Origin of the sequence: Burkholderia sp. Bp9016 (assembly GCF_003857765.1) — a bacterium.
GTDB lineage: Bacteria > Pseudomonadota > Gammaproteobacteria > Burkholderiales > Burkholderiaceae > Burkholderia.
This window is the reverse complement of the sequence record NZ_QTPY01000011.1, coordinates 56,254-165,644: the sequence shown is the minus strand read 5'-3', so window position 1 is coordinate 165,644 and position 109,391 is coordinate 56,254. Positions and strand designations below refer to the sequence as shown.

The 109,391-nt window shown below is 64.5% G+C and carries 113 protein-coding genes and 6 tRNA genes (1 of these 119 running past the window's edge); 46 read left to right on the top strand and 73 right to left on the bottom strand.

Features of this window, described 5'->3' with window-relative positions:
* Positions 1-24: 24 nt before the first annotated feature.
* The 10 genes from DIE13_RS15805 to hemN form a co-directional block, all read right to left on the bottom strand.
* Complete coding sequence (locus DIE13_RS15805) at positions 25-900, bottom strand: urease accessory protein UreD (protein WP_124828049.1); 876 nt, start codon at positions 898-900, stop codon at positions 25-27.
* 198 nt (positions 901-1,098) lie between these two features.
* Complete coding sequence (gene urtE / locus DIE13_RS15800) at positions 1,099-1,791, bottom strand: urea ABC transporter ATP-binding subunit UrtE (RefSeq protein ID WP_124828048.1); 693 nt, start codon at positions 1,789-1,791, stop codon at positions 1,099-1,101.
* Positions 1,792-1,795: 4 nt separating this feature from the next.
* On the bottom strand, positions 1,796-2,653 hold the full coding sequence (urtD, locus tag DIE13_RS15795) for an urea ABC transporter ATP-binding protein UrtD (RefSeq protein ID WP_124828047.1): 858 nt from the start codon (positions 2,651-2,653) through the stop codon (positions 1,796-1,798).
* A complete protein-coding gene (urtC, locus tag DIE13_RS15790; RefSeq protein WP_124828046.1) occupies positions 2,650-3,846 on the bottom strand; it encodes an urea ABC transporter permease subunit UrtC in 1,197 nt (398 codons plus the stop codon). Before urtC ends, urtD begins: the two co-directional genes overlap by 4 nt.
* A 1-nt stretch (position 3,847) precedes the next feature.
* A complete protein-coding gene (gene urtB / locus DIE13_RS15785) occupies positions 3,848-5,467 on the bottom strand; it encodes an urea ABC transporter permease subunit UrtB (RefSeq protein ID WP_124828045.1) in 1,620 nt (539 codons plus the stop codon).
* A gap of 144 nt (positions 5,468-5,611) precedes the next feature.
* On the bottom strand, positions 5,612-6,919 hold the full coding sequence (urtA, locus tag DIE13_RS15780) for an urea ABC transporter substrate-binding protein (protein ID WP_124828044.1): 1,308 nt from the start codon (positions 6,917-6,919) through the stop codon (positions 5,612-5,614).
* Between the two features lie 438 nt (positions 6,920-7,357).
* On the bottom strand, positions 7,358-7,681 hold the full coding sequence (locus DIE13_RS15775) for a rhodanese-like domain-containing protein (RefSeq protein WP_096503479.1): 324 nt from the start codon (positions 7,679-7,681) through the stop codon (positions 7,358-7,360).
* 11 nt (positions 7,682-7,692) lie between these two features.
* A complete protein-coding gene (locus tag DIE13_RS15770) occupies positions 7,693-8,349 on the bottom strand; it encodes a protein-L-isoaspartate O-methyltransferase (protein WP_124828043.1) in 657 nt (218 codons plus the stop codon).
* A gap of 104 nt (positions 8,350-8,453) precedes the next feature.
* Positions 8,454-8,711, bottom strand: coding sequence for a hypothetical protein (locus DIE13_RS15765; protein WP_124828042.1), 258 nt, complete (start codon positions 8,709-8,711; stop codon positions 8,454-8,456).
* Positions 8,712-8,783: 72 nt separating this feature from the next.
* Positions 8,784-10,175 carry an oxygen-independent coproporphyrinogen III oxidase gene (hemN, locus tag DIE13_RS15760; protein ID WP_124828041.1) on the bottom strand — a complete coding sequence of 464 codons (1,392 nt, stop codon included), beginning with the start codon at positions 10,173-10,175 and terminating at the stop codon, positions 8,784-8,786.
* 172 nt (positions 10,176-10,347) lie between these two features.
* Between hemN and DIE13_RS15755 the strand changes: the two genes are divergently transcribed.
* The 3 genes from DIE13_RS15755 (at position 10,348) to DIE13_RS15745 (ending at position 12,315) form a co-directional block, all read left to right on the top strand.
* Entirely contained in the window at positions 10,348-10,665 is a 318-nt protein-coding gene (locus tag DIE13_RS15755) for a YkgJ family cysteine cluster protein (protein WP_124828088.1), read from the top strand.
* Between the two features lie 159 nt (positions 10,666-10,824).
* Positions 10,825-11,406 (top strand): DUF1439 domain-containing protein, encoded by a 582-nt coding sequence (locus DIE13_RS15750; protein WP_124828040.1) that lies wholly within the window; start codon positions 10,825-10,827, stop codon positions 11,404-11,406.
* 78 nt (positions 11,407-11,484) lie between these two features.
* Entirely contained in the window at positions 11,485-12,315 is an 831-nt protein-coding gene (locus DIE13_RS15745) for an undecaprenyl-diphosphate phosphatase (RefSeq protein ID WP_124828039.1), read from the top strand.
* Between the two features lie 112 nt (positions 12,316-12,427).
* Here the strand turns inward: DIE13_RS15745 and trmB are convergent, their stop codons facing one another.
* On the bottom strand, positions 12,428-13,195 hold the full coding sequence (gene trmB / locus DIE13_RS15740) for a tRNA (guanosine(46)-N7)-methyltransferase TrmB (protein WP_124828038.1): 768 nt from the start codon (positions 13,193-13,195) through the stop codon (positions 12,428-12,430).
* A gap of 380 nt (positions 13,196-13,575) precedes the next feature.
* Here trmB and DIE13_RS32920 point away from each other — a divergent pair, with 380 nt between their 5' ends.
* Complete coding sequence (locus DIE13_RS32920; protein WP_185731204.1) at positions 13,576-14,439, top strand: hypothetical protein; 864 nt, start codon at positions 13,576-13,578, stop codon at positions 14,437-14,439.
* Between the two features lie 2 nt (positions 14,440-14,441).
* Entirely contained in the window at positions 14,442-15,188 is a 747-nt protein-coding gene (locus DIE13_RS15735) for a caspase family protein (protein WP_185731203.1), read from the top strand.
* Here the strand turns inward: DIE13_RS15735 and DIE13_RS15730 are convergent.
* Both DIE13_RS15730 and DIE13_RS15725 read right to left on the bottom strand, forming a co-directional pair.
* Entirely contained in the window at positions 15,178-16,587 is a 1,410-nt protein-coding gene (locus DIE13_RS15730; protein WP_124828036.1) for a relaxase/mobilization nuclease domain-containing protein, read from the bottom strand. The two genes, DIE13_RS15735 and DIE13_RS15730, sit on opposite strands and share 11 nt — an antisense overlap.
* Entirely contained in the window at positions 16,584-16,922 is a 339-nt protein-coding gene (locus DIE13_RS15725) for a plasmid mobilization protein (protein WP_124828035.1), read from the bottom strand. Before DIE13_RS15725 ends, DIE13_RS15730 begins: the two co-directional genes overlap by 4 nt.
* A gap of 389 nt (positions 16,923-17,311) precedes the next feature.
* Between DIE13_RS15725 and DIE13_RS15720 the strand changes: the two genes are divergently transcribed.
* A complete protein-coding gene (locus tag DIE13_RS15720; RefSeq protein WP_124828034.1) occupies positions 17,312-17,602 on the top strand; it encodes a hypothetical protein in 291 nt (96 codons plus the stop codon).
* A 327-nt stretch (positions 17,603-17,929) separates the two neighbouring features.
* Positions 17,930-18,427 (top strand): hypothetical protein, encoded by a 498-nt coding sequence (locus tag DIE13_RS15715; RefSeq protein ID WP_124828033.1) that lies wholly within the window; start codon positions 17,930-17,932, stop codon positions 18,425-18,427.
* Here DIE13_RS15715 and DIE13_RS15710 read toward each other — a convergent pair.
* The 5 genes from DIE13_RS15710 to DIE13_RS15690 form a co-directional block, all read right to left on the bottom strand.
* Positions 18,417-18,806, bottom strand: a complete 390-nt coding sequence (locus DIE13_RS15710) for a hypothetical protein (protein WP_124828032.1) — start codon at positions 18,804-18,806, stop codon at positions 18,417-18,419. The genes DIE13_RS15715 and DIE13_RS15710 overlap by 11 nt on opposite strands.
* A 118-nt stretch (positions 18,807-18,924) precedes the next feature.
* Complete coding sequence (locus DIE13_RS15705; RefSeq protein ID WP_124828031.1) at positions 18,925-19,212, bottom strand: hypothetical protein; 288 nt, start codon at positions 19,210-19,212, stop codon at positions 18,925-18,927.
* Between the two features lie 864 nt (positions 19,213-20,076).
* Positions 20,077-20,355, bottom strand: a complete 279-nt coding sequence (locus DIE13_RS15700; RefSeq protein WP_124828030.1) for a hypothetical protein — start codon at positions 20,353-20,355, stop codon at positions 20,077-20,079.
* A gap of 29 nt (positions 20,356-20,384) precedes the next feature.
* Positions 20,385-21,233 carry a hypothetical protein gene (locus DIE13_RS15695; RefSeq protein WP_124828029.1) on the bottom strand — a complete coding sequence of 283 codons (849 nt, stop codon included), beginning with the start codon at positions 21,231-21,233 and terminating at the stop codon, positions 20,385-20,387.
* Between the two features lie 43 nt (positions 21,234-21,276).
* Positions 21,277-21,747, bottom strand: coding sequence for a hypothetical protein (locus DIE13_RS15690; RefSeq protein ID WP_124828028.1), 471 nt, complete (start codon positions 21,745-21,747; stop codon positions 21,277-21,279).
* 163 nt (positions 21,748-21,910) lie between these two features.
* Here DIE13_RS15690 and DIE13_RS15685 point away from each other — a divergent pair, with 163 nt between their 5' ends.
* Positions 21,911-22,261: a helix-turn-helix domain-containing protein gene (locus DIE13_RS15685; RefSeq protein ID WP_124828027.1), complete on the top strand. Its 351-nt coding sequence runs from the start codon at positions 21,911-21,913 to the stop codon at positions 22,259-22,261.
* A gap of 8 nt (positions 22,262-22,269) precedes the next feature.
* Here the strand turns inward: DIE13_RS15685 and DIE13_RS15680 are convergent, their stop codons facing one another.
* The 3 genes from DIE13_RS15680 to DIE13_RS15670 form a co-directional block, all read right to left on the bottom strand.
* Positions 22,270-22,773: a hypothetical protein gene (locus DIE13_RS15680; RefSeq protein WP_124828026.1), complete on the bottom strand. Its 504-nt coding sequence runs from the start codon at positions 22,771-22,773 to the stop codon at positions 22,270-22,272.
* Positions 22,774-22,962: 189 nt separating this feature from the next.
* Entirely contained in the window at positions 22,963-24,402 is a 1,440-nt protein-coding gene (locus tag DIE13_RS15675) for a site-specific integrase (RefSeq protein WP_124828025.1), read from the bottom strand.
* A gap of 123 nt (positions 24,403-24,525) precedes the next feature.
* Positions 24,526-24,600: transfer RNA gene (locus tag DIE13_RS15670), tRNA-Gly, on the bottom strand.
* A 331-nt stretch (positions 24,601-24,931) separates the two neighbouring features.
* Here DIE13_RS15670 and DIE13_RS15665 point away from each other — a divergent pair.
* Entirely contained in the window at positions 24,932-25,276 is a 345-nt protein-coding gene (locus tag DIE13_RS15665) for a cupin domain-containing protein (protein ID WP_006752094.1), read from the top strand.
* A gap of 196 nt (positions 25,277-25,472) precedes the next feature.
* Here the strand turns inward: DIE13_RS15665 and DIE13_RS15660 are convergent, their stop codons facing one another.
* From DIE13_RS15660 to DIE13_RS15655, 3 genes are all read right to left on the bottom strand, one after another.
* Complete coding sequence (locus tag DIE13_RS15660) at positions 25,473-26,570, bottom strand: GlxA family transcriptional regulator (RefSeq protein ID WP_124828024.1); 1,098 nt, start codon at positions 26,568-26,570, stop codon at positions 25,473-25,475.
* 270 nt (positions 26,571-26,840) lie between these two features.
* Positions 26,841-26,978 carry a hypothetical protein gene (locus DIE13_RS32915; protein WP_175752281.1) on the bottom strand — a complete coding sequence of 46 codons (138 nt, stop codon included), beginning with the start codon at positions 26,976-26,978 and terminating at the stop codon, positions 26,841-26,843.
* Positions 26,979-27,584: 606 nt separating this feature from the next.
* Positions 27,585-27,869 (bottom strand): hypothetical protein, encoded by a 285-nt coding sequence (locus DIE13_RS15655; RefSeq protein WP_124828023.1) that lies wholly within the window; start codon positions 27,867-27,869, stop codon positions 27,585-27,587.
* A gap of 494 nt (positions 27,870-28,363) precedes the next feature.
* Here DIE13_RS15655 and DIE13_RS15650 point away from each other — a divergent pair, with 494 nt between their 5' ends.
* Positions 28,364-29,524, top strand: coding sequence for an enolase C-terminal domain-like protein (locus tag DIE13_RS15650; protein WP_124828022.1), 1,161 nt, complete (start codon positions 28,364-28,366; stop codon positions 29,522-29,524).
* A gap of 108 nt (positions 29,525-29,632) precedes the next feature.
* Here the strand turns inward: DIE13_RS15650 and DIE13_RS15645 are convergent, their stop codons facing one another.
* The 3 genes from DIE13_RS15645 to DIE13_RS15635 form a co-directional block, all read right to left on the bottom strand.
* Positions 29,633-29,866, bottom strand: coding sequence for a hypothetical protein (locus DIE13_RS15645; protein WP_233409952.1), 234 nt, complete (start codon positions 29,864-29,866; stop codon positions 29,633-29,635).
* Between the two features lie 162 nt (positions 29,867-30,028).
* Positions 30,029-30,370, bottom strand: coding sequence for a multidrug efflux SMR transporter (locus tag DIE13_RS15640; protein ID WP_124828021.1), 342 nt, complete (start codon positions 30,368-30,370; stop codon positions 30,029-30,031).
* 137 nt (positions 30,371-30,507) lie between these two features.
* Positions 30,508-31,437 (bottom strand): LysR substrate-binding domain-containing protein, encoded by a 930-nt coding sequence (locus DIE13_RS15635; RefSeq protein WP_124828020.1) that lies wholly within the window; start codon positions 31,435-31,437, stop codon positions 30,508-30,510.
* A gap of 170 nt (positions 31,438-31,607) precedes the next feature.
* Here DIE13_RS15635 and DIE13_RS15630 point away from each other — a divergent pair, with 170 nt between their 5' ends.
* The 3 genes from DIE13_RS15630 to scpB all read left to right on the top strand — a co-directional run bounded on the left by DIE13_RS15630 (position 31,608) and on the right by scpB (position 35,021).
* Positions 31,608-32,930, top strand: coding sequence for an MFS transporter (locus DIE13_RS15630; RefSeq protein WP_124828019.1), 1,323 nt, complete (start codon positions 31,608-31,610; stop codon positions 32,928-32,930).
* 61 nt (positions 32,931-32,991) lie between these two features.
* Positions 32,992-34,215, top strand: coding sequence for a CaiB/BaiF CoA-transferase family protein (locus tag DIE13_RS15625; protein ID WP_124828018.1), 1,224 nt, complete (start codon positions 32,992-32,994; stop codon positions 34,213-34,215).
* Complete coding sequence (gene scpB / locus DIE13_RS15620) at positions 34,212-35,021, top strand: methylmalonyl-CoA decarboxylase (RefSeq protein ID WP_124828017.1); 810 nt, start codon at positions 34,212-34,214, stop codon at positions 35,019-35,021. The genes DIE13_RS15625 and scpB overlap by 4 nt, the downstream gene beginning before the upstream one ends.
* Positions 35,022-35,082: 61 nt before the next feature.
* Here scpB and DIE13_RS15615 read toward each other — a convergent pair whose 3' ends face one another.
* The 3 genes from DIE13_RS15615 to DIE13_RS15605 all read right to left on the bottom strand — a co-directional run bounded on the left by DIE13_RS15615 (position 35,083) and on the right by DIE13_RS15605 (position 37,150).
* Positions 35,083-35,619 carry a chromate transporter gene (locus DIE13_RS15615; RefSeq protein WP_124828016.1) on the bottom strand — a complete coding sequence of 179 codons (537 nt, stop codon included), beginning with the start codon at positions 35,617-35,619 and terminating at the stop codon, positions 35,083-35,085.
* Complete coding sequence (locus DIE13_RS15610) at positions 35,616-36,227, bottom strand: chromate transporter (protein WP_124828015.1); 612 nt, start codon at positions 36,225-36,227, stop codon at positions 35,616-35,618. The genes DIE13_RS15615 and DIE13_RS15610 overlap by 4 nt, the downstream gene beginning before the upstream one ends.
* 167 nt (positions 36,228-36,394) lie before the next feature.
* On the bottom strand, positions 36,395-37,150 hold the full coding sequence (locus DIE13_RS15605) for a DeoR/GlpR family DNA-binding transcription regulator (protein WP_124828014.1): 756 nt from the start codon (positions 37,148-37,150) through the stop codon (positions 36,395-36,397).
* An 81-nt stretch (positions 37,151-37,231) separates the two neighbouring features.
* On the opposite strand from DIE13_RS15605, the gene DIE13_RS15600 reads away from it, so the two are divergent.
* The 4 genes from DIE13_RS15600 to DIE13_RS15585 all read left to right on the top strand — a co-directional run bounded on the left by DIE13_RS15600 (position 37,232) and on the right by DIE13_RS15585 (position 39,747).
* Positions 37,232-37,837, top strand: coding sequence for an NUDIX domain-containing protein (locus DIE13_RS15600; protein ID WP_124828013.1), 606 nt, complete (start codon positions 37,232-37,234; stop codon positions 37,835-37,837).
* An 83-nt stretch (positions 37,838-37,920) separates the two neighbouring features.
* Positions 37,921-38,802, top strand: coding sequence for a Sir2 family NAD-dependent protein deacetylase (locus DIE13_RS15595; RefSeq protein ID WP_124828012.1), 882 nt, complete (start codon positions 37,921-37,923; stop codon positions 38,800-38,802).
* 184 nt (positions 38,803-38,986) lie between these two features.
* The gene (gene crcB / locus DIE13_RS15590) at positions 38,987-39,373 is read left to right on the top strand and encodes a fluoride efflux transporter CrcB (protein ID WP_096503549.1); all 387 of its coding nucleotides are present in this window, start codon (positions 38,987-38,989) and stop codon (positions 39,371-39,373) included.
* Between the two features lie 23 nt (positions 39,374-39,396).
* The gene (locus DIE13_RS15585; protein WP_124828011.1) at positions 39,397-39,747 is read left to right on the top strand and encodes a DUF190 domain-containing protein; all 351 of its coding nucleotides are present in this window, start codon (positions 39,397-39,399) and stop codon (positions 39,745-39,747) included.
* A gap of 6 nt (positions 39,748-39,753) precedes the next feature.
* On the opposite strand, the gene DIE13_RS15580 is transcribed toward DIE13_RS15585, so the two are convergent.
* Both DIE13_RS15580 and DIE13_RS15575 read right to left on the bottom strand, forming a co-directional pair.
* Positions 39,754-40,317 (bottom strand): YggT family protein, encoded by a 564-nt coding sequence (locus DIE13_RS15580; protein WP_124828010.1) that lies wholly within the window; start codon positions 40,315-40,317, stop codon positions 39,754-39,756.
* Positions 40,318-40,393: 76 nt separating this feature from the next.
* Positions 40,394-41,323, bottom strand: coding sequence for a Rossmann-like and DUF2520 domain-containing protein (locus tag DIE13_RS15575; protein WP_124828009.1), 930 nt, complete (start codon positions 41,321-41,323; stop codon positions 40,394-40,396).
* A 516-nt stretch (positions 41,324-41,839) separates the two neighbouring features.
* Here DIE13_RS15575 and DIE13_RS15570 point away from each other — a divergent pair.
* A complete protein-coding gene (locus DIE13_RS15570) occupies positions 41,840-42,124 on the top strand; it encodes a hypothetical protein (protein WP_124828008.1) in 285 nt (94 codons plus the stop codon).
* A 119-nt stretch (positions 42,125-42,243) separates the two neighbouring features.
* Here DIE13_RS15570 and DIE13_RS15565 read toward each other — a convergent pair whose 3' ends face one another.
* Positions 42,244-42,915 carry a LysE family translocator gene (locus DIE13_RS15565; RefSeq protein ID WP_124828007.1) on the bottom strand — a complete coding sequence of 224 codons (672 nt, stop codon included), beginning with the start codon at positions 42,913-42,915 and terminating at the stop codon, positions 42,244-42,246.
* Between the two features lie 55 nt (positions 42,916-42,970).
* Positions 42,971-44,527, bottom strand: coding sequence for a UbiD family decarboxylase (locus tag DIE13_RS15560; protein ID WP_098549496.1), 1,557 nt, complete (start codon positions 44,525-44,527; stop codon positions 42,971-42,973).
* 596 nt (positions 44,528-45,123) lie between these two features.
* Here DIE13_RS15560 and DIE13_RS15555 point away from each other — a divergent pair.
* Positions 45,124-46,251, top strand: coding sequence for a lytic transglycosylase domain-containing protein (locus tag DIE13_RS15555; protein ID WP_124828006.1), 1,128 nt, complete (start codon positions 45,124-45,126; stop codon positions 46,249-46,251).
* Positions 46,252-46,370: 119 nt separating this feature from the next.
* On the opposite strand, the gene DIE13_RS15550 is transcribed toward DIE13_RS15555, so the two are convergent.
* The 9 genes from DIE13_RS15550 to DIE13_RS15510 all read right to left on the bottom strand — a co-directional run bounded on the left by DIE13_RS15550 (position 46,371) and on the right by DIE13_RS15510 (position 54,507).
* Positions 46,371-47,567 carry a pyridoxal phosphate-dependent aminotransferase gene (locus DIE13_RS15550; RefSeq protein WP_124828005.1) on the bottom strand — a complete coding sequence of 399 codons (1,197 nt, stop codon included), beginning with the start codon at positions 47,565-47,567 and terminating at the stop codon, positions 46,371-46,373.
* A gap of 69 nt (positions 47,568-47,636) precedes the next feature.
* The gene (nusB, locus tag DIE13_RS15545) at positions 47,637-48,074 is read right to left on the bottom strand and encodes a transcription antitermination factor NusB (RefSeq protein ID WP_014897817.1); all 438 of its coding nucleotides are present in this window, start codon (positions 48,072-48,074) and stop codon (positions 47,637-47,639) included.
* Positions 48,071-48,586, bottom strand: coding sequence for a 6,7-dimethyl-8-ribityllumazine synthase (gene ribH / locus DIE13_RS15540; RefSeq protein WP_040143614.1), 516 nt, complete (start codon positions 48,584-48,586; stop codon positions 48,071-48,073). The genes nusB and ribH overlap by 4 nt, the downstream gene beginning before the upstream one ends.
* Positions 48,587-48,639: 53 nt before the next feature.
* Entirely contained in the window at positions 48,640-49,782 is a 1,143-nt protein-coding gene (ribBA, locus tag DIE13_RS15535; RefSeq protein WP_014897815.1) for a bifunctional 3,4-dihydroxy-2-butanone-4-phosphate synthase/GTP cyclohydrolase II, read from the bottom strand.
* Between the two features lie 184 nt (positions 49,783-49,966).
* On the bottom strand, positions 49,967-50,485 hold the full coding sequence (locus DIE13_RS15530) for a DUF1993 family protein (protein ID WP_124828004.1): 519 nt from the start codon (positions 50,483-50,485) through the stop codon (positions 49,967-49,969).
* A gap of 341 nt (positions 50,486-50,826) precedes the next feature.
* Positions 50,827-51,456 (bottom strand): riboflavin synthase, encoded by a 630-nt coding sequence (locus DIE13_RS15525; protein ID WP_124828003.1) that lies wholly within the window; start codon positions 51,454-51,456, stop codon positions 50,827-50,829.
* Between the two features lie 14 nt (positions 51,457-51,470).
* Positions 51,471-52,592 (bottom strand): bifunctional diaminohydroxyphosphoribosylaminopyrimidine deaminase/5-amino-6-(5-phosphoribosylamino)uracil reductase RibD, encoded by a 1,122-nt coding sequence (ribD, locus tag DIE13_RS15520; RefSeq protein ID WP_124828002.1) that lies wholly within the window; start codon positions 52,590-52,592, stop codon positions 51,471-51,473.
* 15 nt (positions 52,593-52,607) lie between these two features.
* Positions 52,608-53,891 (bottom strand): glutamate-1-semialdehyde 2,1-aminomutase, encoded by a 1,284-nt coding sequence (gene hemL / locus DIE13_RS15515; RefSeq protein WP_124828001.1) that lies wholly within the window; start codon positions 53,889-53,891, stop codon positions 52,608-52,610.
* Positions 53,892-54,054: 163 nt separating this feature from the next.
* On the bottom strand, positions 54,055-54,507 hold the full coding sequence (locus DIE13_RS15510; RefSeq protein ID WP_124828000.1) for a hypothetical protein: 453 nt from the start codon (positions 54,505-54,507) through the stop codon (positions 54,055-54,057).
* Positions 54,508-54,754: 247 nt separating this feature from the next.
* Between DIE13_RS15510 and DIE13_RS15500 the strand changes: the two genes are divergently transcribed.
* Positions 54,755-55,972, top strand: coding sequence for a Bcr/CflA family multidrug efflux MFS transporter (locus DIE13_RS15500; RefSeq protein WP_124827999.1), 1,218 nt, complete (start codon positions 54,755-54,757; stop codon positions 55,970-55,972).
* 296 nt (positions 55,973-56,268) lie between these two features.
* Here DIE13_RS15500 and DIE13_RS15495 read toward each other — a convergent pair whose 3' ends face one another.
* The 3 genes from DIE13_RS15495 to zwf form a co-directional block, all read right to left on the bottom strand.
* Positions 56,269-58,197, bottom strand: coding sequence for a bifunctional transcriptional regulator/glucokinase (locus tag DIE13_RS15495; RefSeq protein WP_124827998.1), 1,929 nt, complete (start codon positions 58,195-58,197; stop codon positions 56,269-56,271).
* Positions 58,175-58,855 carry a 6-phosphogluconolactonase gene (gene pgl / locus DIE13_RS15490; protein WP_124827997.1) on the bottom strand — a complete coding sequence of 227 codons (681 nt, stop codon included), beginning with the start codon at positions 58,853-58,855 and terminating at the stop codon, positions 58,175-58,177. Before pgl ends, DIE13_RS15495 begins: the two co-directional genes overlap by 23 nt.
* A gap of 88 nt (positions 58,856-58,943) precedes the next feature.
* A complete protein-coding gene (zwf, locus tag DIE13_RS15485) occupies positions 58,944-60,413 on the bottom strand; it encodes a glucose-6-phosphate dehydrogenase (protein WP_124827996.1) in 1,470 nt (489 codons plus the stop codon).
* Between the two features lie 430 nt (positions 60,414-60,843).
* Between zwf and DIE13_RS15480 the strand changes: the two genes are divergently transcribed.
* From DIE13_RS15480 to DIE13_RS15465, 4 genes are all read left to right on the top strand, one after another.
* Positions 60,844-62,091: an ABC transporter substrate-binding protein gene (locus tag DIE13_RS15480; protein WP_124827995.1), complete on the top strand. Its 1,248-nt coding sequence runs from the start codon at positions 60,844-60,846 to the stop codon at positions 62,089-62,091.
* Between the two features lie 136 nt (positions 62,092-62,227).
* Positions 62,228-63,166, top strand: a complete 939-nt coding sequence (locus DIE13_RS15475) for a carbohydrate ABC transporter permease (RefSeq protein WP_124827994.1) — start codon at positions 62,228-62,230, stop codon at positions 63,164-63,166.
* Complete coding sequence (locus DIE13_RS15470) at positions 63,156-64,013, top strand: carbohydrate ABC transporter permease (RefSeq protein ID WP_096503601.1); 858 nt, start codon at positions 63,156-63,158, stop codon at positions 64,011-64,013. The genes DIE13_RS15475 and DIE13_RS15470 overlap by 11 nt, the downstream gene beginning before the upstream one ends.
* Before the next feature lie 112 nt (positions 64,014-64,125).
* The gene (locus DIE13_RS15465) at positions 64,126-65,244 is read left to right on the top strand and encodes an ABC transporter ATP-binding protein (protein WP_124827993.1); all 1,119 of its coding nucleotides are present in this window, start codon (positions 64,126-64,128) and stop codon (positions 65,242-65,244) included.
* A gap of 414 nt (positions 65,245-65,658) precedes the next feature.
* On the opposite strand, the gene DIE13_RS15455 is transcribed toward DIE13_RS15465, so the two are convergent.
* The 4 genes from DIE13_RS15455 to trxB form a co-directional block, all read right to left on the bottom strand.
* On the bottom strand, positions 65,659-66,255 hold the full coding sequence (locus DIE13_RS15455; RefSeq protein ID WP_124827991.1) for a hypothetical protein: 597 nt from the start codon (positions 66,253-66,255) through the stop codon (positions 65,659-65,661).
* A gap of 526 nt (positions 66,256-66,781) precedes the next feature.
* On the bottom strand, positions 66,782-67,405 hold the full coding sequence (locus DIE13_RS15450; RefSeq protein WP_124827990.1) for a trimeric intracellular cation channel family protein: 624 nt from the start codon (positions 67,403-67,405) through the stop codon (positions 66,782-66,784).
* The gene (locus DIE13_RS15445) at positions 67,392-68,171 is read right to left on the bottom strand and encodes a Smr/MutS family protein (protein WP_124827989.1); all 780 of its coding nucleotides are present in this window, start codon (positions 68,169-68,171) and stop codon (positions 67,392-67,394) included. Before DIE13_RS15445 ends, DIE13_RS15450 begins: the two co-directional genes overlap by 14 nt.
* A gap of 136 nt (positions 68,172-68,307) precedes the next feature.
* Complete coding sequence (gene trxB / locus DIE13_RS15440) at positions 68,308-69,270, bottom strand: thioredoxin-disulfide reductase (RefSeq protein WP_096503613.1); 963 nt, start codon at positions 69,268-69,270, stop codon at positions 68,308-68,310.
* Positions 69,271-69,615: 345 nt separating this feature from the next.
* Here trxB and DIE13_RS15435 point away from each other — a divergent pair, with 345 nt between their 5' ends.
* The 3 genes from DIE13_RS15435 to DIE13_RS15425 all read left to right on the top strand — a co-directional run bounded on the left by DIE13_RS15435 (position 69,616) and on the right by DIE13_RS15425 (position 74,129).
* Positions 69,616-71,925, top strand: coding sequence for a DNA translocase FtsK (locus tag DIE13_RS15435; RefSeq protein ID WP_124827988.1), 2,310 nt, complete (start codon positions 69,616-69,618; stop codon positions 71,923-71,925).
* Between the two features lie 46 nt (positions 71,926-71,971).
* Complete coding sequence (gene lolA / locus DIE13_RS15430; RefSeq protein ID WP_124827987.1) at positions 71,972-72,670, top strand: outer membrane lipoprotein chaperone LolA; 699 nt, start codon at positions 71,972-71,974, stop codon at positions 72,668-72,670.
* 148 nt (positions 72,671-72,818) lie between these two features.
* The gene (locus DIE13_RS15425) at positions 72,819-74,129 is read left to right on the top strand and encodes a replication-associated recombination protein A (RefSeq protein ID WP_124827986.1); all 1,311 of its coding nucleotides are present in this window, start codon (positions 72,819-72,821) and stop codon (positions 74,127-74,129) included.
* Between the two features lie 41 nt (positions 74,130-74,170).
* On the opposite strand, the gene DIE13_RS15420 is transcribed toward DIE13_RS15425, so the two are convergent.
* A complete protein-coding gene (locus tag DIE13_RS15420; RefSeq protein ID WP_124827985.1) occupies positions 74,171-74,437 on the bottom strand; it encodes a DUF2164 domain-containing protein in 267 nt (88 codons plus the stop codon).
* 250 nt (positions 74,438-74,687) lie between these two features.
* On the opposite strand from DIE13_RS15420, the gene serS reads away from it, so the two are divergent.
* Positions 74,688-75,989 carry a serine--tRNA ligase gene (serS, locus tag DIE13_RS15415; protein WP_124827984.1) on the top strand — a complete coding sequence of 434 codons (1,302 nt, stop codon included), beginning with the start codon at positions 74,688-74,690 and terminating at the stop codon, positions 75,987-75,989.
* A 131-nt stretch (positions 75,990-76,120) separates the two neighbouring features.
* Positions 76,121-76,211 (top strand) — tRNA-Ser (locus DIE13_RS15410).
* A gap of 84 nt (positions 76,212-76,295) precedes the next feature.
* Here the strand turns inward: DIE13_RS15410 and DIE13_RS15405 are convergent.
* Entirely contained in the window at positions 76,296-77,456 is a 1,161-nt protein-coding gene (locus DIE13_RS15405) for an alkane 1-monooxygenase (RefSeq protein WP_124827983.1), read from the bottom strand.
* A 527-nt stretch (positions 77,457-77,983) separates the two neighbouring features.
* On the opposite strand from DIE13_RS15405, the gene DIE13_RS15400 reads away from it, so the two are divergent.
* The 5 genes from DIE13_RS15400 to DIE13_RS15380 all read left to right on the top strand — a co-directional run bounded on the left by DIE13_RS15400 (position 77,984) and on the right by DIE13_RS15380 (position 81,275).
* Complete coding sequence (locus tag DIE13_RS15400; protein WP_390678992.1) at positions 77,984-78,646, top strand: GNAT family N-acetyltransferase; 663 nt, start codon at positions 77,984-77,986, stop codon at positions 78,644-78,646.
* A 152-nt stretch (positions 78,647-78,798) separates the two neighbouring features.
* Positions 78,799-79,569, top strand: coding sequence for a septum site-determining protein MinC (minC, locus tag DIE13_RS15395; RefSeq protein WP_124827982.1), 771 nt, complete (start codon positions 78,799-78,801; stop codon positions 79,567-79,569).
* A 59-nt stretch (positions 79,570-79,628) separates the two neighbouring features.
* Positions 79,629-80,444 carry a septum site-determining protein MinD gene (gene minD, locus DIE13_RS15390; RefSeq protein WP_124827981.1) on the top strand — a complete coding sequence of 272 codons (816 nt, stop codon included), beginning with the start codon at positions 79,629-79,631 and terminating at the stop codon, positions 80,442-80,444.
* A 12-nt stretch (positions 80,445-80,456) separates the two neighbouring features.
* Entirely contained in the window at positions 80,457-80,711 is a 255-nt protein-coding gene (minE, locus tag DIE13_RS15385; protein WP_006486661.1) for a cell division topological specificity factor MinE, read from the top strand.
* A gap of 162 nt (positions 80,712-80,873) precedes the next feature.
* Positions 80,874-81,275, top strand: a complete 402-nt coding sequence (locus DIE13_RS15380) for a YXWGXW repeat-containing protein (RefSeq protein ID WP_124827980.1) — start codon at positions 80,874-80,876, stop codon at positions 81,273-81,275.
* Positions 81,276-81,391: 116 nt separating this feature from the next.
* Here DIE13_RS15380 and DIE13_RS15375 read toward each other — a convergent pair whose 3' ends face one another.
* Complete coding sequence (locus DIE13_RS15375) at positions 81,392-82,873, bottom strand: chloride channel protein (RefSeq protein ID WP_124827979.1); 1,482 nt, start codon at positions 82,871-82,873, stop codon at positions 81,392-81,394.
* Positions 82,874-83,047: 174 nt separating this feature from the next.
* Between DIE13_RS15375 and waaC the strand changes: the two genes are divergently transcribed.
* Positions 83,048-84,046 (top strand): lipopolysaccharide heptosyltransferase I, encoded by a 999-nt coding sequence (gene waaC, locus DIE13_RS15370; RefSeq protein ID WP_124827978.1) that lies wholly within the window; start codon positions 83,048-83,050, stop codon positions 84,044-84,046.
* An 18-nt stretch (positions 84,047-84,064) separates the two neighbouring features.
* On the opposite strand, the gene DIE13_RS15365 is transcribed toward waaC, so the two are convergent.
* The 9 genes from DIE13_RS15365 to rph all read right to left on the bottom strand — a co-directional run bounded on the left by DIE13_RS15365 (position 84,065) and on the right by rph (position 90,383).
* Complete coding sequence (locus DIE13_RS15365) at positions 84,065-84,244, bottom strand: hypothetical protein (protein WP_098549462.1); 180 nt, start codon at positions 84,242-84,244, stop codon at positions 84,065-84,067.
* A gap of 104 nt (positions 84,245-84,348) precedes the next feature.
* The gene (locus DIE13_RS15360) at positions 84,349-85,659 is read right to left on the bottom strand and encodes an MFS transporter (RefSeq protein ID WP_124827977.1); all 1,311 of its coding nucleotides are present in this window, start codon (positions 85,657-85,659) and stop codon (positions 84,349-84,351) included.
* 290 nt (positions 85,660-85,949) lie between these two features.
* Entirely contained in the window at positions 85,950-86,438 is a 489-nt protein-coding gene (locus DIE13_RS15350; protein WP_124827976.1) for an energy transducer TonB, read from the bottom strand.
* A 207-nt stretch (positions 86,439-86,645) separates the two neighbouring features.
* The gene (locus tag DIE13_RS15345; RefSeq protein ID WP_124827975.1) at positions 86,646-86,939 is read right to left on the bottom strand and encodes a hypothetical protein; all 294 of its coding nucleotides are present in this window, start codon (positions 86,937-86,939) and stop codon (positions 86,646-86,648) included.
* A 158-nt stretch (positions 86,940-87,097) separates the two neighbouring features.
* The gene (locus tag DIE13_RS15340) at positions 87,098-87,499 is read right to left on the bottom strand and encodes a hypothetical protein (protein WP_124827974.1); all 402 of its coding nucleotides are present in this window, start codon (positions 87,497-87,499) and stop codon (positions 87,098-87,100) included.
* A 141-nt stretch (positions 87,500-87,640) separates the two neighbouring features.
* Positions 87,641-87,728: transfer RNA gene (locus DIE13_RS15335), tRNA-Ser, on the bottom strand.
* Between the two features lie 43 nt (positions 87,729-87,771).
* Entirely contained in the window at positions 87,772-88,986 is a 1,215-nt protein-coding gene (gene hemW, locus DIE13_RS15330; RefSeq protein WP_124827973.1) for a radical SAM family heme chaperone HemW, read from the bottom strand.
* 34 nt (positions 88,987-89,020) lie between these two features.
* Positions 89,021-89,650 carry an RdgB/HAM1 family non-canonical purine NTP pyrophosphatase gene (gene rdgB / locus DIE13_RS15325; protein ID WP_124827972.1) on the bottom strand — a complete coding sequence of 210 codons (630 nt, stop codon included), beginning with the start codon at positions 89,648-89,650 and terminating at the stop codon, positions 89,021-89,023.
* Positions 89,643-90,383, bottom strand: a complete 741-nt coding sequence (gene rph, locus DIE13_RS15320) for a ribonuclease PH (RefSeq protein WP_124827971.1) — start codon at positions 90,381-90,383, stop codon at positions 89,643-89,645. Before rph ends, rdgB begins: the two co-directional genes overlap by 8 nt.
* A gap of 173 nt (positions 90,384-90,556) precedes the next feature.
* Here rph and DIE13_RS15315 point away from each other — a divergent pair, with 173 nt between their 5' ends.
* From DIE13_RS15315 to DIE13_RS15300, 4 genes are all read left to right on the top strand, one after another.
* A complete protein-coding gene (locus DIE13_RS15315; RefSeq protein WP_096503655.1) occupies positions 90,557-91,480 on the top strand; it encodes a YicC/YloC family endoribonuclease in 924 nt (307 codons plus the stop codon).
* 88 nt (positions 91,481-91,568) lie between these two features.
* The gene (gene gmk, locus DIE13_RS15310; protein ID WP_124827970.1) at positions 91,569-92,252 is read left to right on the top strand and encodes a guanylate kinase; all 684 of its coding nucleotides are present in this window, start codon (positions 91,569-91,571) and stop codon (positions 92,250-92,252) included.
* A 58-nt stretch (positions 92,253-92,310) separates the two neighbouring features.
* Positions 92,311-92,514 (top strand): DNA-directed RNA polymerase subunit omega, encoded by a 204-nt coding sequence (rpoZ, locus tag DIE13_RS15305; RefSeq protein ID WP_044848533.1) that lies wholly within the window; start codon positions 92,311-92,313, stop codon positions 92,512-92,514.
* Between the two features lie 63 nt (positions 92,515-92,577).
* Entirely contained in the window at positions 92,578-94,944 is a 2,367-nt protein-coding gene (locus tag DIE13_RS15300) for a bifunctional (p)ppGpp synthetase/guanosine-3',5'-bis(diphosphate) 3'-pyrophosphohydrolase (protein WP_124827969.1), read from the top strand.
* Positions 94,945-95,129: 185 nt separating this feature from the next.
* Here DIE13_RS15300 and DIE13_RS15295 read toward each other — a convergent pair.
* The 3 genes from DIE13_RS15295 to DIE13_RS15285 form a co-directional block, all read right to left on the bottom strand.
* Positions 95,130-95,206, bottom strand: a tRNA-Arg gene (locus DIE13_RS15295).
* A gap of 68 nt (positions 95,207-95,274) precedes the next feature.
* Positions 95,275-95,351, bottom strand: a tRNA-Arg gene (locus DIE13_RS15290).
* A 68-nt stretch (positions 95,352-95,419) separates the two neighbouring features.
* Positions 95,420-95,496, bottom strand: a tRNA-Arg gene (locus DIE13_RS15285).
* Positions 95,497-95,626: 130 nt separating this feature from the next.
* Here DIE13_RS15285 and greB point away from each other — a divergent pair.
* A complete protein-coding gene (greB, locus tag DIE13_RS15280) occupies positions 95,627-96,190 on the top strand; it encodes a transcription elongation factor GreB (RefSeq protein WP_124827968.1) in 564 nt (187 codons plus the stop codon).
* 110 nt (positions 96,191-96,300) lie between these two features.
* Here greB and DIE13_RS15275 read toward each other — a convergent pair whose 3' ends face one another.
* Both DIE13_RS15275 and DIE13_RS15270 read right to left on the bottom strand, forming a co-directional pair.
* Positions 96,301-97,443 carry a porin gene (locus tag DIE13_RS15275; RefSeq protein ID WP_124827967.1) on the bottom strand — a complete coding sequence of 381 codons (1,143 nt, stop codon included), beginning with the start codon at positions 97,441-97,443 and terminating at the stop codon, positions 96,301-96,303.
* A 501-nt stretch (positions 97,444-97,944) separates the two neighbouring features.
* On the bottom strand, positions 97,945-98,211 hold the full coding sequence (locus tag DIE13_RS15270; RefSeq protein ID WP_124827966.1) for a hypothetical protein: 267 nt from the start codon (positions 98,209-98,211) through the stop codon (positions 97,945-97,947).
* 394 nt (positions 98,212-98,605) lie between these two features.
* Between DIE13_RS15270 and DIE13_RS15265 the strand changes: the two genes are divergently transcribed.
* On the top strand, positions 98,606-98,809 hold the full coding sequence (locus DIE13_RS15265; protein ID WP_059499959.1) for a cold-shock protein: 204 nt from the start codon (positions 98,606-98,608) through the stop codon (positions 98,807-98,809).
* Between the two features lie 160 nt (positions 98,810-98,969).
* Entirely contained in the window at positions 98,970-100,097 is a 1,128-nt protein-coding gene (locus tag DIE13_RS15260) for an exonuclease domain-containing protein (RefSeq protein WP_124827965.1), read from the top strand.
* Positions 100,098-100,131: 34 nt separating this feature from the next.
* Here the strand turns inward: DIE13_RS15260 and DIE13_RS15255 are convergent, their stop codons facing one another.
* On the bottom strand, positions 100,132-100,725 hold the full coding sequence (locus DIE13_RS15255) for a chorismate mutase (protein ID WP_124827964.1): 594 nt from the start codon (positions 100,723-100,725) through the stop codon (positions 100,132-100,134).
* Positions 100,726-100,945: 220 nt separating this feature from the next.
* Positions 100,946-101,092: a hypothetical protein gene (locus DIE13_RS32910; protein ID WP_009690993.1), complete on the bottom strand. Its 147-nt coding sequence runs from the start codon at positions 101,090-101,092 to the stop codon at positions 100,946-100,948.
* 198 nt (positions 101,093-101,290) lie between these two features.
* Between DIE13_RS32910 and DIE13_RS15250 the strand changes: the two genes are divergently transcribed.
* The 4 genes from DIE13_RS15250 to DIE13_RS15235 all read left to right on the top strand — a co-directional run bounded on the left by DIE13_RS15250 (position 101,291) and on the right by DIE13_RS15235 (position 105,888).
* Positions 101,291-101,680, top strand: a complete 390-nt coding sequence (locus tag DIE13_RS15250; RefSeq protein WP_124827963.1) for a DUF2946 domain-containing protein — start codon at positions 101,291-101,293, stop codon at positions 101,678-101,680.
* Positions 101,681-101,807: 127 nt separating this feature from the next.
* Positions 101,808-104,162: a TonB-dependent receptor gene (locus DIE13_RS15245; protein ID WP_124827962.1), complete on the top strand. Its 2,355-nt coding sequence runs from the start codon at positions 101,808-101,810 to the stop codon at positions 104,160-104,162.
* Positions 104,150-105,409 carry a sialidase family protein gene (locus DIE13_RS15240; RefSeq protein WP_124827961.1) on the top strand — a complete coding sequence of 420 codons (1,260 nt, stop codon included), beginning with the start codon at positions 104,150-104,152 and terminating at the stop codon, positions 105,407-105,409. Before DIE13_RS15245 ends, DIE13_RS15240 begins: the two co-directional genes overlap by 13 nt.
* Positions 105,406-105,888 carry a TlpA family protein disulfide reductase gene (locus tag DIE13_RS15235; RefSeq protein ID WP_124827960.1) on the top strand — a complete coding sequence of 161 codons (483 nt, stop codon included), beginning with the start codon at positions 105,406-105,408 and terminating at the stop codon, positions 105,886-105,888. Before DIE13_RS15240 ends, DIE13_RS15235 begins: the two co-directional genes overlap by 4 nt.
* A gap of 76 nt (positions 105,889-105,964) precedes the next feature.
* Here the strand turns inward: DIE13_RS15235 and DIE13_RS15230 are convergent, their stop codons facing one another.
* The 4 genes from DIE13_RS15230 to DIE13_RS15215 all read right to left on the bottom strand — a co-directional run.
* On the bottom strand, positions 105,965-106,219 hold the full coding sequence (locus tag DIE13_RS15230; RefSeq protein ID WP_069256054.1) for a GlsB/YeaQ/YmgE family stress response membrane protein: 255 nt from the start codon (positions 106,217-106,219) through the stop codon (positions 105,965-105,967).
* Positions 106,220-106,481: 262 nt separating this feature from the next.
* Positions 106,482-106,694 carry a hypothetical protein gene (locus DIE13_RS15225; protein ID WP_124827959.1) on the bottom strand — a complete coding sequence of 71 codons (213 nt, stop codon included), beginning with the start codon at positions 106,692-106,694 and terminating at the stop codon, positions 106,482-106,484.
* Complete coding sequence (locus DIE13_RS15220; RefSeq protein WP_124827958.1) at positions 106,691-108,424, bottom strand: FAD-dependent oxidoreductase; 1,734 nt, start codon at positions 108,422-108,424, stop codon at positions 106,691-106,693. Before DIE13_RS15220 ends, DIE13_RS15225 begins: the two co-directional genes overlap by 4 nt.
* Positions 108,425-108,598: 174 nt before the next feature.
* Positions 108,599-109,391 carry the 3' portion of a helix-turn-helix transcriptional regulator gene (locus DIE13_RS15215; protein WP_124827957.1) on the bottom strand. It continues 17 nt past the right edge of the window, so 793 of the gene's 810 nt are visible here — the last part of the coding sequence; the start codon falls outside the window, past its right edge; it ends in the stop codon at positions 108,599-108,601.

The following is a 109,391-nucleotide window of genomic DNA, read 5'->3' as shown; positions in this document are numbered from 1 at the left end:
CGGTGCATGGCGGGTCCGGCGCGCTCAGGTTTGCCAGATTCGCAGCGGCCGTGCGTCGACGCCGTGCACGATCGGCCGCAGGTGCAGCCAGCAGTCGGTGAAGAGGCGCTGCAGCGCTTCCATCGATGTCGACAGCGCGCGCACCAGCACGACGCCGGGCGTCACGCAGGTCGCGCCTGCGCGCAGTGTGTCGTCGAACGGCATCCGCGCGGCGAGTGCTTCGGCAAGCGCGGCGTCGCACGCGGCGCCGGCCGCCCACAGCGTGCCGTAGGCGGGGAAGCCGGCGAGACCCTGCAGCGCGCCGCGCAGCGGATCGCGCGCGTCGAGCAGCGCGCGCTCGGTCCACAACGGCTGGCCGTCTGCGTCGACGAGTGCCGACGTGGACGCGATGCGGCCCGCCGACCACGTTTCGCCGGCCGCCTGCCGGCCGAGTTGCGTCGCGTCCCAGCCGATCGCGCTCGCGCCCGCGCCGAGGGTGACCGTGAAGTCGAGTGAGGCATGCGCCGCGTCGAAGAACAGGTTGTTCTGCGGCAGCCAGTCGAGCTGTGCGTGCGCGCCCAACGTGATGCCGATGCGCTGGGTCGCGTCGAGGCCGTTCGACTTGTACCACTTGGTCGCGCCGGGCGTCGTCAGCACCGCATGCGTGCCGTCGCCGAGCGCGATGTCGATGTCGAGCCGGTCGCCGCCCGCGACGCCGCCCGGCGGATGGACGATCACCGCGTGGCAGATCGCATCGCCTTCCGGATACAGCGGCCGCTGCACGCGCAGCGGGCCGTCGTGCAGCCGATGCACGAGCGTCGTGCGCGCGCCGTGCCGTTCGAAACCGAGTTCGAGGCGGCCGCGCCACGATTTGGCGACGGCGGGACGGGACAGCGAAGCGTGGGAGTCGAGGGCGGACATCGATGGAAAGCAGGGGCGGGCGCGGTGAACGATGATGCTACCGCAACAATATACGCTGCGGCGCGCGCGTAGCGGCATGACCCAACGCCGCTCGCGGGCCGTATCGTTTCGCCGGCGTGCGCCCGACATGTGTGGTGCGGCGATGTCCCGGCGCGATACCCGGAAGCGACACGGCCCACGCGCCGTCTTCTACACCGTCTACACCGCGATCAACTCGCGCACGCCGTTCGTCTCCATGTCCCGCGCATCGCCGCCCGCGACGATCTCGCCGCGGCTCATCACCCAGTAGCGATCCGCGATCGAGCGCGCGAAGTCGTAATACTGCTCGACGAGCAGCACGGTCATCTTCGATTCGTCGACGAGCTGGCGCAGCGTGCGGCCGATGTCCTGGATGATCGACGGCTGGATGCCTTCGGTCGGCTCGTCGAGGATCAGCAGTTGCGGCTCGCTCATCAGCGCGCGGCCGATCGCGAGCTGCTGCTGCTGGCCGCCCGACAAGTCGCCACCGCGCCGTGCGCGCATGTCCTTCAGCACCGGGAACAGGTCGTAGATGCGGTCGGGCACCTTCGACGGCGCGCGGCGGCTTGCCGCGCCGACGAGCAGGTTCTCCTCGACGGTGAGCCGCGGAAAGATGTCGCGGCCCTGCGGCACGTATGCGAGCCCGGCCGCGACGCGCGCATACGGCGGCAGCGTGCCGAGCGCCGTGCCGCGCCACGTCACGCTGCCGCTTTTCGCGGCGACGACGCCCATCAGGCAGCGCAGCAGCGTGCTCTTGCCGACGCCGTTGCGGCCGAGCAGCACGGTGAGCTTGCCGTCGTCGGCGCCCAGCGTCACGTTGCGCAGGATATGGCTGCCGCCGTAGTACTGGTTCAGTGCATCGATTTTCAGCATCGCATCATCGTCCGAGATAAGACTCGATCACCGCGTCGTCGCGCTTGACCTGGTCGAGCGTGCCTTGCGCGAGCACCGCGCCTTCGGCCATCACTGTCACGTGGCCCGTGTCGCCCGCGAGCGCCGCGACGAAGTCCATGTCGTGCTCGACGACCATCATCGAGCAGGTGCCGCGCAGCCTGTTGAGCAGCGCGGCGAGTTCCATCGTCTCGTGATCGGTCATCCCGGCCGCCGGTTCGTCGAGCAGCAGGAGAGCCGGGCGCTGCATCAGCAGCATGCCGATCTCGAGCCGCTGCTTCTGTCCGTGCGACAGCTCGCCGGCCGCACGATACGCGTCGCTTTCGAGGCCGATCAGCGCGAGCGTCTCCTCGATCTTCGCTTGCGCATCGCGGTCGAGCCGCGCGCGCAGCGACGCGAGCCAGCCCTTGTCGGTCTGCATCGCCAGCTCGAGGTTTTCCCACACCGGATGCTGTTCGAACACGGTCGGCTTCTGGAACTTGCGGCCGATCCCCGCACGCGCGATTTCCGGCTCGTTCATCCGCGCGAGGTCGATGGTCTGGCCGAGAAACACCTTGCCCGCGTCGGGACGCGTCTTGCCGGTGATCACGTCCATCATCGTCGTCTTGCCCGCGCCGTTCGGGCCGATCACGCAGCGCAGCTCGCCCGCGTCGATCTCGAGCGACAGCTTGTTCAGCGCGCGAAAGCCGTCGAAGCTCACTTCGATGTCCTCGAGGTAGAGGATCGTGCCGTGCGACGTGTCGATGCCGGGCGGCACCACGCGGCCCATCGATGCGGTGCCGCTGACGGCCAGCAACTCGTCCTCGGGCGGTGGCGTGAACTGGTAGAGCGCCGTGCCGTTCATCCGCGTTTCCCCTTTGCGAGCAGCGTGTCGACGAGGCCCATGATGCCGCGCGGCAGCAGGAGCGGCACCAGCACGAAGATCAGGCCGAGAAAGAACAACCAGTATTCGGCGAAGTACGCGGTGAAGAAGCTCTTCGCGCCGTTCACCGCGAACGCGCCGACGATCGGCCCGATCAGCGTGCCGCGCCCGCCGACCGCGACCCAGATCGCCATTTCGATCGAGTTGCCGGGCGACATCTCGCCGGGATTGATGATGCCGACCTGCGGCACGTACAGCGCGCCCGCGATCCCGCACAGCACGGCCGACAGCGTCCACACGAACAGCTTGTATGCGAGCGGGCTGTAGCCGAGGAACATCAGCCGCGTCTCGCCGTCGCGCACGGCGGTGACCACGCGCCCGAGCTTGCTGGTGACGATCGCGCGCGCGACGAGGAACGCGAGCACGAGCGTTGTGAAGGTCAGCAGCAACAGCACCGTGCGCGTGCCGGGCGACGTGATCGGAAACCCGGCGATGCGCTTGAAGTCGGTGAAGCCGTTGTTGCCGCCGAAGCCCGTCTCGTTGCGAAAGAACAGCAGCATCGCGGCGAACGTCAGCGCCTGCGTAATGATCGACAGGTACACGCCCTTCACGCGCGAGCGGAACGTGAAGAAGCCGAACACCCAGGCGAGCACGGCCGGCACGAGCACGACGAGCAGCAGCGCCCACGCGAGATGCTGCGTGCCGCTCCAGTACCACGGCAGCCGATGCCAGTCGAGGAACACCATGAAGTCGGGCAGGTCGCTGCCGTACTTGCCGTCGCGGCCGATCTCGCGCATCAGGTACATGCCGATCGCATAGCCGCCGAGGGCAAAGAACAGCCCGTGGCCGAGGCTCAGGATGCCGCAGTAGCCCCACACGAGATCGAGCGCGAGCGCGGCGATCGCGTAGCACATCAGCTTGCCGGCGAGCGTCATCGCATACGCGGACAGATGGAACGCGCTCGACTCGGGCGCGACCAGCGCGGCGAGCGGCACGCCGATGCCGATCGCGACGCACAGCGCGACGAGCGCGAGCCACGCGCGGCGCGACAGCAGCGCGGGGCGGGGCGGCAGGCCGAGCGCGAAGCGTTTCTCCGCACGCGAGGCGGCCGCGGCTGGCTGCGGCGCGTCGGCAACCGGGGGCGACAACGAATCGGTGATTGAAGTTGAAGTCATGTCAGGCCTCCGCGCTGCGTCCCTTCGGGGCGAACATGCCCTGCGGACGTTTCTGGATGAACAGCACGATCATCACGAGTACCGCGATCTTCGCGAGCACCGCACCCCAGAACGGCTCGATCGCCTTGCTGACGAGGCCGAGCCCGAAGCCGCCGAGCACGGTGCCGGCGATCTGACCGACGCCGCCGAGCACGACCGCCATGAACGAATCGATGATGTAGTTCTGCCCGAGGTCGGGCCCCACGTTGCCGATCTGCGACAGCGCGCAGCCGCCGAGGCCCGCGATGCCCGCACCGAACGCGAACGCATACGCGTCGACGCGGGCCGTCTTCACGCCGACGCACGCGGCCATCCGACGGTTCTGCGTGACCGCGCGCACGAACAGGCCGAGCCGCGTCTTCGTCAGCACGGCCCACGCGACGAATACGACCGCGAGTGCGAACGCGAGGATCGCGAGCCGGTTGTACGGCAAGATCAGGTTCTGCATCACGGTGACGCCGCCGCTCATCCACGACGGGTTCACGACCTGCACGTTCTGCGCGCCGAACAGCATGCGGGTCGCCTGGATCAGGATCAGGCTCACGCCGAAGGTCGCGAGCAGCGTCTCGAGCGGGCGGCCGTACAGGTGCCGCAGCACGAGCCGTTCGAGCACGATGCCGACCAGTGCGGCCGCCGCGAACGACACGGGCACCGCGACGAGCGGATACCAGTCGAACGCGGCCGGCGCATAACGCTGGATCAGCGTCTGCACGACATAGGTTGCGTACGCACCGATCATCAGGAACTCGCCGTGCGCCATGTTGATCACGCCGATCAGCCCGTACGTGATCGCGAGGCCGAGCGCCGCGAGCAGCAGCACGCTGCCGAGCGACAAACCGGCGAACACGGTGCCCACGATCTCGCCGCGGCGCTGCAGCGCGTGCAATGCATCGAGCCCTTGCTGCGCGGCGTCGCGCACCTGCGCGTCAGGCTCCGCGTAGCTGCCGTCGGCGTTCTTCGCGACGAGCGGGCGCAACTGCTCGATCATGTCGAGATCGTGGCGCGCGGCCACCACCTGCACGGCTTCGAGGCGCTTTGCCGGATCGGCGTCGTGCAGCGCTGCGATCGCCCACAGTGCGTCGAGACGGCGCTTCAGCGCGGGATCGGTTTCCTTCGCGCGTGCGCGGTCGATCATCGGCTTGAGCGCCGGGTCGGGTGACTTCAGCAGCGCGTCGATCGCGTCGCGACGCGCGGCGACATCGGGCGACGCGAGCGCGAGACCCGACAGCGCGCCGGCGATCTTCGTGCGCAGCAGGTTGTTCAGCATCACCGGCTGCGCGTCGCCGGCAGGCGTCGCCGCCTGCGTGAGCGCATCGTGCGCGGTGTCGCCGGTCTGGATCAGCAGGTGGCCGTCGCCGGTCGCGAGCGCGTCGCCGGTCGACAGCGCATTGAGCAGCGCGACGGCGCGCGGATCGGCATCGGCCGCGAGCCGATCGACTGCGGCCGTTTTCGCGTCGAAGTCGTCGCCGGCGAGCGCTGCGGTATCGGCGGCCGTCAGCGCGAATGCGGCGCGTGGCAGCACGCCCGCCAGCGCGGCACAGGCGACGATCGCGACGGCGGCGCGGCGAAAGCGTGTAGGCATCGGAAGATCCTGTCGGGCGTAGAAAAGCGAATTCATGTGGCAGTGCGTGCGCGAGTACGGTTCGTTACCGTAAGTGCCGATGTTCGCGCACGGATGTGCAAGCGAAACGCGGCACCGAAGTGCAGCGCTTCGCTTCGCATCACATCAGGCCAGCGCGGCGCGCTGCCGGCGCAGGAATGCCGGAATCGAGCTGACGATGTCCGGCTTGCCCTGGTTGCCCGCGATGTACGGGCTCCACGGCTGCGCGCGGACCACGGTCTTCGTTTTCCATACGACGTTGAACTGCCCGTCGCCGCGGATCTCGCCGATCATCACCGGCTTGTGCAGGTGATGGTTGCCGTCCATCGCAAGCGTGAAGCCCGATGGCGCGGCAACCGTCTGGCCGATCATCGCGACGCGCACCTTGTCGACGTCGGTGCTCTTCGCCTTCTCGACGGCCTGCTTCCACATGTGGATGCCCACATAGGTCGCCTCCATCGGATCGTTGGTCACGCGCTTCGCGCCGCCCGGCAGGTTGTTCGCCTTCACCCACGCGGCGAACTGGTCCTTGAACTTCGTGTTGGTCGGGTTTTTCACCGACATGAAGTAGTTCCACGCGGCGAGATGGCCGACGAGCGGTTTCGTATCGATCCCGCGCAGTTCTTCCTCGCCGACCGAGAACGCGACCACCGGCACGTCGGTCGCCTTGATCCCCTGGTTGCCGAGCTCCTTGTAGAACGGCACGTTCGAATCGCCGTTGATCGTCGAGACCACGGTCGTCTTGCCGCCTTGCGCGAAGTTCTTGATGCTCGCGACGATGGTCTGGTAATCGCTGTGGCCGAACGGCGTGTAGACCTCCTGAATGTCGGCGTCCTTCACGCCCTTCGATTTCAGGAACGCGCGCAGGATCTTGTTGGTCGTGCGCGGATACACGTAATCGGTGCCGAGCAGGAAGAAGCGCTTCGCGCTGCCGCCTTCCGCGCTCATCAGGTACTCGACGGCCGGGATCGCCTGCTGGTTCGGCGCGGCGCCCGTGTAGAACACGTTGCGCGACATTTCCTCGCCTTCGTACTGCACCGGGTAGTAGAGCAGGCCGTTCAGCTCCTCGAACACCGGCAACACCGACTTGCGCGACACCGACGTCCAGCAGCCGAACACGCACGCGACCTTGTCCTGCGTGAGCAGCTGGCGCGCCTTCTCCGCGAACAGCGGCCAGTTCGACGCGGGATCGACGACCACCGGCTCGAGCTTGCGGCCCATCACGCCGCCGTTCTTGTTGATGTCGGCGATCGTCATCAGCGCCGTGTCCTTCAGCGACGTTTCGGAGATCGCCATCGTGCCCGACAGCGAATGCAGGATGCCGACCTTGATCGGGCCCGTGCCCGCATCGGCTGCATGCGCGAACGGGCTCTTGCCCGCCAGCGCGAGTGCACCAGCCATCGAACCGAACTTCAGCAGACTGCGACGTTTCATCGGGTTCCCCTTGACGTGTTGGATTGGCGTGCGCCGCGACGGCGCCTGCATCGGGGTTACGCAAGGCATGTGCCAGTCGCGCTGATGCACGCCGGGCGTGCCTGTGCGGGAGGGCGCGGGGCGTCGGCGCGGTGCGCATGACGCGTCGTGCAGCATGCGCGACCTGTTGCGGTGCGCGCGTGGGGGCGCAAATGGTGCACGGCGTGCGTTCGTGTTCGAGCGCGGGCATCGCCGGATGGCCGGCATGCGCGATGTGGCGCCTGTCGCGGGCAGCGAGACCGCGCGACATCTTCATCGCGTGCTACGGGGGCGGGGAGTGGGGCAGGGCGAAAACAGAAACGGGCGCGCCATGCGCGCCCGTTCGGCGGATCGGTGCGACCGGCAGCAACGTGCCGGTCGACGTGGCGGCGCGCGATGCGCCACCGGAAGGTCAGGTGCTCAGTAGCGCGGCACCGACGGATCGACGTCGCGCGACCACGCGTCGATCCCGCCTTGCAGGTTGTACAGCTTCGTGAAACCGCGCGATTCGAGGAACATCGCGACTTGCGCGCTGCGCATCCCGTGATGGCACACGCAGACGATTTCCGCTTCGTCGTCGAGCTCTTCGCTGCGCGCGGGGATCTGCTGCATCGGGATCGACATGCTGCCGGCGATCTGCGCGGTCGAGATTTCCCACGGCTCGCGCACGTCGAGCACGATCGGCGCGGGACGTGCCGAATCGCGAAGCCATTCCGCGAGCATCGCGGGCGTCAGGATCTGCATGGGGCCGCCGCTCAGAACTTGAAGCGCGACGGTTCGATCGCGTTCACGAGGTGGTCGACGTAGGTTTCGAACACGTCGGCGACACGGTACTGCTTGTCGTCGATGCGCGTGATGATCTGCGCCTTCATCACCGGGCGGCCGCCGACGAATGCCGACAGGCGGCCCCCGACCTTCAGCTGCTCAAGCAATTGCTGCGGCACGAGCGGCAGGCCGCCGGCGACACAGATCACGTCGTACGGTGCCTTGTCCGCCCAGCCGAGCGAACCGTCGCCGAGCAGGACTTCCGCGTTCGTCACACCGTCGTTGCGCAGGTTCTCTTCCGCGAACTTCGCGATGGCCGGATCGATCTCGATCGCCGTCACGTGTCGCGCGCGGTGCGCGAACAGCGCGCTCAGGTAGCCGGAGCCCGCGCCGATCACGAGCACGTTCTCGTGCTTCTTGACCGCCAGCTCCTGCAGCACGCGCGCTTCGACGCGCGGGAACAGCATCTTCGCGTGGCCGCCGGGCAGCGGCAGCTCGATGTCGGCGAACGCGAGATCGCGATGTTCGGGCAAAACGTATTTTTCACGCTTGACGATCGACAGCAGACCCAGGACGTCGAGATCCAGCACGTCCCACGGCCGGATCTGTTGTTCGATCATATTGAAACGCGCGTTTTCGATATTCATGGTGTGGTCACGCAGCCAGGTCGGCCGTCAGCGGGGATGGAGAAACTTCGTGATTGTACCAAACGGGGCGTCGGCAACGCCTGCCGGCCGCGTGCAACAGACCTTTACCCCTTGCTCTTTTTGATCTGCGCTTCGAATGCGAGATCCAGCTTGCTCGCCTTGCGCGGTTTTTTGGGGCCGAATTCGTCGACGAACTTGACGAATTCGTCGAGCGGCAGCGGCGCGCAGCGCTTCTCGGCGGTGCCGCCGGAGCGGTCGACGAGGTAGAACAGGCCGCCGGCCACCGCGACGGCTGCGAACTGCGGGTTGCCGGAGCGGGTTTTCAGGCGTTCGACTGCGTTGGTTGCTTTGGTGGTGCGCATGGGGCGGGTTCTTGCAGGGGCGTCGAGCCCCTAACTGTATCAAACCGGCCACCCGCCTGCGGCCGCGCGGTGTCAGACGGTGCGCGAATAGCGCTGCTGCGGTGTCTGGCCGAGATACGCGTCGAACGCCATCGCGATATTGCGCACGACCATCCGGCCGGCCGGATGGATCGTCAGGCGGTCGGCGGCGATCGTCAGCAGCGCGTCGCGCTCGAACGGGCGCAGCGCGTCGAGCTCGCGTGCGAAGTGATCGGCGAAGCGGATGCCGTGCGCGGCCTCGATATGCGAGAACGGCAGTTCGAGGTTGCACATGAGCTGCGTGATCACGTCGCGGCGCAGCCGATCCTCGGGCGTGAGCCGCACGCCGCGCGCGATCGGCAGCCGGCCTGCGTCGAGCGCGGCGCCATACGCCGGCAGGTCCTTCGCATTCTGCGCGTAGACGTCGCCGACCTTGCCGATCGACGACACGCCGAAGCCGACGAGATCGGTATCGGCCCGCGTGCTGTAGCCCTGGAAATTGCGCTGCAGCGTGCCGTTGCGCTGCGCGCGCACCAGCTCGTCGGACGGCCGCGCGAAGTGGTCCATCCCGATGTACACGTAGCCGGCCGACGTCAGCATGTCGATCGCGAGGCCGAGCAGCGCGATGCGCGTGGCGGGCGGCGGCAGCGTCGCGTCGTCGATCTGCCGCTGCATCTTGAACAGGTTCGGCATGTGCGCGTAGCCGAACACCGACAGCCGGTCCGGCGCGAGCTCGATGATCGTCTCGAGCGTGCGCGCGAACACGGCGACCGTCTGGTGCGGCAGCCCGTAGATCAGGTCGACGCTGACCGAATGGAAGCCCGTCGCGCGCGCGGCGCTCAGCAGGTCGGCCGTCATCGCGAGCGGCTGGATCCGGTTGATCGCCTGCTGCACGACCGGATCGAAGTCCTGCACGCCGAGGCTCAGCCGGTTGAAGCCGATCGTGCGCAGGTGGACGAGCGTCGCGGGCGTGACCGTGCGCGGGTCGATCTCGATGGAGAACTCGGCGTCGGCATCCGGCGCGAGCGTGAAGTGTTCGCGGGTGGCGGCCATCAGCTCGGCCGTTTCGGCGTCGGACAGGAAGGTCGGCGTGCCGCCGCCCCAGTGGAGCTGCGTGACCGGGCGGGCGGGGTCGAACAGCGCGGCCTGCAGCGCCATTTCCCGTTTCAGCTGGTCGAGGTACGGGCGCGCGCGGCGGCGGTTGTTCGTCGCGATCTTGTTGCAGCCGCAGTAGAAACAGGCCGTGTTGCAGAACGGGATGTGGACGTACAGCGACAGCTCGCTCGACGACGCACCGGGGTCGCTCGCGGCACGCACGTAGTCGGCCGGGTCGAAATCGTCACGAAACTGCAGCGCCGTGGGGTACGACGTATAGCGCGGCCCGTTCGCGCCGTATTTCGCAAGCAGATCGGGACGGAACATCGTGTCGGCAGAACCGGAACTCATGGTGGTCTCGCGCTTTCTGGATGCTTTCGAGTATATAAACGCGCGTTCGGGCTGCATTGTGTAATAACGTCGCAGTCGGCGGTGGCACAATGCGCGGTGGGCTGCCGCACCCCGCGTCCGGTTGCCGCACCGTTTTTTGTTGATCGTACGAGAGAGCCGAGTGTCCGTCGAAATGCCTGTTCGCCCGGCGCCCGCCGATGTCCCGCCGCCGCATGCGTGTCGCGAGGGCTGCGGCGCGTGCTGCATCGCCCCGTCGATTTCCAGCCCGATTCCGGGCATGCCGGACGGCAAGCCGGCCGGCGTGCGTTGCGTGCAGCTCGGCGACGACCTGCGCTGCCGGATCTTCGGCCGGCCCGAGCGGCCCGCCTGCTGTTCCGGGCTGCAGCCGTCCGCCGAGATGTGCGGCGCGGCGCGCGACGACGCGCTTGCTTGGCTCACGCGCCTCGAAGTCGCGACGCAGCCGTCCGGGGGCGCCCGCCCGGCGCGGTGACGCGCCGCCGCCGCGCCGGGCGTTCGCCGCATTCGAAGCCGTCAGCACACGCATGGAACCGCCAGCCCGCGCCGCAGCACTAACTTTGGTCCATTGCCCCGCCATGGGCTGGAGCCGATAGCCAGCCTGCCGCTCCGCCCGACACAGGAGATTTCCAGCATGACCGCACCTTGCGCGCCCGGCCGGCGCCGTTTCCTCTCCGTCTGCGCCGGCGCCATCGGCGTGTCGGTATCGCTCGCCGCCTGCGCGTCGACGTTCCCGTTCATCCCCGATCACTACACGTTCTCGCGCGGCGACGTGCAGAAAGCCGTCGCGCGCAAGTTTCCGTACCAGAAGACGGTCGCGCAGGTCGTCGACGTGTCGCTCGCGAATCCGGCCGTCAACCTGCTGCCCGACCAGAACCGCGTCGCCGTGCAGCTCGACGCACATTTCGCGAGCCCGTTCCTGCGCGAGCCCGTGAGCGGCAAGTTCACCGTGTCGGGCCAGCTCGCGTACGACGCGCCGAGCCGCTCGGTCGTGCTGAAGGCGCCGGCCGTCGACAGCCTCGTGCTCGACGGCGACGCGCAGATGTATGCGCAACAGGTCGGTGCGGCCGCCGGCCTGCTCGCGACGCAGGTCCTGACCAATTATCCGATCTACACGTTCAAGCCCGAACAACTGCAATTTGCCGGTGTGAACTACGAACCCGGTACAATTACGATTCTTACAAACGGCATACGCGTGGCTATCGTCGAAAAGTGACGATGCACCGCGCGCGGCCGGGTGGGCCGCGGCGGTAGTGTGGCCCTTTCTTTCGAACATTTCGGAGTTGGGCCACGGATGGACTGGATCCTGATCTGCAAGGCATTAATCCTCGGCGTTGTCGAGGGGCTGACGGAATTCCTCCCTGTGTCGAGTACCGGTCACCTGATCGTTGCCGGCAGCTTTCTGAACTTCAACGACGCGCACGCGAAAACCTTCGACGTCGTCATTCAGTTCGGCGCGATCCTCGCCGTCTGCTGGGAATACCGGCAACGGATCGTATCGATCGTGTCCGGCCTGCCGGGACGGCCCGACGCGCGGCGTTTTACGCTGAACGTCGTGATCGCGACGATTCCCGCGATCGCGCTCGGCCTGCTGCTGGAGAAGAAGATCAAGGCCGTGTTGTTCTCGCCGGTGCCGGTTGCGTTCGCGCTCGTCGTCGGCGGCGCGATCATCCTGTGGGCCGAGGCGCGGCAGCGCGAGCGCAGCGAGCCGCCGCGCGTGCAGTCGGTCGATGCGCTCACGCCGCTCGATGCGCTGAAGGTCGGCATCGCGCAATGCTTCGCGCTGGTGCCCGGCATGTCGCGCTCGGGCTCGACGATCATCGGCGGGATGTTGTTCGGCCTCGACCGGCGCGTTGCGACCGAATTCTCGTTCTTCCTCGCGATTCCGATCATCTTCGGCGCGACGCTCTATGAAACCGTCAAGGACTGGCAGGCGTTCACGGTCGACTCGCTCGGCCTGTTCGCGCTCGGGCTCGTCGCGGCGTTCGTCAGTGCGTTCGTCTGCGTGCGCTGGCTGCTGCGCTACGTCGCGACGCACGATTTCACGGTGTTCGCGTGGTACCGGATCGCGTTCGGCCTGTTCGTGCTGCTCGTCGGCTATAGCGGGTGGCTGAACTGGGCGTGACGCCGGTGTGACGCGGGCGCTTCCATGCAAAACGGCCCGATCGGCAGATGCCGGTCGGGCCGTTTTTTCATGGCGCGACGCGACGCGTGCGATGCGCCGCTGTGGCGGGGATTCAGCCGGCGCGCTTGCGGAACACCAGATCCCACACGCCGTGGCCGAGCCGCAGCCCGCGCCGTTCGAACTTCGTCACGGGGCGATAGTCTGGGCGCGGCGCGTAGTCAGCGGCCGTGTTTTCGAGCGACGGATCGGCGCCGAGCACTTCGAGCATCTGTTCCGCATAGTTCTGCCAGTCGGTTGCGCAGTGCAGGTACGCGCCGGGCTTCAGGCGCGACGCGAGATGCGCGACGAGCGGCGGCTGGATCAGCCTGCGCTTGTGGTGGCGTGCCTTGTGCCACGGATCGGGGAAGAAGATGTGCACGCCGTCGAGGCTTTCCGGCGCGAGCATGTGCTCGAGCACTTCCACGGCGTCGTGCTGGATGATGCGGATGTTCGGCAGGTCCTGCTCGCCGATCAGTTTCAGCAGCGCGCCGACACCAGGCTCGTGCACCTCTACGCCGAGGAAGTCGTCGCCCGGCCGGTGTGCGGCGATTTCGGCGGTCGATGCGCCCATCCCGAAGCCGATCTCCAGGATGCGCGGCGCGCTGCGGCCGAATACGGCGTCCCAGTCCGGGATTTCCGGTGCATACGGCACCACGAAGCGCGGGCCCAGATCGTCGAGCGCGCGGCGCTGGCCGGTCGACACGCGGCCGGCGCGCGTCACGAAGCTGCGGATGCGGCGGCGGTGCAGCGGATTGACTTCGTCGGCGCCATCGGCGGCTTCGTCGGGAAGGGCGGCATCGTGCGGCGGCTGGCCGGCTTCGTTCGGATCGTCGTGCATCATCGGTGACAGAGAAAGGCTCGGTTCGGGCGAGGGCCCCGTTGCGCGGCAGTGTGGCGGATGAACCGACACATGTTACAAAAAAGCCGCCTTCGACGAGGCGGCTCATGCGCAGGCTGCAGTGCAGCAGAAAGTGGAGCGGGCGATGGGAGACTAAACCATCAACCACAACTTCTATTCAAAATCAGCTACTTACGCACGAATCTGCCTAAAGTTTGAGCAAAAAGGTGTGGGTAAAATACTTGCGCTACAGGTGTGGGTAAGGTAGCACAACCCAAAGTGGTACGTCTAGCGGCAACTAGGGACCGAGTCCTGTGGCAAACTTGTGCTTCATGCGAGAAATAAGAAGGGTAGTACGGGGTTACTCCAAAAAAGGACGCATTGTGGACGAGCAAGCGCAAGATAAGAGTTCAATGAGAGGGGACTATGAGGACCAATGGGCGCACGTCGAGCGATCTCACCTCATACTTTCAACGAAAGAGTTCATCGTCGTCATCGATAAAGCTGGTCGCCTCGACTATGAAACGACTCCGGCCTATGACGCTGCGTCACGTGCTGACGAGAAGGAGCACGGCTCCATCATGGCTCAGGCATCCAGACTAGAGGAAAGTCCGAGTGATTGTTTGTCGCCGGAGATGCGGGTCAGCTTTAAACGATTAATCGGAGAGGCGATTGCTTTTAGTCTCGATGACGACTACGAAAATGCGAGAAAAATGCTGGAAGATGCGGCACTTTATTTTCTCGATCGCAGCGAAGAGACGTCACGACGTTGGTATTTGAGCGCAAGCGCATGTATGACCGTCCCTTTCATTGTTCTAGGCTTGGCAATATGGATAGCTAGAACCTGGGTAATGGCCTTGCTGGGGCTAACAGCAATGTGGTTAGTGTTAGGTGCGGTTGCTGGATCAATGGGCGCTTTGCTTTCTGTCATATGGCGAAGCGGAAAACTTCGTTTCGCCTGTTCTGCTGGAATGAAGCTTCATATACTCGAAGGTGCGTCGAGAATCTGGGCTGGTGCTCTATCTGGGTTGCTTGTTGCGCTCGCTGTCCGCTTCGGCATTGTCTTGGCTCCGCTATCGCATGGCGCATCGTTGCACGGAGTTATGTTGTTGGCAGCTTTTGCGGCTGGAGCAGGCGAGCGACTTGCGACATCTATAATATCCGAAGTCGATTCGACTGCTGTCACCGCACTTTCCGAAAAGGCGAGCACTCGCCGCGCCGAATCGTCGAAAACCACGAGGAAATAACTGTGAATAGGAAAGCGTTGATTATTGCCAGCCCTGGGAAAAAAGGCACGGATGGTTATCTGCCCGGAGTTGAGCGTGACATGAAACGGTACAAGGAGTTTCTAAAATCTCCTCTGGGCGGTGCATGGCGAGACGACGAAATAGCTGTTCTAGAAAATCCATCGAAAGCAATAGTGGATGTAAACATCATCTTGCAAAGTATGGCCGACTATTCATTTACGGTGTTTTGTGGTCATGGGCGGCACATTGGTAATCCTGGCTCGACTTATGTGCAAATCAATGACGTAACTGAGATCGATTCCAATCTTCTTCGGAAGGGCGCGGAAAAACATACTCTCATCCTCGATTGCTGTCGTGTAGTGTACCCTACCATCGTCATGGACTCGGTGATGGCGAAGAGAGCGGCAGAGGGGCCGACGCTCAATCCCCAAGAATGCAGGCGCTTCTTCGATCAACGCATATCCGAGTGTGCGAGCGGCATAGTTGTCATGCACGCTTGTAGTCTCAATGAGACTGCGGGTGAAACAAGTAATGAAGGCGGCTATTTTTCCTCAGCAATCGTCAAGTGCTCCAGGAGTTGGCATCAAAATAGTGATACAGATACAGAAAAGCAATACAGTATCTTGTCTGCCTCCCGCGCCTTCGATTTAGCTGATACTGATGTCAAAGCGCGTAGTGGCGGTAGACAAAATCCGACAATAGAGAAGCCGCGTGTCGAAAAGCAATTTCCATTTGCTGTTATCGCATGAACGCCCTGTCGGATGGATTGTCGGGACGATCTGGGAGACTATCGGCGATTGCTTTCGATCGTGCTTCCTGTAGCTCAAGATCGGCGATCTGGCGTCTCGCTTCGTTGATCTGACCTCGAAGTTCGGCTTGTTTGGCTGGATCAAGCTCGTTGGCGAGCTTGGCCAAAAGCTCAGTCAATCGACTACCCAAAGCGACCTTCATGGATGAGTTGTCGCTCGATCCTGACGGCGCTGCGCTTGTGGATAGTTGATTGGCTGAGTTCTTGTTGCTGTTTGCTGATAGCTCGGATGAGTTGGCCGCGACGTTAGCGGCTAGACTCGTGATTTCCTGCGCTACCTGTTGAGTCCGTTTTCCAGGTAGTTGACCACCCGATTGTTGAGAATCTTGGTTTTGAGCGATTGTGATTCCTGGTCGACTTTTATATTCAGCATTTGGCTTTGAATCTCCTGCCACTCTTGCTGCAATGCGCTGACTTGTTGTTGTAAATCGATTGTGGCTTTTTGATTCACTTGAACGTTTTCGAGTGTTGCTCTGAGTATTTCGATAATTTCGTCGTTTTTCATTGGTCTCCTTATTATATCGTTTATTGAAAAATTCCTGCCTTTGGCTTTTGTACCACTCCAACTTATCTCGTTGGCGTTGGCCGAATTCCGCATCCAGTTCCGTCTTGAAGATGGCGTTTTCTGAATACAGCTTTCCATAAAGTCGATGGCATTTATCATTATACTTGACGGTTAAATAATTCCTATCGATTTTTACAACTTGATACGATTTATCGTTGAGCCAGTGAATTAGCTCGTTCCGATTTTCTATCTTGCCGAGCCGGATTTCGTTCTTAATGGTGCCGTGAAGACTCTTTTTGAACTTCACGGAATCGGTGCCGGACTTGTACTCGGCAATATTAAGATGCAAGCTCGTATCGCTGTCTTTTGGGATGATTTGCGCAAACCCGAAATGACCGTTCATCATCGCTGCGAATAGCCGATAGTATTCCTGATTCTGTGTGCCTGGTGGCGAGATGTTAAGCGCAAGTCTCGTTTTGAGGTCGATTTTCGGCACGACGAAATGAAGTTCTGTTCTTCCCTTGTCGTGGTGAGCGACCCATAGCGAATTAATGCGCTCGTTGCCGAGTGGCATCATGTACTCGTGAAATTTGTCTATTATATATAGCCAGTCTTTTTGGCTGAGCTTTTCCTCCTTTCTCAGTGAAATCACGCCCGAGGTGTATTTCTGTCCGTTCGGGATGCTGTCGATGATGTCGCGAGTAAGGTTAGGATCTCCCAATACGATTTGAGGTTTAGCGCTTCGATTCTTTCCAGTGTGATCTCTGTCGCTCAAAAGGTAGTTGATCGGCCCTCGACCTGGGCCAGTTCCAGAATCAAAAACTTTTACAATCATGAACGGTGTGCCTTCTTTTCCGCTTTGATCGAAGCATCGAAAGATAGTTGGATGGCGGCGAGGTCGCTTTTGATTTTCGACACATCGGTAAGAAGCAAGACATGAATCGGATTTCGTTCGTTGATATGTTTGGTGATCTGGTTGAGGTTGACGCCGATCTTATTAATTTCATAAGTTAGCTGTGAGCGTGTTGGAAGGTATAAGCTGTCGTCGCTACGAATCAAACATCGTAGAAATTCGCTCATATTGTCAAAGCCCCAACGTTTCATTTTTTCTTCGAGAATTGACTTCTCATATGCTGATAGCTTGAATTCGATTCTGTTGTCTTTTGGCATTGTCCGTACCCCTGTTATTTTTGTTCTCTTTATATCCTAGCGGATTTTTTTGAGCAGGCAAGGGCCGGCCCCAAATTTTCAACGAAAATTTCCCCAATACATTATCCGGACAGACAGTCCGGATAATGAGTACACTTGCTTAGATTTCCGCCTTTGATTTTGACGGAATTGCTGTAACAGGGCATCATAGATTCTGGCTGTCAAGGATTATGCTGTTGTCGCTTGACGATTGAACTTCCATGTCTATGCTGCGGTGCTTGAAGTTACCGAGGTGGCGTCTGGATGTAACGAGCCAGCATAGAAAGCGACACGTCAAGCTTAATTTGGATCGTACTTGACAGATCGCCGTGCGGTTGTATTCTGTCTGAACAAACAATACGAGGTTAGTGATGAACAACGGAGTTTCGAGAAGCGCGCAGCCGAGAAAAATGAGCCCGATGAAGAAAGCGGTGCTTTTGATCATCAGTATAGGAGCACTGCTTTATGGCGCTGATGCTGTCGATCCAAAATGGGGTGCTACATGTAGCGGATTCGACTATCAGGGACTTCATGCAAATCCAGTCGATCTAGCAAATCACGCCGAAGTTCTAGAAAGGCATGTGAAGAAGCCCGTGGTGAATCGATGCGAATTTACGCCGGATAACGCGGCTCGTAAAATATACGAGAAGTTTTCTAGCTAGTGGTTTAGTGCTGATTCATTGGCGAGTTCCTTTATGTAGCAAGGTACTCGCCAAAACAGTAAGAGCACTGTGCTGTAGCAAGCTAATGATGCGATGTGAAAAAGGTTTGGTTCGGTAAATCCATCGCAAAGGATTGTTGCGGTTAATTTTATCCACCTTTCGGCGACGAAAAATCCGAAAGTAAGCGTTAAAAATCTAAGAATTAGGAAATCTGTTTTCATAAGGTCCTCGGCTGATAGCCTAAGAGATACAAGATATTTTCGTCTTGTCAAGCGGATTTTTATGAGCCGATATTGGCATAGATTTGAAATGAGAGAAAAATTCGACATGGAATTTGTGAGTGCGGAGCACGCCGGTGACGCTTTTTCTTTGAGTAAAAATGAAACCGATGACCTGGTGAAAGTGATTGACGCGCTCGTTCAACTTAAACAGGAATTGGTCGGCGATAGCCAATTCGGGTTTAAAATGAACTCGGAAAGTGATTTTAAATTTTGTGCTGCGGAAGAATCGGATCTCGAATATGGAAAAATGCCGCTAGAAATTTATAAGGTTGGAAATGACGGCAAGTACTTGGGTTTGGAATTTTCGATCAATGTGGATTCGCTCTCATTGAATCGATTGAGCGAAGATGTGAATTTTCCGCATAACGTTTGTCGGTATGTGGCGGACGAGATTCACGATTTTTTTCTGTGTGATAACGCCGATTCTGAAGAGCAAGAGGAATTTGCTCGGCTTGTCTATGATTCGCTTTGCGCGTTGGCGGAGAAGCGAATCATAGATTCGAAATTTGGCGGTGTGAGTGTAAGCAAGAAAATTACGCCGTAAATTTTTTGGTGTTTGTCACCGGCTTCAATTGGGAAGCAATGGTTTGTAGGCGGTGATTTATGTCGGCGATCAATTGTGGATCTGAGTAGCCGGTGTCTCGTTCGCAACGATTTAAAATGCTTGTGATGCTGCCGTTTTGGTTGCAGAGATTCAGGAAGTAGTCGTTAGGTCCAATCGCATCGGGACTGCCGATGAACATATTTCCTGCGACGATTGCCTGATTTTGGTTCTTCACTTCTAAAGTGCGTGCGCCAGCAAGTTCGGTAAAGAAATTGGCTAGGCACATGTAGATCTCTCGCTTATTATTGATGTTGCGAGGTGCGCTAAATATTTCTTCAAAGTTGAAGAATGTAAACCATCTTTCGTAAAAATTAATCATGTGTTCTCCGAGGTTTTCGATAAACTAACGGAAAACGCGGAAAAGTCAATGGGCGAAAATCGTTGCGCATAAAAGAAAAGCACCCGTCGGGTGCTTTTCTTTCGGCTGCTAAATTTCATCAGAACGTCGGCAAGTCGGTAATTTTAAAATCTTTGTCGTTCTTCGCAATGCGAAGCTCAAGCTCAATGGGGTAGCCGGTATCAATGCTGGTGGGCTTTTCTTCGGCAGAAAGCACTTCGTTGCCTTTTGCAAGCAGTTCGGCAACATGGTTAAGTGATTTTTTGCCTTGGGAACGCCACACCCATTTCTTGTCTTCGTTTTGAACCCATGCCCACAATTCGAACTCCGACGCGCGTTGATCCTTTTTGTTGTTGTGGTTCGCCGCCGTAACGCAGTATTTAGCCATGAAATTTCCTTGAATGTTGCGTCGGGACCATCCCGTCGCACCTAAATATATGGAGGGCAAGACGGAAATTTCAAGTGCTCAAAATCGCTGGATTATCTCTTTGTCAGGCAATGCGAGATCAAAAATCGCCATTTTTTCCTTCACTTCGTTGCGGGGGACTTGTTGTTTTGTTTTCGACTTTGGGGTTTCGTGTTGTCACACGAATTCCCTCAAAGTCTTACCCTACCCGCAGGCTTGCGAGTATTTGACTTTGAAGGATTTCATGTGACGTCACATCCATCCCTTCAACTATCAATTCAACTGTAGTCGATTCGCAGTTCGTGAAGTTGATTTCACACTTGGCGGGTCTGCTGATTGTCTTCCGTGTGGTTTTCCAAGTACACCATTCTAGCCACTTTACCATCTGAGATGGTTTGTAATCGCTCTTATTGCTTTGGGTTGGTTTCGTCAGTGCTGATTACTCGTGTTGCTCGTCTCATTTAATTTTATGGCTGTATCATTTGAGTAATTGGCAAAGGGTGATAACTGAGTTTTGATTTAACGCTTCACTACACCGTTGCAACCTGCTATAAGCTATTACTGGATGTTTTGAATCGGGAGTAGGTTTTTGGTATATCAGACAACAAGTCCTGAGAACAATAACTGCTATACGCTACTGACGCATAAAAACATCAATTTAGAAGTTATGAAATGAATTCGGCTTTGTCAATAGCTGGATGAAAATATTTGAGATTTGCTATTGACATTTGGTGCAAATCGAATATTATTATCTGGCAAGTCCTGAGAAGACTGAACTGTTATAGTTCTGATGCAAAACAAAAAGGCGACCCAGTTGGATCGCCTTTTTGCATGCTCGAATCTGCTTTACTGCTTCTTAAAGCTTAGTCCCATTGGCGCTTGAATGCTGCCGTCATCTGATAGTGTGAAGATTTGTGTCCCTTCGGGTGAGATCAACTTCAAATTCTTTCCGTCGATTTTATACGAAACCTCGACTTTTCCCATTCCAGTGTCATAGATTAGTTTGTCGCTTGACTCAAAAATGAGTTTGGCGTCACTCGTCGGATTAACATAAGTTCCACTGAGTTTTTGCCCGCACGCAGCGAGCAAAAGAGTGATGGTGAGGAGGGCAAGAGTTTTCTTCATGATATTTCGGATAGTTGGGTGTAAAGATTTTAATACCACATGCCGATATAATTGCCATCCGCAGAACCTCGTTCGACAATTACGTATTTCAATGTGCTGCTTGCCGTGGCAAATCGATATACAGTCCAAATCGTTTGCCCTTGTTGCGAATCTCCATAAGGCGTTCCGTTCATGGCGCTCTGGAAGGAAGCAGCAGGAACTTGGACTGCGCTCAAAGAGCCTGAATTAGTGGACCCAGTGTAGAGTTCAAAGTTGGCGTTGCCACTTGAATCAAACGTCAACGTTTGAGGATTCGTCTGATTGGCAGGGTCACAATATTGATTAAATGTGAAGCTCCGGCCGGCCAACTCGCTTACATTGGTCACTTGGGTTGCACCGCTAGTAATCAGAATGTCGCTCGCTGCGAAACCGTTATCACTGATGCTACCTGCTGGCGCTGCGCCACAAATTTCGTAAGCGCCATCAAGATTTGGTTCAACCGACGTGCCAAGAGGTGTTCCTGTTGCTCCATATGGGTCGAAAATCTTGGTGGTCGCCGAACCAACAACACTAATCGGGCTAGTATTGGCGACCGCAGAGTTGTTCACTTGCAAAACGGCCGATTTGGTGGCTGTGCCATAAGTAATTTGCCCAGTCCAGCCGCTTTGAGTAATCGTTTGAGTATTGGTTTTTGTTGGAAGGTTATCGATGAAAGATGCACCGCTCCAAGGCGGACCCGAAATACCCGCGCTAGCGTTGTAGTCGATATAACTTACGCTGTAGGGTTGCAATGAACTTGCGCTACCAGAACCGCTATTTCCATTTCCACCGCCACAAGCGGCAAGAGTCAGTGCTACGAAAATGGCGGAAAAGTTCGTTTTAATATAATTTTCATTCACGGTTTTGGCTCCCCGAAGGTCGATGTCGTGTTGGTTTAAGGGGTTACGATGGAGTCGCTTCTCGTTGAATTTCTTCGCAGATTGCGTTGGCGAGTGACATTGAGATGTGAGGTGTAATCATGATTTCGCGACCGTGACTTTCGGCGTACACGTAACCAGATTGGCCGACATTGGTTGTAACGCGCGTAATTCCAAATCGGCTAATGTCCCGAAACGGCAATTGCTTATTTCTCCACTTAATTCCTTGTTGGGGGACAACAATCACGGAGCGGCGAATTCCACGAGCAATGAACACGACGACCCAAACGAATAACCCAAGCATGACGACTCCAACAAGTGGAGCGCTATAAAGCACTGCGGCGGTAATGAGAAGATAAACAGCTGCGGGCAAGGTGAGTAGTGCAATGTGTCCCGTGAAACCTGGCGCGTGATGTCCCTTGTTCCGGTAGGTGATGAGCAAACTTCCATCGGCCTGCCGTGTTGTTTGGTACTGCGCCGAGAACGTGTTTTCCATGAATTTCCTTTTTTGAGGACGAACGCTCTCATTCGTCGTAGAAGCGCCGGATCGATGAGAGGGGGGTGATGTAAGCGTAATGCGCCTACTATAAGCGTATAACGCTCTGTTCGCAACAGCCCTGCCCTGTAAGCATCAGCAGCTTTCGGGGCAAGGCAGGAACATGGATAAGGAAGCGCAAAGTACGCTCGCTCGATCAGTGGGTCGGGCGATTGCTCATCGGCGGATTGGTGCTGGACTGACCCAAGAACAAGTAGCTGAACGTCTCGGGCTGGCGCTTAGTTCCGTTGCCCGTATGGAGCAAGGTGTCTCGATTCCCACAGTGGTTCGGTTGGTTGAGTTGGCTCAACTATTCGATTGTGGAGTTGACGCATTGATTGTAGAGGCATCAACGAGAACGGACGATCAGGCAAAAGCTATCGCAGCGGTGTTAAATGAACTTGCTGAATCGGATCGAACGGTGCTATTGGGGGTGCTCACGTCACTTGCCGAGCACCTGAGGCAAAAGAAATGATTAGGCCCTCAAGCCTCCGTCGCTATCAAATGCTTTAGACGATCAGATAAGCTTCTTTGTCCGAACGGTGTAAAGCCATCGAGGGCTATTCCTTCTCTTAAGGTTATTTTGTATTGTTTTTTGATCTCATGAAATAATATCTCAGTCGCTTTTTCAAATCTCGAATATTGTTTTTTTCCAAAAAGCCGAGGTTGGCTTGCTGAGCAGTTCTCCCAGCCATTCGGCCATGTCGCATCGACTTTGCTTACAAAGACTTCACACAATCCAAGCAATCTGGGAAAGGCGACGTCCAAGTTATCAATTTCGTCGTGGGCTAAGATATTTCTGGCATCCCTGAGAATGTTTAATATCACGCCAATCTCGGGATGGTCCCGATTTATCGTATTAAACTTGCCTTCAATTTTATCAACTAACTTTTTTCTAATCCCGTTGCTTGCGGCCACAACTGCCCCCATCAACAGCGCCTCATCATGTTTGATGGACAGATCCCCTTTGTAAATCGATTCAGACAACCTATTTCCCCTTAAAATTGGAAATTTCTATTCTCAAAATTTTGACTTTTCGACGAAGTAAGTGAGATTTTATGTTCTGTCTCGGGATTTTTCGTTGCTTGGTAGCGCTCCACGTAATTCTTTACCTCTACCTGCATAAAGCGAGTGAGGTTTACTCGCTTTATGCAGGTGGGAGTGTAGGCGATCGTATCACGCTTTTCGTCGATTGATTTGTACTGTTGGTTTTGACTTCGGTGCTTGATGCTTCAGCACATTCTGAAGGCTTGGCTTGTAGTCATAGCCCGATAGGTCGATGATGTTGCCGAAGTCGAGCTTTTCGACGGCACGCTGCAACGCAAGCATTGGCAGATCGTGCAAGTATTCGAAGTGCGCGTTCTTCGCATCGTCGCTACTAATGTGGCCAGTCAATAAATAGATGGTGCTGTTATTGACACCTTGAGCCGCAAGCCGAGTAATGACGGTATGCCGGAGAGAATGAAAGCAGTTGCTATTTTCTTTGAGTTTCAGTCGCTTCAGATGAAGCGAAAATCTCCTTGAAAGATTCTTTTTGGTCCCGTTGTGACCATCAACCAAGTACCAAAAGAGCTTTTCGTGGCCTGCCTTCCCGACTTCCTCGATGTAATCGAGCAAGCCGAGCCTAATCAAGGTCGAATGAATCGGGACCATTCGCACGCCGGAGCGAGTTTTGGCATCTTGAATGTTAAAAAACGGCACGCCATCATTTTCCTTGATGTTCCTAATCGACAGCGAAGTCGCTTCCTCTATGCGCAGTCCAGAAAAAAGGCAAATCAATGGGCCCCAAAAGTAGTCGGGCTTGTTGTAGACGAGCCATTCGTAGTTTTCCCACTTGTAGATTTCTTTGAGTTCGCTGTGATGAAATTGCTCGCGGGGCGTTACGACCTTTTTTGCTCCCTTGACCATCAGACCATCGACAGGGTTCTCTCCAAAATAATAATCGTGGCCGATGGCGTACTCAAATAGAGATTTGAGGTGGGAGAGGTATTGATTGACTGTGTGTCCCGTTTTTTCGCCTGCGAGCAAATGTGATTTGAACGATTTTATTTCGTCCTTTCCGTATTCGGAGAAGGAAAGATCGTTGTGTCGCTTGGCGAAAAGCTTGAAACTTTGCTGTTGTTTGTAAAGCGTTGATGGTTTCAGCGCCAGTTGAGCGTCCTTGAAGTATTCTTCAACGACAACAGAATATTTCGGTGATGAGCGCTTCGGTTGGACTTGTGCCACTGCTTGGGCAACATATGGTGTGGGCAAGACGCCGACCTGCTCGATGTGATCAGGTGCGCCAGCAATCCTCATCAGTTCGAGCACCTTGAGTCCTTCTTTCAGTTCTTCTGGCGTGTCTGCCTCGAAGATTCCGTTTTTCAAGTCGATCTTCAGAAGCTCACGAGCGTCGTCAGGATTGAACTGTTGGGCGATCGGTTTCTTGCGGCTCATTTCTAGGTGGTAGTTGAGCAAGAGGGCACTGGTCTTCGCCTCATGATAATCCTTTGTTCTGAGGGAAAGATACATGCTGACCTTGCCGAGCCGTTGGGCGAGGGCAACCGGAAGTTTGTAGCGGAAGAAGTAGGCGCCGGACTTCTTGTCACGGTGCAACCTGGGCGTTTTGATCGGCACGGCGGAAGACTCCGTAGCCCAAATTCAAGCTCAGGTGTGAGTAGCAGTTGTGGGTAGAAGGTGTGAGTACGGCGACTTTGAAAAAACCCGTGGAGCCTTACGTGGCAAGGGTTTGAGCCGTACTGGAGCGGGCGATGGGAATCGAACCCACGTCATCAGCTTGGGAAGCTGAGGTAATGGCCATTATACGACGCCCGCAGAACGCGTAATTCTACAGGGTTTGGCGACCGTGTTGCAAGCGAGGCATTTTGGCCATGTGCAAACGCACTGCGCGTTCCCCGATGGCGGCCCCATTCCAACCCGGCGATTCCGCGAACGGAGCGGGGCTGTCACGGGGGGGCGGCACCAGAGATAGCGTCAGGGGCGCTCACGTGAATCCGTTCAACGTCGAGCGCAACCCGTCCGCGTCACGCCCGCCAGCCCGCCGGTGTCGAAATTAGACGAGTCGGTGTCGGAAGCATGCAAGCCCCGATGTTGCTTTCGAACTAACGTGACAGACCTCTTACCCGATCGTTTGTCTGGAGCCGACATGTCCGATTTCATCACCGTCCTGCGCGAAACCTGCCCGACCCCGGTCCTTGACGCGACCAAGTGGAAGCGCATCGGCGGCGATCCGCACACCGTGAACCTCAACGCGTACCTCTCGAAGGATGGCAGCAAGATCATGGGCACCTGGATCTGCACGCCGGGCAAGTTCGAGGTGAACTACGAGAAATGGGAATACTGCCACTTCCTCGACGGCTACTGCATCATCACGCCGGAAGGCGAGGAGGCGGTGCATTTGAAGGCCGGCGACGTGTTCGTGATCGAACCCGGCATGAAAGGAACGTGGGAAGTCGTGGAGACGGTGCGCAAGTACTTCGTGTTCGCCTGAGCGGCCTTACAGGTCCAGCTGGCGCATATCGCCGCGGTCCGGATATCCTCGCGGTCCGCGGCGTTTCTCGTCCCGGCCCTTGCATGCGGCAAGGGCGGCACGGGCCGCGCACGCATCAAACGATGCGACGATTTCACCGCTTTCCCGTACCCGTGAACCGGGAGTTCAGCCCCGATGGCAAGCCGGCCACACCGGCTCAATAAAACTCGTGGCGATTCGGGAACAGCTCGCCCAGTGAGGTGGCCGGCTGCGCCGGGTCCGATAGTTCACTCAATGCCCTGGGTGTCTGACGCTCGCGATACGCGCTCGGCGACATCCCGTACGCCCGCCGAAACTCGCGCCCCAGATGTGACGCATCGGCAAAGCCGCAGCCCGCCGCGATCTCGGAAATGTTCTTGTCCAGATGCATCAGCATCCACGCAGCCGTACGAATCCGGATCGCCCGATAGCAGGCGGCCGGCCCGCTGCCCGTCGCTTCCCTGAACAGGCGTTCGAGTTGCCGCGCCGAAAGATCCAGCCTGCGCGCCAGCTCGTCGATCGTAATCGAGTGGCTGATGTGTTGCTCCATGAGCAGGATCGCGCGTTTCACCTTCGGATGCGCGTTGGGCGCGACACCGGGCGGATGCGGTTGCGGCGCGCTGACCGTCTTGCGTCCGTCGACCAGCAGGATGCGAAGCGCCTTGTAGACGATCGACGGCTCGATGTGCCGGACCAGGATCGCGGCGGCGACATCGATCGACGCCCGCCCGCCGGAGCAGGTCACGCGTCGGCCGTCCAGCACATAGAGGCGGTCGGACACGACGAGGTTCGCATCGACGGACGGGAACCGCTCGATGAAGTCCCAGTAGTGAAACCAGCTGATGCAGATGCGATGCCCGGCCATCACACCCGCGCGCGCGAGCGCGAACGCGCCGGTGCAGATGCCGACCAGCATCGAGCCCGCCGACGCAGCCGCACGAATGAATTCCAGCGTGGCCGCGTCGAGTTCCGAGCGGGCATGCAGCAGCCCGCCGACGACGACCACGTAGTCGAATGCCTGATTCGAGCTCAACGATTCCCACGCGGGAATCTGAATGCCGCAACTTGCGCGAACGGGGGAGTCCATGTCTCCCAGGATCGTCCATGACAATCGGACCGGCCGGCTGTTGTCGCCTTCATCGGCCGCGAGCCGCAGCACGTCGATCATGCCGGAGAACGCCGTCAGCGTGAAATTCGGCAACAGGATGAAGCCGAACCGGATACGCGTCGGTTTGTCGGATTCCGGCGGGCTTGCAACGGGCGTTGGATGAGTCATGACGATGCACTGATCGGGTAACTGCTGACGCAGAAGCGGAACAAGGCGCCAGCGCGATTCCAGCTGAATCGCAGAGGCCGGCCAACACGGGGCGCGGACTTCGACCCGGGGTTCCGCGTACCCCGGGAACGACGCGGCCCGGACGTCATCGTCCGGGCCGCGCCGAAAAAATCATCGTTGCGCCATGGGTGTCGGCGAAGCGCGCGACGCACACTCGACCGACGCGCAGGCAGCGGTTTCCCGCGTCTGCATTCACCCTCGGGCCAGTCTTCAGGCCGACGATACGTCGCGACGGCCGAGGTTCGATTGCGCGTCTCGGCTATGCTGGTTCAGCCGCGCGGCAATCGTCACGATCTCGGTGCCGACGAACGAGAACATCGTCATCGGCATGCCCGCGATCGACCGCATCGTGACGTTGCTTAAGGCCTGTTGCCAGACTCGTGTGACCACCGTTCATGTCATCCTCCAATCCATATTTCTATTGTCCGGCCTGCGTTCCTATGAACTGCGCTTTTCCAGGATGGCGACGCGGCGCGTCGGAACGCTGTTGCCAGCCTGGCGACATGTATCTTGTCGGCACAAAACCGCGCGATCTAGAAAATATCCGACCGCCATCAATAACAAATGCGACGCACTTTTGATCGACGACGACATCTTGCGTGACCGCGGGCCCTGGCGGGCAAACGACGGGGTAAAGGCAAATCGACGCGCACCCGGATATCGGCGCTCTGCGGCCTTTGCCGAATCCGCGAGTCGGTGGCGTGGATGCATGCGCGGCCGGCGCGTCGACTCGCTGCGGCGGCGGTTGGCGGCCGATGCAGGTCGAGCATGCGCTGGAAGGGAAGAGAGCGACCGGACTTCGCTCCGGAACGTCAGTCGTTCCGCAACGATGCGCGAGGCGTGCGGTTCACGACGCGTACGACGCTCACGAGAGCGGGGCAGCCGGAAGGCCGCGTCGGCCGGCGTCGTGGAATACGCGCTCGCGTGCCGCCTGGATAGCGTTGACTCGCAGCGTCAGTGCGTGTCGGCGAAGAGCGGTTGCTTGCCGTGATTGCCGTCGATGATTTCTTCCGCATAGCGGATGGAAGCCCGGCGCGCTTCACCTGCCGAATCGAACGGTGCGTTGTCGAGCAGCCGGAACGTCTCGCTGCGGGCCAATGTGTCGGCGGTGTCGCGCAGGCAAATCTTTACGGCTGCGTCGAAGCCGCCGTCGTAGTTGTGCGCGTTGCCGTTGGTGGCCGTAACGTGCGGGTAGATCAGCGGATAGATTTCGAAGCCGCGATAGAGATGCATGCTCATGACGAACTCCTCGGTTCGGCCGTGACGAATCGTGCGGACGAACGCATCCGACCGGTATCGCCGCTGCGCGGCGCGACAGGTGGGGGGTGAAGGGGCAACAGTGCGTGCGGATGAAGGCGCGACGCTGCAAGGGGGCAAACGGCGGGGCGAGCGGTGGGTGCAATGACACATGCTCGGACGAATTCATCATACGCGCTTCGTATCGGATGTCCATCGGGATGTCGATCGCATCCGCGGCCGTGTCGGCGCCGCGCATCGAACGGCTTCGATGAACTCTCCCGCGCGCCGCGCACGATGAAAATCGGATCCGGACGCCATTGACGTGCGATGCGATTCGGACGACGTCGAACGAGCGCCACCACGCCACGAAATCGCGCCGGCCGCACGTCTGCGAGAGATCGCGCAAGCGCCTATGATGCAGCGATCCGCTCGCCGCGCCGGCCGCATTGCGTGGACGGCATGCGACAGCCGAACGTTTTCCCGGAACCCCGACCATGCGCATCACCGACATCCGCGAGCAAGCGATCCCGGTTTCCCGCTATGCCGATCCGGCGATTCCGTCGGGCGGCCTGACGACGAGCGTCGTCGCGGTCGTCACCGATGTCGTGCGCGATGGTCGCCCGGTGACAGGGTACGGCTATGCATCGGTCGGCCGCTACGCGCAGGGCGGGCTGATCCGCGAACGATTCGCGCCGCGCCTGCTGAACGCCGCGGACGCGCTTGCCGACGAGGCCGGCACGAACCTCGATCCGTTTCGCGCATGGCGCGCGATGATGACGGGCGAAAAGCCCGGCGGACACGGCGAGCGATGCGTGGCGGTCGGCACGCTCGACATGGCGATCTGGGATGCCGCCGCGAAGATCGCGGGCCTGCCGCTGCATTGCTTTCTCGCAGATCGGCTCGCGCGCACGTCGACGCCGCGTGTGCGCGTCTACGCAGGCGGCGGCTATCGCTATCCGCACGACGATCTCGCGCGCCTGACTGACGAGATGCGCCGCATCGCCGATCTCGGCTACACGCACGCGAAGATCAAGATCGGCGGCGCGGATCCCGATCGCGACCGGCGACGTATCGAAGCCGCTGCCGGCTGTCTTGCCGACAGCGCGCATCTCGCGGTCGATGCGATGAACACGTACGACGCGGCAAGCGGCCGCGCGGCCGCCGCGATGCTGGCGCCGTTCGGTCTCTGGTGGTTCGAGGACATCTGCGATCCGCTGGACTTGCCGCTTCATGCAGGCCTGACCGCGCAATACGCGCCGCCCGTCGCGGCCGGCGAAGCGTTGTTCTCGCTTGCGGAAGCGAAGCTGCTCGAGCGCTACGGCGGCTTGCGCAAGGAGCGCGATTTCCTCGTGTTCGATCCGGTTCATTGCTACGGGCTGCCGGGTTACCTGCAGATCGTCGACCACTTCGTGTCGAACGGCTGGCAGCGCGATGCGTTCTGGCCGCACGGCGGCCACCTGTTCTCGTTGCAGGTGGTGGCCGCGCTCGGGCTCGGCGGTGCGGAAGTCAATCCGTTCTCGTTTCATCCGTTCAGCGGACTCGCTCACGGCGAAACGGTCGACGCCGGGTATGCGCATGCGCCGCAGGTGCCGGGTATCGGCTTCGAGCTGCATGCGCACGCGTATCGCGCGTTTCGCGCGGTGGCGGGCGGCTGAGCGGCATGGCCGGTTTCAACGCGCGTCGATCGCGAAGCGCACGGCAAAGCCGAGCATCATCACCGCGACGAACAGGTCGAGCACGCGCCACGCCAGCACGCGGGCGAATCACGCGCGGCAGGTGCGCGCGCCGTACGCGAGCATCAGGAACCACGCGAGCGATGCCGTCCTCGCGCCGAGCTCGATCAGCAGCGCGCCACTGCCCGCGCAGACGAGCGAAATGGAGAGCAGATGGGAGCGCGAAATCGAGCGCTCGATGACGAAGGCGTCCTTGGGGCCGACCGACGTGAACAGGCCGGCGCCAAGCAGCAGACCTTCCAGGAAGGCAGAGGTGTCGAGCACGAGCGGGCCGACAACCTCTTGAGCTGAACCGGTGATGGTTACGATGCGACCAACATCAAGGGGCGGCGGGGGGCGTTGTCAATGTTCGGCGCACCATGCCGCACGGCGCGCGCACGGTTCGCTCGCCCACCGCCCACCGCCCACCGTCTACCGCGCATGCCATCAGCCGGCGGCGGCGTCGCCGAGATTGAGCGCGACGAGGGCGCAGACGGTCAACGCGATGCCGACGAGCTTCAGCGACGATACCGACTCATCGAAGCAGACGATGCCGATGACGGCGGTGGCCGCCGTGCTGGCGGCGGCCCAGCTCGCATAGGCGAGCCCCATTTCGAGGCGCTTCGTCGCGAGCGCCATTAGCCAGACGGCACTTGCATAGCAGACTATCGTGATGGCGGACGGTAGCGGGCGGGACAGGCCGGCGGAGAATTTCAGGCCGACGGAGCCGAGTACTTCGGCGACAACGCTGATACCCAGCAGAAGCCAGGCGGACTGGAACGGGGACACGAACGGACTCCTTCCCCCGACGCTTATACCGAGCGGCGAGGAGAAGAGCAGGTGTCAGCGGTACCCAGGATGAAAGGAGCTTAGTGCGTGCGGCAGCGTTGCGCAAGGCACGGGCGATGCGCGATGTGCGTCGCGGGTCACACGTGCCCGGCGTTTCCTGCCGCCCATTCCGGCCGGCGCCCGAGCGTGTCGAACAGCGCGACGATCTCCGCCTTCACCTTCTGCACCGCATTGCTGACGAGCGCCGTGTCGTGCCAGCACAGCGACAGGTCGCGCACGAACAGCCGGTGCGCGACCGTCGACAGCTTGAGCTTGCGTTCCTCGATCTCGACATGCGCGGCCGTCCACGGCAGGATCGTCACACCGAGCTGCGCCATCACGGCTGCGAACAGGAGCCCGGTCGAACTCGCCTCGAAACCGATCTGGTACGACAGCCCGGCTTCGCGCATCGCCCAGTCGACGCGGTTGCGGATCGTGTTCGGTGCGCTCGGCAGCACGAGCGGCAGCCGAGCGATCGCGTCGAGCGGAACGGGATCGTCCGGCACCGGAAAACCGGGCCACGTGATCAGGTACAGCGTTTCGGTCAGCAGCCGGTGAATCGCGATGCCGCGCGTGTCGACCGCATCGACGACGATCGCGAGGTCGAGCCGCGCGCGTTCGAGCAGCGTGTCGAGATCGGCGCTCGGTGCCTCGATCAATTCCAGCATGATCCCCGGATAGCGCTCGCGCACGGCGCGCGCGAGCGGGATCGCCAGCACGCGCGCGGTGCTCGACGGCATCCCGACCGTCACGCGGCCCTGCGGCGTATCGGCGTCGCGGCGCAGCAGCTCGCGCGTGCCGTCGGCCTGGCGCAGCAGTTCGAGCGCATGCCGGTACAGCGTGCGGCCCGCGGCAGTCGGCGCGACGCCGCGCACGCTGCGCTCGAGCAGCTGCATCCCGAGATCCTGCTCGAGATTGCGCATCTGCTGGCTGACCGCCGGTTGTGCGACGTGCAGCGCCTCGCTCGCATGCGTGACGTTGCCGCATTCGACGACCTTCACGAAATAGCGCAATTGCCTCAGGTCCATTGTCGCCGCCTCCCGATTCGAGCCATAAGCCAATCCGATCGAGCAAGATGAATATCATATTTTTCGACGATCGCTGACATTTCTATACTCGTCTCACAAAAGAGTCCGCAGACCGGCCATCCCGGACCGGACGCGGCACCGGAGCCGGCTGGGCCGGCAAGGAGACGAAGATGTTCAAGGCGATCGACGCGCCGGCGGCCGGCGCGAAGCCGCGGCGCACGCCGCTCACGCGCGAGCAGGTCAAGGGCTTCTGGGCCGTGTACGCGGGCTGGGTGCTCGACGGCGTGGACTCGGTGATCTATGCGCTCGTGCTGATTCCCGCACTGACCGAACTGCTGCCGGCGTCCGGCATCGCGGCGACGCCCGCGAATCTCGGGATGTACGGCTCGATCCTGTTCGCGTTGTTTCTGATCGGCTGGGGACTGTCGTTCATCTGGGGGCCGCTCGCCGACCGCTTCGGCCGCGTGCGCACGCTCGCCGCGAGCATCCTGATCTATTCGGTGTTCACCGGTGCAGCTGCGTTCGTGCACGACGTATGGGTGCTGGCCGCGTGCCGGCTGATCGCCGGGATCGGCGTCGGCGGCGAATGGGCGCTCGCGGGCACCTACGTCGCCGAGAGCTGGCCGGAGGATCGCCGCAAGATGGGCGCCGGCTACCTGCAGACGGGCTACTACTTCGGTTTCTTCATCGCGGCTTGCCTGAACTACACGATCGGCGCGACCTATGGCTGGCGCGCGATGTTCCTGTGCGGGCTCGCGCCCGCGCTGCTCGCGGTCTTCACCGTGATGCGCGTGAAGGAGCCGGGGCAGTGGCGCCGGCACGACGTGCGCGACGGCGACGCGACGCACGCGAAGCGCGTGCACCCGCTGCGCGAGATCTTCGCGCCGGCGTTCCTGCGCCGCACGTTGACGAGCGCGAGTCTGGTCGGCGTCGCGATCGTCGGGCTGTGGGCCGGTTCGGTTTACGAGGCGAGCGCGGTCAGCGCGCTTGCGGCGCGCGCCGGCATCGACCATATCGGCGCGATGCGGCTCGCATCGGTCGGCGCGGCGATCCTGTCGTGCACGACGATCGTCGGCTGCCTCGTCGCGCCGTGGCTTGCGGAACGGGTCGGCCGGCGCACCGCGCTCGGCGTGTATTTCGCGGGCATGGCCGCGGCGATCGTGTTCGCGTTCGGCTGGGCGTTCTATCAGCCGAACGGGCTCGGTGCATTCATGGTTTCGCTCGCGTTCCTCGGCTTCTTCGGCGGCAATTTCGCGATCTTCTCGTTGTGGCTTCCGGAGCAGTATCCGACCCGCGTACGGGCGACCGCATTCGCGTTCAACGCATCGGTCGGCCGCTTCATCGGCGCCGGCGTGAACTTCGTGCTCGGCGCAGCGATTCACGGCTACGGTTCGCTCGGCGTACCGGTCGCGTGGACCGCGGCCGTGTTCGGCCTCGGCATCCTGATCCTGCCGTTCGCCATCGAAACGCGTCACCAGCCACTACCGGAATGAACGGCTGGCCGGCATCGTCCGGCTGTCAGCAACATCTCGTCATCAATATCAGGAGTCCGCAATGCAGGCATTACAAGGAATCAGGGTCGTCGATCTGAGTCGCGCGCTGTCGGGGCCGTTCTGCTCGATGGTGCTCGCCGATCTCGGCGCCGACGTGGTCAAGGTCGAGTCGGGTCCGAACGGCGACATGAGCCGCGCATGGGGGCCGTTCGATCGCGGTGTGAGCACGTACTACCTGTCCTGCAATCGCAACAAGCGCGGCATCTGCGTGGATTTCCGGCAGCCGGCCGGCATCGATGTCGTGCGCCGGCTGATCGCGCAGGCCGACGTCGTGATCGAGAACTTCAAGGCCGGCACGATGGACGCGATGGGGCTCGGCTACGACGCGCTGAGCGCGCGCGATCCGCGGCTCGTGATGGGCAGCGTGACCGCGTTCGGTCCGCGTGGCCCGCTGCGCGACTGGCCGGGTTTCGACCAGATCGCGCAGGGTTACGCGGGGCTGATGAGCCTCACCGGCTTTCCAGACGGCGAACCGACCCGCACGGGTACCGCGATCGGGGATCTCAGCTCGGGGATGTGGGTCGCGACGGGCGTCATCGCCGCGCTGTACGAGCGCGAGCGAACCGGGCGCGGACAGCACGTCGGCACGTCGCTGCTCGAAAGCCTCGTTGCGCTGCTGAGCGTGCACGGACAGCGCTACCTGAGCCTCGGCGACGTACCGCGCCGCACCGGCAACGCGCATGCGGTGATCGCGCCGTATGGCGTGTTCGAGACGGCCGACGGGCCGCTGAACCTCGCGCCGATCACGACCGACATGTGGCTGCGGCTGTGCCAGTTGCTCGAACTGTCCGAATTGCCGAACGATCCGCGCTTCGCGACCAACGATGCGCGCGTCGCGAACCGCGATGCGTTGAAGGTGTTGCTGGAGAGCCGGTTGCGTACGCGCGGCAAGCGCGAATGGACGCAGCGTTTCGTCGAGGCAGGGCTGCCGGCCGGGCCGATTCATACGCTCGACGAGGTGTTCGCCGATCCGCAGCTCGCGCATTGCGGGCTCGTCGAACCGGTCGCGCATCCGACGCTCGGGACGGTGCGTCAGGTCGTGACGCCGCTCGGCGCGATGGGCGACACCGGGCCGGCGCCGCGCACGCGCCATGCGCCGCCGCTGCTCGGCGAGCATACGGTCGACGTGTTGCGCGAAGCCGGCTACGACGACGATGCGATCGATGCGTTGCGGGGCGAGCGCGCGATTTTCCAGGCCGAAGCCGCAGCGGAGGCCGTGCAATGACGGACGTGACGAAACAGGCGGCGCCGTCGGGCGTGACGGTCGACATGATCGGCGAGCGCATCGCGCGCGTGCGGTTTTCCAATCCCGCGCGGCGCCATGCGCTCGACGCACCGCTGCTCGATCGGCTCGTGGCGTGCATCGATGCGCTCGCCGCGCAACATCCGGCGCCGATCGTGATTCTGTCGAACGACGGCAACGGCGACGTGTGGAGCGCAGGCCACGACCTTCGCGAACTCGCCGACGACCGCGATCCGCTTGCCTACGGCAAGCCGCTCGAACGTGCGCTGCGGCGGATCCGGACCTATCCGGGCGCGGTCGTCGCAGCGGTCGCGGGCTCCGCATGGGGCGGGGCGGTCGATCTCGTGATGAGCTGCGACCTCGTCATCGCGGAGCGCGGTGCGCGTTTCGCGATGACGCCCGCGAACATCGGCCTGCCGTATTCGACGAGCGGCCTGCTGCGCTTTTACGACAACCTGCCGATTCACGTCCTGAAGGAGATGTTTTTTTGCGCGCAGCCGCTCGATGCCGAGCGCGCCGCCCATCACGGGCTCGTGAACCGGCTCGCGGAAACCGGCGGCGTGGACGACGTTGCGCTCGATATCGCCCGCACGATTGCCGCGAAGGCGCCGCTCGCGGTGCACGCGGTGAAGGAGCAGTTGCGCGTGCTGCAGGACGCGCGGCCGATGCCGGTGGACGCATTCGAACGGATTGCCGAGTTGCGCCGGCAGGCGTGCGACGGTGCGGATTTCGATGAAGGGTTACGCGCGTTCGCGGAGCGGCGTGCGCCGGTGTTTCGCGGCATCTAGGTCACGGGCGGAGAAGGAGCGTTGCGTCATTGCTCGCATGCCGATGCTCGGCCTCTTTCGGTCAGCCGAGCGCGTGTACGCCGATCAGCAGCAACGCGCCGAGGACGATCAGCAGCAGTGCGTGAAGGCGCGTGACCATCACGCACACCGTCGACGCAACCGCGATCGCCCGCGCGGGCCAGCCGCCATCGAGCGCCTGCAGCAGCACCCAGACCGACGCGAGGATCATGCCGGCTGCAACCGGGCGCAGGCCGGTTTCGAGTGCGATCTGCCAGCGCGCGCCCTGATGCCGTCGCCACAGGTGCGCGACGCCGTAGATCAGGAACGCGGTCGGCCCGAACAGCGCGAGCGTCGCGATCACTGCGCCCCAGAAGCCCGCGACCTGCCAGCCGATCAGCGTCGCGAGCAGCGAGCCGGGGCCCGGCGCCATCCGCGCGATCGCGAAGTCGTTCACGAACTGCGTTGCCGTCATCCAGTGATGGACGTCGACGACCTGGCGCTGGATGTCGGCGATGATCGCCTGCCCGCCGCCGATCGTCGCGATCGACAGCGGCGCGAACACGCCGAAGAGGGCGGCGTAGCGCGACATCGCATTCATCGGTCGTCGCGCCCCGCGGAGGAAGGCGCCGCGCGGCGGTATTCGAGCGCAACGCTCAGCGTGCCGCCGATCAGTACGGTCCACACGAGCGGCCAGTGCAGCACGGCCACCGACACGAAGGTGAGCGTCATCACCGCGAACGGCAGCACGTGACGCGGCAGCCGGCGCACCGCGGTGATCGCCATCGAGATCGACAGCCCGATCGCCGCGGCGGCTGCGCCGGCAAGCGCGACATGCGTGAGCGTAAAGCGCGTGAGGGTCGAGAACGCGATGCCGAACAGCACGATCAGCACGGCCGGCGGCGCGATGATGCCGGTGAAGCCGGCCACCGCGCCGCGCCATCCGGCCAGCCGGTAGCCGATCCAGATCGCGAGGTTCTTTACGTTGACGCCCGGCAGCGCCTGCGACAGCGCAAGCCCGTTGAGGAACGCTTCCTCGTCGATCCAGCGCCGCTCGTCCACGAAGTCACGCATCATGCGCCCGCTCAGCCCGCCGCCGAAGCTGGTCAGGCCGATCTGCGCGAATGCGATGAACAGCGCGAGGACGCCGGGCGACGGCGGATCGCCGTCGGGCGGCGCGGGCGGAGTCGGGGTGGCGGGCGGAAGCATCGGACGGACTGGCGTGACGGTTGGGCAGTCGCCCATGGTAGCAAGCGGTGCCTGTCAGCACGCTGACATCGGCGCCGCGAGGATGTCGGCGCAACGATCGGGGGGCGGGGTCGTCGACGCGGCCGTGTCGACGGCGCGAGTCCGTTATCGGCGCAAGCAGGCAGGCGCTAGGCGCGCACGACCGTCACGCCGGCGGCCTCGATCGGCTCGGTCAGCGCCGCGTCGGTTTCCCGTTCGACCACGACGGTCTGCGCGAGCGCAAGCTCGCCGATCACGAACTGCGATGCTGCACGCAGTTTGGATTGCGAGGCCAGCACGACCGTCTCGCCCGCGCGCTCGGCGAGCGCACGCTTGATCGCCGCTTCCTCGAAATCGCCGGTGCTCAGCCCCGCGACCGGATGAACGCCGGTGACACCCATGAAATACAGGTCCGCGTGGATGCGCGCGATGCCTTCCATCGCCGCGGCGCCGACCGACACGATCGAATGCTTGTACAGCCGGCCGCCGATCAGGATCACGTCGATCGACGGGTGCGCGGCCAGCGCGACGGCTACGCTCGGGCTGTGCGTGACGATCGTCGCGCGCAGGTCGGGCGGCAACTGACTGACGAGCAGCGCCGACGTCGTGCCGCCGTCGACGATCGCGACCTGCCCGGGCGAGATCATCTGCGCGGCCCGGCGCGCGATGCGCCGCTTTTCCTCCGGTTCGAGCGCCTCGCGCTGCGCGAACGGCGCGACGGCCGGCGACGCCGGCAGCGCACCGCCGTGCACGCGCTGCAGCAGGCCTTCGGCTGCCAGCTCGCGCAGGTCGCGGCGGATCGTGTCTTCGGACACGCCGAATTGCACGCTCAGTTCGGTGGCCAGCACCTGGCCGTCGCGCGCGAGCGCATCGAGGATCGCCTTTTTGCGTTGGGTCGTCAGCATCGGGGTTGCACGAAAATTCTTGAAATTGCACGAATATGCACGTTACCATGCGGTCCGTCTCTTGTCGAATGGGAGGCCGCCATGGCCGCAACGCGGGACCGCGTCCGCATCGTCGATACGACGGTGCTGTCCGATGACTGGTATGTGCTGAAGAAGGTGACGTTCGATTTCCTGCGCCGCGACGGCACGTGGCAGCGTCTGAGCCGCGAAACCTACGATCGCGGCAACGGCGCGACCATCCTGCTGCGCAACGCCGCGACGGGTGACGTGCTGCTCACGCGGCAGTTCCGGATGCCGGCGTTCGTCAACGGGCACGACGGGATGCTGCTCGAAGCCGCCGCCGGCCTGCTCGACAATGCGACGCCCGACGCGCGCATTCGCGCGGAAGCCGAAGAGGAAACCGGCTATCGCGTGCGCGGCGTGCGCAAGGTGTTCGAGGCGTTCATGAGCCCGGGTTCGGTCACGGAGAAGCTGCACTTCTTCGTCGGCGAATACGATGCGTCGTTGCGCACGGGCGACGGGGGCGGCATCGCGGAGGAGGGCGAGGATCTCGAGGTCGTCGAGATGCCGCTGCAAGCGGCGCTGGATGCCGTCGAGCGCGGCGAGATCGTCGACGCGAAGACGATCATGCTGCTGCAGTACGTCGCGCTGCGGGAGTCCGCGGGCGGGCGCGCCACGACCGCGTGACGAAGCCTCGGCACGATGCCCGAACAGGCGTATGATCGCGCGACGCCATTCGCGCGCCCGTTCGACGCTACCGCAGCTCCCTCATGCCGCCTTCCGATTCCACCCGTTCCATTGCTTCCACCGACGGCAGCGCCGCCACGCAATTGCCTGCGGAATGCGTCGCGTCAGCCGTCCACGCGCTCGCGCGCGCCGAGGCACTGCTCGTGACGGCCGGAGCTGGCATCGGCGTCGATTCCGGACTGCCGGACTTCCGCGGCACGGACGGCTTCTGGCGTGCGTATCCGGCGCTGCGTCACGAGCGTTTCGAGTTTCACGAGATCGCGTCGCCGCAGGCGTTCCGCGCACATCCGCAACTCGCGTGGGGATTCTACGGGCATCGTCTCGGCCTTTACCGGGACACCGTGCCGCACGCGGGCTTCGCGATCCTGCGGCGCTGGATGGATGCGATGCCCAATGGTGGCTTCGTGTTGACGAGCAACGTCGACGGTCAGTTCCAGAAGGCCGGTTTCGATCCGGCGCGAATCGTCGAAATCCACGGTTCGATTCATGCGATGCAGTGCCTGCGCCCGTGCTCGGACGACACGTGGAGCGCAGCGCCATTTACGCCGGACGTCGACACGGCCACGTGCCGGCTGGTCGGCGAGCTGCCGCGCTGCCCGCGTTGCGGCGGCCTTGCCCGGCCGAACATCCTGATGTTCGGCGACCGGGGCTGGCTCGGCGCCCACCATGAAGTACAGGAGCGCGCGCTCGATCGCTGGGTCGCGCAGGCGGGGCGGGTGGCCGTCGTCGAGATCGGCGCGGGCACCGCGATTCCGACGGTGCGCATGCTGAGCGAACGCCTCGGCGCCGACGTGATCCGGATCAACGCACGCGAGGCCCATGCGCGCCGCGCGGACGTGATCGGGCTGGAGGGCGGCGCGCTCGCGACGCTCGCCGCGCTCGACGCGGCCTGGCAGCGCGAATGAGCTGGCCCGCGACGCAACCTGGCGGGCGCGCTTGCGCGCGTCGTCGTTGCAGGCGCGCCGCGAATCCGCATACAGTTCAGCCAGTGCCAGCCGTGCGTGCGCCGTGCGCGCCCGGAAACCGGCATGGCCCCGGGCGACCGGGGCCGGCGGCGGAACCCAGCCGCATGACCGACCGGGAGCGTCCGTGTTCTATTCGATCGTCGCGATCTTCGTCGGCGCCGGGCTCGGCGCGTTGCTGCGCTGGTTTCTGAGCCTTGCGCTCAACGCGTTCTTTCCTGCCGTGCCGCTCGGCACGCTCGCCGCGAACCTGATCGGCGGCTACGTGATCGGCGTCGCTGCCGTCGTTTTCACGACCCGCGTCGGGCTGCCGCCCGAGTGGCGGCTGTTCGTGATCACGGGTTTCCTCGGCGGGCTCACGACGTTCTCGACCTATTCGGTCGAAGTGATGACGCACGCGGTGCAGGGCGAATTCGGATGGGCGTTTGCGGTGGCTGCCCTACACTTGACTGGATCGTTCACGCTGACGGCGCTCGGCATGTGGACCGCGCGTGCGTGGTTCGCGGCCGCCTGAGCGCGCCGGCATCGGAGGAGGCGATGGACAGGGTCTTCTTGCGCTTCTACGTGCATGAGCACCATCGGTTGCACTGGAAGCCGCTGTGGGAATATTTGCTCGAGGAAGCGAACCGGATGGGTGTCGCGGGCGGTTCCGCGTTTCGTGCGATGGCCGGCTTCGGCCGGCATCGCGTGCTGCACGAAGACCGTTTTTTCGAACTGCAGGGGTCACTCGCGATCGAGGTCGAATTCATCGTCACTGAAGACGAAGCGCAGCAGTTGATCGAGCGGTTGTCGCGGGAGAAGGTGCGCGTGTGCTACGCGGTGATTCCGGCACGCTTCGGCGTGATCGACACGCTCGACGCGCCGCCGGCGCAGGGGCCGGCGACGTAATCCGTCTCAGATGCCGAACATCGTCAGCGACACGGCGGCGCGCGTGACGATCATCAGCAGCACCTGCACGATCACGAACAGCAGGATCGGCGACAGGTCGATGCCGCCGAGGTTCGGGATGACGCGGCGCAGCGGGTTCAGGAACGGTGCGGTGAGCTGATAGAGGATCGGCATCGCCGGCGAGCGCGGATTGAGCCACGACAGCAGCGCCATCAGGATCGTCATCCAGATCACGAGATTGAGCGCCCACTTCACGACGGTGAGCAGTGCGACCACGACGAGCGTCGCGATCACCGAGGCCGGATCGAAGCCGGCCATCAGGACCATCAGCACCACGTACACGATCGCGGTGAGCAGCGCGGCGACGACGCTCGCCCAGTCGATGCCGCGCACGCCCGCGATCACGCGGCGCAGCGGCAGCACGAGCCAGTTGGTCGCCTGCAGCACGGCCTGCGTGACGGGGTTGTACGGCGGGACGCGGACGGCCTGCATCCAGACGCGCAGGATCAGCGCGGCGCCGAACAGCGTGAAGATGGTATTGAGCAGAAAACGGGCGATCTCGCCGAACATCGTTGGCATCCTTTTTATACAGTCGAGTAGCGTGCTGCCGCCAACGCCGGATGGCGGCGCATCGGCCGACACCTTATCACGCCTCGTCTCGGGACGGGGAGGGGTGCCCGGTCGTGCGCGCGAGCGACGTTTCGACGGCTTCGGCGAGCGCCGGCAGCGAGGCCGGCGGCGCGGCGCGCTTCGCCGCGAGCGCGACCGCGCGGCGGGTCATCAGCGCATACAGCGCCGCATGATCGCCCCCGCGCGCCTCGAGCAGCGCGAGCTGGCGCTCGACGATGCCCGTGTCGCCGCGCGAGACGGGGCCGGCGAGTGCATCCGCGAGGCCCTTGTCGCGTGCGGTCTCGATCGTGCCGGCGAGCATCGGCAGCAGCGCGCGCAGCGCGGCCTGTTCGTCGAAGCCGACGCCGCGCCATAGCTCGACCGCTTCCGACAGCCCGCACAGCGCGAAGCTCGCCGCATAGTGCGCGGCCGCGTGATAGAGCATCCGGCCGCCGGCCGGAATCGACAGCGGATGGCAGCCGAGTGCGGCAGCAAGTCGCATCAGCGTTGCGTGCAGCGCGCCGTCGGCTTCGATCGTGACCGAACAGCCGTCGATGCGGGCGAGATCGGCGTCCGTGCCGCCGAACAGGTAGAGCGGATGGAAGCCGCCGGTGGCCGCGCCTTGCCGTTTCGCCGGATCGAGCAGGTCGACCGCCGATGCGCCGCTGCAGTGGACGAGCGCCTGGCCGGCCGCGCGCGACGCGTCGAAATGCAGCGCCGCGGCGGTCGACGCCAGATGGTCGTCGGGAACGGTCAGGAAGATCAGGTCGGTGGCGTCGACGACCTGCTGCGGCGTGTCGACTGCCTGGCAGCCGTCGATATCCGCGGCGAGCACCGCAGCCGGTCCGGCCGTGCGGCTCGCGATCGCGACGACCGGAAAGCCTGCTTGCGCGAAACGTCGCGCGACGCAGCGCGCGAGGCGGCCGGCGCCGATGAAACCGAGGCGGGGTGTGTCGGGGAGAGACATGGCGGGTCAGCAAGAAGAAACGGGGCAGCCGCCAGTATCGCAGGAATGGTGAGGTGGTCACGAAAGACGCTTCGGGGCCGGCGCGCGGCGATCGAGGCCGACGCGCACGAGGCGTTCCGGTGCGGTTCGCACGCCGGTAGCGCGGCTGAATGTGAAGACCCTTTCATCCGGCCCCGAATCGTGTGGAGCCCGTGTCCCCCTTGAATTGTCGGCGTCTTGTCTCAAATTTGTAATCGTTCATTACTGAAGCGCTCCCGCCACACGCATCGGTTCCGGTAAGACTGACCGTCCGGCGTGTCGCGATCTTGCCGGTCGGACGGAATCGCGCGACCGGCAAGGGTTGCGGCGGATGTGCGGGCCCGCGCCGCAGCGCCGATGCGACCGCGTGCAATTGCAATTTGCAACAAATGCGCGACACGCGAGGGGCGGGTTTTCGCTACATTGCATCCATGCGACGTGCACGCCCGCCGTTGCCGACAGGAGCGCATAAATGACCGCTCCAGCAGGAGAATCGAAGTGAAAAAGCTCATTCCGTTCATTGCCGCCGCCGCGCTGGGCCTGGGTGCCGCAAGCGCCGCGCAGGCCCACGTGTCGATCGGGGTCGGCATCGGTATCCCGGTCGCACCCGCTTATCCGGTGTACGCACCGCCGCCGCCGGTGTATTACGCGCCGCCGCCTCCGCCTGTCTATTACGCACCGGCACCGGCCTACTATCCGCCGCCCGCGGTCGTGGTCGGCGGCTACTACGGCCATCCGTACTGGCGTCACGGCTGGGGCCACCACGGCTACTGGCGTCGTTGACGTGTCCCGCGCGGCCTGAGCGGCGCGACAAAACGGCGCAACGTTCTGCGAGGACGTTGCGCCGTTTTTCATTGGGCCGCGGACCGGCGGTCGGCCGGGGCAGCGCATTCAGACCGGGTTCACACCGCGTGGGCGATCAGGTCGCGATAACCGCCGACGATCACGCTGTACGAGAAATACGCGAACAGCAATGCCGACGCGACGTGGCACGCGCGCATCAGCCCCGCGCCCGCGCGCTTGCGGCCCTGGCTCGCGAGCGTGCACATGAAGAGCGTCCACGCGAGACCGCCGAGGAAGAAGCCGGACAGGAATACCGACGCCGTCGCCGGCGTGGTCGCACCCGCTTTCGCGATCAGCGCGCCGCCGACCGCCGCGAACCACAGGATCGCGCTCGGCGACGACATCGCGAGCAGCATGCCGCGCATGAAGCTGCGCCGGGCGCTGGCGCGCGGCTGCGGCGCGTCGTCCGCATCGCCGTCGTTGGCTGCGCCAGCCGGCGCGAGCGCTTCGCGCGCCATCTTCCACGTGAGGAACAGCAGCACCGCGCCGCCGCCGATCCACACGATCCAGCGCACCGCCTCGAACTGCAGCAGCACGGCCATCCCGGCGAGCGCGAGCGCCGCATAGACGAGATCGCCGACGCACGAGCCGACGCCGAGCCAGAAGCCCGGCCGGAAGCCGTGCGACAGGGTCAGCGACAGCATCGCGACGTTGACGAGACCGATGTCGAGACACAGCGACAGCGACAGGAAAAAACCGTCGGACAGCATCGAGGCGGGGGGGAAGCTCATCGTCGTTCTTGTTGAGGCGTTCAATGCGCGGGGCGGCGAGCGCCGGCCCGCGGGCTTACAGTCCGATCTCTTGCCAGAGCCGGTCGACGCGCGCCTTCACGGCTGCGTCCATCTCGATCGGGCGGCCCCATTCGCGGTTCGTCTCGCCGGGCCACTTGTTGGTCGCGTCGAGCCCCATCTTCGAGCCGAGGCCCGCGACGGGCGACGCGAAGTCGAGATAGTCGATCGGCGTGCTGTCGACCATCACGGTGTCGCGCACCGGGTCGACACGCGTCGTGATCGCCCAGATCACTTCGTTCCAGTCGCGGATATTCACGTCCTCGTCGACCACCACGATGAACTTCGTATACATGAATTGCCGCAGGAAGCTCCACACGCCGAACATCACGCGCTTCGCGTGGCCTGCGTAGCTCTTCTTCATCTGGACGATGGCCATCCGGTAGCTGCAGCCTTCCGGTGGCAGGTAGAAGTCGGTGATCTCCGCGAACTGCTTCTGCAGCAGCGGCACGAACACCTCATTGAGCGCGACGCCGAGCACGGCCGGCTCGTCGGGTGGCTTGCCCGTATAGGTCGAGTGATAGATCGCGTCGCGGCGCATCGTGATGCGCTCGACGGTGAACACGGGAAACCACTCCTGCTCGTTGTAATAGCCGGTGTGGTCGCCGTACGGGCCTTCGAGCGCGTGCTCGTACGCGGCGGACGCGTTGCCGGCCGGGCGCGGCGGCGCGCCGGCCGGGGCAGGGGCGGGCGTGCCTTCCTGTGGATGGATGAAGCCTTCGAGCACGATCTCCGCGCGTGCGGGCACCTGCAGCGTGTCGACGCCGGGCGTCAGGCACTTCGCGAGCTCGGTGCGGCTGCCGCGCAGCAGGCCGGCGAACTGATACTCGGACAGCGAATCGGGCACGGGCGTCACGGCGCCCAGCGTCGTGGCCGGATCCGCGCCGAGCACGACCGCGACTGGATACGGCTTGCCCGGGTTCTTCAGCGCGAATTCGCGGAAGTCGAGCGCGCCGCCGCGATGCGCGAGCCAGCGCATGATCAGCTTGTTTCGGCCGATCAGCTGCTGGCGGTAGATGCCGAGGTTCTGGCGGGACTTGTTCGGTCCGCGCGTGACGGTGAGCCCCCACGTGACGAGCGGCCCCGCATCGCCCGGCCAGCAGGTCTGGATCGGCAGCTTGTTCAGGTCGACGTCGGCGCCTTCCCAGACGATCTCCTGGCACGGCGGCGACGACACCGATTTCGGCGCCATGTCCCATACCGCCTTCGCGAGCGACAGCAGCTTGCCGGCGTCCTTCAGGCTCTTGGGCGGATCCGGCTCCTTCAGTGCGGACAGCAGTCGCCCGAGATCGCGCAGCGAGCCCAGCGCGGCATCGTCGCCCGCATCGACGCCCATCCCGAGTGCGACGCGGCGCGGCGTGCCGAACAGGTTGCCGAGCACCGGAAATGCGTTTCCGGGCGGCGCGTTGAACAGTAGCGCCGGGCCACCGGCGCGCAGTACGCGGTCGCACAGCTCGGTCATTTCGAGCACGGGCGACACGGGTTGCGTGACGCGCCGCAGTTCTCCGAGTGCCTCGAGGCGCTGGATGAAATCGCGTAAGTCTTTGTATTTCATGAAGAAGGTCCGGGCCACCCGCATGACGGGCAGCGATGGGCGGGCGCAGCGGCCGGCTGCGGCCCCGAATCGACCGATGATTTTACCCGGGGCGCCGCGCACACGCCCGGCGGAGAAAAAAGTTGACCGCGCGCAAAGCCGCCACGGCAGGGGGACTGACGTTCTGAAGGGCGATTCAAAATTACTTTTTGTTATAATTTTGAGGTTTTATAGTGTTGACGATCTATAAAACCCTGCTAGAATCCGCTCACATTGGTTGCAGGGTAAAAGGCTTCGAGCCGCCAATCACCGATCTTTGACGCAGCGCGTCACCGTCCGCCGAAACCTGCACGGCGTATCGACGGCCTTGAGTTGTAGTCCCAGCCAGCGCCACCAGACGCTGGTTTTTTGCGTGAGTGCCATCGCGTATGCCCGCCTCGCCCATTGTGCGAAGGTGCCGGCCCTCTTATACCGTGGCCTCGAACGGTCTTATACCGTTTCTCCGATGCCTGCACGTCCCAACCAAGGCGTGCGGCGTCGTGATTCCGCGGCGCGTATTCTGTCTCGCCACCGAGCTGAGCGAGCCGCACGAGTCATGTTCATGGGAGATGATCTGAATGAACGCTTGGTTATCGTGGCGTCCCAGTGAGCAGCATGCGCAGTTCGTGCGCGGTGTGCTGCGTCGCGGGACGCGTGTCAGTCACCATCTATTCAGCGTCGTCGGCTGTTTCGCTGTCGCGGTTGCGCTTGCCCTGTGGCTGCTGCCGACCGTACGCGGTTCGCTCGCGGCGAAGCTGATGCCGGTCGTATCCGCGGCCGTGCAGGCCGGTCCGGCCCGTCTGCTGACCGGCCATCCGCTGCCGAACTTCGCGCCCGCCGGCGCACAGCCGCAGCAGGACGATCCGCCCGAAACGGATGCGCTTGCCGTCGGCCTCGACGTCGCACCGGAACCCGCCGCGCAGAACGATGCGTCCGATCCGGCCCGCAATGGCCCGTCGCCCGTCGCGCTCGCGAAGCTGATTCCGGCCCAGCGGGTGCCGGTCGATGCGCGCGACGATCGTGCGCTCGCATCGAACCGCGAACAGGCACTCGTCGCAACCTACCTGTCGCGCCGTTATCGCGTCGCCCAGGAGCCGCTCGGCCAGCTCGTCAAGGCTGCGTTCCAGACCGGTCACGACGTCGGCCTCGATCCGTTGTTGCTGCTGTCCGTGATGGCGATCGAATCGGGCTTCAACCCGTACGCGGAGAGCGGCGTCGGCGCACAAGGCCTGATGCAGGTGATGTCGAAGGTCCATTCCGACAAGTTCGAATATTTCGGCGGTACCGACACCGCCCTGCAACCGCTCGCGAATCTGCAGGTCGGCGCGCTCGTGCTGAAGGACTGCATCGCACGCGGCGGCTCGCTCGCGACTGGCCTGCGTCTGTACAACGGTTCTACGAACCCGGACGACACCGCATACGGCGCGAAGGTCATGGCCGAGCGCGGTCGCCTGCGCGACGTCGCGCACGGCCGCAGCGTGCCGATCAATGCGCCGCAGGCGCCGGCCCAGACGTCAAAGCCGATCGTGACCGCGGCCGTGACGGCAGCGGCAGGCGGCGCGAAGCGCGTGCATGCGACGCTCGACAGCGCCCAGCCGCTCGCCGTGAAGGGCACCGTTGTCCCGAAGGGCACGTCGCAGCAGGACGACGCCAGCGTCGACACCGTGAAGCAGGCGCACGGTGACCATTCGGAGCTGGGTGCGTAACGCCAGGCAGTTCCGGCTGGACGACCCAAGGAAAAAGGCACCCGAATCGGGTGCCTTTTCTTTTTTACGCGTGTCGCAGCAGGGTGTGCCAGCCGCGACGGCCGGACCCCGGCCTTGCGTCAGCGCTGACCGAACAGCGTCGCGAGCCGCTCGACGGCCTCTTCGAGGCGCGAGTATGCGGTCGCATAGGACAGCCGGATATAGTCGCGCGGCGCATGCACGCCGAAATCCATGCCAGGGACCAGCACGACGCCCGCGTCGTGCAGCATCGCCTGCGTGAGCGCCGCGCTGTCGCCGGCCGCCGGGTGGGCGACGCCGCAGCAGTTCGCATACACGTAGAACGCGCCGTCCGGCATCACGGGCACCGTGAAGCCGAGCCGTTCCAGCGCCGGCGCGATGAAGTCGCGGCGACGCTTGAATTCGAGCCGGCGCGCCTCGTAGATCTCTAGCGTCGACGGTTCAAAGCAGGCGAGCGCCGCGTGCTGTGCGAGTGAGGAAGGGCAGATGAACAGGTTCTGCGACAGTTTTTCGAAGATGCCGACGAGCGCTGGCGGCACGACCAGCCAGCCGAGCCGCCAGCCGGTCATGCTGAAGTATTTCGAGAAGCTGTTCACGGTGACGACGTCGTCGCCGTACGACAGCGCCGACACGGGCGCCGCGTCGTAGCTTAGCCCCTGGTAGATCTCGTCGACGATCGTGAAGCCGCCGCGCGCGCGCACGGCTTCGACGATCCGCTTCAACTCGTCCGGTTCGAGCGACGTGCCGGTCGGATTCGACGGCGACGCGAGCAGCACGCCGCGCGTGCGGCTGCCCCAGCGCGTGCGGACGTCGTCCGCGGTGAGCTGGAAGCGCGCTTCCGGGCCGCTCGGCACGAGCACCGGACGGCCTTCGGCTGCCGCGACGAAGTGCCGGTTGCACGGATACGACGGGTCGGGCATCAGCACCTCGTCGTCGCGGCCAACGAGCGCGAGGCACGCGAGCAGCAGCGCGGCTGACGCGCCGGCCGTCACGACGATCCGCTCTGGGCTGATCGTGAGGCCGTAGGCGCGCGCATAGTGTGCGGCGATCGCTTCGCGCAGCGGCGCGATGCCGAGCGCGCTCGTGTACTGCGTGACGCCGCGGCGCAGCGCGGCCGCGGCCGCCTCGACGACGGGTTCCGGTGCGGTGAAGTCCGGTTCGCCGATACCCATGTGGATAACATCGCGCCCGGAGGACTCGAGTTGCTGTGCCTCCTTCATCAGTTCCATCACGTAGAAGGGCTGGATCGCGTCGACGCGCGCGGCGAGCGTGATGAGCGAATCGGCGGTGGTATTCATGGGTCGGGCGGGGCGTGGAGCGGAGGGAGAACGAAAAACGGGCGCTTGCGCGCCCGTCCAGCTACGGAATCAGCCGTTGCGGCGTGCCTGCGTTTCAGCAGGGCGCAGCTTCGCGGCGAGCTTGTCGAGCACGCCGTTGACGTACTTGTAGCCGTCGGAGCCGCCGAACGTCTTCGCGAGTTCGACTGCTTCGTTGATGATCACGCGGTACGGCGTTTCGACATGGTGCGTGAGCTCGAACGTTGCGATCAGCAGCACGGCGCGTTCGACCGGCGACAACTGGTCGACCGGACGGTCGAGCGACGGCGTGAGGGCTTCGACGAGCGTTGCATGCTCGCGAATCACGCCGTGCAGGATCGCGTCGAGCAGCTCCTTGTCGGCCTTGTCGTAACCGAGCGCGCCGCGCAGTTGCGCGTCGATCTCGCCGGAGGACGCGTTCGACAGCAGCCACTGATACAGCCCCTGCGTCGCCAGCTCGCGCGATTGTCGGCGGGCGCTCTTCTTCATGCGCGCTCCTCTTCGTCGTCTTCGTCTTCTTCTTCGTCCTCGTCGTCGCCGAGCTGGTCGAGGGCCATCGTCAGGTTGGCCATCTCGACGGCGACGCGTGCGGCGTCACGACCCTTTTCGGTCATGCGCGCGACGGCCTGCTCGTCGTTTTCGGTCGTCAGGACCGCGTTCGCGATCGGCAGGTTGAAGTCGAGGCCGATGCGGGTGATGCCCGCGCCGCTTTCGTTCGACACGAGTTCGAAGTGGTACGTCTCGCCGCGGATCACCGCGCCGAGTGCGATCAGTGCGTCGAACTGGCCGCTTTCGGCGAGCTTTTGCAGCGCGAGCGGGATTTCCAGCGCGCCGGGCACCGACACGAGCAGCACGTCTTCACCGGAGACGCCGAGGCGCTCGAGTTCTTCGACGCATGCATCGGCGAGGCCGTTGCAGACGGGTTCGTTGAAGCGGGATTGCACGATGCCGATACGCAGGCCGTCGCCTTCGAGATTCGGTTGGTATTGTCCGATTTCCATGATCTGGTCCGTGGTGTGGATGAACGGTTATAGGGCGAAAGCGTCGTGGCGGGTTACGCGTTGGACGCCGGGCAGGACTTGGCTTCGCCGCCGGGCATCGGAATGAAGCCCGTGACTTCGAGGCCGTAGCCGGACATGCTGCCCAGCTTGCGCGGATTCGACAGCACCTGCATCTTGCCGACGCCGACATCGCGCAGGATCTGCGCGCCGATGCCGAACGTCTTGAAATCCACCGGCCGGCGCTTGAGCGCGGCGGCCTTTTCTTCCTCGTCGAACGCCTTGAAGACGTCGATCAGATGTTCCTTCGTATCGCCGCAGTTGAGCAGCACGATCACGCCGAGGTCGCGCTGCGCGATGTCGCGCATCGCCGCGTCGAGCGTCCACGAGTGGGTCGAGATGCTCGTCTCGAGCAGATCGAGCACCGACAGCGGCTCGTGCACGCGCACCGGCGTGTCGACGTCCGGCGACGGCGTGCCGCGCACCAGCGCGATATGCGGCGAGCCGCTCGGCTGGTCGCGATACAGCACCGCGCGGAACGTGCCGTGCGCGGTCTGCATCGTGCGCTCGGCGATTCGCTCGATGATCGATTCGGTGCGGCTGCGGTACTGGATCAGGTCGGCGATCGTGCCGATCTTCAGATCGTGCTCCTTCGCGAACTCGAGCAGGTCGGGCAGGCGCGCCATCGTGCCGTCGTCCTTGATGACCTCGCAGATCACCGCGGCCGGCGTGAGGCCGGCGAGCGCGGTGAAGTCGCAGCCGGCCTCGGTGTGGCCGGCGCGCACGAGCACGCCGCCCGGCTGCGCCATGATCGGGAACACGTGGCCCGGCTGCACGATGTGCTCGGGGCGCACGTCGTGCGCGACCGCCGTGGCGATCGTGTGCGCGCGGTCGGCGGCCGAGATGCCGGTCGTCACGCCTTCGGCCGCTTCGATGCTGACCGTGAAGGCGGTGCCGTACTGGGTGCCGTTGCGATAGGTCATCAGCGGCAGGTGCAGCTGCTTGCAGCGTTCCTGCGTCAACGTCAGACAAATCAGGCCGCGGCCGTACTTGGCCATGAAGTTGATCGCTTCCGGCGTGACGAATTCGGCGGCGATCACGAGATCGCCTTCGTTTTCGCGGTCTTCTTCGTCGACCAGGATCACCATCCGGCCGGCTTTCAACTCCGCGATGATGTCGAGCGTGGAGGCGAGCGTCATAAAGGGGCGAGAAAGAGGAAAGTGCGTATTTTACGCCAGCCGGACCGCGTTTCGGCTGGCGCCGGCTGCGCGCGGCCGGCGAGTGCGCCGCAAAGCGGTGCAACCGGCCTCCGGCGCGGGGCCGTTCGTGCTGCCGCAGCTTGCCCGCGCAAGCGGGCAAGCCGCGCCGGGCCGCGGCGGTGCGTCACGCGTGCTCGTTGCGGCCGCCGAGATAGTCCAGCTTGCCGAGTTCGACGCCGCTGTGACGCAGGATGTCGTACGCGGTCGTCACGTGGAAGAAGAAGTTGGGCAGCACGAAGTTCAGCAGGTACGACTGGCCGGTGAATTCGATCGGGCCGACGCGCATCTTGAGCACGATCTGGCGCGTTTCGCTGCCGTCGATCCGCGCGGCGTCGAAACCTTTCAGATAGTCGATCGTCTTCTGGATGCGGGTGTGCAGCTCGTCGAACGTCTGCTCGACATCCGGGTAGCTCGGGATCTCGGTGCCGGCGAGCCGCGCGGCGCAGCCCTTGGCCGTGTCGGTCGCGATATAGACCTGACGGACGAGCGGCAGCATGTCCGGATAGAGGCGCGCACCGATGAACACCGACGGGTCGATCTGCTTTTCGGCCGCATGCGCCTGCGCCTTGCCGAGGATGTGCTGCAGGTTGGTGAGACCGCGGATCAGGACCGGCAGCGAAGCCTGGTACATCGAGATGGACATGGGGACGACTCCTTGTGGAAGAGGGGCAGCCGGTGTACGGCGCGCCGTGTGTCGCGGCGCCGAAACCGCTGCCGTTGCATCTTAGCGCGACGCGATGGCCCGTGCTTGTCGTTGGCCGTTCGGCCAGGTGTCGGGACGGGCCGGCGGCACGGGCGCCGAGCGATCGGTGCGGAGCGAGGCTGGGGAGCCGAGGGCGAGAATCAGGATAGCCGGGCACACCCGACGCAGACGGCCGGCGAATAGCCCAACGTGCTCAGAGCACAGCGGCTTCCGCTCGCGTTCCGGGCAACGTCGGGCCGAACCGCCCGCCGCCGCTCTGCTTGCCGGCGGGAACCGGTCGGTTAATCCTGGTGCACACCCTGCGACGCCGACATCATCCGCTCCACATACCGCGCAATTATGTCGACCTCGAGATTGACCTTGTCGCCGGTCTTCACGTGCCGCAGCGTCGTGACTTCGACCGTATGCGGAATCAGGTTGATCGAGAATTCGCAGCCGTCCGCGCGGTCGTCGACCGTGTTGACGGTCAGGCTCACGCCATTGACCGTGATCGAACCCTTGTACGCGAGATAGCGGCCGAGCTCGCGCGGCGCGACGATCCGCAACTCGTGCGATTCGCCGACCGGCGCGAAGCGCGTCACGGTGCCGAGCCCGTCGACGTGGCCCGACACGATGTGCCCGCCGAGCCGGTCGTGCGCGCGCAGCGCCTTCTCGAGGTTCACGTCGCCCGGTTGCGCGAGGCCGACCGTGCGGTTCAGGCTTTCGCGCGACACGTCGACGTCGAAGCCGGTTTCGGTCTTTTCGATCACGGTCATGCACGCGCCCTGGATCGCGATGCTGTCGCCGAGCGCGACATCGGCGAGGTCGAGGCCACCGGCCTGCACGGTCAGGCGCACGCCCGCGTCGGGCGACGCGCCCAGCGGGTTGATCGACTCGATGCGGCCGACGGCCGCGACAATTCCCGTAAACATCGTGGCGATCCCGTTTAGTGAGTGGCGGGGGGCGGCGCGATACGCGCCAGGATCCGCAGATCGTCACCGATCCGCTCGACGCTGTGGAACGCGAGTCGCATACGGGTATCGAGGCTCGCCGGCGCGGCGAGGTCGAACATGCCGGCCGCGTCGCTGCCGAGCAGGCTCGGCGCGAGATAGACGAGCAACTCGTCGACGCACTGTTCGCGCAGCAGCGAGCCGTTCAGCTTGTGGCCTGCCTCGACGTGCAGCTCGTTGACGCCGCGCGCGCCGAGCGCCGCCAGCATCGCGGGCAGGTCGACCTTGCCGTGCGCGTTCGCCAGCGGCACGATTTCCGCGCCGCGCGACTTCAGCACGTTCGCGCGGACTTCGCCGGCCGCATCGAGCCGGCCGCAGAAAATCAGCAGCGGCGCGCCTTCGAGCAGGCGTGCATCGAGCGGCAGGTCGAGGCGGCTGTCGACCAGCACGCGTTGCGGCTGGCGCGGCGTGTCGATGCCGCGCACGGTCAGGAGCGGGTTGTCCTCGCGCACGGTGCCGATGCCGGTGAGGATCGCGCATGCGCGTGCGCGCCACGCATGACCGTCGAGGCGCGCGGCCTCGCCGGTGATCCACTGGCTTTCGCCGGACGGTAGCGCGGTGCGGGCGTCGAGCGACGCGGCCGTCTTCATCCGTACCCACGGCCGGCCGCGCGTCATCCGCGATACGAAACCGATGTTCAGTTCGCCCGCTTCGCTCGCAAGCAGCCCGCAGCGCACGTCGATGCCCGCATCGCGCAGCATGCCGAGGCCGCGCCCCGACACCTGCGGGTTCGGGTCTTCCATCGCCGCGACGACCTTCGCGACGCGCGCTTCGATCAGCGCGTTCGCGCAGGGCGGCGTGCGGCCGAAGTGGCTGCACGGCTCGAGTGTCACGTAGACGGTCGAGCCCGCGACGTCGTGGCCGCGCGAGCGTGCATCCTTCAGCGCCTGCACTTCCGCGTGGTCCTGGCCGGCCGGCTGCGTGAAGCCTTCGCCGATAACGTCACCGTCCCTGACGATTACGCAGCCGACGCGCGGGTTCGGCGCCGTCGTGTACATGCCGCGCGCCGCGAGTGCGAGCGCGCGCTGCATGTGGGCGAAGTCGATATCCGAGAACATGTGCGCGGACCCGGGTCAGGCGGCCAGCGCCGCGAACGCGCGGCGTGCGGCCGCGAGCGTCGCGTCGATCACCGCGTCGTCGTGCGTGCTCGACACGAAGCCGGCCTCGTACGCGGACGGCGCGAAGTACACGCCTTCGTCGAGCATCAGGTGGAAGAAGCGGTTGAAGCGCTCGATGTCGCTCTTCGTGACTTCCGCGAAGCTGGTCGGCACGCGCTCGGCGAAGTACAGGCCGAACATCGCGCCGATCGAGTCGGCCGCGAACGGCACGCCGGCCGCGCGCGCTTCGGCCGCGAGGCCGTCGGCGAGGCGCTTCGTCTGCGCGGTGAGCGCCTCGTAGAAACCCGGTGCCTGGATCAGTTGCAGCGTCTTCAGGCCCGCGGCGACCGCGATCGGGTTGCCCGACAGCGTGCCGGCCTGGTACACGCCGCCGAGCGGCGCGAGGTGGGCCATGATGTCGCGGCGACCGCCGAACGCGGCAGCCGGCATCCCGCCGCCGATGACCTTGCCGAGGCAGGTGAGGTCGGCCGTGATCCCGTAGTACGCCTGCGCGCCGCCGAGCGCGACGCGGAAGCCGCACATCACTTCGTCGAAGATCAGCACCGCGCCGTGCTTCGTGCACAGCGCGCGCAGCGCGTTCAGGAATTCCGGCGTGCCGCGCACGAGGTTCATGTTGCCGGCGACCGGTTCGACGATCACCGCGGCGATCTCGTCGCCGAACGCACCGAACGCTTCTTCCAGCGCGGCGACGTTGTTGTATTCGAGGACGGTCGTGTGCTTCGCGATGTCGGCGGGCACGCCGGCCGACGTCGGGTTGCCGAACGTCAGCAGGCCCGAGCCGGCCTTCACCAGCAGGCTGTCCGCATGGCCGTGGTAGCAGCCCTCGAACTTCACGATGCGGCTGCGGCCGGTGAAGCCGCGCGCGAGACGCAGCGCGCTCATCGTGGCTTCGGTGCCGCTCGACACCATCCGCACCTGTTCGATCGACGGCACGAGCTTGCAGATTTCCTCGGCGATCTCGATCTCGGCCTCGGTTGGCGCGCCGAACGAGAAGCCGTCGGCGAGCACGTTCTGCACGGCCGACAGCACTTCCGGATGGACGTGGCCGACGATCATCGGGCCCCACGAGCCGATGTAGTCGATGTACTGCTTGCCGTCGGCATCCCAGAAGTACGGGCCTTGCGCGCGCGACACGAAGCGCGGCGTGCCGCCGACTGAACGGAAGGCGCGCACCGGCGAGTTGACGCCGCCCGGAATGGTCTTCTGGGCGCGTTCGAAGAGGATCTGATTGTTGGACATGAGCGAAACCTGCGAGAGAAGGGCGCGGGGGCCTGTGCTCGGGCCGCGGCGCCTGGGCGGAACGATCGTCCGATTGTACCGGAGACGCGCGCGGCGGGCCCTCGGCGGGGTCTGCGGCCTTTCGGCGCGTGGGGAAACGGGCCAGCGTATCGATCCGGCCCGTTTATCGTGGCGGCTTGCGCTTGCCGGTCAGCTCGGCCCAGCGCTTCTCGAGCGGACCTTCGACCATGGGCTTGATCACCGTGCCGGAACTCTGCGCGTCCCAGGTCTGCACCGAGTACGGATGCACGCGCAGCGCGTCGCGCGGGATCACGACGTCCTGATGGGCGTCGACCAGCCAGTCGTAGACGAAGTCGATGCACAGCCGGTAGCCGCGCTTGGTCGCCGGATCGGGCACTTCATAGGGGGCGCGCGTCACGTAGCCCGAACCGAACACGCCCTTCGGCTCCTTCGCGACGCGATGCAGGAACACGCGGTCGCCCGGCAGGATGCCGCGCGCGAAGCCGCAGCCCCAGACGTCGTGCACGGCCGCGCCGGCCTTCACGCGCGCGGCGACGTCGGGCAGTTCGGGCCACGGCCATTTCTTGGGGCTCCAGATCAGCAGGAAAGCGGTCATCGGTTCGGTCGCACGTCGAATGGGTCAGACAATAAAGGCAGGCTGCGGCAAGCTTAATCGAATCCGCCCGTGCGCTCGTACGACGCACGAAGCGCGTGGGAGATTTCCGGCTCGCCGCCGCACGTGGCCGAGGCAGGCAAAAAAGTTGCGCGTACAATCATGGACCGGTACACGCCGCCCGCGGCGCGGCCTCCCGTCTTCACCGCCACGCGCGCCCCGATGCGCGCGGGCTCCATTCCGGATACCCATGTCTCACGTCGTCCGGCGCCGGCCCGATGCCCGGCTGATCCTGTTGCTCGGCGCGCTCGCGGCCTGCGGGCCGATTGCCACCGACATGTACCTGCCAAGCCTGCCGTCGATCGCCGACGGCTTTTCCGTCAGTGCCGGCGCCGCGCAGCGCACGCTGACGAGCTTCATGGCCGGCTTCTCGGTCGGCATGCTGCTGTACGGCCCGCTGTCCGACACCTGGGGCCGCCGACCCGTGCTGCTCGGCGGGATCGCGCTGTTTACGCTCGCGAGCATCGGCTGCTTCGTGTCGGGCTCGATCGACATGTTGATCTTCGTGCGCTTCCTGCAGGCGCTCGGCGCGGGCGCCGCGTCGGTGCTCGCCCGCGCGATCGCGCGCGACGCGCACGAGCCGACCGATGCGGCAAAGGTGCTGTCGATGGTCGCGATCGTCACCGCGGTCGGGCCATTGCTCGCGCCGCTGATAGGCGGCCAGATCCTGCGCTTTGCCGGCTGGCGCGGCGTGTTCGTCGTGCTGGCCGCATTCGGCGCACTGTGCGCGGCGACCGCGTACCTGCGCGTGCCCGAAACCTGGCCGAAGGAGCGCCGCAAGAGCGCGGCCGTGCTCGCGTCGTTCGCATCGTACGGGCGCATCCTGTCCGACCCGGTCGCATGGGGGCACATGCTGTGCGGCGGGATGGCGTTCGCATCGATGTTCTCGTACATCACCGCGACGCCGTTCGTATATATCGAGTATTTCCACGTGTCGCCGCAGCACTACGGGCTGCTGTTCGGCCTGAACGTCGTCGGGATCATGATCGGCAACTTCGCGAACACGCGGCTCGTCGGCCGCATCGGTTCGCTGCGCATCATCGCGGCCGCGTCGCTCGTGAGCTGCATCGCGTCGCTCGCGGTCGCACTCGTCGCGCTGACGGGGTGGGGCGGGCTGTGGTCGATCGTCGTGTGCCTGTTCTTCGTGGTCGGCGTGGTCGGGATCCTGTCCGCGAACTGCACGACCGACCTGATGCACCGCTATCCGCACAACGCGGGCGCGTCGGCGGCCGTGTTCGGCGCGATGCAGCTCGCGCTCGGCGCGCTCGCGAGCGGCGCGATCGGCGCACTGGCCGACGGCACGCCGTTCGCGATGGGCGTGACGATCGGTATCGCCGGCATGCTGTGCTGCGTTGGCCGCTATCTGGTGCTGCGCTGGCATGGGCGGCCGGTGCCGGCCGGGGCTTGATTCACGTCCGCATCACTTGGATCGGGCAACCGCGGATGCTCCTGCCGCTTTCCAGGAGCTGGTTTAAAGGGACTTTGCTAGAAGCCCATTGGCCCTATTGAAGGGGGCAGGTCACTTGTTCGAAAATGGACGTGTGTCCGAACGTATGGCGTCACGCGCAGCCATCGGCAGAAGGCTCGTCGATGATTGCCGAGCCGCTATGGTTTGCGGCAGTGCTGTTCATGCGAAACACCCCGAACGCCGGGCCTGAATCCAGCGTTCGGGGTGTCGTGTAGCGACGGCGTTCCGCCGAAGCATCAGTCCCGTGCGACGTCCTTCGCCCCCGGCGACGCGCCGTGGCTCAACCAGTCGAGCACGTCGGCCGTTTCGTCGTCGCTCGCCCGCGCCCGCGCCTGCGCGACGGCCTCGGGCAGTTCGCCGTTCGTCGACGCGCGGCGGATCGCGACGCCCACCGCGAGGATGTCGATCATCAGCAGATGCAGGATCCGCGAGATCATCGACAACTGCGATTCGCGCATCTCGATGTGGTCGGTTTCGAGCGCGACGGTCGCGCGCTTCGCGAGCGGCGTGTTGCTCGACGTGATCGCGATCACCTTCGCGCCGGCCTGCATCGCGACGTCGAGCACGCGCAGCAGCTCGGGCGCGCGTCCCGACTTCGACACCGCAACGATCACGTCGCCCTTGCCGAGCAGCGCGGCCGACGCGGCCTGCATGTACAGGTCGCCGTACGCGATCGTCGGAATCCCGAACCGGAAGAACTTGTAGTGCGCGTCCTGCGCGACGATGTTCGAGTTGCCGAGCCCGTAGAACTCGATGCGGCGCGCACTGTTCAGGATCTCGATCGCGTTCTCGACGTGCTCGAAATTCAGGTGCTCGCGCAGTTGCAGGATCGCGGACACCGTGTTGTCGAGCACTTTCGCGCCGAAGTCGGTGGCCGTATCGCCGAGATGCACCTGGCTGTGGCTCATCGGGATCGTGCCCGTGAGGCCGGTCGCGAGCTTCAGCTTGAAGTCCGACAGCCCCTGGCAGCCGAGTGAGCGGCAGAAGCGGATCACCGTCGGCTGGCTCACGTCCGCCTTGCGCGCGATGTCGACGATCGGATCGTTGATGATCGAGCGCGGATGGTTCAGCGCGAGATCGGCGACGCGGCGCTCGGCCGGCGTCAGCGCGTCGCGCATCTGCCGGATCCGCTCGAACACGGCCGACGATGCACCGCCCGAACGGTTCGACAACTGCTCGGCGAGAATCGCCGACACGCCGAGGAACGCCGGATATTCGGCGGTGATCAGGTAGGTCGGAATGTTCTCGAGATAGTGCGTGAAGCGGCCCTTCGCCTCGAAGCGCTCGCGGAACGACGAGCGCGTGAACAGTTCGCCGAGCTTCAGTGCGACGCCGCCACCGATATAGACGCCGCCGAGCGCGCCGAGCGTGAGCGCGACGCTGCCCGCGAACGAGCCGAGGATCCCGCAGAAGCATTCGACCGTCTCGAGCGCGAGCGCGTCGCCGGTATGCGCGCGCTCGACGATCTCGACCGTGTCGACGGTCGCGGCGACGCGCTTCTTGTCGCGCGCGGCGAGCGCGCGATAGATGATCTCCATGCCGGGGCCGGCGCACACACGCTCGAACGACACGTGCGGAAACTTCTTGCGCGCGTACTGCAGCACGAGATCCTCGCGCTCGTCCTGCGGCGCGAACGACGCGTGGCCGCCTTCGCTGCCGAGCGCGATCCAGCGGTCGTCGGCCGGAATCAGCCCCGATACGCCGAGTCCGGTGCCGGGCCCAAGCAGCCCGATCACGCTGTTCTGGCGGCGCGCGCCGCCGCCGATCTGCACGCGCTGTGCATCGGTGAGGCCGGGCAGTGCCATCGCGAGCGCGGTGAAGTCGTTGACGACGAGCAGCGTGTCGAAGCCGAGCGCGCGGCGCGTCGCCTCGATCGAGAAGCTCCAGTCGTGATTGGTCATCGTGACCTGGTCGCCGTCGACCGGGTTGGCGATCGCGATCGCCGCGTGATTCACGCGGCTGATCTTCACGTCCTTCAGATATTTGCGGATCGCGTCGGTGAGCGTTGGGTAGTCGGCGCCGGGATAAACGCGGATCTGCGTGATCTCGCCCGGAGCGGTTTCCAGCGCGAAGCGCGCGTTGGTGCCGCCGACGTCCGCGAGCAGGCGCGGGCCGTCGGCATGCTGGCCCGCGACGACGGCCTTACTTTGCGCACCAGTAGACATCGAGCTTGGTCCCCTTGTCGTTGGCCAGTTGGGAAATCGCATTCTTTTGCAGCGACGCGGCCGCGGCGTCGAGCACGTCGCGTTTGCGGCTGCCCGCGATCAGCAGGAAGAGCCGGTCGACGCGCTTCAGCGCATCGAGCGAAAAGCTCACGCGCGCATGCGGCGCAGCGCCGGGATGCACGGCGACGAAGCGTTCGGGCGTGGCGATCGCGTGGTCCCATTCGGGCGCGTCCGCGAAGATCGACGCGGTATGGCCGTCTTCACCCATGCCGAGCACCGCGACGTTCGGCACGCGATAGTCGGCATTCGCGTTGAGCGCGGCGACGTGCGCGTCGAGCGACACGCGCGTGTCGACGAGCGGCAGGAAGCGGGCACGGGCCGCGGCGTGCTGCAGCAGCGTGTCGCGCACGAGGTGCGCATTGCTGGCCGCGTCGTCCTCCGGTACCCAGCGGTCGTCGACCAGCGTGACATCGACACCGGCCCAGTCGAGTGCCGCGTGCGACAGCGTTTGCAGGAACGGGCGCGGGCTCGTACCGCCGGACACCGCGAGCGTGGGGCGCGCGGGGCCGGCGAGCGCGGCGCGCAGCGCATCGCCGACGGCGTGCGCGAGCGCTTCGCTTTGCGCTTCCTGGGTGTCGAAAGCGTGGATCTCGATCACATCTCCTCCGGACTGCTTTGTCTGTTCAATTCGTGCGAATCGTGGGGCGCGTTGCAGCGCGCGTTCGCGCACGCGGCAACGGTTTACGTCAGTTTTCTTCTTCGAGCCAGCAGGTGTCGTGCTGCGCGAGCATCGCGCTCGCCGCGGCCGGCCCCCACGTGCCTGCCGCGTACGGCTTCGGCGGCTTCAGCGAGCGCGCCCATTCGTTCAGGATCGGCTCGACCCAGCGCCATGCGGCTTCCTGTTCGTCGCGACGCACGAACAACGCAAGACGGCCGTTGATCACGTCGAGCAGCAGGCGCTGGTACGCCTCCATCTGTCCTTCCTTGAAGAACCGGTCGAACGCGAGGTCGAGGTGCACGCTCGCGAGGTTCATCCCTTCGCCGGGCTGCTTCGCGAGGCAGTACAGGCGAATCGTCTCGTTCGGCTGCAGCCGGATCACGAGGCGGTTCGAGCCGGCGCGCAGCGCGGTCGGCCCCAGCGCCGAGTGCGGCACCGGGCGGAAGTTGACGACGATCTCCGCGACGCGGTCGGCCAGACGCTTGCCGGTGCGCAGGAAGAACGGCACGCCCGCCCAGCGCCAGTTTTCGATCTCGACCTTCAGCGCGACGAAGGTTTCGGTCTGGCTGTCGGGTTTCACGCCCGGCTCGGTTGCATAGGCCGGCACCTGTGCGCCCTTGATCACGCCCGCATGATACTGGCCGCGCACCGCGACCTTGCCGATGTCGCGCGGATCGACGGGCTTGAGCGCCCGCAGCACGCGCAGCTTCTCGTCACGCACCGAGTCGGAATCCATCGAGTGCGGCGGCTCCATCGCGACGATCGACAGCAACTGCAGCAGGTGGTTTTGCACCATGTCGCGCAGCGCGCCCGTATTGTCGTAGAAATCGCCGCGCGCCTCGACGCCGAGCTCTTCCGCGATGGTGATCTGGATGCTCTCGACCCATTCGCGGCGCCAGAGCGGCTCGAACAGCGCGTTGCCGAAGCGCAGCGCGAGCAGGTTCTGTACCGGCTCTTTCCCGAGGTAGTGGTCGATCCGGTAGATCTGGCCTTCCGCGAAGATCTCGCCGACCGCGTCGTTGATCGCATTCGACGACTTCAGGTCGTAGCCGAGCGGCTTCTCGAGCACGATGCGCGCGCCTTCGTTCAGGCCGACCGACGCGAGCGCCTTGCAGATCGGCACGAACAGCGACGGCCCCGTCGCGAGATAGAACACGCGGATGCCGGGCAACTGCGCGACCGCATCGCGCAGCACGACGTAGTCTTCCGCGCGGCCGAGGTCGAGCTTCACGTATTCGATGCGCTCGAGGAAGGATTTCCACGCGCTTTCGTCGAATGCGTTGCCGGCCGCCTTCGCCGCGTGCGGCTTCACATGCGTGTCGACCCATTCGAGATAGCCGGCCCGATCCGATTCGTGCCGTGCGACGGCAACGATCCGGCCGCTTTCCGCGAGCATGTTGCCTCGATGCGCTTCGAACAGCGCGGGCAGGATCTTGCGCATCGACAGGTCGCCGGTGCCGCCGAAAAGTACGAAGGTAAAGCTGGAATCGGTATGCATGTGTCTCCGCCGGTTGGGGTGCAGGGAAGCGATCCGTAGTGCGATAAAAATTTTTTTGACACTGAATTGTAGTTTAACTACAATCCGCCGCAAGGGGTAGCACCTGGGTGAAGAAAAAAAGAGGTGCGGTCGATGAACTGCGCGAGCTTCGCCTTCGGAAACGCCTTGTGCCGAATGTTATCGGACATTGACGGAGCGCATCGTCCGCGCGCCGTCGACCCCGGGCTCGCGCCGCGGCATCGCGGCGGGCCAGAAACACAAAGAGGAGACACGCCGTTGAATTTCGATTCACGCTTTCTGTAAGAGCCCGGCCGGTCATCGGCCCCGTACGCTGCATGCGTCCCGCGGCTCGATTTCCCCGTCGTTTATCAAGAAGCCGGTTCCCGTTCAGGGAACTTCACGAGTTGATTCAGTCTGGAGGAGACAAGTAATGAAAGTTCGCTCGATCATGGGCGCGCTCTGCGCCGCAGGTCTGATGGCTGGCGCCATGGCGGCGCAGGCAGCCGAGAACGTCACGGTGCTGCACTGGTGGACCTCGGGCGGCGAGTCGAAAGCCGTCGGCGTGCTGAAGGACGACATCCAGAAGCAGGGCTACGTGTGGAAGGACTTCGCGGTCGCAGGCGGCGCGGGCGCGGCGGCCATGACCGCACTGAAGACCAAGGTGATCAGCGGCGACGCACCGTCGGCTGCACAGATCAAGGGTCCGCTGATCCAGGAGTGGGCCGACCAGGGTGTGCTCGTCAACATCGATTCCGTCGCCGGCGACTGGAAGAAGAACCTGCCGCCGGAAATCGACAGGATCATGCAGTACAAGGGCCACTACGTCGCCGCGCCGTTCTCGGTGCACCGCGTGAACTGGCTCTATATCAACAAGGCCGCGCTCGACAAGGTCGGCGCGAAGGTGCCGACCACCTGGCCCGAATTCTTCGCGGTCGCCGACAAGCTGAAAGCCGCCGGCATCCAGCCGGTCGCGATGGGCGGCCAGCCGTGGCAGGATCTGACGTTGTGGGAAGACGTCGTGCTGTCGCAAGGCCCGGCGTTCTACAAGAAGGCGCTGGTCGATCTCGACCAGGCCACGCTGACGTCGCCGCAGATGCTGTCGGTGTTCGACACCGTGCGCAAGATCCAGGGCTACTTCGACGCCGGTCGTAACGGCCGCGACTGGAACCTCGCGACCGCGATGGTGATCAACGGCAAGGCCGGCATGCAGTTCATGGGCGACTGGGCGAAGGGCGAGTTCGAGAACGCCGGCAAGAAGTCGGGCAAGGACTACATCTGCGCGCCGGTGCCGGGCACCGCGAACTCGTACACGTTCAACGTCGACTCGTTCGTGTTCTTCCAGCAGAAGGGCCAGAAGGCCGCGACGCCGGGCCAGCTCGCACTCGCGAAGACGATCATGACGCCGGACTTCCAGGAGCAGTTCAGCCTGCTGAAGGGCTCGATCCCGGTGCGCCTCGGCGTGAAGATGGACAAGTTCGACGACTGTGCGAAGAAGTCGTACGCCGACGAGCAGGTCGCGATCAAGTCGGGCGGCTACGTGCCGTCGCTCGCGCACGGGATGGCGCAGAACGACGCGACGGCCGGCGCGATCACCGACGTCGTGACGAAGTTCATGAACTCGCAGCAGGATTCGAAGAGCGCGGTCGCCGCGCTCGCGAAAGCCGCGAAGGTGAAGTAAAGCGCGACAGGCGCCCGGCCGGGCACGCACGATCGGCCGGGCGTTTTGCATGTGCAGCAAACGGGCTCGCGCGCGGGCCCGCGCCGTACCGGCGCCGGCCCGGCCTGCGTCGCCCTCGTTCCAGGAGTCGAATCAAGTGGCTGCCCCTCTTAGCGGAAACGGATCCGGCGCTGCCGTCGCACGGCGCACGTCGCCGATGTCGGCCTTCGCCGATCGCTGGATTCCGAAGCTCGTGCTCGCGCCGAGCATCGCGATCGCCGTGGTGTTCATCTACGGCTTCATCCTGATTACCGGCTATCTGTCGCTGACCAACTCGCGGCTGTTGCCGAACTACGAATTCGACGGCTTCGGCCGTTACGCGGACCTGTTCCAGAACGACGTGTGGTGGACCTCCGCCGCGAACCTCGGCTGGTTCGGGATTCCGTTCATCGTGATCTGCGTCGCGCTCGGACTGTTCCTCGCGATCCTGCTCGACCAGAAGATCCGCACCGAAGGCGCGCTGCGCGCGATCTTCCTGTACCCGATGGCGCTGTCGTTTATCGTGACCGGCACCGCGTGGCAGTGGATCCTGAACCCGGGCCTCGGGCTCGAGAAGGTGATGCACGACTGGGGCTGGACGAGCTTCTCGTTCGGCTGGCTCGACGATCCGGACAAGGCGATCTTCTGTATCGTGATCGCCGCCGTGTGGCAGTCCACCGGCTTCGTGATGGCGCTGTTCCTCGCGGGGCTGCGCGGGGTCGACGGCGAGATCTTCAAGGCTGCGCAGGTGGACGGCGCGACGCTGCCGACCATCTACCGCAAGATCGTGATTCCGAGCATGCGCCCGGTATTCTTCTCGGTGCTGCTGATCCTCTGCCACATCACGATCAAGACCTTCGACCTCGTCGTCGCGCTGACGGCGGGCGGCCCCGGCACGTCGTCGTCGCTGCCGGCCATGTTCATGTACACGTTTTCGTTCAACCGCGGCCAGCTCGGGCTGGGTGCCGCGTCGTCGGTGATGATGCTCGCGACCGTGGTCGCGGTGCTGGTGCCGCTGATGTATATGGAATCGAGGAGCACCCGCAATGCAGCCTAAGATGACGATCAGCCGGGCAGTGATCTATGCGGCGTTGATCCTGTTCGCGCTGTATTTCCTGTTCCCGATCTACGTGATGCTGTCGACGTCGTTCAAGGATCTCGACCAGCTGCGCACCGGCAACCTGTTGACGCCGCCGACGCACTGGACCTTCGATCCGTGGATCAAGGCGTGGAGCGGCGCGTGCACCGGCGTGCGCTGCGACGGGATGAAGCCGTTCTTCCTGAACTCGCTGCAGATGGTGATTCCGGCCGTGCTGATCTCGTCGCTGATCGGCGCGTTCAACGGCTACGTGCTCACGCACTGGCGCTTTCGCGGCGCGGATGCGCTGTTCACGATGATGCTGGTCGGCTGCTTCATTCCGTTCCAGGTGATCCTGCTGCCGATGGCGCGCCTGCAGGGGATGCTCGGCCTCGCCAACACGATTCCGGGTCTCGTGTTCGTGCACGTCGTGTACGGCATCGCGTTCACGACGATGTTCTTCCGCAACTTCTACGTGAGCGTGCCGGCCGAACTCGTGAAGGCCGCGCGCATCGACGGCGCGGGCTTCTTCACGATCTTCACGAAGATCCTGCTGCCGGTGTCGCTGCCGATCTTCATGGTGTGCCTGATCTGGCAATTCACGCAGATCTGGAACGACTTCCTGTTCGGGATCGTGTTCTCCGGCGTCGATTCGATGCCGATCACGGTCGCGCTGAACAACCTCGTCAACACGTCGACCGGCGTGAAGGAATACAACGTCGACATGGCCGGCGCGATCATCGCCGCGCTGCCGACGCTGCTGGTCTACGTAGTCGCCGGCCGCTATTTCGTGCGCGGCCTGACGGCGGGCGCGGTGAAGGGGTAAGCGCGGCTTCATCCGATACGACGAACCGGCCGCGCACCACGCGCGGCGCATCGAAACGAACCCGACGCGGTGCCAGCGTGCGCCGCGCGAGACGAGACAGAGGATTCACAGCATGGCAAGCCTTTCCATCCGTGACGTGTACAAGACCTACCCGAACGGGGTGCCGGTCCTGAAGGGTGTCGACATCGAGATCGAGGACGGACAGTTCCTGATCCTGGTCGGCGGGTCGGGCTGCGGGAAGTCGACGCTGCTCAACATGATCGCCGGGCTCGAGACCGTCACGAGCGGCGAGATCTGCATCGATGGCAAGGTCGTCAACGACCTGTCGCCGAAGGATCGCGACATCGCGATGGTGTTCCAGTCGTACGCGCTGTATCCGTCGATGACGGTGCGCGAGAACATCTCGTTCGGCCTGAACATCCGCAAGGTGCCGAAGAGCGAACAGCAGCAGATCGTCGACCGCGTGTCGTCGATGCTGCAGATCCAGCATCTGCTCGACCGCAAGCCCGGCCAGCTGTCGGGCGGCCAGCGCCAGCGCGTCGCGATGGGCCGTGCGCTCGCGCGCGATCCGTCGCTGTTCCTGTTCGACGAGCCGCTGTCCAACCTCGATGCGAAGCTGCGTATCGAGATGCGCGCGGAAATCAAGCTGCTGCACCAGCGCCTCGGCACGACGATCGTCTACGTGACGCACGACCAGATCGAGGCGATGACGCTCGGCGATCGCATCGCGGTGATGAAGGACGGCGTCGTCCAGCAGTTCGGCGCGCCGCAGGAGATCTACGATTCGCCGTCGAACCTGTTCGTCGCGGGCTTCATCGGCGCGCCGCCGATGAACTTCATCAACGGCAAGCTGGTGGAGCAGGGCAGCGGGATCGCACTGGAGATCGACACGGGGCTCGCACGCAGCGCGCTGAACCTGCCGTTCGACGCGGCGAAGCTGAAGTCGCACGTCGGTCGCGAGGTGATTCTCGGCCTGCGTCCGGAGCGCATCACCGATGCGCGCAACGCACACAACGGCGAGGCGTCGAACCTGCAGCCGATCGACGTGCGCGTCGACGTGACCGAGCCGACCGGGCCGGACACGCACGTGTTCGCGCAGGTGAACGGCAAGCGGATCGTGAGCCGCGTGCATCCGGCCGCGAATCCGCAGCCGGGGCAGACGCAGTCGCTGCTGTTCGACGTGTCGAAGGCAGTGCTGTTCGATCCGGCATCGGAAGAGCGGATCGCGTGAGGTAAGCGGAATCAGGGCATCGAAGGCGCGTCCGGATCCATCGTGCGATCCGGATACCGTCGATTGCCGCGATTCATGGGGTAGCGGATTGGCTGGAACAGATGCCGGGCCCGCGCACTTCGTGATAGACGGTGGAGGCAATCACGGATTCGGCAGTGACAAGAAGTACGAACCGATCGCGTGCATGATGGGCATGAACAGAACGCACGCGAAGACGGCCGGGAAATAAAATCTCGAGCGGCTGACGGTGGAGAACAACCCGGTCACTGCGACGGCCAGACAAACCGTCGCGAGTGCGCCGAACAGGTCGCTATCCGCGATTGCCGAAAAGAACGCACGCATGTTTGCCCCGGCATTACTGATCGAATGCGGCGAAATTCCAGCGATACAGCTGGAATTGCTTCAGAAAGTCTTTCACTTCGGCACCGGTCGTCTCGTTCTCGAAGTCCCACCCTTCCTCACCGGGTGTGTAGTACCCGATTCAACGCCCATGCCCGCATAACTGGCGCTTTGCGGATTTGCACGATTGCGGCCGAATATCCTCATGATTGTCGTGAACGGACGCACGATCACACCACTGGAATTCCCCTGCAAGATCGAAATGGATGCAGGCGATGTGCCCGTGACCAATTGAACATGATGCCCGATGCCGGCGCGATCATTGGCCTGTACCAGCATGTCCTCTGGGAGGAGCGGCCTGGTCGTCGAAAGGCATACGGTGTTCGAATCGGTGCGTTGTGTGTCCGGTGCATCGAAAGTCAACGACACCATCTCGGCGAAACCGTACATCGTCGAATCGTATCGTGAGTGTTCCGACTCACCGTCGATGTCCACGTTTCGATAGCTGCGTACACCGGTCGTCAATTTGATCGGCAACCCGCGCAGGGCGGCGAACTGCACAAGCAACCGTAACGCAAAGCCTTCGCATGTAAATCGGTTCGTGCGCGTGCTGCCGTTGCGGTCCCAATACGTTTCCGTCTGCAGTTGTCTTGCCCGTTGCGGAACCGCCATCTGGTAGCCGGCGGCGTCAGTGTTGGTCCATGCGCGTCCGTTCGTTCGTATTCAAACGCTCCGGTGTCTCGCTGCAGTGCATAAGCGATGTCGCTCAGCGTGGCACCCGTGGCGCCCTGAAGAATGAGGCGATCGTTATCGGAGAGCGCAGCCGTTGCCGTGGCAGCCTCTGTCGTGACGAGCACGAACTCTATGCCGATGTCGCAATTCGACGCTTCTATTTTCCATCGGCGGCCATAGTGGGCAATGATGCGAGGAGGGCGCTCACAAGCGACATCGGCCCCGATCGTTGCTCAAGGCCTGGACTCTTCCCGCGGAAGTGAAGTCGCGGAGTCGCCTTGTGCCGGGCGCGCCACGCGCGGCTTCAATTGTTCCGATGCTCTCGTAACTGCTGCACCACGTGCGTTGCCCGACGAACGTGATTCTGCGGCGTTTGCCGTCGTCACCCCCGATCGTTCAACACTCACCGACGTGTAGTGACGAGGGTCTTTTCAATGGCCCCTCGCGATTCGGGCGATGTCTGGATTCAGTGCGGCAGTCGCACGTCGAACTTGAACGTCGCGAGCCGCGCGACGAGGATGAAGCCGGTCGCGAGCAGCACGCTGTACACCGAGTCGAACTGCAGCCACACGAGCAGCAGGTAGAACCAGCAGCCGACGAACGCGCAGGTCGCGTACGGCCGCGAATCGCGCAGGATCAGCGGAATGTCGTTGCACAGCACGTCGCGGACGATCCCGCCGACCACGCCGGTGATCACGCCCATCATGACCGCGATGAAGCGCGGCATCTCGGCGTCGAGCGCGATCGCCGTGCCGGAGATGCTGAAGATGCCGAGCCCGATCGCATCGGCGATCAGCAGCATCCGTTCGGCCGACAGCCGCGACAGCATCCGCAGCACGAAGGGCGCGAACAGCGCGAGCACGAAGATCGCGATCACGTAGTCGTCGTGCACGACCCAGTAGAACGGCCGGCGTTCGAGCAGGATGTCGCGCAGCGTGCCGCCGCCGAACGCGGTGGCGATCGCGACGACGAACGTGCCGACCGAGTCGAGACGGTTCTTGCGCGCCTCGATGAAACCCGAGATCGCGAAGGCCAGCGTCGCGATCGCCTCCAGTATCGAGATCGCGAGCGTCAGCCTAGGATGCGGCACGCGGCCCCCGATCGGCGCCTGCCGCCAGCGGCTGCAGCAGCACGAGCACCGCGCCCGCGCCGCCGTCGTGGCCGCGCGCCTCGCAGAACGCGATCACTTCTTCCTTCTGCACGAGCCACGCGCGCACCTTGCCTTTCAGCACGGGTTCCTTGCCGATCGAGCCGAGCCCCTTGCCGTGGATCACGCGCAGGCAGCGCAGCCCTTTCTTGCTGGCCTCGCGGATGAATTCCGCGAGCGCGTCGCGCGCCTCGTCGCGCCGCATCCCGTGCAGGTCGAGCTGCGCCTGCACGATCCACGCGCCGCTTCGCAGCTTGCGCACGACGTCGCGGCTGATGCCGGGACGGTGGTAGTACAGCGATTCGTCGCTGTCGAGTAGCGTCTCGGGATCGAATTCGTCGGACAGCGTCGCGTTCAGCACGTCTTCCTCGTCGCGCTGCGTCTGCTTCGGCACCGGATCGGGCGGCGTGCGGCCGGACGACGCGCGCGGCGGCGCATTCAGCGGCCGGATCGAGCCGATTTCGTTGCGGAACAGGTTCGCGTCGGCCTCCGCCTGACGGGTGGCCTTCGCGGTTTCGACGCGCTCGCGCTCGCGGCGGTCGGCTTCGCCTTGCAGCGACTTGCGCAACGCGCCGAGGCCGGCGAGCCCCTGGCCACGCAATGCGGCGGGATCGGGCGCGCTCGGCGGCGCGACGGGCGCGGGATTCGCGGGACGGGCGGCGATCTGCCGCTTCGCGGGATCGCTCGGATGGGGCTGGTTCTTCGCCATGATTCGGTAACGGGGCAGGCGCGCTCGGGCGCGCGGGCACAAAAAAGCCGCTGCGTGGCGGCAGCGGCTTGTCCGGCAAGGCCCGCTTCGCGGCAGCGGACGCCATTGTAGCGCCCGGCGCCGGAAGGCTTTCGGCTTACTTCTTGTCGTGCAGGCTTTCGAGGTAGCGCTGCGCGTCGAGCGCGGCCATGCAGCCCGTGCCGGCGCTGGTGATCGCCTGGCGGTACACGTTGTCCTGCACGTCGCCGGCGGCGAACACGCCCGGCACGCTCGTCGACGTCGCGTTGCCGTGCAGGCCGCTCTTCGTCAGGATGTAGCCGTCCTTCATCTCGAGCTGGCCCTGGAACAGGTCGGTGTTCGGCTTGTGGCCGATCGCGACGAACACGCCCTGCACGGTGAGGTCCTGCTTCTCGCCGGTCTTCACGTTCTTGATGCGCAGGCCCGTGACGCCCGAATCCTCGCCCGTCACTTCGTCGAGCACGTGATCCCACTTGATGTCGACCACGCCTTCCTTTTCCTTCTCCAGCAGGCGGTCGATCAGGATCGGCTCGGCGCGGAACTTGTCGCGGCGATGGATCACCGTGACCTTCTTCGCGATGCCCGTCAGGTAGAGCGCTTCCTCGACGGCCGTGTTGCCGCCGCCGATCACCGCGACTTCCTGGTTGCGATAGAAGAAGCCGTCGCAGGTCGCGCAGGCCGACACGCCCTTGCCCATGAACGCTTCTTCGGACGGCAGGCCGAGATACTGCGCGGACGCGCCGGTCGCGATGATCAGCGAGTCGCACGTGTATTCGCCCGAGTCGCCGATCAGCCGGATCGGCGTTTCGTGCAGTTTCGCGGTGTGGATGTGGTCGAATACGATTTCGGTGTTGAAGCGCTCCGCGTGCTCCTGGAAGCGCGCCATCAGTTCCGGGCCTTGCACGCCCTTTGCATCCGCCGGCCAGTTTTCGACGTCGGTCGTCGTCATCAGCTGGCCGCCCTGCGCGATGCCGGTGATCAGTACCGGGGACAGGTTGGCGCGTGCCGCGTAGACGGCAGCCGTGTAGCCGGCGGGGCCGGAACCGAGAATCAGGACTTTGGCGTGTTTGGGCGTGGACATGTGCGAATCCGTAAAAGGCGGCCGCGGCGGGCGGGGTAAGGCGCGCCGGACGGTCTGGGTTGACCGGGATGCCGTCATAGATGGGTATCAGACGCGCATTATAAAGGCCTGGTTGCTGCGCTGCCGAACGAGAGTTTCAATCGTGACGATAGCGTTGTCCCGCCGGGCTGCGGGGCGGGCAGGCTGGAAGGCGCCGCGGCCGTTCGTCCGGCGTGCGCGGCCCCTGCTTCGGCACCCGGCCCCGCGATGTAACCGTCATTTACACTTGACGCACCGGTGCAGCGTTTACAATAAGCGGGATCGAACGACAGGCGGGCACGCAGCCCGTCCTCTTTATACGGATTCATGGCAAAAGCTCCTTATTCCGCCCAGGCACAGGCGTTGCCGCACCGGATGTCGAAGCTCCTCACGGAGATCCGCTGGATTCTCCAGGTCGCGCTCTGCGCCTTTCTGGTAATGGCCCTGTTGAGCTACAGCCGGCGCGATCCAAGCTGGACGCACGCAGCACAGGTGGACCACATCTCGAACTGGGCCGGGCGCGTCGGCGCGTGGACGGCCGACATCATCCTGCTGCTGTTCGGCCTGTCGGCCTACTGGCTGATCGTGCCGCTCGGGCGGCGCATCGCCGTCAACTACCGGCGCATCACGCGTCACGAGGCAGCCGCCGACGAGCCCGAGCGGCCGATCGGCTGGCTCACCGAAATCCTGTCGTTTGTGCTCGTCGTGCTCGCGTGCGACGGCATCGAGGCGATGCGGATGTGGTCGCTGAAGGTGCAACTGCCGCGCGCGCCGGGCGGCGTGATCGGCGAGGCCGTCGCGGGTGCGATGTCGCATGCGTTCGGGTTCACCGGCGGCACGCTGCTGCTGCTGATCCTGCTCGCGGTCGGCCTGTCACTGTATTTCCGCTTCTCGTGGCTGTCGGTCTCCGAGCGTGTCGGCGGCGCGATCCTGTCCGCCGTTACCGTCGCGAAGCTGCGCCGTGAGGCCGAGCGCGATCGCAAGCTGGGCGAAGCCGCGGCCGTGCGCCGTGAAGGCAAGGTCGAGGAAGAGCGCGTGCGCATCGAGGATCACGAACCGGTGACCATCGTGCCGCCGGTCGTCACGCCGGCGAAGTCCGAGCGCGTCGAGCGCGAGCGCCAGGTGCCGCTGTTTACCGACCTGCCGGGCGACTCGACGCTGCCGCCGGTGTCGCTGCTCGATCCCGCTCCGAAGACGCAGGAGGCGATTTCCGCCGACACGCTCGAATTCACGTCGCGCCTGATCGAGAAGAAGCTGAAGGACTTCGGTGTCGAGGCGAGCGTCGTGGCCGCATATCCGGGCCCGGTCGTCACGCGTTACGAGATCGAGCCGGCCACCGGCGTGAAGGGCAGCCAGATCGTGAACCTCGCGAAGGATCTCGCGCGGTCGCTGTCGCTCGTGTCGATTCGCGTGGTCGAGACGATCCCCGGCAAGAACTACATGGCGCTCGAGTTGCCGAACCAGCGTCGCCAGACGGTGCACCTGTCCGAGATCATCGGCTCGGAGGTCTATGCAGCGGCGGCGTCGGCGCTCACGCTGAGTCTCGGCAAGGACATCGGCGGCAAGCCGGTGTGCGCGGATCTCGCGAAGATGCCCCACCTGCTGGTGGCCGGCACGACCGGCTCGGGCAAGTCCGTCGGGATCAACGCGATGATCCTGTCGCTGCTGTACAAGGCGACCGCCGAGCAGGTGCGCCTGATCCTGATCGACCCGAAGATGCTCGAAATGAGCGTCTACGAAGGCATTCCGCACCTGCTGTGCCCGGTCGTCACCGACATGCGCCAGGCCGGCCATGCGCTGAACTGGACGGTCGCGGAGATGGAGCGCCGCTACAAGCTGATGAGCAAGCTCGGCGTGCGCAACCTCGCGGGCTACAACAACAAGATCGACGACGCGGCGAAGCGCGAGGAAAAGATTCCGAATCCGTTCAGCCTGACGCCGGACGACCCGGAACCGCTCGGCCGCCTGCCGAACATCGTCGTCGTGATCGACGAGCTGGCCGACCTGATGATGGTCGTCGGCAAGAAGGTCGAGGAGCTGATCGCGCGGATCGCGCAGAAGGCGCGTGCGGCCGGCATCCACCTGATCCTCGCGACCCAGCGTCCGTCGGTCGACGTGATCACGGGCCTGATCAAGGCGAACGTGCCGACGCGGATCGCGTTCCAGGTGTCGTCGAAGATCGACTCGCGCACGATCCTCGACCAGATGGGCGCCGAATCGCTGCTCGGGATGGGCGACATGCTGTTCCTGCCGCCCGGCTCGGGGCTGCCCGTGCGCGTGCACGGCGCGTTCGTTGCGGACGACGAAGTGCATCGCGTCGTCGAGAAGCTCAAGGAGCAGGGCGAGCCGAACTACGTCGAAGGTCTGCTGGAAGGCGGCACCGTCGACGGCGACGAGGGCTCGGCCGGCGCGGGAACCGGCGAAGGCGGCGACGAGTCTGATCCGCTGTACGACCAGGCGGTCGAGATCGTCATCAAGAATCGCCGCGCGTCGATATCGCTCGTGCAGCGCCATTTGCGGATCGGCTACAACCGCGCGGCTCGGCTGCTCGAGCAGATGGAACAGTCGGGGCTCGTGTCGGCGATGTCGTCGAGCGGCAACCGCGAAATTCTTGTGCCGGCGCGCGACGCGGAATGAGTCCGCGGCGCCTGCAGCGCCGGCCACCCACGGAGAAAACCGCATCATGCAGCAACTTTCGTTCGCCCCTTCCCTTCGTTCGACGCGGCGCTGGCTCGGCGCGGCGTTCGCCGGCGCATCGCTGATGCTTGCGGCGACGCACGCGTTCGCGGGCGGCACCGAGCAGCTGAAGGCCTTCGTGTCGCAGGTGCGTTCGGCAAAGGGCGATTTCACGCAGCAGATCGTCAAGGCGCCGAGCAAGGCCATGAGTGCCGCAAGCGCCGCGCAGGCCATGCCGAAGCCGACCGACAATTCGAGCGGCACGTTCGTGTTCTCGCGTCCGGGCAAGTTCATCTGGACGTACCAGAAGCCGTACCAGCAAGTACTGCAGGCCGACGGCGACAAGCTCTACGTGTACGACCGCGACCTGAACCAGGTCACCGAGCGCAAGCTGAACGGCGCACTGGGCGCGAGCCCGGCCGCGATCCTGTTCGGCAGCAACGATCTCGACAAGAACTACACGCTGCGCGATGCCGGCGAGAAGGGGGGCATCGAGTGGCTCGAGATGTTGCCGAAGGCGCAGGACACGCAGTTCCAGCGGATCGGCATCGGTTTTCGCAACGGCACGCTCGCCGCGATGGAACTGCACGACGTGTTCGGCAACGTCACGCTGCTGACGTTCACCAACATCCAGACGAATCCGCCGCTGAAGAGCGATACGTTCAAGTTCGTCGTGCCGAAGGGCGCCGACGTGATCACCGGCTGACCGGCACCGCGCCGTTCTGCTGACAAGGGCCTGCCGGCGACGGCAGGCCCTTGTCGCTTTCAGGCGCGGCGGCGGGTTCGCACGGCTGTCATAATGTCGGGTCCGGCGGCCCGTTCGGCCGCCATTGTTTGATGTGGAGCGAGGGTTCATGTCCGACCTGTTTCAAGTCGAGCCGCGCCGGCCGCTCGCCGAGGCGCTGCGGCCGAAGACGCTCGCCGAGGTGATCGGCCAGACGCATCTGCTGGGCGAAGGCAAGCCGCTGCGGCTCGCGTTCGAATCCGGCAAGCCGCATTCGATGATCCTGTGGGGGCCGCCCGGCGTCGGCAAGACGACGCTCGCGCGCCTCACCGCGCTCGCGTTCGACTGCGAGTTCATCGCGCTGTCCGCGGTGCTCGGCGGCGTGAAGGACATCCGCGAGGCGATGGAGCAGGCGAAGGACACGCTGAACCGCACCGGCCGCCATACGATCCTGTTCGTCGACGAAATCCACCGTTTCAACAAGGGGCAGCAGGATGCGTTGCTGCCGTTCGTCGAATCGGGGCTCGTGACCTTCATCGGCGCGACGACCGAGAACCCGAGCTTCGAGGTCAACTCGGCGCTGTTGTCGCGGGCGCAGGTCTATGTGCTGCGTTCGCTGAACGACGACGAGATGCGTCAGCTGCTCACGCGCGCGCAGGAAATCGCACTCGACGGCCTCGCGTTCGACGACAAGGCGATCGACACGCTCATCGGCTACGCGGACGGCGACGCACGCCGCTTCCTGAATCTGCTCGAGCAGGCGCAGACCGCCGCATCGTCCGCCCGCGTCACGACGATCGATGCCGAGTTCGTCAGCAGCGCGATGACGTTGAACGCGCGGCGCTTCGACAAGGGCGGCGACAATTTCTACGACCAGATCTCGGCGCTGCACAAGTCGGTGCGCGGGTCGAGCCCGGATGGCGCGCTGTACTGGTTCTGCCGGATGATCGACGGCGGAGCGGATCCGAAATATCTCGCGCGGCGGATCGTGCGGATGGCGTGGGAAGACATCGGTCTCGCCGACCCGCGCGCGCTGCAGATGGCGAACGACGCGGCCGCGACCTACGAGCGGCTGGGATCGCCCGAAGGCGAGCTGGCGCTCGGACAGGCAGTGATCTATCTCGCGTGTGCGGCAAAGAGCAACGCGGGCTACAACGCATTCAACCAGGCGATGGCGTTCGTGAAGCAGGACAAGTCGCGCGAGGTGCCCGTACATCTGCGCAATGCGCCGACCAAGCTGATGAAGGAGCTTGGCTACGGCCACGCGTACCGCTACGCGCACGACGAGCCGAACGCGTATGCGGCCGGCGAGACATATCTGCCGGAAGGCATGCGCGAGCCGCACTGGTACAAGCCGGTGCCGCGCGGGCTCGAGTCGAAGATCGCCGAGAAGCTCGCGTGGCTGCGCGAGCTCGACCGCGAGGCCGGCAAGAAGGGCTGACCGGCAGCGCAGGCCTGCGGCCGGCGCTGCCCGGGGTGCGTCTAGCGCTTGCGGCCCGGTTGTTTCTTCCAGTACTCGAACGGCTCCTCGTGGCATTCGATGTCCAGTTCCGCGACTCGTGCGTGCAGGCGCTCCTGCGCATCGGCGATCGCGAGGTTGTAGATCGCCGGTGCGATTTCCTCGACGAAGAAGTGCAGCAGTGCGCCGGCCTGGATGTTGCCGATCGGCTCGTCCATGTTTTCCGTGAAATAGCGTTGCAGCGACGCGATTGCGCGCTCGCGAACATCCTTGTCCAGTTCGATGGCCATCGTATTCCTCGGGTGACGGTGATACGAAAGCGGATGCGTTGCCCGCCGCACTGCGCCGGACCGGCGCGGCTGGTGCGCGCTTCGCGGTGGCGCCGCGCGATGCGATCCGCCGGCTGCCGACGCACAGGCCGACCACGCGATACTGCCACGCCGGTCGCCTGTTTGCGGCATTGTCCGTCCGGCCAGTGCCGTGGCAGCCCCGCGGTGCGTTAGAATTCCCGTCCTACACAACGATTTTCCAAGTCCTCCCATGCTCGACATCCAGTTGCTGCGCAAAGACCTCGACGGCGTCGCCAAGCGCCTCGCCGATCGCGGCTACACCCTCGACGTCGCCGCGTTCTCCGCTCTCGAAGCGGAACGCCGCGCGATCCAGACCCGTACCGAAGAGCTCCAGGCGCGCCGCAACAGCCTGTCGAAGCAGATCGGCGCGATGAAGGGGAAGGGCGAGGACACGTCGGCCGTGATGGCCGAAGTCGGCGGGATCGGCGACGAGATGAAGGCGGGCGAAGCCAAGCTCGGCGAAATCCAGACGCGCCTGTCCGACCTGATGCTGGGCATGCCGAACATCGCGCACGACAGCGTGCCGGTCGGCAAGGACGAGGCCGACAACGTCGAGGTGCGTCGCTGGGGCACGCCGCGCCAGTTCGACTTCGCGGTGAAGGATCACGTCGACGTCGGCACGCCGCTCGGCCTCGATTTCGAAACCGGCGCGAAGCTGGCCGGCGCGCGCTTCACGATGCTGCGCGGTGCGATCGCGCGTCTGCATCGCGCGCTCGCGCAGTTCATGATCGATACGCATACGCAGCAGCACGGCTACAGCGAGACGTATACGCCGTACATCGTGAATCCCGAGATCCTGTACGGCACGGGCCAGTTGCCGAAGTTCGCGGACGACATGTTCCGTGTCGAGAAGGGCGGCGCCGAGAACACGATCACGCAATACCTGATCTCCACGTCGGAAATTTCGCTGACGAACACCGTTCGCGAATCCATCGTCGAAGGCTCCGCGCTGCCGATCAAGCTCACCGCGCATTCGCCGTGCTTCCGCTCGGAAGCGGGCTCGTACGGCCGCGACACGCGCGGGATGATTCGCCAGCACCAGTTCGACAAGGTCGAAATGGTTCAGGTCGTCGCGCCGGACGCATCGTATGCAGCGCTCGACGAGATGGTCGGCCACGCGGAAGCGATCCTGCAGAAGCTCGGCCTGCCGTACCGCGTGATCACGCTGTGCACGGGCGACATGGGTTTTTCCGCCGCGAAGACGTTCGACCTCGAAGTGTGGCTGCCCGCGCAGAACACCTATCGCGAGATCTCGAGCTGCTCGAACACCGAGGCGTTCCAGGCGCGCCGGATGCAGGCGCGTTTCCGCAATGCGCAGGGCAAGCCGGAACTCGTGCACACGCTGAACGGTTCGGGCCTCGCGGTCGGCCGCACGCTCGTCGCGGTGCTGGAGAACTACCAGAACGCGGACGGTTCGGTCACGGTGCCGGAGGCGCTGCGTCCGTATATGGGCGGCATGGAGCGCATCGACGCGCCTGCACAGACGTCGTGAGATTGTCGAACGATCGGCTTTCGAGGGTCCGGCAAAAAAAATTGCAAAAAGGGCTTGTGAGTTTCAAAGAGATCGTTCTATAATCTTTTCTTTCCCGGACACGACCAGCCGGGAATTGAAGCAGCAAGGAAGGAGAGGTGGCAGAGTGGTCGAATGTACCTGACTCGAAATCAGGCGTACGGTTTCCCCGTACCGTGGGTTCGAATCCCACCCTCTCCGCCAAAATACGAAGCCCCGTGATTCGAAAGGATCACGGGGTTTTTCGTTTTGGTCGACCGGTGGAGCTGCGGCGCGTCGCAATTGTTCCTATGCCGCGGCCGGATACTGCGCGAGCACGCGCTCGCGGATCGACGGCTTGATGTTCGACTGTGCCATGTTGCCGCCGTAGTGCGCGACGACGCGCGGATTCATCACGCGATACCAGAGCGGCGGCACGTACGCGAACAGGATCATCGTCGCGTACCCGGCCGGCAGTTGCGGCGAATCGTCGAAGTGGCGCAACGCCTGGTACGAGCGCGTCGGATTCGCATGATGGTCGGCGTGCCGCTGCAACTGGTACAGGAACAGATTCGTGACGACGTGATTGCTGTTCCACGAATGCTGCGGCGTGCAGCGCTCGTAACGGCCGTTCGGCAGCTTGCGGCGGCCGAGGCCATAGTGCTCGACGTAATTGACGACTTCGAGCAGCGACGCGCCGTAGACGGCCTGGATCACGAGGAACGGGATCACGATCCTGCCGGCCATTGCGATCGCGACGGCCCACACGACGACGGTCATCGCCCAGGCGTGCAGTACCTCGTTGCGCCAGCTCCACGGCGAATGCCCGAGCCGCTCGAGTCGCGCCTTTTCGAGTTGCCACGCCGAGCGGATGCTGCCGGTCACCGTGCGCGGCAGGAACGCCCAGAACGATTCGCCGTAGCGCGCGCTTGCCGGATCCTCGGCCGTCGCGACGCGCACGTGATGGCCGCGGTTGTGTTCGACGAAGAAGTGCCCGTACGCGACGGGCGCGAGCGTGACCTTCGCGAGCCAGCGCTCGAAGCGGTTGGTCTTGTGGCCGAGTTCGTGCGCGGTATTGATCGAGATGCCCGTCGCGGCGCCGAGCGACAGCGCGAAGCCGACGTAGTCGTACCACGTGAGCGCATGCGTGCCGACGATCCACATGCACGTGAAAAACGCGACGTATTCGACGAGCGTCGCGAGGTAGACGATGAAGCGGTAGTAGCGTTCCCGCTCGAGCTGCGGAACGACGGTTTCGGGCGGGTTGTCCCGATCGTCGCCGATCAGCGTGTCGAGGACCGGAATCACGCCAAATGCGAACAGCGGCCCGAACCACCAGAACACGTGAAGTCCCGTCGCAAGCGCGAGCTGGGCCGCGAGGATCGGCAGCGTGATCGTCAGCGCGCCGAGGAGCCACAGGTAACGTTTGCCATCCGACCAGCTCAAGGCCGGTCCGTCCGTCATTGCCATTGTCTCCCTCCTTTGGACTGCCTCCGGCACGCAGGGGCGCCGGGCGGCCGCATCCATTTAGTCGTTCGAATCGTCGTCGGTGCGCGACGCTGCGCGCGGCCCCGGATCGGAAGTCCGGTTGTGCCAGTTATACGACCGTCACGCACGCTTTCCAAACTCCGACGCTAGGCGTGAAACTCCAAACGGCGGTCTGTGCGGGACGCAGGTGGGGAGGGGCCGACAGGGGGTGATTGAAACAGCCTGATACGAGCCGTATCGGCTCGCACGGCCTCGGCTCTGGTCTGATGAATGCGCGAGCCGGGTGCGCGAGTTTTCAGGCTTCGCGTATCGCAACGAATGTTGCAATGCAATAATCGACGCGCAGCAGCGCGTTGCGGAACCTCGCTACCCGATACATATATTACGAACCATTACGAGCCGCACGGCGAAATACCGGACGCTCGCCGCGAGAATGTCATGCACGACAAAGGCGAGCGAGGGGCATGTCCGGCATCGCACTTCGGACGCGCGCGCGTTGCAGCCGATCGATGTGCGAATGCTGCACCTGCACACCCGCGCATGCAGCGTTGCCTGCCGCCTTTCGATCCGCGCTGCCATTTGAAAATAACGATTTGACTCATGCCCCGCTTTCGGTTGAAGCTAATAACTTGCTGTCCGAAGGGGGCTGTGCCTGCATGAGTTCGACCTTGACCGTTCGTCGTATCGCTGCCGACCAGGGTGGCGTGTATCGCGAACTCCGCGCCGCATCGCTTCGTGAGCCCTATGCGCCCAGTGAAGCGCCGGAGGCCGAATTGCTGAACGTCGATTCCGACGCGGCGGCGGCCATCGCCGCGCTGCGCGCCGCATCCGACGAATCGACGACTTTCCTGCTTTACACCGAAGGCCATCCGGCCGGTATGATCGGCGCGTATTTCGACAATACGCCTGAGCGCCGCGCGTTCGTCAGCGAGCTGTGGGTCGCGCACGCAGTCCGCCACCTGCGCGGCGGCGTGCTGCTGCTCGAAACGGCTACTGGGTGGCTGGCCGAACGCGGTGCGCAGGACGTCTACGCATGGATCGCCGACGCGAACCGCAACGCGGTCCGCTTCTACGAGCGCGCGGGTTTCGGCAATACCGGCGAGCACGCGCCGATCGCGCGGATGCCCGGCGCGATGAAGTCGCTGTTCGTGTCGCGGGTCAACACACCCTGATGGATGAACATTCGGGCCGCCCGGCGCGATGAACGCCTCGCCGCGCGCCGGTCCGCCCGCCGGTGGTGTGCTCGCCCCCACCCAAGTCCCAAAAATAATGGCTGCACGCGTGGACGCCTGTAAAATACGCAAAAATTTTTTGCAGAGTGTCCATGTCGTTTAAAAAATCGCCATTCTTCGAGCTGCGCAGCGGATCGGTCGATACGTTGCTGTTCACCGTGAAGACGACCGATCTCGATGCGTTGCGTACCGAACTGGTCAAGCGCTTCGAAGCGACTCCAGAGTTTTTCGCCGATGATGTCGTCGCGATCGACGTCCGTCGCCTCGCGGACGGTGAACGCGTCGCGCTCGCCGACATCCGCAAGATGCTGAACGACGTGCGGATGCGCCCGGTGGGCGTCGTCGCACTGCCGACGCAAGGCTGGGCGGCAACTGCGGGCCTGCCGTTGCTCGAAGCGCGCGATCGCCGCGTGTCGGCCGCGAAACCGGCCGAGGAAGCGGAGCCGGTGCCCGTCGTCGAGGCGCCTGCTGCTGCGGCCGCAGCCGAAGCGACGTCCGAGCCTGCTCCGACGCCGATTCAGACCGGCGGCCAGACGCTGGTGATCGACCGGCCGCTGCGTTCGGGACAGCAGATTTACGCGAAAGGAGACCTCGTGGTGCTCGCGCCGGTCAGTCACGGCGCAGAGATCATCGCGGAAGGCAATATCCACATCTACGCGCCGTTGCGCGGCCGCGCACTCGCGGGCGTGCACGGCAATCACGACGCGCGCATTTTCTGCACGTGTCTCGAACCGGAACTGATTTCGATCGCGGGTATCTATCGAACAACCGAGAACCCGCTGCCCGCCGACGTACTGGGCAAATCGGTGCAGATCCGGCTCGAAGAGGAAAAACTGATGATCGAACCGCTGCGCCTGACGTGATTCACGCCGCACGCTCCGGATCGATCGGCTCTCATTGACGAACACAGGGTATTGGGTAAATGGCAAAAATCATCGTGGTGACTTCGGGCAAGGGCGGCGTGGGCAAGACGACGACGAGCGCGAGCTTCGCGTCCGGCCTTGCGCTGCGCGGCCACAAGACGGCCGTGATCGACTTCGACGTCGGCCTGCGCAACCTCGATCTCATCATGGGCTGCGAGCGCCGCGTCGTGTATGACCTCGTGAACGTGATCCAGGGCGAAGCGAACCTGAACCAGGCGCTGATCAAGGACAAGAAGTGCGAGAACCTGTTCATCCTGCCGGCGTCGCAGACGCGCGACAAAGATGCGCTCACGCGTGACGGCGTCGAGAAGGTGCTGAACGACCTGGTCGCGATGGACTTCGAATACATCATCTGCGACTCGCCGGCCGGTATCGAGGCAGGCGCGCTGCACGCGATGTACTTCGCGGACGAAGCGCTGATCGTGACGAACCCGGAAGTGTCGTCGGTGCGCGACTCGGACCGTATTCTCGGTATCCTGTCGTCGAAGACCAAGCGCGCGACCGAAGGCAAGGATCCGATCAAGGAACACTTGCTGATCACGCGTTACAGCCCGAAGCGCGTGAGCGAAGGCGAGATGCTGTCGCTCGAGGACATCAGCGAGATCCTGCGTATCAAGCTGATCGGCGTGGTGCCGGAATCGGAAGCCGTGCTGCATGCTTCGAATCAGGGTCTGCCGGCCGTGCATCTCGACGGCACCGATGTCGCCGAGGCGTACAAGGACATCGTTGCGCGCTTCGTCGGCGAAGACAAGCCGCTGCGTTTCACCGAATACCAGAAGCCGGGCCTGCTGCAGCGCCTCTTCGGCAGCAAGTAACGGAGGTCGCTCATGTCCATCCTTTCGTTTCTCCTTGGCGAGAAGAAGAAGTCCGCGTCGGTCGCGAAGGAGCGCCTGCAGCTCATCATCGCGCACGAGCGGGTCGGCGGCCGGCCGCCGGCCGATTACCTGCCCGCGCTGCAGAAGGAGCTGGTCGCGGTCATCTCGAAGTACGTCCATATTTCGAACGATGACATCCGCGTGAGCCTCGAGCGCCAGGACGATCTCGAAGTGCTCGAAGTCAAGATCGAGATCCCGCAAGCCTGACCCTTGCAGGTGTCCCACCGCACGGCGGCATGTGTGCCGTCGTGCGCGTCTTACGCCCTGTTGCACTTTCGGGCACGCCGTAACACGGCCCTTGTCGGCCGTCAGCCGTCCTCCCGCATTGAACGAATACGCTCGCGTCAATTGTTCAATCAGGAGGTTGTGATGGCTGTCTCTACTGTTCAACGTCGTATCGTTTCGCTCGCGCTGTTCGCCGCAGGCCTGTCAGCCGTCGCCGCACCGCTCGCCGCACGCGCGGACGAGATCATCGTCGGCGCGCCCGTGCGGGTGCAGTCGGCCCGGATGGTCGTCGCCGAGCCCGTGGCCCTGCGTACCGAGGAAGTCGTCGTCGTCGGGCCGAATGCGCCGCCGCCCGTGCGCTACGAGGTTGTGCCGGCTGCACGCGTCGGCTACGTGTGGGAGCGCGGCCACTGGCGCTGGGATCATGGCCGCTACGTATGGATCGGCGGCCACTGGGAAGCCGAGCGCGTCGGCATGCACTGGGTGCCGGGCCATTGGGATCAGCGCGGCCCGAACTGGTTCTGGACGCGTGGTCACTGGGCCTGACGGAGGCGTGCGATGAAACGAACCGCAATCGCCATCGCGCTCGTCGCGATCACGCTGGCCGGCTGCATCGTCGTGCCGGCTCGACCCGTCTACTATCGGCCGGCGCCGGTGGTGATCTACTGAGCGTCGCGCGGGCCCGGCTGTGCCGGGCCGTTCGCGGCGGACGCGGCCGGCTCGTCGACACTCTCGTCGCGCAACGTATCGAGCGGGTCGGCGGGCGCGGCGTCCGCATCCTGCGGCTCGGTGACGTTGCTCGCCGTCGCCGGCGCAGCAGCAGCGGTTGGCGCAGCGGCCGCTGGCGGTGCGAGATAGCGCTGCGCGAGCGTTTCGTAGAGCGGCGGCGCGAAGAAGCGCGCCACGCGGCTCGATACGAGCGCGGTTGCCATCAACGAAATCACGAGCGCGTGGCCGTTGATCATTTCCATTACGATCACGAACGACGTGATCGGCGACTGCGTGACCGCCGCGAGGTAGCCGACCATCGCGAGCGCGATCAACATCGGCAGGCCCATGTCGCCGAACACGAGGTGCAACAGGTTGCCGAAGCCGGCGCCGATCGACAGCGACGGTGCGAAGATCCCGCCCGGGATGCCCGGCAGGTACGACGCGACCATCGATACCATCTTCAGGAACGGATAGAACGCCGAAAGCTGTTCATGGCCGTCGAGCAGGCCGCGCGCTTCGGCATAGCCGCTGCCGAACGTCGTGCCGCCCGACACGAGGCCGACGACGGCGATCACGAAGCCGCACAGCGCCGCGAATGCGATCGGGCGCTCGCGGTACAGGTCTAGCAGGCGTGGGGGCAGCCAGCGTCCCGTATTGAGCAGCAGCCAGCTGAAGAGGCCGCCCGCGATTCCCGTGACGATCGCGGTGACGAGCACGGCAACGGCGAGCATCTTCGGAAAATGCTGGCCGGCGTCGATCGTGCCGAAGTACGTGTAGTTGCCGTTCAGGCCGAGCGCAACGACACCTGCGAGGATGATCGCGGTGATCAGCACGCCGCTTGCGCGCGCGGAGAAGCTGCGGGTCAGCTCTTCGATCGCGAACACGATCCCGGCCAGCGGCGTATTGAATGCCGCCGACAGGCCGGCGGCGGCGCCGGCGAGCACGAGCTGACGCTCGATCTGCGCATTGGAGCGCGGGTAGAAGCGCCTCAGGTTGAACATCAGCGCGGCACCGACCTGCACGGTCGGCCCTTCACGGCCGATCGTGAAGCCGCCGAGAATGCCCATGAACGAGATCAGCACCTTGCCGAACAGGATGCGCAACGTCAGCAGGCGTGCGCCGAACGCGCTGGGGCGCGCATGCAGCGTCGCGATGACCTGCGGGATGCCGCTGCCCTCTGCACCGCGAAAGAAGCGGCGCGTGAGCCATGCCGACGCAGCGGCGATCGATGGCGTCAATACCAGCGGCAGCCATGCGGCGTGGTCGCGCATCGTGCGGAACATGTCGTAGCCCCAGTCGATCAGCCGCGCGTAGAGCACGGCCGCGAGACCCACGGCGATCGCGCCGAGCCAGAAGACGCCGTACTGGCGCCAGATCCGCACCGAGCGGCGGGTGAGAGCGGGAAACAGGGTAGGAAGGGCGGGGCGGGGCATCGGCGACGGGCCGGCGGGCAAAAAGTGCATTATAAAAAGAACCGGATGCGTATGGGGCTCGACAATCTTTCACGAAAACGACGCACTTTGTTGCAAATGTAATGGGGATGAAATGCCTTTGGGTAAGCGCCGTCGTTAGCATGCCGAAATGCCATGCTCCTCCCCACAGGAAACGTGAAACGCATCCTTATCGTGAAAGTGACGTCGCTCGGCGATGTCGTCCAGACGCTGCCGGTCGTCGCGGACCTCCATCGGGCCTTTCCAGGCGTGACGGTCGATTGGGCCGTGGACGAGTCGTGCGCCGAAGTCGTGCGCTGGCACCCGGGCGTGAGCCACGTGCTCTGTGCGCCGCTGCGGCAGTTCAAGAAGTGCCGCAGCCGCGGCGATCTGAAGGCGATTTCGGCATCGATCGGGGCGCTGCGCGCGCACCGGTACGACGCGGTCATCGATCTGCACGGCGTTTACAAGAGCGCGATCATTTCGGCGTTCGCACGGGCCGCACGCCGGGTCGGGTATCAGACGCAGGACCTCGGCGAGACGGGCGCGCGTTTCGCGTATTCGCATCGCTTCGGCCCGCGCCCGAACTGCGACGCGTGGCACGGCATGCGTGTCAGCGCCGGCGAGGCGCTGGGATATGTCCCCGAAGGCATCGCCGCATACGGCATCGTTGCGCCGCAGGACGCGAGCCTGCCGGCCGCCGTGACCGACGGCGCGCCGTTCATGCTGCTGTTTCATGCGACGTCCAATCCGGACAAGAAATGGCCGCGGGATCATTGGGCCGCGCTGGCCATGCAGATGATGGCGCGCGGCGTGCGCGTGCTGGTGCCGTGGGGCTCGGCCGCCGAACACGACGACGCCCAGGACATCGTCGCACGTGCCCCGGGCGCGGTCGTGCTGCCCGCGATGTCGGTGCGCGAACTGGGCGCGGCGATCGGCCGGGCCGCGCTCGTGGTGGGGGTCGATACCGGATTCGTGCATATGGCGCACGCGCTGCAGCGGCCGACCGTGATGATTTTCGTCGCGACGTCTCGCCACCACTGCGGCATCGGCGGCGCGCCGAATGCGCTGTCGATCGGCGAACCAGGCACGGTGCCGTCCGTTGCGCAGGCGCTGGACGCAATCGATGCGGTCGGTCCGGCCTACGGGGTGCGCCCCGTCGCGCTGACGGCCTGACGAAACCGCAGTGCCGGTTCAGGCCAGCAGCACCTCGACCGTGATGACCGCGGCGATGGCGGCCACGTTCGCCAGCAGTGCCTCGAACAGCAGGCCGCGCCAGGTTTTCGGCCGGAAGCGCAGCGCAAGCAACAGCGCGCCACCCAGCGCGAGCGCGAGGATCAGGACGAGGTCGGCGTTGTCGAGGCGGATATTCATCGCGGCGACTCCTTTGGGAAGGGATCCAGGGGGCGCATGGCAGCGGCCCCTGGATCGAGTATAAGCAGCGCCGGCCGCCGCACAACCCGGGGCGTCCCCGACGCTCAGACCAGCGACGAGTCGCGGGTTTCGCGCATCAGCAGCACGCCGATCAGGCTGATTGCTGCCGCCACCGACACGTAGCCGCCCACCCACGACAATCCGCCGCGCGCGGCCAGCAGTTGCGCGATGTACGGCGCGATCGACGCGCCGAGGATCCCGCCGAGGTTGTACGCGACGCCCGCGCCCGTATAGCGGACGTTGGTCGGGAACAGTTCCGGCAGCAGCGCGCCCATCGGCGCGAACGTCACGCCCATCAGGAACAACTCCAGCGTCAGGAACAGCGCGACGAGCGGCATCGAGCCGCTGCCGAGCAGCGGTTCCATCGCGAAACCGGACAGCAGCGCGGCGATTGCACCCGCCACCAGCACCGGCTTGCGGCCGAAGCGGTCGGAGGCCCAGGCCGACAGCGGCGTCGCGAGTCCCATGAACACGACGGCGAGACACAGCAGGCCGAGGAAGCTCTGGCGCGGAATATGCAGCGCAGAGACGCCGTACGACAGCGAGAACACTGTCGAGATATAGAACAGCGTGTAGCAGACGACCATCGCGAGCGCGCCGAGCAGCGTCGGCTGCCAGTGTTGCGAGATGAGCGTCGCGACCGGCACGCGTACGCGTTCGTTGCGATCGAGCGCGGCCTGGAAGGCGGGCGTCTCGGTGATCTTCAGCCGCACGTACAGGCCCAGCGCGACGAGCACCGCGCTGACGAGGAACGGGATGCGCCAGCCCCAGTTGCGGAATTGATCGTCGGACAACGACAGCGCGAGCGCGAAGAACAGCCCGTTCGACATCAGGAAGCCGACCGACGGCCCCAGTTGCGGGAACATGCCGAACCAGCCGCGCTTGCCTTGCGGCGCGTGCTCGGTCGCGAGCAGCGCCGCGCCGCCCCATTCGCCGCCGAGGCCGATCCCCTGGCCGAAGCGCAACACGCACAGCAGCACCGGTGCGAGCGCGCCGATCGTGTCGTAGCCCGGCACGAAGCCGATCGCGGTGGTCGATACGCCCATCACCAGCAGCGATGCGACGAGCGTCGATTTGCGGCCGATGCGGTCGCCGAAGTGGCCGAACAGGAACGAGCCGATCGGTCGCGCGACGAACGCGATGCCGAACGTGACGAACGCCGACAGTGCCTGCGCGGTCGCGGAACCGTGCGGGAAGAACACGGGGCCGATGACGAGTGCCGCAGCGGTTGCGTAGACGTAGAAATCGTAGAACTCGATCGCGGTGCCGATGAAGCTCGCGAACACGATGCGCCGGTGGCTGACGGCGCCGGCCGAACCGGTTGCGTGCGCAACGGTCGGGGGGGATGCGGACATGGAAGTCTCCGTTTTGTCGTTGGGGCGGTCGGCTGATGCGCTCGAGCAGGCGGAGCGCCCGCCGGGAGCAGCCGAACGGATGAAGCGGTGGCGGCGTGGACGCGCGCCGTGGCGCGGACGTCACCCGCCGGTTGACGATGGAGACGGATAGGTCGCCCCGCCCGGTGCCGGCGTGGTCGGTTCGCTTGCCGGGTGCGGCGTGCGAACGCGCGCGCGGCAGGATGGCCGCGCGATTGCGCAAAATTATAGCCAGCGCCGCTGCATAGCGGCAATCGTGGGCGGGCGAGGGGTCAGTCGAGCGACTGCGCCTGCGCCGACGCCGTACTCTGCAACTGGAACCGGCCGTCGTCGTTGAAGAGCCAGCCTTCCATCATCTCGATCCGGCCGTTGCCGTCGAGCAGTTTCGACGGCGGTGGCGGCAGCGGTGCCGAGCGTCGCAGCGATGCGAGCGCGAGCGCTTCGGCTTCGCTGTCGCCATTGCTGCGATAGACGGACGCGTTGACGAGGCGGCCGCTTCGGTCGACGGTGAACGAGACGACGACGAGCGAGCGCAGCATTGCCTGTGGCGTCCCGTGCGACATGCCGGACGGATTGCGCTCGGCGACGCGCTGCGCGACTTCCACGCGATACTGGTCGATGCTCGCGCTGCGGGTAACCGACGGGATCGTCAGGATCGAGTGCAGCGATGGCGGTGTAATCGTGCAAGCGGCAAGCATGGCTGCGGCGACCAGGACGGCGACACGCGGCCGGTCGATGTTCGGACGGGGAAGTGGGCGCATGGGACGATCGCCGGCGGGTGACTATAAAAAAATGATAGGCGCGCGGACGCTGCGCGATATCGGGAGAAACGCATAACGCCCGACGGGTAACGTCGCGATCGCTGATGACGACGCTGCCCGGCGCAGCCGGCGTGCGCGGGAATGTGATGCGACATATGACGATGCGGGCCGACGCGCACCGTCGATGCATACATGCGGTCGGCCCCGTCAGTAGCCGTGCGTCACGAGTGCGAGCACCGACAGGTCGGGATGCGTGCCGTCGATGATGCTCTTGCCGAGGTGCACGGCTTCGTGGACAGCTTCGTCGATGCTCGCGAAGCTTTCCTCGCCGTCCGCGTGGAACGGCACCGCATGCCCGGGCAGCGCGGGATTCGCGCCCGGATGGCATACGTAGCCGGTGTAGGTGTAGCGCGTGTCGCTGCCGGGGGCTGTGCCCGGCGTGACATGAATCTCGAAACCTTCGTAATCGACGTGTTCCGTCGGGGTCGACAGTTCGGTCATGGCGATCTCCGTGTGCCGCATGCACGGATGGCGCGAGCGGCATCGAGTACGCGGCGGCGGTCGTGTCGCCGTGCTGATCGAATTCTAGGCGATGGCGGCGCGGCCCGTGAGGCTTGCGCGCATCGCCTGCGGCAACGCCGAGCGTGCCGTGTCGTGCCTTACCGCGTGCAGCGTGCGTCCTTGCGCTGCACGACAAGGATCACGGGATACTTCTCGCCGTGATCGAGCTCCACCGGTGCGACGACGGTGAGCGTCGTCGGATCGGAATCGTCGTACACGCTGACCTGTTCATTGCGGATATAGGTCACGCCGGTGCAGTTCGACGCGCGCCCGTCATCCGACACCTTGCACTGGATCTCGTTGTCTTTCAGGTAGTTGTACGGCGCCGAGCTCGCGAGGTATTCGCGCAGGCTGCGCGGCGAGCCGCCGACGCCCTTCACGTACGCGATCGCGCACGACGGCGTTTGCGCGTCGCTGGCGGCCGCAGTATCGGCCGCGGTCGCATGCATGCTCGCGGCAGCCAGCAGGGCGACGAGCGACGAGGCGATGTAGGACTTCATGGCGGGGTTTCCCGTTTCGCGAATCGGAGCGCCGAATTGTAACGGCATCCGGCGGGGCGCGTCGGAACGCAGGGGGAGGGATGCGCGCGGGCAAACAAAAACCCCGTCATTCGATGAATGGACGGGGTTTGGCGAACTGCTTGGCGGAAGCGGTGAGATTCGAACTCACGGACAGTTTCCCGTCGCCGGTTTTCAAGACCGGTGCCTTAAACCGCTCGGCCACGCTTCCACACGAGGCGGCATTGTAACCGAAATGCCGCCTCGTTTTTTCTTCAATCGTCGCGCAGGAACAATTCCTGCAGGTCGTTGAGGAAACGCTGGCCGAGCGGGGTCGGTGCGATCTGCGCGAAATCGCGCGTGATCAGCCCGCGTCGTTCCGCTTCCTGCAGCGCCGGCTCGATCGTGCCGACCGGCAACCCGGTGCGCTCGACGAAGCTGTGGACGGGGAAGCCCTCGACGAGCCGCAGCGTGTTCAGCATGAACTCGAACGGCAGGTCGCGTGCGCCCACCTCACGCTCTTCCTGCACCGGCGTGCCGGCCATCGCCTGTTCGATGAAAGTCGCCGGATGCTTGTAGCGTGCCTGCCGCAGGATCCGGTTCGGGAACGACAGCTTCGTGTGCGCGCCCGCGCCGATCCCGAGATAGTCGCCGAAGCGCCAGTAGTTCAGGTTGTGCTTGCACTGATGATTCGGCTTCGCGTAAGCGGACACCTCGTAGCGTTCATAGCCGGCCTCCGCCGTGCGCGCATGGATCCACTCCTGCATGTCGGCCGATGCGTCGTCGTCGGGCACGGTCGGCGGAAACTTCGCGAACAGCGTGTTCGGTTCGAGCGTCAGGTGATACAGCGACAGATGCGACGGCGCGAACGACAGCGCGGTCTCGATGTCGGTCCGGCACTCGTCGAGCGTCTGGTCCGGCAGCGCGAACATCAGGTCGAGGTTGAAGTTGTCGAACGTCTTCGCGGCGATCTCGACGGCCGCGCGCGCCTGCGCGGTGTCGTGAATGCGGCCGAGCGCCTTCAGATGGGCCTCGTTGAAGCTCTGGATGCCGACCGACAGGCGGTTCACGCCGCTCGCGCGGAACTGCGCGAACTTCGCGGCTTCGAACGTGCCCGGGTTCGCCTCGAGCGTGATCTCGGCGTCGGCATCGAGCGGCAGCAGCGCGCGCACGTCCGACAGCAGTCGGTCGAGGCCGGCGGCCGACAGCAGGCTCGGGGTCCCGCCGCCGATGAACACCGTGTGCACCTGCCGCCCCCAGACGAGCGGCAGCGCCTGCTCGAGGTCGGCGCGCAGCGCGTCGAGATACTCGGTTTCCGGAAACCGCTCGCCTTTCCATTCGTGCGAGTTGAAGTCGCAGTATGGGCACTTGCGCACGCACCACGGGAAATGCACGTACAGCGCGAGCGGCGGTAGCGACGTGAGCCGCACCTGCCCGGGCGACGTGAATGTCGCGACGACGCGCGCGCCGGTTTCTGCGGCCTGGCTCATGCGGCCTCCGGCAGCGAATGCGTGACGAAGACGGTCATGCTGGTTCCTCTGCGAGCCGCGCGAGCAGCGCCTTCAGCGCGAGCGCGCGGTGGCTGTGCGTGTTCTTGACGGCAGGCTCGAGTTCGGCCGCCGTCGCGCCGAGCGCCGGCAGGTAGAAATACGGGTCGTAGCCGAATCCGTGTTCGCCGTGCGGCGTGTCGACGATCTCGCCCGTCCAGCGCCCTTCGGCGAACAGCGGCTCGGGATCGTCCACGTGGCGCACGAGCGCGAGCACGCAGCAATAGTATGCGCGTCGATCCTCGACGCCGCGCAACTGCTCGACGAGGTACGCATTGTTCGCCGCGTCGCCCTTGTCGCGGCCCGCGCGCTGCGCGTAGCGTGCCGAATAGACGCCCGGTGCGCCGCGCAGCGCACGCACGCACAGGCCCGAATCGTCGGCGATCGCCGGCAGGCCGGTGAGGCGCGACGCATGGCGCGCTTTCGTCAGCGCATTCTCGATGAACGTGCCGAACGGCTCTTCCGCCTCGGGCACGGCCAGGTCGCCCTGCGGCACGATCTCGATGCCGACCGTCGAGAACAGCGCTGTGAATTCGCGCAGCTTGCCGGCGTTGTTCGACGCGAGCACGATGCGCGACAACGGCGCGACGGTGCGATCGTCAGACATGGGCGGCGCCCAGCACGTCTTTCTGCAGCTGCACGAGCTGGCCGATTCCGCCTTGCGCGAGGTCGAGCAGCGCGTTCATCTCGGCGCGCGAGAATGGCACGCCTTCGGCGGTGCCCTGGACTTCGACGAAGCCGCCGGCGCCCGTCATCACGACGTTCATGTCGGTGTCGCAGCGCGAATCTTCCGCGTAATCGAGATCGAGCACGGGGGCGCCTTCGTACACGCCGACCGAAATCGCGGCGACGTGGTCGGTGATTGGCGAGCGCGCGAGCTTGCCGGCGGCGATCAGCTTCGACACGGCGTCGTGCGCGGCGACGAACGCGCCGGTGATGCTCGCCGTGCGCGTGCCGCCGTCGGCCTGGATCACGTCGCAGTCGATGTGGATCGTGCGCGGGCCGAGCGCTTCCAGATCGAACACCGCGCGCAGCGCGCGGCCGATCAGGCGCTGAATTTCCTGCGTACGGCCCGTCTGCTTGCCGCGCGCGGCTTCGCGGTCGCTGCGCGTGTGCGTCGCGCGCGGCAGCATCCCGTATTCCGCCGTCAGCCAGCCTTGCCCGCGATCGCGCAGGAATTCGGGCACGCGCTCGGCGACGCTCGCGGTGCAGATCACCTTGGTGTCGCCGAATTCGACCAGCACGGAGCCTTCGGCGTGTTTCGTGTAATGGCGCGTGAGGGCGACCTTGCGCAGTTCGTCGGCGCGACGGCCGCTCGGGCGGGAAAGGGAAGACGTCATGGGGAAATGGTGGACGGAGGAGGAAACCCCGATTCTAGCGCCGAACGGCATCCGTGCCCGGCGGGGTGGAGCGCAAAAATGGGATAATGCGCGCTTCCCGCCCCGCGCCTTGCGACGCGCCGGGCGCCTCGACATATTCCGCCCGCAAGGGCATCCAGACGGCGAGACGAACCATGATCTACAGCATGACGGGCTATGCGAGCGCGACGCGCGAACTCGTGACGGCTACCGGCAACGGCGGCACCAGCGTGTCGGTCGAACTGCGTACCGTGAACTCGCGCTTCCTCGACCTGAATTTCCGCATGCCGGACGACGTGCGCGCGTGCGAGCCCGCGCTGCGCGAAATGCTGATGAACAAGCTGTCGCGCGGCAAGGTCGACGTGCGCATCAACCTGCAGCGCGGCGAGCAGAGCATCGGCGCGGGTGCGCTGAACCAGTCGGCGCTCGGCCAGCTCGCCGAGCTCGAGCGCTCGGTGCTCGATTCGTTCCCGGGCGTCGGCCGCCTGCGCGCAGGCGAGATCCTGCGCTGGCCGGGCGTGCTCGCCGAGAGCGGCGTGTCGGCGGAAGCGATCCGCGACGCGGTGCTCGCGTGCGGCAAGGAAGCGATCGGCGAGCTCGTCGTCGTGCGTTCGCGCGAAGGCGCGCAACTGGCGACGATGCTGCTGTCGAACGTCACCGAAATGGAAGCGATCGTCGCGCGCATCACGCCGCTCGTGCCGGAACTGATCGCGAAGCATCAGCAGAAGATCGTCGAGCGGCTGCAGGAAGCGCTCGGCATCGCGGCACCCGAAGGCAGCGCGCCGATCGTCACGCGTGAGGAAGCCGCGGAACGCATTCGTCAGGAAGTGACGATGTACGGCATCCGGATCGACATCGCGGAAGAGCTGTCGCGACTCACCGCGCACCTGAACGAAACGCGTCACGTGATCGAGAAGGGCGGCCGCGTCGGCAAGCGTCTCGACTTCATGATGCAGGAACTGAATCGCGAAGCAAACACGCTCGGCTCGAAGGCGGCGGCGAAGGAACTGGCCGACGCATCGATGGCGCTCAAGCTGTTGATCGAGCAGATGCGTGAGCAAGTGCAAAACCTGGAGTAAAAGAGATGCAACAACCCCCACGCTCACTACGTTCGCTGCCCTCCGAGGGGGCGGTCGGCCTCCTTGGGACGGCCCGGCGGAGGCTGACATGACCGAATCCACTCGCGACGCGTACGCGTCGCATTCGCTGCACAGCGGCGTCTATCCCGGCAACCTGTTCATGGTCATCGCACCGTCGGGCGCCGGCAAGTCGACGCTCGTGAACGCGCTGTTGTCGAAGGACAGCGACATCTGCCTGTCGATTTCGTACACGACGCGCAAGCCGCGCCCGGGCGAGCAGGACGGCCAGCACTATCATTTCACGACCGTCGAGGATTTCCGCGCCCGTCACGCCGCGCACGAATTCCTGGAAAGCGCGGAAGTGCATGGCAACTACTACGGCACGTCGCGCGTCTGGATCGAAGAGCAGATGATGAACGGCCACGACGTGCTGCTCGAGATCGACTGGCAGGGCGCGCAGCAGGTGAAGAAGCAGTTCCGCAACGCGGTCGGCATCTTCATTCTGCCGCCGTCGCTCGATGCGCTCGAGGAGCGTCTGAAGAAGCGCGGCCAGGACGAACCGAACGTGATCACGCGACGCCTGCTCGCCGCAGGCAGCGAGATAGCGCACGCATCCGAAGCGGAATACGTCGTGATCAACGAGAATTTCGATCGCGCGCTGTCCGAGCTCGAGTGCATCGTTGCGGCGACGCGCCTGCGCTTTGCTTCGCAGTACGCGCGACACACGGAGCTGTTCATCGAGCTCGGTATCCATCTGCCCCACGCGGAATGACGCGGGGGCAGAGGGACATAAGGTAGAATAAGGACTATATTCAGAAGGAATTACCAACATGGCTCGCATTACCGTCGAAGACTGCCTGAAGCAAATCCCCAATCGCTTCGAACTGGCGCTTGCCGCCACCTACCGCGCGCGGCAGCTCGCGCAAGGCCATACGCCGAAGATCGAAAGCCGCGACAAGCCGACCGTCGTCGCGCTGCGCGAGATCGCGTCCGGCCAGGTCGGTGTGGAAATGCTGAAGAAGGTGCCGGTGTAACGCGCATCCGGCCCGTTCCAGCCATGTAATCCACGCGCGCAACGACTCGACCTGGAGGCGAATATGAGCACCACCCCATCGTCCGCCTCCGCGGATTCGACCACCGAAGCCACGGCCCAGTCGCCTGCGCGCCAGTACATCGACGCGGTCCTCGAACAGTCCTTCCGGCATCTGTTCGGGCCGACCGCCACGCCGGAGCAGCCGCGCAAGCACGGCGTCGTTTCGATCGCGAAACTGACGACCGCGCTTGCCGAGTATCTCCCTCCGGAAGAAATCAAAGAGGTCAAGGCGGCGTTCCACTTCAGCGACGAAGCCCACCTCGGTCAATATCGCCAGAGCGGCGAACCCTACATCACCCATCCCGTCGCCGTCGCGGAAATCTGCGCCGGCTGGAAGCTCGACGCGCAAGCCGTGATGGCCGCGCTGCTGCACGACGTGATGGAAGACCAGGGGGTGACCAAGAGCGAGCTGGCCGAACGGTTCGGCCCGAAGGTCGCCGAACTGGTCGACGGCCTGTCGAAGCTCGACAAGATGGAGTTCCGCAGTCGCGAGGAAGCGCAGGCGGAGAACTTCCGCAAGATGCTGCTTGCGATGGCACGCGACGTGCGCGTCATCCTCGTCAAGCTCGCCGACCGCCTGCACAACATGCGCACGCTCGGTGCGGTGCCGATGGAGAAGCGCCGCCGCGTCGCGCGCGAGACGCTCGACATCTATGCGCCGATCGCGCACCGCCTCGGGTTGAACAACACGTATCGCGAGTTGCAGGACATGAGCTTCGCGAATTTCAACCCGCATCGTTACGCGACGCTCGAGAAGGCCGTGAAGGCCGCACGCGGCAACCGCCGCGAAGTGATCAGCAAGATCCTCGAGGCCGCGCAGCGCGCGATGACCGACGCGAAGATCGGCGCCGAGATCACCGGTCGCGAAAAGACGATCTACAGCATCTATCGCAAGATGCGCGACAAGCAGTTGTCGTTCTCGCAGGTGCTCGACGTGTATGGCTTTCGCGTCGTCGTCGAGAGCCCGCTCGACTGCTATACGTGCATCGGCGCGCTGCACGCGCTGTACAAGCCCGTGCCGGGCAAGTTCAAGGACTACATCGCGATCCCGAAGATCAACGGCTATCAGTCGCTGCACACTACGCTCGTCGGCCCGTTCGGCGCGCCGATCGAATTCCAGGTGCGCACGCGCAAGATGCACGAGATCGCCGAGGCTGGCGTGGCCGCGCACTGGCTGTACAAGAACGGTGGTGCGGATCTGAACGACGTGCAGAAGCGCGCACACCAGTGGCTGAAGTCGCTGCTCGATATCCAGAGCGAAGCCGGCGATTCGAGCGAATTCCTCGAGCACGTGAAGATCGACCTGTTTCCGGATGCGGTCTACGTGTTCACGCCGAAGTCGAAGATCATGGCGCTGCCGCGCGGTGCGACGGCACTCGATTTCGCGTATTCGATCCACAGCGATCTCGGCAACCAGTGCGTCGCGGTGAAGATCAACAACGAGTTGCTGCCGCTTCGTACCGAGTTGAAGAGCGGCGATATCGTCGAGGTGATTACCGCGCCGTATTCGAAGCCGAACCCGGCATGGCTCGGGTTCGTGCGTACCGGCAAGGCGCGCTCGGCGATTCGTCACTACCTGAAGACGATGCGCCTGAACGAGTCCGTGCAGCTCGGCGAGCGGCTCGTCGACCAGAGCCTGAAGGGTTACGGGCTCGCGCTGGCCGATGTCGCGCCGGAAGTGTGGGAAAAGCTCGTGCAGTGGACGGGCAACAAGAGCCGCCAGGAAATCTTCGCGGACATCGGCCTCGGCCGTCGCGTCGCCGCAGTGATGGCCAAGCGCATCGAGGTGCTGATGAGCGGTCGCGATGCGGACGACGACCTGCCGAAGTCCGAGCGCCATCCTGCGCACAATGCGCCGCCGGTCGTCATTACCGGCACGGAAGGGATGTCCGTGCAGCTGTCGGCATGCTGCCGGCCGATTCCGGGCGACGCGATCATGGGCTATATCGGCATCGGCCTCGGGATGGCGATTCATACGACCGATTGCCGTGTCGCGCAGCGTATCCATCGCCGCGATCCGGGGCGTTGGATCGACGTCGAGTGGGCGCCGCAGCCGGGCCGTTTGTTCGACGTCACCGTGAAGGCGCTGGTGAAGAACACGAAGGGCATCTTCGCGCGTGTCGCGGCGGACATCACGTCGGCCGACGCGAACATCGTGCATATCGCGATGGACGAAGACCTGACGCACGAATCGACGGTGCTGCGCTTCGTGATCCAGGTCAGCGATCGCGTGCATCTGGCGAACGTGATGCGGCGCGTACGGACCAATCCGGACGTGATGCGGATCATGCGCGAGCGGTCGACCGACGACAGCGTGCATGCGCGTCACGACGGCGGCATGCGCATCGAGCGGGAGCGGCAGGATTACTGACGCGACGCGAAGCGTTGCAGCGGAAGACAACGGCGGCCACGGGTCGCCGTTTTCGTCTGTGATATGCGATGAAGTGGATTCGTGCCGCGGCAGTCCGTTGCGTCGAGCGGGAGGCGGCAGTGAGCGGGCAGGAAAAGGGGGGAGAAAAGAAAAAAGGGCCTTCCCGGAGGAAGGCCCTTCTGAGGTGGCGCGGCTGGCAGGATTCGAACCCACGACCCCTTGGTTCGTAGCCAAGTACTCTATCCAACTGAGCTACAGCCGCACGCAACAACAAAACTTCTACTGCTTTGAACTGAAAGGGCCTTCGGTTCGGAAGGCCCTCGAAAAAAGTGGCGCGGCTGGCAGGATTCGAACCCACGACCCCTTGGTTCGTAGCCAAGTACTCTATCCAACTGAGCTACAGCCGCACGCAACAACAAAACTTCTACTGCTTTGAACTGAAAGGGCCTTCGGTTCGGAAGGCCCTCGAAAAAAGTGGCGCGGCTGGCAGGATTCGAACCCACGACCCCTTGGTTCGTAGCCAAGTACTCTATCCAACTGAGCTACAGCCGCACGCAGAAGCGGAAGTATAGCAGGGTTGTATAAAAAAGGAAGCCTTATTCGCAAAATATGTCACCTGATCCTGCGGGGCTGCCTTCGTGTACCCTTGAAGCATCAGTCATCCATGTATTGAATCTGCATCATGAACAAGGCGTTTGTCAAAGAGTCGGACGGCGACGACGACGATCTGGACCCGAGTCAGCCCGCGATTCCCGCGGGCGCGAAGAACTACATCACGCCGGCTGGTCACAAGCGGCTCAGGGACGAACTGCTGAACCTCATCGACGTCGAGCGTCCCGAGGTCGTGCGGCTCGTGTCATGGGCTGCGTCGAATGGCGACCGGTCGGAGAACGGCGACTACATCTATGGCAAGCGGCGGCTTCGCGAGATTGACCGCCGCATCCGCTTCCTGACGAAGCGGCTCGATCTCGCCGAAGTCGTCGACGCGAGCCGGCAGGAGAGCGTCGACCAGGTGTTCTTCGGCGCGACCGTCGATTACGCGACGCCCGATGGTGAAGATCACACGATCACGATCGTCGGGATCGACGAGGTCGATCTCGATCGCGGTTGCGTCAGCTGGATTTCGCCGGTTGCGCGCGCGCTCATCAAGGCGAAGATCGGCGACACCGTCACGCTGATGACGCCGGCGGGGCCGCAGCCGATCGACGTGCTCGACGTTCGCTATCCCGCGCGAAGCGACGCCTGAGCGTACGGTCGGCATAACGGTGCCGGGGCGCATCGCGTCATAGAAACGAAAAGCGCCCCGGGCAGGGCGCTTCGCCATGGCGGTCCAGGCCGAACGGTTGCGGCGATCGTTCAGAAGCGGTGGCGCATGCCGGCCGTGACGGCGATCTGCTTGTTGGTCGACGATGCGGTGCCGAGCCCGTTGATGTTCGCGCCGATCGCGAGGCCGTCCGCATTCACCCGCTGGTATTCGCCCTGCAGGTACAGGTCGGTGCGCTTCGACAGCGCGTAGTCGGCTTGCAGGTTGAACTGGTGCCAGCTCGGTGTCTGGCCGTCGAGGCGGCTGTCGGTGTACGTGTACGAGCTTGCCAGCGAGAACGCCGGCGTCAGCGCGTAGCGGCCGTTGATTTCGTAGTTGTTGAAGCGCGTGCCGCCGACGAGCGGGATGCCGTTCGACACCCCGGATTGTCCGGCGCTGATGCCGGACGAATCGGACAGCCGCGTCTGCGTGAACACGAATCCGGCCGTCGCGGGCCCGAACGCGTAATTGAAGCCGGCGCCCCACGTGCGCTGACGGCTCGCGGCGAACGTCCAGTCGCCGGCCACCGCGCCGGGATCGCTGGTCGCGAGCGCCAGCGAGTTGATGTCGTTGTTCAACTGCATGTACGCGGCCGCGACGTTGAAGCCCATGAAGCTGTACGATGCGCCAACGCTGTACGCCCGGTTGTTCGAGAAGTCGCTCGAGTTCGAGAAGCCGTACAGCGCGCCGAACTTCAGGCCGCCGTAGTTCGCGCTCTGGTACTTGACTGCGTTGTTGATCCGGAACGAGTTGTTCAGGTTGTCGTTGTCGAACGGATGCGCGAACTGCGTGCCGCCGTACTGGGTGCCGGTCAGCGACAGCGGGCCTAGGAAGTCGACGACGCTGTCGTATTGGCGCCCGAGCGTGAGCGAGCCGTAGCTGTCATGCGCAAGGCCGACGAACGCCTGGCGGCCGAACTCGCGGCCGTTCTGCTTGAGGGTGCCGTTGTTGATGCCGAAGCCGTTTTCCAGCGTGAAGATCGCCTTCAGGCCGCCGCCGAGATCCTCGGTGCCGCGCAGGCCCCATCGGCTGCCGTTGATCGAGCCGCTCGTCTCCTGCCACGCACTGTGACCACCCTGGTTGTTCGTATAGGTGATGCCCGCGTCGATCAGGCCGTACAGCGTGACGCTGCTTTGCGCATGCGCGGCGGTGGCGCACACGCCCGCCAATGCGGTGACGATCAGGGTCTTCTTCATGATCTGTCTCCAAACAGGATGATGTCGATCGAGCCTGCTGCGGGCATTGGCGCCGGCGCAGCCTGGCGAAGCCGGATGCGCAGGGGTCGGCTGCCCTTGTCGGATATTCATTTGCAGTGTACGGATCGCGCGGAACGCAGACGAAAATCGCTTCGGGCAATACTGTATTTTGAATCGCGCAAGAATCGGTGGGAGCGCCGAAAGCCTTGCCGGTCAAGGCTTTGCGGTGATGCGGCAAGAGGAAATGGCAATCAGGCGTGCGTCGCGCACGTTGCGCGATCGCGACAAGCGATCACGACCGGGCGCAAATAGCGCTGGTCCGATTATTGACACATCGGCAATAGAGGTTTGTGCGAGCCATGGATAATGAAAGGATGTTCTCTCGCTATACTGCGATCTCTGCTTTCCGAAGCAGACTTTTTCGTTGACGGAAAAGATCTCCAAACCTTTGTCGGCGCGACTTCCCAGTCGCGCTTTTTTTTTGCCCCGCCGTTCCGGTTCCTACTGCGCGTATGAGCGCCGCTTGCGCTTGGCGGTCGGCTCCGTATCGTCGGAGTCGGCCTGCAGCGGCGTGTACGTCCAGTCTTCCATCACGTAGTGGCGCGCATCCAGCGGCGACGCGAGCAGGTTCTGCCAGTGGTCGCCATGCCAGGTCGGATCGAACTCGGTGTCGCACGGCGCTTCACGTGCGGACTCGGCCAGCGCGCGGGACTTGCGACGTACGCGCCCAAGCCGGCTCGCGAAGCGCTTGATTGCGTCCAGCCACATGACCGTCTCCTTCTGTCAGCATTGCATCAGCATCGCAACGTCCCACGTTTTCCGCAACCCGGAAAAAACCCGAGGATTTTACCGAATCGATTTGTCCCCGGTAGGTTTTTCACGCCCCTGATTATCTACGATCTGATCCCGGTAACATTGACAGGTTTTCGATGCGAATCAATTAATAAAAGACGACGGTGTACCGATTCCGGTCGAATTGATGTTTTTTTGATAAAGCCGTCGCCAAAAATTTTCTTGACGCATCCGGATTGTCCAATTTATAAAGTCAGCACTCCGTCCCCGTGCGGAGCGCTGGTGGGGGTATCGGCGCGATGATGCGGGATTGCGGGAAGCGGCTATAAACGGTAGCTTTTTTTGATCTAAACGAGTGGGGAACGAAGGTATGGATACCGGTATCGTAAAATGGTTTAACGATGCTAAAGGTTTCGGTTTTATTACGTCCGACAATGGCGGCGAAGATTTGTTTGCGCACTTCTCCGAAATCCGGATGGAAGGTTTCAAAACGCTGAAGGAAAACCAGCGTGTTTCCTTCGATGTGAAAGTCGGGCCGAAAGGCAAGCAGGCAGCGAATATCCAGGCGGTCTGACGCGCCACGCATTGTCGACACATCCGGCCCCCGCATCGCGGGGGCTTTTTGCTTTTGCAGAGAGGAATCCGGCCGGCTGGCCGCCCGGTGCCCGGTTCGTGCTGGTCGCGAACCCGCATGCCGGTGCATACTCATGGAAGCATCGTTTTCCTGTCTTTTCATGTCCGATTTCCGTCCGTCCGATCCCGCCAGCGAACAGCCGCTCGTCTTCGTCGATCTTGAAACCACCGGTGGCTCGTCCGCCGAGCACCGCATTACCGAAATCGGCGTGGTCGAAATCGGGCCGCTCGGCGTATCGACGTGGACAACCCTCGTCAATCCCGGGCAGTCGATTCCGCCGTTCATCCAGCAGTTGACGGGTATTTCGGACGAGATGGTGCGCGACGCCCCGTCGTTCGCCTCACTCGCACCCGCACTGTTCGAGCGGCTCGACGGCAAGCTGTTCGTCGCGCACAACGCAAGCTTCGATCGCGGCTTCCTGCGCGCGGAATTCGAGCGCGTGGGCATTGCGTTCAATCCCGACGTGCTGTGCACGGTGCGGTTGTCGCGCGCGCTGTTTCCGCGCGAGTCGCGGCACGGGCTCGATGCGCTGATCGAACGGCACGGCCTCGTTCCCGCCGCACGGCACCGGGCACTCGCCGACGCCGATCTCCTGTGGCAGTTCTGGCGGCAGTTGCACGAGATCGTGCCGCTCGAGCGTCTGCGCGACCAGATCGCGCGCACGACACGCCACTTCCGCCTCGGCGGCGACCTGACCGAAGCGTGGCTCGATACCGCGCCGGCCGGATGCGGCGCGTATGCGTTGTTCGGAGAGGGCGACGCGGCGCTTTACGTCGGCCGCAGCGTGCGCGTGCGCCAGCGCCTGCGTGCGCTGCTCACGGGCGAGCGGCGGTCGTCGAAGGAAATGCGGCTGGCGCAGCAGGTGCGCCGCGTCGAGTGGCGCGAGACCGGCAACGAGCTGGGTGCGATGCTCGCCGAAGCGCAGTGGATCGCACGGCTGCGGCCGTCGTTCAACCGTCGGCCGGCGACGGACGCCGGCCGGGCGGGCAATGCGCCCTGGCCGTTCGACGGCCCGGTTGCATTCGAAGCGAGCGGCGAGCGTCGTTTCTTTCATGTGATAGACGGCTGGCGCTACCTTGGCGTGGCCGAATCGCTCGATGCGGCCGTGCAACTGGTGGCCGAGGGCGCGGACGGCCCGTTCGAGCCCCATACTCATCGTCTGCTGCAGACCCAACTCGCGCGCGGCCTGCAACTGATTCCGCTCGCGACGCTCACGCCTGCCGACTGAGCGCTGCGCACTGCGGTGCCGTGGTCGAGCGTCGTCAGCCGATCGCGCTGGCGCCGCCGCCGGCGCACACGTGCGACAGCGCGGTGCCGAGCGCCTGCGTCTTGGTCGAGTCGTAGCGGGTGAGCGTTTTCCAGTTCGCGATGCTGCGCGCGAGCCGTGCCTGGCAATCGGGTGCGTCGCGCAGCGGCGCGACCTGCGCGAGGCCCGCCAGCATCTTCTGCGTCAGCTGGTCGAGCGCCGGCCGCGTGCTGGTCGCGAGGTCGGGCGGCGTGCCTTCGGGCGGTCGTGTCGCGCGCCACGTTGCGAACAGCGCGTCCTGCACCTCCTTGCTCGCGGCGATCTGGTCCTCGAAGAACGTCCGTGCGAACGCCGGATCCACGCCGCTCTGTCCTGCACGCTTTTCCACCGATGACAGCAATGCCGCTTCGCGCGGCCGGTCCTCGATTGCCTTATGATTTGCCCATTTCCATCGCGCGACCGGCTCGGCAAGCGCGAGCCGCTGCGATGCGAGTGCGACGAGGTTGGTGAGTGCGGTGTCGTCGCCGTCCGCATGGGCGACGTGCGGGGACGAGAAGAGGGCGACGCCGAGCGCGGCGACAGCGAGGCTGGCACGAATGGCTTGCTTCATCGGTACGGTCGGGAGAGCCGGGAAGGCCCGAGGGGTAAAACGAGAAGGATAGACGAAGACAGTCGCGCGGCGGAGCGTCGCGACAGAAGAATCAGCGGGCGAGCTGATCCGGCACCGTCAGGTCGTTGCAACCCGGGTGCGATGTGATCTGCGCCGAAAACGCAGCGATGAACCGCACGATATCGATCGACACGTGGCGGTTACAGAACGGAACGTAGGTTCACTTCGGCGAGTACAGCTTGTGCTGCTCGTCGAAGAATGCCCGGACGTGCTCGGGCAATTCGGCGAGGAATTCCACGCCGACGGGTTCCGGATCCGGGCTCATCACTTGCTCGGGCGGGGGCATGCGAGTTGGTCTTTCGTCCATGGTCATTTCTCCAGCAGGTTCAATGATTATCAACCTCGGCCTTGGATTTATGCCAGTGGCGAATCGTTAGATTTTGTCTCTGTTGTATTAACGGCACATGCGCTGCTGCACGCCGTGCAATGCCGACTATTGCACTCGGCAGAATCGGCAACAATCGGTCGCTTGTTATACTTGCGCGCACTTTTTTCCTGGACCGCGATGAAACGAACGACGCGATGGATCGGCCTCGTATGGCTGGCGCTGGTACTGAACGTACTGTCGCCCGTCGTCGGCTACGCGCGTCTCGCGTCGAGCGGTTCCGGCGAGCTCACGCTCGACCTGTGCAGTGCGACCGGCGCCCGCCAGGTCGTGCTGGCCCAGTCCGGCAGCGATCACGGCACGTCGCCGTTCGATCATGCCGGCGTGCCGCACTGCGTGTACTGCCCCGGCTTCGCGGCGAACGTCGCGCTCGGTACGAGCCTGCCCGCACTGCCGGGCTTCGTGCGCGCGTTCGCCTATCGGGCGGCCGCGCCGGCCGTCCCCGACTTCCCGCGCAAGGGCATCTGTCTCGCGCAGCCGCGCGGCCCGCCTGAAAACGTCCCGATCTGATTGATATCGTCCGCGCGCTCTAGTGGCGTGCGTGCGGCCCGCGGCCCGATCCGCGCGCCGCGCCGTCCGTGCGCGGGGCGTCGACTCGCGTCCGGCGTCGCCTGGTCACGTTTTCAGGGATTCATCCATGTCGTATACCTTCGCCGCGCGGCCGTCGCGCGGTCGGCTCGTATTTGCATGCGCGGCCGCTTTTGTCTGGCCGGCTGCACAAGCGGCCTCGATCGACGGCGCGTCGTCCGATCCGGCGCCGGGTGGCGCCGGCAAGCAGGCCCGCAGTGCCGACACCGTCGCCACGGCTGCACCCGCACCGACGGGAGACACGCTGACCGCGGTCAGCGTGACCGCCCAGCGGCAACCCGTCGATCCGAATACGCCGGCCGTCGTCGAGTCGATCACGCGCGAGCAGATCGACGCGCATACCAACGTCACCACTGAGGACGCGCTGAAGTACGTACCGAACCTGATGGTCCGCAAGCGCTACATCGGCGACCGCAACAGCGTGTTCGCTGGCCGCGACTTCAACGAATTGCAGAGCGCGCGCGGGCTCGTCTACGCCGATGGCCTGCTGCTGTCGAACCTGCTCGGCTCGAGCTACGCGTATCCGCCGCGCTGGTCGCTGATTTCCCCCGACGATATCGCGCGCGTCGACGTGCTTTACGGCCCCTTTTCCGCGCTGTATCCCGGCAACGCGATCGGCTCGACCGTGCTGCTGACGACGCGTCGCCCCGAAAAACTCGAGGCGTCGCTGTCGACGCAGTTCTTCACGCAGCGCTACCACGACGGCTACGGGGTCGCGGACAGCTTCGGCGGCAACCACCAGACTGCCCGGGTCGCGAACCGTATCGGCAAATTCTGGTTTTCGCTGTCGCTCGACAGGCTGGAGAACGACAGCCAGCCGATGCAGTATGCGAGCCCCAATTCCGCATACAACCCGAAGCTCGGCGCCGCGGTGCCCGTGACGGGCGCCGCGACCGACATCGGACCGAACGGCAAGCCGCGCACGATCGTCGGCGCGCAGACCATCGAGCGGACCGAGCAGCTCAACGAGACGGTCCGGATGGGCTATGCGTTCACCGATCACGTCGACGCGACGCTGACGCTCGGGCATTGGGAGAACCATTACCGGCAGCACGGTGAAACCTTCCTGCGCGATGCGGCCGGCAATCCCGTCTACGGCGGCAACGTGTCGATCGGCGGTCAGAACATGACCGTCGCGCCGAGCGCGTTCGCGCCGCAGCAAGGCGACCAGGAGAACTGGCTGTACGCGCTCGGTCTGAACGGCCGGCTCGACTCGGGGTGGCGGCTGTCGGGCATGGTGTCGGCATACGACGTGTCGCGCGACGTGCTGCGCGCGGCGTCGACCGTGCAGGGCGGCGCGGGTACGCTGTTCCAGGGCGACGGCACGGGCTGGCGCACGCTCGACCTGAAGGCCGAGGCGCCGGAAGTGAAGGGCCATACCTTCACGTTCGGCTATCACTACGACAACTATTTCCTGCGCAACGTCACGTACAACACGGCCGACTGGCTGGCCGGGCCGACCACGTCGGTCGCGAACGTGTATCAGGGCGACACGCGCACGCAGGCGCTGTTCGCGCAGGATGCGTGGCGATTCGCGCCCGGCTGGCTCGCGATGCTCGGCCTGCGCTACGAGCGCTGGGATGCATACGGCGGCGCGCTCGGCAACGCGGGCGGCACCCTCGGCTATGCGGATCGCGGCGCGAACGCGCTGTCGCCGAAGGTCGCGGTGCAATGGGATGCGACGGACGTGTGGCGTTTTCGGCTGTCGTTCGCGACCGGCACGCGCTTCCCGACGGTCGGGGAACTGTTCCAGGGCACGATCTCCAACAACGCGATCGTCAACAACAATCCGAACCTGCGGCCCGAGAAGGCGATCGACTGGGACTTCACGGCCGAGCGCGACGTGGGCGTGGGCGTCGTGCGCGCGAGCGTGTTCCAGAGCGATCTGCGCGACTCGATCTACAGCCAGACGACAGTGTCGGGCGCATCGAGCGTCACCAATATCTCGAACGTCGACCGGGTGCGCGCGCGCGGCGTCGAACTCGCCTTCAGCGGCCGGAACGTCGGGCTGCGCGGGCTCGATATCGACGCGAACGTATCGGCGACCAATGCGCAGATCCTTGCCGACGCCGCGAACCCGGCGTATGTCGGCTCGCGCTTTCCGCGCATCCCGCGCATGCGCGCGAACCTGCTCGCGTCGTACCGCTTCGACGAGCACTGGCTCGCGAGCGTCGGCGTCCGCTATTCGGGCCGCCAGTTCAACACCCTCGACAACAGCGACGTGAATCCGGACGTCTACGGCGGCACGAGCGTCTTCACGATCGTGGACCTGAAGGCGCGCTACCGGTTCGACCGCCACTGGACCGCGTCGGTCGGCATCGACAACCTGACGGACCGCCGCTACTACGTGTTCCACCCGTATCCGGGCCGCACTTTCTATGGAGAATTGAAATGGGCGCTGTGAAATCTTTCGCGGCGGGCTGGGCGCTGTGGTTCGCGGCGCTGTCGCCCGCCGGCGCGCACGATGCGCCGAAGACAGCCGATCCGCATGCCTTGCACATGAGCATGCAGGCAGCCCCGGCGCAACAGAAGCAGCCGCTCGCGACCGGTGCCGCGTTCGACGCGCGGCATCGGCTGTGGGTCGCATGGGTCGAAGGCGCGCACGTCGTCGTCGCGCATTCCGACGATGCGGGCCGGACGTTGTCCGCGCCGGTGATCGTCAACGCGATGCCGGAGCCGATCTATACGAGCGCGGAGAATCGGCCGAAGGTCGCAACGAGCCCGGATGGTCGCGCGGTATACATATCGTGGTCGATGCCGCTCGATGCGCCATACACCGGCATGGTGCGCTTCTCGCGTTCGCTCGACGGCGGCGCGACCTGGAGCGTGCCCGTCACCGTCCATCACGACCGGCAGGCGATCACGCACCGTTTCGACATGATGACGGTCGACCCGGCCGGCAACATCGCGATCGCGTGGATCGACAAGCGCGATCTCGTCGCGGCGAAGGCGGCGGGGCAGGCCTACGAAGGCGCGGCCGTGTATTACGCGGTGTCGCGCGACGGCGGTGCGTCGTTCGAGCCCGAGCGCAAGGTGACCGACCATACCTGCGAATGCTGCCGCATCGCGATGGCGATCGATCCGGCCGGACATATCGAAGCCGCGTGGCGCAACGTATTCCCGGGGCAGATTCGCGATCATGCGCTGGCGGTGTTGCCGGTGTCGGCATCGGCGCCCGTCGTGCCCGTCCGTGCGACGTTCTCGAACTGGCATGTCGAGGCGTGCCCCGAGCACGGGCCGGCACTCGCGATCACGCCGGACGGTACGCGCCATCTTGCGTGGTTCGGCGTCGTCGACGGTCGCGCCGACGTATTCTATTCGCGCATCGGCGCCGACGACCGGCCGCTCGGCACCCCGTGGACGTTCGGCGAGAATCCCGCGGTGCCGGCCGAGCAGGCGTCGCACGCGGCGCTCGTCGCGCACGGCGATGTCGTCTGGCTTGCGTGGAAGGCATTCGACGGCGAAACGATGCAGATCAAGCTGCGCCGCTCGGACGATCGCGGCGAGCACTGGTCGGCGCCGCGCGTGATCGCCGCGACGGCGGGTGCGAGCGACAATCCGCAACTGCTCGATGATGCCGGGCGCATCTACCTGTCGTGGCGTACCCGCAACGACGGCTATCGGCTGATTCCCGTGGAGGACGCGCAATGAAACGGCTGATTGCATTGCTCTGCGCGGTATTTGCCAGCGTGCCGGCATGGGCCGGCGAACTGCAGCCGCTGCATGCGGCCGACGTGGCGAAGCTTTATGCGAGCGCGCACGAACGGCCGCTCGCGGTCGAAATCTGGTCGCTCGATTGCGGTTACTGCCGCGAGAACGCCGTGCACCTCGTCGCATGGCAGCGCCGGCATCCGGACGTGCAACTCGCGATGGTGGCGATGGACGCGTACGACGACAACGGCGTCGCGATCGCGCAGGCGCTGGCACAAATGAACCTGCCGCCGCAGGTCGCGCAGTATGCGAATGCGGAACCGATGCCCGAGCGCTTGCGCGCGGCGCTCGATGCGGGATGGCGAGGGGAGATGCCGCGTACCGTGTGGATCGGACGCGATGACGCACGTGATGCGCGCAGCGGCTTGCTGACGACTGAAGTGCTCGACGGCTGGCTGCAGCGCGGCAAGCGCCGCTGAAACGGACCGCGGCGCGCGGGGGATGCCGTGCGCCGCGTCGATGCAGGAACGCGCCCGAAGGCGCGTGAGAAGATCGTCAGGCCGCTCGCCTGAATAGCCGGATCACGAACAGCAGGATCACGGCGCCGATGACCGCGACGATCACCGAGCCGATGAAGCCGCTGCCGATGCTGATGCCGAGCAGCCCGGCCAGCCAGCCGCCGATCACCGCGCCGACGATACCGACGATGATGTCGACGATCAGGCCGAACCCGCCGCCTTTGACGAGCACGCCAGCCAGCCAGCCGGCGATTGCGCCGATGATGAGCCACATAATCAAGCCATGAGTCATGGTGATCCTCTCCTTTGTTGAGTCGAAATGACCGGACGTCGGCTGTTTCGCCGCAAGCTACTCGAGGGCGGCATTGCGACTGCCGCGCCGCCCACGCAATGTAACGCGATAGACGGGTCGGAATCGTTAAGTAATGTTATGCACGCTTAACCGGTTTTTCCAGGGGATTCGTCTGCCTACGGTGCGGTACGTGCGCAGACGGTGCGCGGTGAAATGAATTTGTAATGAACGAGCGGCGGAAGCGGTGCGATTGCGCCGCGCGTCATCGTCCGGGCGTCGGCGCCGGTTCGCCGGCATCGGGCAGGCCGTCGCCGGCCTCGTCGATCAGTCGGGCGACGGTCGCGGCGTCGCCGATCGTTTCGATCGCGAGCAGTGCAAAGCGGGCAAGAAAGAGCGACGCGTCGGTTTCGCCGATGCGCGTCATCGCGCGGCACAGATCGGTATAGAGGGTATCGCGTTCCGTATCGGTCATCATGCGTTTTCCTGATGGTCGGGCGATGCGTGGGGGTGGAGCGCGCGTACGAGTGCATCGCTCAGGTCGTCGGCGCGTGCATCGTGCCAGCGGCCGAGTACGTGGCCGTCCGGCCGGACGAGATAGACGGTGCCCGCGCGTGCGCCGTACAGGTCGAACAGTCGGCCGTCGGCGTCGTAGCCGAGGCACGCGCGGTGTTGTGGTGCCGCGCGCCGCGCGAGCGTGACGAGCGCAAACGGTAGTCCGGCGTCCCGCAGGCGCCGTTCGAGGTCGACGAGAGATGTGCTGGGCGCGCCGTCGGACGTAAAGCAGAGCGCGGTGAAACGCGGACCGACGAGATCGGTCAGGTGGCCGGGGGTTACTTCGTCGTTTTGCGATGCCCGCAGCATCAGCGGGCATTCCGCGAGTGCCGTGCCCGGTGCCGGCCCGGCCGAAAACGCATCGCGCTCGCGCGCATTGAGCGGCGACGCGGCATACGCGATTGCCGACGTCTGGCGCGGATTGATCAGCGAACGCAACGCGGGATGCCGGACCGCGAGCGTCAGCACGGCCTTGCGCATCAGGTCGAACGCGAACGACGGCGGCGCCATGAACTCGGTGCTTTTCGTGCCGTAGCGCAGGTTCTCGTGCGTCGCGAACACGCGTTCGTCCGAATAGCTGTCGAGCAGCGCGTCCGACGCGAGGCCGCGGATCACGAAGGCCAGTTTCCACGCGACGTTGTCGGCGTCGTCGATGCCCGAATTCGCGCCGCGCACGCCGAAGATCGGCACCAGATGCGCGGCGTCGCCGCAGAACAGCACGCGATCGTGCCGGTAGCGCTCGAGCGTCAGTGCGTTCGCCTTGTAGATCGTGATCCAGATCGGCGACCAGTCGCCGCGCTCGCCCATCATATCGAGCAGGTTCTGCACGCGCGGGATCACGTTCTCGGGTTTCACCGCGGCTTCGGGATCCTCGTCGTCGCGTAACTGGTAGTCGATTCGCCATACGTTGTCGGGCTGCTTGTGGACGAGCACCGTCGAGCCGGGGTTCGACGCCGGGTCGAAGTACGCGAGCCGTTCGGTCGGCCGGTCGCTGTCGAGCGCGATGTCGACGATCACGTAGCGGCCTTCGTAGCTCGTGCCGCGAAACGACAGGCCAAGCGCATCGCGCATCGTGCTGCGTCCGCCGTCGCTCGCGACGATCCAGTCGGCGTCGAGCGCGTAGCTGCCGAGCGGCGTATCGACGTCCAGACGCACGCCGTCCGGATACTGCGTCACGCCCGCGACCTTCGTCTGCCAGCGGATCTCGATGAACTCGGGGTGGCGCAGCGCGGCATCGAGCAGGAACTGCTCGATGTGATATTGAGCGAGATTCACCATCGGCGGCAGCTTCTGGTTCTCGTCCTGCGGCATCGTGAAATGCAGCACTTCGTCGCGGCGGTAGAAGCTGCGCCCGCCGGTCCACGGCAGCCCGACGCGCAGGAAGTCGTCGAGCGCACCGAGCCGCTCGATGATCTCGAGGCTGCGTCGCGAAATGCAGATCGCGCGGCTGCCGTGGCAGACCGAATCGTCGGCTTCGAGCAGTACGCTGCGAATGCCGTGGTTCGCGAGGCCGAGCGCGACGGCGAGCCCGACCGGGCCGCCGCCGACGATCGCGACGCGGTGTCGTTGTGTATCGACGCCGTCGCTGCAGGCTGGCAGATGCGCAGGGTAGCGTTCGGTGACGAACGGGTATGGCTTGAATTCGGTGCCCATCGTTGGCTTCCGGGTTGCAGTGATATCGAACGCGCACGCAATCACGCGATGCGTGCGGCAGGTCGATGCAGTATGGAAGTCGCGCCCAGCTCGGCTGTCCCCATTCCGGGTACAGCGAACGGCAGTCGGCAGGCCGGGATTTACCCCGATACGGTCAGGACCGGCGGCCCGCGTTCAGGGTTGCAGGCACAGCGCAAACAACTGGCGCTGGCTCGAAATGCCGAGGCGCCGGTACGCTCGCTTCTGGTAGGTGACGACGCTCGATGCCTTCACGCCGATCGTCTCGCCGATCTCGTGCGCGGTCTGGCCTTCGAGTACGCCGCGCAGCACGTCGAGTTCGCGCTTGGACAGCGCCGGGCATGCGGCGCGCAATCGCGCGAGCATCAGTTGCGGGATGCCGATCTGCGCTGAACCGGCGAGCGTGTAGTGATGCTGGGCGGCCTGCGCGATCAGCGGCGCGAGCGTTTCGATGGCCGCGATCTCGCGCGGCTGGAATGCGCCGCTTCGATGCGCGCGATACAGGTTGATCGACAGCCAGGTGGAGTCGTTCGGCTGCATCAGCAGCGCGAGACGATCGGAGACGTCGGGGCCGCGATAGCAGGCCGCGCGATATGCGTCGTGGCCGATTTCGTCGCCGGCCTGCTGATGCAGCAGCACGTCGCGGCGATGCGTGCCGCGGTGTGCTGCCGATACGATCTTCTGATTGCCGTCGAGCGCGTAGAAATGTCGTGCATAGGTGTCGGCGACATCGCGCAGGTAGCGGCCGCCGCGATGATCGGCGACCGACATCGTGCGCGGCCGATTGCCGAACTCGTACGCGAAGATCGTGCACTGCGTGATGGACAGCGCATCGTCGAACAGCTTCAGAACTTCGCCGGCGAACGCATTCGGCTCGCTGCCGCCGATCGCGGCGACGAGACCGGTCGCGCGGGATACATCCAGTTGCCCGCTGAGGTTCGGTCGCTCG

What these genes read in the sequence shown, in the direction of transcription:
- serS (WP_124827984.1), top strand. Translation starts at nt 74,688, where the DNA reads ATGCTCGACATCCAGTTGCTGCGCAAAGACCTCGACGGCGTCGCCAAG.
- DIE13_RS15720 (WP_124828034.1), top strand. Translation starts at nt 17,312, where the DNA reads ATGAACAACGGAGTTTCGAGAAGCGCGCAGCCGAGAAAAATGAGCCCG.
- DIE13_RS15550 (WP_124828005.1), bottom strand. Translation starts at nt 47,567, where the DNA reads ATGAATACCACCGCCGATTCGCTCATCACGCTCGCCGCGCGCGTCGAC.
- urtE (WP_124828048.1), bottom strand. Translation starts at nt 1,791, where the DNA reads ATGCTGAAAATCGATGCACTGAACCAGTACTACGGCGGCAGCCATATC.
- DIE13_RS15750 (WP_124828040.1), top strand. Translation starts at nt 10,825, where the DNA reads ATGACCGCACCTTGCGCGCCCGGCCGGCGCCGTTTCCTCTCCGTCTGC.
- DIE13_RS15220 (WP_124827958.1), bottom strand. Translation starts at nt 108,424, where the DNA reads ATGGGCACCGAATTCAAGCCATACCCGTTCGTCACCGAACGCTACCCT.
- DIE13_RS15240 (WP_124827961.1), top strand. Translation starts at nt 104,150, where the DNA reads ATGGGCGCTGTGAAATCTTTCGCGGCGGGCTGGGCGCTGTGGTTCGCG.
- trmB (WP_124828038.1), bottom strand. Translation starts at nt 13,195, where the DNA reads ATGATGCACGACGATCCGAACGAAGCCGGCCAGCCGCCGCACGATGCC.
- DIE13_RS32915 (WP_175752281.1), bottom strand. Translation starts at nt 26,978, where the DNA reads ATGCGGTCGATCGCGGGCATGCCGATGACGATGTTCTCGTTCGTCGGC.
- DIE13_RS15275 (WP_124827967.1), bottom strand. Translation starts at nt 97,443, where the DNA reads ATGAAGAAGACCCTGATCGTCACCGCATTGGCGGGCGTGTGCGCCACC.
- urtA (WP_124828044.1), bottom strand. Translation starts at nt 6,919, where the DNA reads ATGAAACGTCGCAGTCTGCTGAAGTTCGGTTCGATGGCTGGTGCACTC.
- DIE13_RS15345 (WP_124827975.1), bottom strand. Translation starts at nt 86,939, where the DNA reads ATGACCGAACTGTCGACCCCGACGGAACACGTCGATTACGAAGGTTTC.
- nusB (WP_014897817.1), bottom strand. Translation starts at nt 48,074, where the DNA reads ATGAAGAAGAGCGCCCGCCGACAATCGCGCGAGCTGGCGACGCAGGGG.
- ribD (WP_124828002.1), bottom strand. Translation starts at nt 52,592, where the DNA reads ATGTTCTCGGATATCGACTTCGCCCACATGCAGCGCGCGCTCGCACTC.
- DIE13_RS15600 (WP_124828013.1), top strand. Translation starts at nt 37,232, where the DNA reads ATGGCCGCAACGCGGGACCGCGTCCGCATCGTCGATACGACGGTGCTG.
- rph (WP_124827971.1), bottom strand. Translation starts at nt 90,383, where the DNA reads ATGACGTCTTCCCTTTCCCGCCCGAGCGGCCGTCGCGCCGACGAACTG.
- DIE13_RS15265 (WP_059499959.1), top strand. Translation starts at nt 98,606, where the DNA reads ATGGATACCGGTATCGTAAAATGGTTTAACGATGCTAAAGGTTTCGGT.
- DIE13_RS15770 (WP_124828043.1), bottom strand. Translation starts at nt 8,349, where the DNA reads ATGAATATCGAAAACGCGCGTTTCAATATGATCGAACAACAGATCCGG.
- DIE13_RS15655 (WP_124828023.1), bottom strand. Translation starts at nt 27,869, where the DNA reads ATGAGCATGCATCTCTATCGCGGCTTCGAAATCTATCCGCTGATCTAC.
- DIE13_RS15580 (WP_124828010.1), bottom strand. Translation starts at nt 40,317, where the DNA reads ATGTTCGGCGAGATCGCCCGTTTTCTGCTCAATACCATCTTCACGCTG.
- DIE13_RS15350 (WP_124827976.1), bottom strand. Translation starts at nt 86,438, where the DNA reads ATGCGCCCACTTCCCCGTCCGAACATCGACCGGCCGCGTGTCGCCGTC.
- DIE13_RS15435 (WP_124827988.1), top strand. Translation starts at nt 69,616, where the DNA reads ATGGCAAAAGCTCCTTATTCCGCCCAGGCACAGGCGTTGCCGCACCGG.
- lolA (WP_124827987.1), top strand. Translation starts at nt 71,972, where the DNA reads ATGCAGCAACTTTCGTTCGCCCCTTCCCTTCGTTCGACGCGGCGCTGG.
- DIE13_RS15365 (WP_098549462.1), bottom strand. Translation starts at nt 84,244, where the DNA reads ATGAATATCCGCCTCGACAACGCCGACCTCGTCCTGATCCTCGCGCTC.
- DIE13_RS15405 (WP_124827983.1), bottom strand. Translation starts at nt 77,456, where the DNA reads ATGGCAATGACGGACGGACCGGCCTTGAGCTGGTCGGATGGCAAACGT.
- DIE13_RS15530 (WP_124828004.1), bottom strand. Translation starts at nt 50,485, where the DNA reads ATGTCCATCTCGATGTACCAGGCTTCGCTGCCGGTCCTGATCCGCGGT.
- DIE13_RS15565 (WP_124828007.1), bottom strand. Translation starts at nt 42,915, where the DNA reads ATGAGCTTCCCCCCCGCCTCGATGCTGTCCGACGGTTTTTTCCTGTCG.
- DIE13_RS15270 (WP_124827966.1), bottom strand. Translation starts at nt 98,211, where the DNA reads ATGTGGCTGGACGCAATCAAGCGCTTCGCGAGCCGGCTTGGGCGCGTA.
- DIE13_RS15495 (WP_124827998.1), bottom strand. Translation starts at nt 58,197, where the DNA reads ATGTCTACTGGTGCGCAAAGTAAGGCCGTCGTCGCGGGCCAGCATGCC.
- DIE13_RS15380 (WP_124827980.1), top strand. Translation starts at nt 80,874, where the DNA reads ATGGCTGTCTCTACTGTTCAACGTCGTATCGTTTCGCTCGCGCTGTTC.
- hemN (WP_124828041.1), bottom strand. Translation starts at nt 10,175, where the DNA reads ATGAGTTCCGGTTCTGCCGACACGATGTTCCGTCCCGATCTGCTTGCG.
- DIE13_RS15605 (WP_124828014.1), bottom strand. Translation starts at nt 37,150, where the DNA reads ATGCTGACGACCCAACGCAAAAAGGCGATCCTCGATGCGCTCGCGCGC.
- DIE13_RS15420 (WP_124827985.1), bottom strand. Translation starts at nt 74,437, where the DNA reads ATGGCCATCGAACTGGACAAGGATGTTCGCGAGCGCGCAATCGCGTCG.
- DIE13_RS15775 (WP_096503479.1), bottom strand. Translation starts at nt 7,681, where the DNA reads ATGCAGATCCTGACGCCCGCGATGCTCGCGGAATGGCTTCGCGATTCG.
- DIE13_RS15705 (WP_124828031.1), bottom strand. Translation starts at nt 19,212, where the DNA reads ATGGCTAAATACTGCGTTACGGCGGCGAACCACAACAACAAAAAGGAT.
- DIE13_RS15625 (WP_124828018.1), top strand. Translation starts at nt 32,992, where the DNA reads ATGCAGGCATTACAAGGAATCAGGGTCGTCGATCTGAGTCGCGCGCTG.
- DIE13_RS15610 (WP_124828015.1), bottom strand. Translation starts at nt 36,227, where the DNA reads ATGCTTCCGCCCGCCACCCCGACTCCGCCCGCGCCGCCCGACGGCGAT.
- DIE13_RS15630 (WP_124828019.1), top strand. Translation starts at nt 31,608, where the DNA reads ATGTTCAAGGCGATCGACGCGCCGGCGGCCGGCGCGAAGCCGCGGCGC.
- DIE13_RS15615 (WP_124828016.1), bottom strand. Translation starts at nt 35,619, where the DNA reads ATGAATGCGATGTCGCGCTACGCCGCCCTCTTCGGCGTGTTCGCGCCG.
- DIE13_RS15480 (WP_124827995.1), top strand. Translation starts at nt 60,844, where the DNA reads ATGAAAGTTCGCTCGATCATGGGCGCGCTCTGCGCCGCAGGTCTGATG.
- zwf (WP_124827996.1), bottom strand. Translation starts at nt 60,413, where the DNA reads ATGCATACCGATTCCAGCTTTACCTTCGTACTTTTCGGCGGCACCGGC.
- urtC (WP_124828046.1), bottom strand. Translation starts at nt 3,846, where the DNA reads ATGACTTCAACTTCAATCACCGATTCGTTGTCGCCCCCGGTTGCCGAC.
- DIE13_RS15425 (WP_124827986.1), top strand. Translation starts at nt 72,819, where the DNA reads ATGTCCGACCTGTTTCAAGTCGAGCCGCGCCGGCCGCTCGCCGAGGCG.
- DIE13_RS15465 (WP_124827993.1), top strand. Translation starts at nt 64,126, where the DNA reads ATGGCAAGCCTTTCCATCCGTGACGTGTACAAGACCTACCCGAACGGG.
- ribH (WP_040143614.1), bottom strand. Translation starts at nt 48,586, where the DNA reads ATGGAAATCGGACAATACCAACCGAATCTCGAAGGCGACGGCCTGCGT.
- DIE13_RS15375 (WP_124827979.1), bottom strand. Translation starts at nt 82,873, where the DNA reads ATGCCCCGCCCCGCCCTTCCTACCCTGTTTCCCGCTCTCACCCGCCGC.
- DIE13_RS15660 (WP_124828024.1), bottom strand. Translation starts at nt 26,570, where the DNA reads ATGACTCATCCAACGCCCGTTGCAAGCCCGCCGGAATCCGACAAACCG.
- urtD (WP_124828047.1), bottom strand. Translation starts at nt 2,653, where the DNA reads ATGAACGGCACGGCGCTCTACCAGTTCACGCCACCGCCCGAGGACGAG.
- DIE13_RS15765 (WP_124828042.1), bottom strand. Translation starts at nt 8,711, where the DNA reads ATGCGCACCACCAAAGCAACCAACGCAGTCGAACGCCTGAAAACCCGC.
- DIE13_RS15400 (WP_390678992.1), top strand. Translation starts at nt 77,984, where the DNA reads ATGTGCGAATGCTGCACCTGCACACCCGCGCATGCAGCGTTGCCTGCC.
- DIE13_RS15710 (WP_124828032.1), bottom strand. Translation starts at nt 18,806, where the DNA reads ATGATTAATTTTTACGAAAGATGGTTTACATTCTTCAACTTTGAAGAA.
- hemW (WP_124827973.1), bottom strand. Translation starts at nt 88,986, where the DNA reads ATGAGCCAGGCCGCAGAAACCGGCGCGCGCGTCGTCGCGACATTCACG.
- DIE13_RS15245 (WP_124827962.1), top strand. Translation starts at nt 101,808, where the DNA reads ATGTCGTATACCTTCGCCGCGCGGCCGTCGCGCGGTCGGCTCGTATTT.
- DIE13_RS15805 (WP_124828049.1), bottom strand. Translation starts at nt 900, where the DNA reads ATGTCCGCCCTCGACTCCCACGCTTCGCTGTCCCGTCCCGCCGTCGCC.
- DIE13_RS15650 (WP_124828022.1), top strand. Translation starts at nt 28,364, where the DNA reads ATGCGCATCACCGACATCCGCGAGCAAGCGATCCCGGTTTCCCGCTAT.
- DIE13_RS15470 (WP_096503601.1), top strand. Translation starts at nt 63,156, where the DNA reads ATGCAGCCTAAGATGACGATCAGCCGGGCAGTGATCTATGCGGCGTTG.
- DIE13_RS15755 (WP_124828088.1), top strand. Translation starts at nt 10,348, where the DNA reads ATGCCTGTTCGCCCGGCGCCCGCCGATGTCCCGCCGCCGCATGCGTGT.
- DIE13_RS15230 (WP_069256054.1), bottom strand. Translation starts at nt 106,219, where the DNA reads ATGACTCATGGCTTGATTATGTGGCTCATCATCGGCGCAATCGCCGGC.
- DIE13_RS15715 (WP_124828033.1), top strand. Translation starts at nt 17,930, where the DNA reads ATGGAATTTGTGAGTGCGGAGCACGCCGGTGACGCTTTTTCTTTGAGT.
- rdgB (WP_124827972.1), bottom strand. Translation starts at nt 89,650, where the DNA reads ATGTCTGACGATCGCACCGTCGCGCCGTTGTCGCGCATCGTGCTCGCG.
- DIE13_RS15665 (WP_006752094.1), top strand. Translation starts at nt 24,932, where the DNA reads ATGTCCGATTTCATCACCGTCCTGCGCGAAACCTGCCCGACCCCGGTC.
- DIE13_RS15360 (WP_124827977.1), bottom strand. Translation starts at nt 85,659, where the DNA reads ATGTCCGCATCCCCCCCGACCGTTGCGCACGCAACCGGTTCGGCCGGC.
- DIE13_RS15525 (WP_124828003.1), bottom strand. Translation starts at nt 51,456, where the DNA reads ATGTTTACGGGAATTGTCGCGGCCGTCGGCCGCATCGAGTCGATCAAC.
- DIE13_RS15255 (WP_124827964.1), bottom strand. Translation starts at nt 100,725, where the DNA reads ATGAAGCAAGCCATTCGTGCCAGCCTCGCTGTCGCCGCGCTCGGCGTC.
- DIE13_RS15315 (WP_096503655.1), top strand. Translation starts at nt 90,557, where the DNA reads ATGATCTACAGCATGACGGGCTATGCGAGCGCGACGCGCGAACTCGTG.
- DIE13_RS15445 (WP_124827989.1), bottom strand. Translation starts at nt 68,171, where the DNA reads ATGGCGAAGAACCAGCCCCATCCGAGCGATCCCGCGAAGCGGCAGATC.
- greB (WP_124827968.1), top strand. Translation starts at nt 95,627, where the DNA reads ATGAACAAGGCGTTTGTCAAAGAGTCGGACGGCGACGACGACGATCTG.
- DIE13_RS15555 (WP_124828006.1), top strand. Translation starts at nt 45,124, where the DNA reads ATGAACGCTTGGTTATCGTGGCGTCCCAGTGAGCAGCATGCGCAGTTC.
- DIE13_RS15510 (WP_124828000.1), bottom strand. Translation starts at nt 54,507, where the DNA reads ATGACCGCTTTCCTGCTGATCTGGAGCCCCAAGAAATGGCCGTGGCCC.
- DIE13_RS15225 (WP_124827959.1), bottom strand. Translation starts at nt 106,694, where the DNA reads ATGATGACCGATACGGAACGCGATACCCTCTATACCGATCTGTGCCGC.
- DIE13_RS15725 (WP_124828035.1), bottom strand. Translation starts at nt 16,922, where the DNA reads ATGCCAAAAGACAACAGAATCGAATTCAAGCTATCAGCATATGAGAAG.
- DIE13_RS15560 (WP_098549496.1), bottom strand. Translation starts at nt 44,527, where the DNA reads ATGAAATACAAAGACTTACGCGATTTCATCCAGCGCCTCGAGGCACTC.
- DIE13_RS15455 (WP_124827991.1), bottom strand. Translation starts at nt 66,255, where the DNA reads ATGGCGGTTCCGCAACGGGCAAGACAACTGCAGACGGAAACGTATTGG.
- DIE13_RS15635 (WP_124828020.1), bottom strand. Translation starts at nt 31,437, where the DNA reads ATGGACCTGAGGCAATTGCGCTATTTCGTGAAGGTCGTCGAATGCGGC.
- DIE13_RS15235 (WP_124827960.1), top strand. Translation starts at nt 105,406, where the DNA reads ATGAAACGGCTGATTGCATTGCTCTGCGCGGTATTTGCCAGCGTGCCG.
- gmk (WP_124827970.1), top strand. Translation starts at nt 91,569, where the DNA reads ATGACCGAATCCACTCGCGACGCGTACGCGTCGCATTCGCTGCACAGC.
- scpB (WP_124828017.1), top strand. Translation starts at nt 34,212, where the DNA reads ATGACGGACGTGACGAAACAGGCGGCGCCGTCGGGCGTGACGGTCGAC.
- DIE13_RS15340 (WP_124827974.1), bottom strand. Translation starts at nt 87,499, where the DNA reads ATGAAGTCCTACATCGCCTCGTCGCTCGTCGCCCTGCTGGCTGCCGCG.
- DIE13_RS15260 (WP_124827965.1), top strand. Translation starts at nt 98,970, where the DNA reads ATGTCCGATTTCCGTCCGTCCGATCCCGCCAGCGAACAGCCGCTCGTC.
- DIE13_RS15595 (WP_124828012.1), top strand. Translation starts at nt 37,921, where the DNA reads ATGCCGCCTTCCGATTCCACCCGTTCCATTGCTTCCACCGACGGCAGC.
- DIE13_RS15685 (WP_124828027.1), top strand. Translation starts at nt 21,911, where the DNA reads ATGGATAAGGAAGCGCAAAGTACGCTCGCTCGATCAGTGGGTCGGGCG.
- trxB (WP_096503613.1), bottom strand. Translation starts at nt 69,270, where the DNA reads ATGTCCACGCCCAAACACGCCAAAGTCCTGATTCTCGGTTCCGGCCCC.
- minD (WP_124827981.1), top strand. Translation starts at nt 79,629, where the DNA reads ATGGCAAAAATCATCGTGGTGACTTCGGGCAAGGGCGGCGTGGGCAAG.
- minE (WP_006486661.1), top strand. Translation starts at nt 80,457, where the DNA reads ATGTCCATCCTTTCGTTTCTCCTTGGCGAGAAGAAGAAGTCCGCGTCG.
- DIE13_RS15575 (WP_124828009.1), bottom strand. Translation starts at nt 41,323, where the DNA reads ATGTCTCTCCCCGACACACCCCGCCTCGGTTTCATCGGCGCCGGCCGC.
- DIE13_RS15250 (WP_124827963.1), top strand. Translation starts at nt 101,291, where the DNA reads ATGAAACGAACGACGCGATGGATCGGCCTCGTATGGCTGGCGCTGGTA.
- DIE13_RS32910 (WP_009690993.1), bottom strand. Translation starts at nt 101,092, where the DNA reads ATGGACGAAAGACCAACTCGCATGCCCCCGCCCGAGCAAGTGATGAGC.
- rpoZ (WP_044848533.1), top strand. Translation starts at nt 92,311, where the DNA reads ATGGCTCGCATTACCGTCGAAGACTGCCTGAAGCAAATCCCCAATCGC.
- DIE13_RS15585 (WP_124828011.1), top strand. Translation starts at nt 39,397, where the DNA reads ATGGACAGGGTCTTCTTGCGCTTCTACGTGCATGAGCACCATCGGTTG.
- ribBA (WP_014897815.1), bottom strand. Translation starts at nt 49,782, where the DNA reads ATGACGCTCGCCTCCACGCTCGACATCATCGCGGAGTTGAAAGCCGGC.
- DIE13_RS15730 (WP_124828036.1), bottom strand. Translation starts at nt 16,587, where the DNA reads ATGATTGTAAAAGTTTTTGATTCTGGAACTGGCCCAGGTCGAGGGCCG.
- minC (WP_124827982.1), top strand. Translation starts at nt 78,799, where the DNA reads ATGTCGTTTAAAAAATCGCCATTCTTCGAGCTGCGCAGCGGATCGGTC.
- hemL (WP_124828001.1), bottom strand. Translation starts at nt 53,891, where the DNA reads ATGTCCAACAATCAGATCCTCTTCGAACGCGCCCAGAAGACCATTCCG.
- DIE13_RS15690 (WP_124828028.1), bottom strand. Translation starts at nt 21,747, where the DNA reads ATGGAAAACACGTTCTCGGCGCAGTACCAAACAACACGGCAGGCCGAT.
- urtB (WP_124828045.1), bottom strand. Translation starts at nt 5,467, where the DNA reads ATGCCTACACGCTTTCGCCGCGCCGCCGTCGCGATCGTCGCCTGTGCC.
- DIE13_RS15500 (WP_124827999.1), top strand. Translation starts at nt 54,755, where the DNA reads ATGTCTCACGTCGTCCGGCGCCGGCCCGATGCCCGGCTGATCCTGTTG.
- DIE13_RS15745 (WP_124828039.1), top strand. Translation starts at nt 11,485, where the DNA reads ATGGACTGGATCCTGATCTGCAAGGCATTAATCCTCGGCGTTGTCGAG.
- DIE13_RS15700 (WP_124828030.1), bottom strand. Translation starts at nt 20,355, where the DNA reads ATGAAGAAAACTCTTGCCCTCCTCACCATCACTCTTTTGCTCGCTGCG.
- DIE13_RS15300 (WP_124827969.1), top strand. Translation starts at nt 92,578, where the DNA reads ATGAGCACCACCCCATCGTCCGCCTCCGCGGATTCGACCACCGAAGCC.